This is a genomic window from Xanthobacter lutulentifluminis (assembly GCF_043194675.2).
Classification (GTDB): domain Bacteria; phylum Pseudomonadota; class Alphaproteobacteria; order Rhizobiales; family Xanthobacteraceae; genus Xanthobacter.
The window spans coordinates 1470001-1583143 of the sequence record NZ_CM195525.1 but is presented as its reverse complement, the minus strand read 5'-3'; the positions used below and the strand labels follow the sequence as shown (position 1 = coordinate 1583143).

General features: G+C 67.8%; 103 protein-coding genes, 1 pseudogene and 1 riboswitch (2 of these 105 running past the window's edge). Of the genes and pseudogenes, 46 read left to right on the top strand and 58 right to left on the bottom strand.

Going from position 1 to position 113143, the window contains the following annotated elements:
* The 8 genes from V5F49_RS07110 to V5F49_RS07075 all read right to left on the bottom strand — a co-directional run.
* Nucleotides 1-33, bottom strand: partial view of a hypothetical protein gene (locus V5F49_RS07110; protein ID WP_509210759.1) — the beginning only. Its footprint begins 186 nt before the window's first position; 33 of the gene's 219 nt are visible here — the first part of the coding sequence; the start codon lies at nucleotides 31-33; the stop codon falls past the left edge of the window.
* 460 nt (nucleotides 34-493) lie between these two features.
* A complete protein-coding gene (locus V5F49_RS07105; protein WP_394118051.1) occupies nucleotides 494-1732 on the bottom strand; it encodes a site-specific integrase in 1239 nt (412 codons plus the stop codon).
* Between the two features lie 507 nt (nucleotides 1733-2239).
* Complete coding sequence (locus tag V5F49_RS07100; protein WP_394118052.1) at nucleotides 2240-4009, bottom strand: recombinase family protein; 1770 nt, start codon at nucleotides 4007-4009, stop codon at nucleotides 2240-2242.
* Entirely contained in the window at nucleotides 4002-4571 is a 570-nt protein-coding gene (locus tag V5F49_RS07095; protein WP_394118053.1) for a DUF2924 domain-containing protein, read from the bottom strand. The genes V5F49_RS07100 and V5F49_RS07095 overlap by 8 nt, the downstream gene beginning before the upstream one ends.
* A 3-nt stretch (nucleotides 4572-4574) precedes the next feature.
* Nucleotides 4575-4946, bottom strand: coding sequence for a DUF3489 domain-containing protein (locus tag V5F49_RS07090; RefSeq protein WP_394118054.1), 372 nt, complete (start codon nucleotides 4944-4946; stop codon nucleotides 4575-4577).
* Nucleotides 4947-5212: 266 nt separating this feature from the next.
* Entirely contained in the window at nucleotides 5213-6346 is a 1134-nt protein-coding gene (locus tag V5F49_RS07085) for a hypothetical protein (RefSeq protein ID WP_394118055.1), read from the bottom strand.
* Between the two features lie 24 nt (nucleotides 6347-6370).
* Entirely contained in the window at nucleotides 6371-7564 is a 1194-nt protein-coding gene (locus V5F49_RS07080) for a hypothetical protein (RefSeq protein ID WP_509210758.1), read from the bottom strand.
* Nucleotides 7565-8162: 598 nt separating this feature from the next.
* Nucleotides 8163-9944: a DEAD/DEAH box helicase gene (locus V5F49_RS07075; protein WP_394118057.1), complete on the bottom strand. Its 1782-nt coding sequence runs from the start codon at nucleotides 9942-9944 to the stop codon at nucleotides 8163-8165.
* A 198-nt stretch (nucleotides 9945-10142) separates the two neighbouring features.
* Here V5F49_RS07075 and V5F49_RS07070 point away from each other — a divergent pair, with 198 nt between their 5' ends.
* Genes V5F49_RS07070 through V5F49_RS07045 form a run of 6 tightly spaced genes read left to right on the top strand, consistent with a single transcriptional unit; the run spans nucleotide 10143 to nucleotide 16896 of the window.
* Nucleotides 10143-10346, top strand: a complete 204-nt coding sequence (locus V5F49_RS07070; protein WP_509210757.1) for a ribbon-helix-helix protein, CopG family — start codon at nucleotides 10143-10145, stop codon at nucleotides 10344-10346.
* A complete protein-coding gene (locus V5F49_RS07065; RefSeq protein WP_394118058.1) occupies nucleotides 10343-11839 on the top strand; it encodes a DNA cytosine methyltransferase in 1497 nt (498 codons plus the stop codon). The genes V5F49_RS07070 and V5F49_RS07065 overlap by 4 nt, the downstream gene beginning before the upstream one ends.
* On the top strand, nucleotides 11808-13511 hold the full coding sequence (locus V5F49_RS07060) for an McrB family protein (protein WP_394118059.1): 1704 nt from the start codon (nucleotides 11808-11810) through the stop codon (nucleotides 13509-13511). The genes V5F49_RS07065 and V5F49_RS07060 overlap by 32 nt, the downstream gene beginning before the upstream one ends.
* A gap of 9 nt (nucleotides 13512-13520) precedes the next feature.
* Entirely contained in the window at nucleotides 13521-15179 is a 1659-nt protein-coding gene (locus V5F49_RS07055; protein WP_394118060.1) for a DUF2357 domain-containing protein, read from the top strand.
* 5 nt (nucleotides 15180-15184) lie between these two features.
* Complete coding sequence (locus tag V5F49_RS07050) at nucleotides 15185-15748, top strand: very short patch repair endonuclease (RefSeq protein WP_394118061.1); 564 nt, start codon at nucleotides 15185-15187, stop codon at nucleotides 15746-15748.
* Nucleotides 15749-15804: 56 nt separating this feature from the next.
* Nucleotides 15805-16896 (top strand): DUF4268 domain-containing protein, encoded by a 1092-nt coding sequence (locus V5F49_RS07045; RefSeq protein WP_394118062.1) that lies wholly within the window; start codon nucleotides 15805-15807, stop codon nucleotides 16894-16896.
* 320 nt (nucleotides 16897-17216) lie between these two features.
* Here the strand turns inward: V5F49_RS07045 and V5F49_RS07040 are convergent, their stop codons facing one another.
* Complete coding sequence (locus tag V5F49_RS07040; protein ID WP_394118063.1) at nucleotides 17217-17594, bottom strand: GIY-YIG nuclease family protein; 378 nt, start codon at nucleotides 17592-17594, stop codon at nucleotides 17217-17219.
* 77 nt (nucleotides 17595-17671) lie between these two features.
* On the opposite strand from V5F49_RS07040, the gene V5F49_RS07035 reads away from it, so the two are divergent.
* On the top strand, nucleotides 17672-17893 hold the full coding sequence (locus tag V5F49_RS07035) for a helix-turn-helix domain-containing protein (protein ID WP_394118064.1): 222 nt from the start codon (nucleotides 17672-17674) through the stop codon (nucleotides 17891-17893).
* 102 nt (nucleotides 17894-17995) lie between these two features.
* Here V5F49_RS07035 and terL read toward each other — a convergent pair whose 3' ends face one another.
* The 4 genes from terL to V5F49_RS07015 are packed head-to-tail and all read right to left on the bottom strand — an operon-like array spanning nucleotide 17996 to nucleotide 22070.
* Complete coding sequence (gene terL, locus V5F49_RS07030) at nucleotides 17996-19438, bottom strand: phage terminase large subunit (RefSeq protein WP_394118065.1); 1443 nt, start codon at nucleotides 19436-19438, stop codon at nucleotides 17996-17998.
* A gap of 3 nt (nucleotides 19439-19441) precedes the next feature.
* Complete coding sequence (locus V5F49_RS07025; protein WP_394118066.1) at nucleotides 19442-19900, bottom strand: DUF5681 domain-containing protein; 459 nt, start codon at nucleotides 19898-19900, stop codon at nucleotides 19442-19444.
* Nucleotides 19897-21327 carry a site-specific DNA-methyltransferase gene (locus V5F49_RS07020; protein ID WP_394118067.1) on the bottom strand — a complete coding sequence of 477 codons (1431 nt, stop codon included), beginning with the start codon at nucleotides 21325-21327 and terminating at the stop codon, nucleotides 19897-19899. Before V5F49_RS07020 ends, V5F49_RS07025 begins: the two co-directional genes overlap by 4 nt.
* A 38-nt stretch (nucleotides 21328-21365) precedes the next feature.
* Nucleotides 21366-22070 (bottom strand): hypothetical protein, encoded by a 705-nt coding sequence (locus tag V5F49_RS07015; protein WP_394118068.1) that lies wholly within the window; start codon nucleotides 22068-22070, stop codon nucleotides 21366-21368.
* Between the two features lie 88 nt (nucleotides 22071-22158).
* On the opposite strand from V5F49_RS07015, the gene V5F49_RS07010 reads away from it, so the two are divergent.
* The 3 genes from V5F49_RS07010 to V5F49_RS07000 are packed head-to-tail and all read left to right on the top strand — an operon-like array spanning nucleotide 22159 to nucleotide 25073.
* A complete protein-coding gene (locus V5F49_RS07010; protein ID WP_394118069.1) occupies nucleotides 22159-23904 on the top strand; it encodes a Wadjet anti-phage system protein JetA family protein in 1746 nt (581 codons plus the stop codon).
* Nucleotides 23894-24247, top strand: coding sequence for a hypothetical protein (locus V5F49_RS07005; protein ID WP_394118070.1), 354 nt, complete (start codon nucleotides 23894-23896; stop codon nucleotides 24245-24247). Before V5F49_RS07010 ends, V5F49_RS07005 begins: the two co-directional genes overlap by 11 nt.
* The gene (locus V5F49_RS07000; protein WP_394118071.1) at nucleotides 24237-25073 is read left to right on the top strand and encodes a hypothetical protein; all 837 of its coding nucleotides are present in this window, start codon (nucleotides 24237-24239) and stop codon (nucleotides 25071-25073) included. Before V5F49_RS07005 ends, V5F49_RS07000 begins: the two co-directional genes overlap by 11 nt.
* A gap of 423 nt (nucleotides 25074-25496) precedes the next feature.
* On the opposite strand, the gene V5F49_RS06995 is transcribed toward V5F49_RS07000, so the two are convergent.
* The 7 genes from V5F49_RS06995 to panB all read right to left on the bottom strand — a co-directional run bounded on the left by V5F49_RS06995 (nucleotide 25497) and on the right by panB (nucleotide 33801).
* Nucleotides 25497-27260, bottom strand: coding sequence for a SulP family inorganic anion transporter (locus tag V5F49_RS06995; RefSeq protein WP_394118072.1), 1764 nt, complete (start codon nucleotides 27258-27260; stop codon nucleotides 25497-25499).
* The gene (locus V5F49_RS06990; protein WP_394118073.1) at nucleotides 27257-28663 is read right to left on the bottom strand and encodes a bifunctional folylpolyglutamate synthase/dihydrofolate synthase; all 1407 of its coding nucleotides are present in this window, start codon (nucleotides 28661-28663) and stop codon (nucleotides 27257-27259) included. Before V5F49_RS06990 ends, V5F49_RS06995 begins: the two co-directional genes overlap by 4 nt.
* An 84-nt stretch (nucleotides 28664-28747) precedes the next feature.
* Nucleotides 28748-29170 carry a dihydroneopterin aldolase gene (locus V5F49_RS06985; protein ID WP_394118074.1) on the bottom strand — a complete coding sequence of 141 codons (423 nt, stop codon included), beginning with the start codon at nucleotides 29168-29170 and terminating at the stop codon, nucleotides 28748-28750.
* 123 nt (nucleotides 29171-29293) lie between these two features.
* A complete protein-coding gene (locus V5F49_RS06980; RefSeq protein WP_394118075.1) occupies nucleotides 29294-30955 on the bottom strand; it encodes a methylenetetrahydrofolate reductase C-terminal domain-containing protein in 1662 nt (553 codons plus the stop codon).
* Between the two features lie 82 nt (nucleotides 30956-31037).
* Nucleotides 31038-31904, bottom strand: a complete 867-nt coding sequence (locus V5F49_RS06975; protein WP_394118076.1) for a 3-methyl-2-oxobutanoate hydroxymethyltransferase — start codon at nucleotides 31902-31904, stop codon at nucleotides 31038-31040.
* A 5-nt stretch (nucleotides 31905-31909) separates the two neighbouring features.
* On the bottom strand, nucleotides 31910-32788 hold the full coding sequence (locus V5F49_RS06970; protein WP_394118077.1) for a 3-methyl-2-oxobutanoate hydroxymethyltransferase: 879 nt from the start codon (nucleotides 32786-32788) through the stop codon (nucleotides 31910-31912).
* A gap of 80 nt (nucleotides 32789-32868) precedes the next feature.
* A complete protein-coding gene (panB, locus tag V5F49_RS06965) occupies nucleotides 32869-33801 on the bottom strand; it encodes a 3-methyl-2-oxobutanoate hydroxymethyltransferase (protein ID WP_394118078.1) in 933 nt (310 codons plus the stop codon).
* Between the two features lie 170 nt (nucleotides 33802-33971).
* Here panB and V5F49_RS06960 point away from each other — a divergent pair, with 170 nt between their 5' ends.
* Nucleotides 33972-34919: a LysR family transcriptional regulator gene (locus tag V5F49_RS06960; protein ID WP_394118079.1), complete on the top strand. Its 948-nt coding sequence runs from the start codon at nucleotides 33972-33974 to the stop codon at nucleotides 34917-34919.
* Nucleotides 34920-35121: 202 nt separating this feature from the next.
* On the opposite strand, the gene V5F49_RS06955 is transcribed toward V5F49_RS06960, so the two are convergent.
* The 3 genes from V5F49_RS06955 to V5F49_RS06945 form a co-directional block, all read right to left on the bottom strand.
* A complete protein-coding gene (locus tag V5F49_RS06955) occupies nucleotides 35122-35967 on the bottom strand; it encodes an ABC transporter permease (protein ID WP_394118080.1) in 846 nt (281 codons plus the stop codon).
* A gap of 122 nt (nucleotides 35968-36089) precedes the next feature.
* On the bottom strand, nucleotides 36090-37121 hold the full coding sequence (locus V5F49_RS06950; protein ID WP_394118081.1) for an ABC transporter substrate-binding protein: 1032 nt from the start codon (nucleotides 37119-37121) through the stop codon (nucleotides 36090-36092).
* A gap of 35 nt (nucleotides 37122-37156) precedes the next feature.
* Nucleotides 37157-37993: an ABC transporter ATP-binding protein gene (locus tag V5F49_RS06945; protein ID WP_394118082.1), complete on the bottom strand. Its 837-nt coding sequence runs from the start codon at nucleotides 37991-37993 to the stop codon at nucleotides 37157-37159.
* Between the two features lie 353 nt (nucleotides 37994-38346).
* On the opposite strand from V5F49_RS06945, the gene V5F49_RS06940 reads away from it, so the two are divergent.
* A complete protein-coding gene (locus V5F49_RS06940) occupies nucleotides 38347-39357 on the top strand; it encodes an MFS transporter (RefSeq protein ID WP_509210756.1) in 1011 nt (336 codons plus the stop codon).
* 210 nt (nucleotides 39358-39567) lie between these two features.
* Nucleotides 39568-40464 carry an IclR family transcriptional regulator domain-containing protein gene (locus V5F49_RS06935; RefSeq protein ID WP_509210755.1) on the top strand — a complete coding sequence of 299 codons (897 nt, stop codon included), beginning with the start codon at nucleotides 39568-39570 and terminating at the stop codon, nucleotides 40462-40464.
* On the opposite strand, the gene tnpB is transcribed toward V5F49_RS06935, so the two are convergent.
* The 3 genes from tnpB to tnpA form a co-directional block, all read right to left on the bottom strand.
* Nucleotides 40414-40671 carry an IS66 family insertion sequence element accessory protein TnpB gene (gene tnpB / locus V5F49_RS06930; protein ID WP_394118409.1) on the bottom strand — a complete coding sequence of 86 codons (258 nt, stop codon included), beginning with the start codon at nucleotides 40669-40671 and terminating at the stop codon, nucleotides 40414-40416. The two genes, V5F49_RS06935 and tnpB, sit on opposite strands and share 51 nt — an antisense overlap.
* A gap of 77 nt (nucleotides 40672-40748) precedes the next feature.
* Nucleotides 40749-41006, bottom strand: coding sequence for a transposase (locus V5F49_RS06925; RefSeq protein WP_394118405.1), 258 nt, complete (start codon nucleotides 41004-41006; stop codon nucleotides 40749-40751).
* Nucleotides 41007-41034: 28 nt separating this feature from the next.
* Entirely contained in the window at nucleotides 41035-41154 is a 120-nt protein-coding gene (gene tnpA / locus V5F49_RS06920; protein ID WP_394118404.1) for an IS66 family insertion sequence element accessory protein TnpA, read from the bottom strand.
* 1051 nt (nucleotides 41155-42205) lie between these two features.
* On the opposite strand from tnpA, the gene V5F49_RS06915 reads away from it, so the two are divergent.
* From V5F49_RS06915 to V5F49_RS06870, 10 genes are all read left to right on the top strand, one after another.
* On the top strand, nucleotides 42206-43114 hold the full coding sequence (locus tag V5F49_RS06915) for a LysR family transcriptional regulator (protein ID WP_394118403.1): 909 nt from the start codon (nucleotides 42206-42208) through the stop codon (nucleotides 43112-43114).
* Nucleotides 43115-43242: 128 nt separating this feature from the next.
* Nucleotides 43243-44256 (top strand): nitrilase-related carbon-nitrogen hydrolase, encoded by a 1014-nt coding sequence (locus V5F49_RS06910; RefSeq protein ID WP_394118402.1) that lies wholly within the window; start codon nucleotides 43243-43245, stop codon nucleotides 44254-44256.
* 103 nt (nucleotides 44257-44359) lie between these two features.
* Nucleotides 44360-44776 (top strand): RidA family protein, encoded by a 417-nt coding sequence (locus tag V5F49_RS06905; protein WP_394118401.1) that lies wholly within the window; start codon nucleotides 44360-44362, stop codon nucleotides 44774-44776.
* Nucleotides 44777-44826: 50 nt separating this feature from the next.
* Nucleotides 44827-46059 (top strand): ABC transporter substrate-binding protein, encoded by a 1233-nt coding sequence (locus tag V5F49_RS06900; RefSeq protein WP_394118400.1) that lies wholly within the window; start codon nucleotides 44827-44829, stop codon nucleotides 46057-46059.
* A 27-nt stretch (nucleotides 46060-46086) separates the two neighbouring features.
* Nucleotides 46087-46953: a branched-chain amino acid ABC transporter permease gene (locus V5F49_RS06895; protein ID WP_394118399.1), complete on the top strand. Its 867-nt coding sequence runs from the start codon at nucleotides 46087-46089 to the stop codon at nucleotides 46951-46953.
* Complete coding sequence (locus V5F49_RS06890; RefSeq protein ID WP_394118398.1) at nucleotides 46950-48719, top strand: branched-chain amino acid ABC transporter ATP-binding protein/permease; 1770 nt, start codon at nucleotides 46950-46952, stop codon at nucleotides 48717-48719. Before V5F49_RS06895 ends, V5F49_RS06890 begins: the two co-directional genes overlap by 4 nt.
* Entirely contained in the window at nucleotides 48712-49416 is a 705-nt protein-coding gene (locus tag V5F49_RS06885) for an ABC transporter ATP-binding protein (RefSeq protein WP_445329381.1), read from the top strand. Before V5F49_RS06890 ends, V5F49_RS06885 begins: the two co-directional genes overlap by 8 nt.
* Before the next feature lie 34 nt (nucleotides 49417-49450).
* The gene (locus V5F49_RS06880) at nucleotides 49451-50389 is read left to right on the top strand and encodes a ketopantoate reductase family protein (RefSeq protein WP_394118397.1); all 939 of its coding nucleotides are present in this window, start codon (nucleotides 49451-49453) and stop codon (nucleotides 50387-50389) included.
* A 69-nt stretch (nucleotides 50390-50458) separates the two neighbouring features.
* Complete coding sequence (locus tag V5F49_RS06875) at nucleotides 50459-51505, top strand: tartrate dehydrogenase (RefSeq protein ID WP_394118396.1); 1047 nt, start codon at nucleotides 50459-50461, stop codon at nucleotides 51503-51505.
* 674 nt (nucleotides 51506-52179) lie between these two features.
* Entirely contained in the window at nucleotides 52180-52344 is a 165-nt protein-coding gene (locus V5F49_RS06870) for a hypothetical protein (RefSeq protein ID WP_394118395.1), read from the top strand.
* 140 nt (nucleotides 52345-52484) lie between these two features.
* On the opposite strand, the gene V5F49_RS06865 is transcribed toward V5F49_RS06870, so the two are convergent.
* The 16 genes from V5F49_RS06865 to V5F49_RS06790 form a co-directional block, all read right to left on the bottom strand.
* Nucleotides 52485-54035 carry an arylsulfatase gene (locus V5F49_RS06865; RefSeq protein WP_394118394.1) on the bottom strand — a complete coding sequence of 517 codons (1551 nt, stop codon included), beginning with the start codon at nucleotides 54033-54035 and terminating at the stop codon, nucleotides 52485-52487.
* 606 nt (nucleotides 54036-54641) lie between these two features.
* Complete coding sequence (locus tag V5F49_RS06860; protein ID WP_394118393.1) at nucleotides 54642-55916, bottom strand: BatD family protein; 1275 nt, start codon at nucleotides 55914-55916, stop codon at nucleotides 54642-54644.
* Complete coding sequence (locus V5F49_RS06855; RefSeq protein WP_394118392.1) at nucleotides 55913-56560, bottom strand: tetratricopeptide repeat protein; 648 nt, start codon at nucleotides 56558-56560, stop codon at nucleotides 55913-55915. The genes V5F49_RS06860 and V5F49_RS06855 overlap by 4 nt, the downstream gene beginning before the upstream one ends.
* On the bottom strand, nucleotides 56557-57471 hold the full coding sequence (locus tag V5F49_RS06850) for a VWA domain-containing protein (RefSeq protein ID WP_394118391.1): 915 nt from the start codon (nucleotides 57469-57471) through the stop codon (nucleotides 56557-56559). The genes V5F49_RS06855 and V5F49_RS06850 overlap by 4 nt, the downstream gene beginning before the upstream one ends.
* Nucleotides 57468-58490 (bottom strand): VWA domain-containing protein, encoded by a 1023-nt coding sequence (locus V5F49_RS06845; protein WP_394118390.1) that lies wholly within the window; start codon nucleotides 58488-58490, stop codon nucleotides 57468-57470. Before V5F49_RS06845 ends, V5F49_RS06850 begins: the two co-directional genes overlap by 4 nt.
* 3 nt (nucleotides 58491-58493) lie before the next feature.
* A complete protein-coding gene (locus tag V5F49_RS06840) occupies nucleotides 58494-58961 on the bottom strand; it encodes a DUF4381 domain-containing protein (RefSeq protein WP_394118389.1) in 468 nt (155 codons plus the stop codon).
* Nucleotides 58958-59920, bottom strand: a complete 963-nt coding sequence (locus tag V5F49_RS06835; protein WP_394118388.1) for a DUF58 domain-containing protein — start codon at nucleotides 59918-59920, stop codon at nucleotides 58958-58960. Before V5F49_RS06835 ends, V5F49_RS06840 begins: the two co-directional genes overlap by 4 nt.
* 10 nt (nucleotides 59921-59930) lie before the next feature.
* On the bottom strand, nucleotides 59931-60899 hold the full coding sequence (locus tag V5F49_RS06830; protein WP_394118387.1) for an AAA family ATPase: 969 nt from the start codon (nucleotides 60897-60899) through the stop codon (nucleotides 59931-59933).
* A 14-nt stretch (nucleotides 60900-60913) separates the two neighbouring features.
* Entirely contained in the window at nucleotides 60914-61393 is a 480-nt protein-coding gene (locus V5F49_RS06825; protein WP_394118386.1) for a transporter, read from the bottom strand.
* Nucleotides 61394-61459: 66 nt separating this feature from the next.
* Entirely contained in the window at nucleotides 61460-62446 is a 987-nt protein-coding gene (locus V5F49_RS06820) for an HAD family hydrolase (RefSeq protein ID WP_394118385.1), read from the bottom strand.
* Between the two features lie 195 nt (nucleotides 62447-62641).
* Nucleotides 62642-66127: an AAA family ATPase gene (locus tag V5F49_RS06815; protein WP_394118384.1), complete on the bottom strand. Its 3486-nt coding sequence runs from the start codon at nucleotides 66125-66127 to the stop codon at nucleotides 62642-62644.
* Complete coding sequence (locus V5F49_RS06810; RefSeq protein WP_394118383.1) at nucleotides 66127-67398, bottom strand: metallophosphoesterase family protein; 1272 nt, start codon at nucleotides 67396-67398, stop codon at nucleotides 66127-66129. Before V5F49_RS06810 ends, V5F49_RS06815 begins: the two co-directional genes overlap by 1 nt.
* 406 nt (nucleotides 67399-67804) lie before the next feature.
* Complete coding sequence (locus V5F49_RS06805) at nucleotides 67805-68260, bottom strand: tetratricopeptide repeat protein (protein ID WP_394118382.1); 456 nt, start codon at nucleotides 68258-68260, stop codon at nucleotides 67805-67807.
* Entirely contained in the window at nucleotides 68257-69042 is a 786-nt protein-coding gene (locus tag V5F49_RS06800; RefSeq protein WP_394118381.1) for an ABC transporter ATP-binding protein, read from the bottom strand. Before V5F49_RS06800 ends, V5F49_RS06805 begins: the two co-directional genes overlap by 4 nt.
* 22 nt (nucleotides 69043-69064) lie before the next feature.
* The gene (locus V5F49_RS06795) at nucleotides 69065-69916 is read right to left on the bottom strand and encodes an ABC transporter permease (RefSeq protein WP_394118380.1); all 852 of its coding nucleotides are present in this window, start codon (nucleotides 69914-69916) and stop codon (nucleotides 69065-69067) included.
* 101 nt (nucleotides 69917-70017) lie between these two features.
* Nucleotides 70018-71142, bottom strand: a complete 1125-nt coding sequence (locus V5F49_RS06790; RefSeq protein ID WP_394118379.1) for an ABC transporter substrate-binding protein — start codon at nucleotides 71140-71142, stop codon at nucleotides 70018-70020.
* 165 nt (nucleotides 71143-71307) lie between these two features.
* Here V5F49_RS06790 and V5F49_RS06785 point away from each other — a divergent pair, with 165 nt between their 5' ends.
* Nucleotides 71308-72147: a transporter substrate-binding domain-containing protein gene (locus V5F49_RS06785; protein ID WP_394118378.1), complete on the top strand. Its 840-nt coding sequence runs from the start codon at nucleotides 71308-71310 to the stop codon at nucleotides 72145-72147.
* Complete coding sequence (locus V5F49_RS06780) at nucleotides 72144-73217, top strand: cytochrome-c peroxidase (RefSeq protein ID WP_394118377.1); 1074 nt, start codon at nucleotides 72144-72146, stop codon at nucleotides 73215-73217. The genes V5F49_RS06785 and V5F49_RS06780 overlap by 4 nt, the downstream gene beginning before the upstream one ends.
* 7 nt (nucleotides 73218-73224) lie before the next feature.
* On the opposite strand, the gene V5F49_RS06775 is transcribed toward V5F49_RS06780, so the two are convergent.
* The 5 genes from V5F49_RS06775 to V5F49_RS06755 all read right to left on the bottom strand — a co-directional run bounded on the left by V5F49_RS06775 (nucleotide 73225) and on the right by V5F49_RS06755 (nucleotide 78026).
* On the bottom strand, nucleotides 73225-74037 hold the full coding sequence (locus V5F49_RS06775; RefSeq protein WP_394118376.1) for an ABC transporter ATP-binding protein: 813 nt from the start codon (nucleotides 74035-74037) through the stop codon (nucleotides 73225-73227).
* Nucleotides 74034-74876, bottom strand: coding sequence for an ABC transporter permease (locus V5F49_RS06770; protein WP_394118375.1), 843 nt, complete (start codon nucleotides 74874-74876; stop codon nucleotides 74034-74036). Before V5F49_RS06770 ends, V5F49_RS06775 begins: the two co-directional genes overlap by 4 nt.
* Nucleotides 74866-75747 (bottom strand): ABC transporter permease, encoded by an 882-nt coding sequence (locus V5F49_RS06765; RefSeq protein ID WP_394118374.1) that lies wholly within the window; start codon nucleotides 75745-75747, stop codon nucleotides 74866-74868. Before V5F49_RS06765 ends, V5F49_RS06770 begins: the two co-directional genes overlap by 11 nt.
* Nucleotides 75748-75820: 73 nt before the next feature.
* Nucleotides 75821-76984, bottom strand: a complete 1164-nt coding sequence (locus V5F49_RS06760; RefSeq protein WP_394118373.1) for an ABC transporter substrate-binding protein — start codon at nucleotides 76982-76984, stop codon at nucleotides 75821-75823.
* Between the two features lie 73 nt (nucleotides 76985-77057).
* Entirely contained in the window at nucleotides 77058-78026 is a 969-nt protein-coding gene (locus V5F49_RS06755; protein ID WP_394118372.1) for a TauD/TfdA dioxygenase family protein, read from the bottom strand.
* Between the two features lie 198 nt (nucleotides 78027-78224).
* On the opposite strand from V5F49_RS06755, the gene V5F49_RS06750 reads away from it, so the two are divergent.
* The 13 genes from V5F49_RS06750 to V5F49_RS06690 all read left to right on the top strand — a co-directional run bounded on the left by V5F49_RS06750 (nucleotide 78225) and on the right by V5F49_RS06690 (nucleotide 92779).
* On the top strand, nucleotides 78225-79850 hold the full coding sequence (locus V5F49_RS06750; protein ID WP_394118371.1) for an FAD-dependent oxidoreductase: 1626 nt from the start codon (nucleotides 78225-78227) through the stop codon (nucleotides 79848-79850).
* Nucleotides 79847-80170: a 4Fe-4S dicluster domain-containing protein gene (locus V5F49_RS06745; protein WP_394118370.1), complete on the top strand. Its 324-nt coding sequence runs from the start codon at nucleotides 79847-79849 to the stop codon at nucleotides 80168-80170. Before V5F49_RS06750 ends, V5F49_RS06745 begins: the two co-directional genes overlap by 4 nt.
* 487 nt (nucleotides 80171-80657) lie before the next feature.
* Nucleotides 80658-81578: a LysR family transcriptional regulator gene (locus V5F49_RS06740; RefSeq protein ID WP_394118369.1), complete on the top strand. Its 921-nt coding sequence runs from the start codon at nucleotides 80658-80660 to the stop codon at nucleotides 81576-81578.
* A gap of 117 nt (nucleotides 81579-81695) precedes the next feature.
* Entirely contained in the window at nucleotides 81696-82502 is an 807-nt protein-coding gene (locus V5F49_RS06735; protein ID WP_394118368.1) for a carbon-nitrogen hydrolase family protein, read from the top strand.
* A gap of 14 nt (nucleotides 82503-82516) precedes the next feature.
* Nucleotides 82517-83185 carry an RraA family protein gene (locus V5F49_RS06730; protein ID WP_394118367.1) on the top strand — a complete coding sequence of 223 codons (669 nt, stop codon included), beginning with the start codon at nucleotides 82517-82519 and terminating at the stop codon, nucleotides 83183-83185.
* Between the two features lie 80 nt (nucleotides 83186-83265).
* Nucleotides 83266-84312, top strand: coding sequence for an ABC transporter substrate-binding protein (locus tag V5F49_RS06725; protein WP_394118366.1), 1047 nt, complete (start codon nucleotides 83266-83268; stop codon nucleotides 84310-84312).
* Nucleotides 84313-84320: 8 nt separating this feature from the next.
* Nucleotides 84321-85415 (top strand): ABC transporter ATP-binding protein, encoded by a 1095-nt coding sequence (locus V5F49_RS06720; RefSeq protein ID WP_394118365.1) that lies wholly within the window; start codon nucleotides 84321-84323, stop codon nucleotides 85413-85415.
* Complete coding sequence (locus tag V5F49_RS06715; RefSeq protein WP_394118364.1) at nucleotides 85412-86287, top strand: ABC transporter permease; 876 nt, start codon at nucleotides 85412-85414, stop codon at nucleotides 86285-86287. The genes V5F49_RS06720 and V5F49_RS06715 overlap by 4 nt, the downstream gene beginning before the upstream one ends.
* Nucleotides 86288-86298: 11 nt before the next feature.
* Nucleotides 86299-87093 (top strand): ABC transporter permease, encoded by a 795-nt coding sequence (locus tag V5F49_RS06710; RefSeq protein ID WP_394118363.1) that lies wholly within the window; start codon nucleotides 86299-86301, stop codon nucleotides 87091-87093.
* A 115-nt stretch (nucleotides 87094-87208) separates the two neighbouring features.
* The gene (locus tag V5F49_RS06705; RefSeq protein WP_394118362.1) at nucleotides 87209-87952 is read left to right on the top strand and encodes an aldolase/citrate lyase family protein; all 744 of its coding nucleotides are present in this window, start codon (nucleotides 87209-87211) and stop codon (nucleotides 87950-87952) included.
* A 34-nt stretch (nucleotides 87953-87986) separates the two neighbouring features.
* Entirely contained in the window at nucleotides 87987-90032 is a 2046-nt protein-coding gene (locus V5F49_RS06700) for a hydantoinase/oxoprolinase family protein (RefSeq protein ID WP_394118361.1), read from the top strand.
* Nucleotides 90033-90053: 21 nt separating this feature from the next.
* On the top strand, nucleotides 90054-91748 hold the full coding sequence (locus V5F49_RS06695) for a hydantoinase B/oxoprolinase family protein (RefSeq protein ID WP_394118360.1): 1695 nt from the start codon (nucleotides 90054-90056) through the stop codon (nucleotides 91746-91748).
* Nucleotides 91745-92779, top strand: a complete 1035-nt coding sequence (locus V5F49_RS06690; protein ID WP_394118359.1) for an Ldh family oxidoreductase — start codon at nucleotides 91745-91747, stop codon at nucleotides 92777-92779. Before V5F49_RS06695 ends, V5F49_RS06690 begins: the two co-directional genes overlap by 4 nt.
* Before the next feature lie 199 nt (nucleotides 92780-92978).
* On the opposite strand, the gene V5F49_RS06685 is transcribed toward V5F49_RS06690, so the two are convergent.
* Genes V5F49_RS06685 through V5F49_RS06660 form a run of 6 tightly spaced genes read right to left on the bottom strand, consistent with a single transcriptional unit; the run spans nucleotide 92979 to nucleotide 97547 of the window.
* On the bottom strand, nucleotides 92979-93773 hold the full coding sequence (locus V5F49_RS06685; protein WP_394118358.1) for an ABC transporter ATP-binding protein: 795 nt from the start codon (nucleotides 93771-93773) through the stop codon (nucleotides 92979-92981).
* Nucleotides 93770-94567: a pyrimidine utilization protein D gene (rutD, locus tag V5F49_RS06680; RefSeq protein WP_394118357.1), complete on the bottom strand. Its 798-nt coding sequence runs from the start codon at nucleotides 94565-94567 to the stop codon at nucleotides 93770-93772. The genes V5F49_RS06685 and rutD overlap by 4 nt, the downstream gene beginning before the upstream one ends.
* Before the next feature lie 31 nt (nucleotides 94568-94598).
* Nucleotides 94599-95402 carry an ABC transporter permease gene (locus tag V5F49_RS06675; RefSeq protein WP_394118356.1) on the bottom strand — a complete coding sequence of 268 codons (804 nt, stop codon included), beginning with the start codon at nucleotides 95400-95402 and terminating at the stop codon, nucleotides 94599-94601.
* Nucleotides 95403-95414: 12 nt separating this feature from the next.
* Nucleotides 95415-95801 carry a pyrimidine utilization protein C gene (rutC, locus tag V5F49_RS06670; RefSeq protein ID WP_394118355.1) on the bottom strand — a complete coding sequence of 129 codons (387 nt, stop codon included), beginning with the start codon at nucleotides 95799-95801 and terminating at the stop codon, nucleotides 95415-95417.
* A gap of 7 nt (nucleotides 95802-95808) precedes the next feature.
* Nucleotides 95809-96534 carry a pyrimidine utilization protein B gene (gene rutB, locus V5F49_RS06665; RefSeq protein ID WP_394118354.1) on the bottom strand — a complete coding sequence of 242 codons (726 nt, stop codon included), beginning with the start codon at nucleotides 96532-96534 and terminating at the stop codon, nucleotides 95809-95811.
* The gene (locus V5F49_RS06660) at nucleotides 96531-97547 is read right to left on the bottom strand and encodes an ABC transporter substrate-binding protein (protein WP_394118353.1); all 1017 of its coding nucleotides are present in this window, start codon (nucleotides 97545-97547) and stop codon (nucleotides 96531-96533) included. The genes rutB and V5F49_RS06660 overlap by 4 nt, the downstream gene beginning before the upstream one ends.
* 159 nt (nucleotides 97548-97706) lie before the next feature.
* Here V5F49_RS06660 and V5F49_RS06655 point away from each other — a divergent pair, with 159 nt between their 5' ends.
* Nucleotides 97707-98609, top strand: coding sequence for a LysR family transcriptional regulator (locus V5F49_RS06655; RefSeq protein WP_394118352.1), 903 nt, complete (start codon nucleotides 97707-97709; stop codon nucleotides 98607-98609).
* A gap of 126 nt (nucleotides 98610-98735) precedes the next feature.
* Here the strand turns inward: V5F49_RS06655 and V5F49_RS06650 are convergent, their stop codons facing one another.
* Nucleotides 98736-99638, bottom strand: a complete 903-nt coding sequence (locus V5F49_RS06650) for a LysR family transcriptional regulator (protein ID WP_394118351.1) — start codon at nucleotides 99636-99638, stop codon at nucleotides 98736-98738.
* 146 nt (nucleotides 99639-99784) lie between these two features.
* Between V5F49_RS06650 and V5F49_RS06645 the strand changes: the two are divergent.
* The 4 genes and pseudogenes from V5F49_RS06645 (at nucleotide 99785) to V5F49_RS06630 (ending at nucleotide 106485) form a co-directional block, all read left to right on the top strand.
* Nucleotides 99785-100438 (top strand): annotated as a pseudogene (locus tag V5F49_RS06645) (hydrolase).
* 446 nt (nucleotides 100439-100884) lie between these two features.
* Complete coding sequence (locus tag V5F49_RS06640; RefSeq protein ID WP_394118350.1) at nucleotides 100885-101697, top strand: ImuA family protein; 813 nt, start codon at nucleotides 100885-100887, stop codon at nucleotides 101695-101697.
* Nucleotides 101698-101725: 28 nt separating this feature from the next.
* On the top strand, nucleotides 101726-103150 hold the full coding sequence (locus V5F49_RS06635; RefSeq protein WP_394118407.1) for a Y-family DNA polymerase: 1425 nt from the start codon (nucleotides 101726-101728) through the stop codon (nucleotides 103148-103150).
* Nucleotides 103147-106485: an error-prone DNA polymerase gene (locus V5F49_RS06630; protein WP_394118349.1), complete on the top strand. Its 3339-nt coding sequence runs from the start codon at nucleotides 103147-103149 to the stop codon at nucleotides 106483-106485. The genes V5F49_RS06635 and V5F49_RS06630 overlap by 4 nt, the downstream gene beginning before the upstream one ends.
* Before the next feature lie 97 nt (nucleotides 106486-106582).
* Here the strand turns inward: V5F49_RS06630 and V5F49_RS06625 are convergent, their stop codons facing one another.
* The 4 genes from V5F49_RS06625 to V5F49_RS06610 form a co-directional block, all read right to left on the bottom strand.
* Entirely contained in the window at nucleotides 106583-107293 is a 711-nt protein-coding gene (locus tag V5F49_RS06625; protein WP_394118348.1) for a L,D-transpeptidase, read from the bottom strand.
* Between the two features lie 259 nt (nucleotides 107294-107552).
* On the bottom strand, nucleotides 107553-108101 hold the full coding sequence (locus V5F49_RS06620) for a hypothetical protein (RefSeq protein WP_394118347.1): 549 nt from the start codon (nucleotides 108099-108101) through the stop codon (nucleotides 107553-107555).
* Between the two features lie 581 nt (nucleotides 108102-108682).
* Nucleotides 108683-109339, bottom strand: coding sequence for a hypothetical protein (locus tag V5F49_RS06615; protein WP_509210754.1), 657 nt, complete (start codon nucleotides 109337-109339; stop codon nucleotides 108683-108685).
* A gap of 219 nt (nucleotides 109340-109558) precedes the next feature.
* Complete coding sequence (locus V5F49_RS06610) at nucleotides 109559-110509, bottom strand: GlxA family transcriptional regulator (RefSeq protein ID WP_394118345.1); 951 nt, start codon at nucleotides 110507-110509, stop codon at nucleotides 109559-109561.
* Between the two features lie 338 nt (nucleotides 110510-110847).
* On the opposite strand from V5F49_RS06610, the gene V5F49_RS06605 reads away from it, so the two are divergent.
* From V5F49_RS06605 to V5F49_RS06595, 3 genes are all read left to right on the top strand, one after another.
* The gene (locus tag V5F49_RS06605; RefSeq protein ID WP_394118344.1) at nucleotides 110848-112155 is read left to right on the top strand and encodes an MFS transporter; all 1308 of its coding nucleotides are present in this window, start codon (nucleotides 110848-110850) and stop codon (nucleotides 112153-112155) included.
* A gap of 104 nt (nucleotides 112156-112259) precedes the next feature.
* Nucleotides 112260-112754: a peptide deformylase gene (locus V5F49_RS06600; RefSeq protein WP_394118343.1), complete on the top strand. Its 495-nt coding sequence runs from the start codon at nucleotides 112260-112262 to the stop codon at nucleotides 112752-112754.
* 43 nt (nucleotides 112755-112797) lie between these two features.
* Nucleotides 112798-113013: riboswitch (cobalamin riboswitch) on the top strand.
* 37 nt (nucleotides 113014-113050) lie between these two features.
* Nucleotides 113051-113143, top strand: the 5' end (the start) of a protein-coding gene (locus V5F49_RS06595; protein ID WP_394118342.1) for an energy-coupling factor ABC transporter permease. The gene runs 585 nt beyond the window's last position; 93 of the gene's 678 nt are visible here — the first part of the coding sequence; it begins with the start codon at nucleotides 113051-113053; the stop codon falls past the right edge of the window.

The following is a 113143-nucleotide window of genomic DNA, read 5'->3' as shown; positions in this document are numbered from 1 at the left end:
AGCCCGTGTCCGGTTGGCGATCTCCTTCAGCACGACATGAGCCGCCTCGGGGGCGAGCAGGTTGATTTGGCGGACCCCGTGCGTCTCTAGAGACGCCTTCCAGCGGGCCTGCCGTGATGGTGTCGTTTCAGGTGATGGCACAGGGCACTCTCCAGATGCGCAGCTTTCCCGTCACATGGGTGTCTCTAGAGACGGTTCAAGCCGACTGCCGACGCCTTCCGCTTTGGAGATGCACCCGAAGGCGAGGCATGGAACGGCCGGAGCCTCAGCCCACGGGAACGCGGCGGCCAAGTTGGCCGTTGCGTCCGCCCCCGCCGCGCCGTTCCGCGCTGTTCCCCAGCCCTTGTTCCCCTCTGTTCCCCAGCCGGGGAACGGCTTGGGGAACAGACTGCACCGCCATCAAAGCGTTGATGCTGCTCATTTCTGCCAGCCTGTTCCCCGCGTTCCCCTTGTTCCCCGCGAAAACGATGTATCCGGGAACGAAAATCGGCCATCAGGTGTCGCGCTTCTTCCCCTTCATCGCTGCGGCGATCTTCGCGGCCGTGCGATCCGACACCGCCTTGAGCGGATCATCCCGCAGGTGGGCATAAATCTCGGTCGTGCTCGCCTGCCTATGGCCCAGCACCTTGCCCACGAGGTAGAGCGACGCGCCGTCCGCCACCGCGAACGAGGCAAAGGAGTGCCGCAGGTCATGCAGGCGAAGGTCGGGCAAGCCGGCCGCCGTGCGCACCTCGCTCCAGGCCTTGGGGAGGCCCGAGATGCGGCCCCACGCGCCCCGCGTGGCAGGGAACACGAAGGGATCGCCGGCGCGCCGCGGGAAGTGGGCGAGCACGTCCGCGGCAGGCGAGGGCAGGGGCGTCACCTTCGCGCCCGTCTTGCTGTCCGGGAAGCGGATCAGGCCGCGCTCGGCGTCGATCCAGTCCCATTGCAGGCCTTCCATCTCGCCGACACGGCAGCCGGTGAGCATCAGCATGCGGAAGATGCCGGCGAAGGCTGGCGCCAGGATGGTCTCGTCTTCGAGCTTGGCGATGGCCTCGGCGAGCTTGGCCACCTCCTTCTCGGACAGGAAGCGCTCCACCTTCTCCTGCTTGAGGAGCTGCACGCCCGAGGCTGGGTTCTCCGTGATGATCTTCCGGCCCGTGGCGAAGGAGAGCATGGCCTTCAGCGTGGCTGTGGCGCGCGCCGCGACGCCACGGCCGCCGAGCACCTTGCGTCGTCCCCGCTTGGCCTCCGTCTTTCGTGCCGACTTGCCGTCCGCAACGTCCATCTGAAACCGCCCGATGTCGGCACGCGTGAGGCTCTTCACGGTGCGGGCCCCGAGAAGCGGCCGGATGTGGGCCTTCAGCAGCGCGCGGTCGGTCTCCCAGGAGCGGGCTTTCTTGTTCGGCTTCTCCGCCGGCCCATCGGACAGGTAGAGGTCCGCCAGCTCGGATACGGTCAAGGCGGAGCGCGCTGCCGACTTTTCCGCGAGGGGATCGATCCCATCGGCGACGGCGCGCAGGACCTCGCGGGCCTTCTCCCGCGCCTGATCGCATGTCCATGGCGATCCGTGCTTGCCGATGGTGTATTCCCGCTGGCGCCCTTCCGCCGTGCGATAGGCCGCGACATAGCTCTTGATCCCGGCGGGCGTCACGCGCAGGCCGAAGCCCTTCAGTTCCGCATCCCACACCATGAGCTTGCGGGCGGGGTCTGCGGTGGCCGCGTCCACCACCTTCTTTGTGAGCTTCGGCATGGCGCCCTCGATTCTCAAGTCAGCACCAAGTCAGCAGCAGAACGCAAAAACGCGCAATGGCGAGATGTGCCATGCGCAGCGGTGCGCGCTGTAATGCGTTGAAAAACAGGGAATAAGCAGGTTGGCTCAAAACCGCGCAACGCCGCGCGTCGTCAAAACGGCACCACTCGAAATGCGGCATACGGGCAACCGTATCGGGGGTTCGAATCCCCCCCTCTCCGCCACAACAAGTTGATTTTGCAGAGTTTTTTGGCTTTTGCCGTCGGGCGCGAATAGCGCGGGCGGTTCAAAGACATGCGCCGAGGCTCATCCCGCAGCCGCGCGGAGAGACCCGGTCGGTACCGGAACCGGCGCGCATCACCCGCTGATATCTCCCGAGGCCATTTTGGTGGTACGGTTTGCCCCGCGATGCTCTTTGCAACTCGTCGTGGACTGCCGGACCAGAAACGGAAAAACCCCGCCGGATGGCGGGGCGCGGGTCGGTCCGGTTCCTGATGGTCGATGGGATCACCTGAAGCCGAGTTCGCGGCGCTGCTCCGACCAGTCCTTCGGCAGATTGGCCAATGACAGTTTCAGGGCCGAAAGCTCGATGGGCTGGCGCCCGTCGAGGATCGCCGCTGTGATGTCCGGCGCAAGGAACCCCAGGCGGATGATGCGGGTGAAATAGGATGGCGTGACGGAGCTCGCGGCGGCGAGTTCGGTGATGGAGGTGCCGTCGCCCTGAAGGATCAGATCCCGGAATTTTTGGGCGCGAGCAAGGAGCCGCAGCAGGCTGCGGTCGGGCTTACGGTTCTGAGGAGCCTGCGGTGCATCGATGAGATGGCGCATCTCCATCCCCACGCGCTTAAGAGTTGCCGGCACCGACAGCGTGAAGGTTTCGCTGTCGTCATTCCGATCGGGATCGGCGTCACCACGGACGAAGGCGAGGATGGCATCATTGCGGATGGTGATGCTCACCGCGGTCGATGTGACGACAATCTCCTTCACCAGCCGATGCAGGCTGGCGATCTTCTCCGCCGGACGAAGGCTCGGCCAGCGATGTGCAAGTTGACCAATCCGGGCAACGAGCGCTCGGCGCTCCTCCACATCCCGAGCGCGCGGTGCGACGATGGTGTCGATGGCCGACGCATCGGCGAAGAGTTCGGTCAGGCGCCCCTCGACGATGGCTTCCAGGTCTGTCGCCGGGATACGCCGCGCCGCGCTGCGGCGTCGCTTGGGTCCGCTGTCGCCATCACCGCCGACATCCTTCCTCCCGGTGATCAGGTCGTGGCTGACATAGTAGCGGTAGCGTCGCCCCTTCTTGTTGGTATGGCTCGGGGTGAGCGCAATCCCGTCCTCGTCCCGAACCAGCCCGGCCAAGAGGCTGGGTGCCGCGGCATCGGAGCGTGTGGCTCGCTCGACCCGGTTCTCCGCCAGCAGGGTCTGCACCTTGTCCCACAGCGCCTCGTCGATGATGGCTGCGTGCTGGCCGGGATAGATCATCCCTTTGTGGCTGATCTCGCCGCGATAGAGCCGATTCTGCAGCAGGTGATAGAGAGCACCCCGGCCCAGCTGGCTGCCGCCGGTCACATTGCCTGCGACCGACACATGTCGCTTGGCAGTGATCCCAGCTGCGGCCAGTTCCTCCCCCAGCTCCAGGACCGACCCAAGCTCGGCGTAGTGCGCGAAGATGCGCCGGACGGTTTCCGCTTCGCCCTCCACAATCTCCAGCTTGCGATCCCGGACCTCGTAGCCCAGCGGCGGCCTGCCGCCCATCCACATGCCCTTGGCCTTGGAGGCGGCGATCTTGTCGCGGATGCGCTCGCCGGTGACCTCTCGCTCGAACTGGGCGAATGAGAGCAGCATGTTGAGGGTTAGCCGGCCCATGGAGGTGGTCGTGTTGAAGGACTGTGTGACCGACACGAAGGAGGCACTGACCATGTCAAACACCTCGACGATCTTGGCGAAGTCGCCGAGGGATCGGGTCAGGCGGTCGACCTTGTAGACGACCACCGTATCGACGAGCCCGGCCTCCACATCTGCGAGGAGCTGCCGCAGGGCCGGACGCTCCATGGTGCCGCCGGAGAAGCCGCCATCGTCGTACATCTTGGGCAGGACGACCCAGCCCTCCGCCTTCTGGCTGGCGATATAGGCCTCGCAGGCCTCGCGCTGGGCATCGAGGGAGTTGAAGCTTTGCTCCAATCCCTCCTCGGAGGATTTGCGGGTGTAGATGGCGCAGCGCACCGTCGAGGTCTTTGCAGCAGGTGTTCCGACACCAGATCGGGTCGTCCTACGCATCGCAAGCATCCTCAAGATCCGCAGTGAGGGCTTTCGCCTTCCCCCGGCCCACCGTCTTGCCTCCGCCAGCGAGCCCGAAGAAGCGGGGTCCCGACCAGTGGGCCCCGGTGATCTCCCCGGCGATGGCCGAGAGGGAGGTCCAGGCCTTTCCGTTCCAGAGGAAGCCAGCCTCCGTGACGGTGACCTCATGGGTCACGCCGCCCCATTCGCGAACCAGCCGGGCACCCGGCTTCAGGCGGGGCGCCTTCGTCCGGCGGATGTCGCCCGTCGCGGCAAGCGCTTCGGCCAGCCCCCGCAGCTCGGAGACGATAGCCTTCTTCAGGCCACCGAGGGCTTTCTCCTGGAGCTTCCAGGCGATGCCTAGCTCCAGGAGGTCCCGGCGGATACGGTCGGGCGGGGCCGCCCGGAACTGGTGCTTCCATTCTGCGACGAGAGCGTTGCGGTCCACGGTGCCGAGGGCTATGAGGCGGGAAGGCAGCTCCATCCGGAGGTCGACGCGAGCTGGAGGCGCCGGGGCGCCTCCAGTGGAATCCGTAGCGGGAGTGTCGTCGAGGAGGGTCATCGATCAGCCCTCCTGCGAGTCGACCCGGTAGGCCTTGCGGCCGTCGGCATCGGTCACGAGGGTGATCGGGAAGCCGCGTTGCCGCAAACGGCTGAAGGCGGCACGGATGGTGTGTGCCTGCCAGCCGGTCGCACCGGAGAGTTCGTCAATGGTGGCACCGGAAAGCTGGCCGATGCGGTCGAGCAAGGTGGCCAGCTTGCCAGAAGGCGCCTTGAGCGTAATCGTCGACGGGGGCAGGGTCAGCGCGGGCTCCGGTGCGGTCCGGGACGTGGTCGCTGCCTTGGTCTTCGTCTTGGTCTTGCGGGCAACGGCAACGGTGGCCTTCGGCTCGATCTTGGGCTGGGCGAGAGCCGGGCGGGTGTTGCGGCGGGTCATGTGGAGTCCTCGGTACGTACGGCGCGGGATGCGTCCGCTTGCACCGCCCCGAGCCCCGGTCCGTTCAGGTTCCGAGGCTCACCTGCGACCGGGCTCTCCGCCGCCGCAACTCACTACTGCTTCCTTGCGCAGGGAAGTCCAGCCGCAACAACGCGGTGGAGGGTACTTATCGCACCTTGTTGCCGAGCGGCGATGGCTGGCAACGGGCAAGTCTGACCCACATCGATGATCTGCAGGTCCGCTTTCAGGGGGAAAGACTGCGATCGTCAGGCGGTTTCCGTGTCGACCTCCGGCATCCCCGTTGCTGCCATTCCAGTGCTGCTCCAGATCCCAACCTCACCCGGTCTGGAGAGGGAGCCGATGATCTCCAGGCACAGTCGTGTAAGCGCAATATTGACCTCTCGGAGCGACACGTCGGAGCGACGCATGAGCCTGATCTGGTTGTGAATGACGAGATTGCGCAGAGCGTACAGGGCACTTACCCAGGATGTGTGCTTCTCGACGCTATCACCGATGGCCGATAGCGTGGCTCGGCATTCGGACTTCACTGATTCCAGTATTTCGGCATCGATTTTCCCTCCGAGGCAGTAACTGTTCAGAGCATTGAGTCGGAATTGCTCGTTGATCAGCTTCATGAGGCGCTCCTTCAGGTCCCAGGTGCTAATCCCCGGTGGGCTGATGTTCACCATGCCCCAGTCAAAGACGCGCTGTATCGAGAATTCCAGACACTGGTATAGAATTAGGAACGAACCGGACTCCCAGCCCGATCGTGCGGCCATTCTGATCAACTGCCAGAATAGAATTTCCTCATCCCGAAACTCCTCGCTTGTCGGAGAAAGGGAGACCGAGGATGTCCAGGTCTTGAAGATCGGCGGGCAGGGGCTGTTGTCCGACGGATCTGTGGCGCAGATGCCCTGACGGGCCAGCATCAGAGGAAGCTGGGTGTCCGAGATTCCGAACCTGTCCAGTGCTTCCCGTCCGAGGACCATGACGCTCAGGTCGCAGTCGTAGATGTCGCGAACACCCACTTCCCCACCTTTCAAGGTTTTGAGAGTGTCGTCTGACAGGGCGGCGCGCAGCATTTGCGACTGGGTTAGGAAGCTGAAGGCCGCCCTGCCGTACACGCTCCGCCATTTTCCTTCGAAAGCTTCGGCATTGCCAAACGCGTTTATCGGAAAGCAGTATCCGAGACTATTCTTTTCCTCCCCCCGAAGCTTGATGGCAAAACTCTGAATTTCAGACACGTTCCCGGTTCGACATAGTGTGACATAGAATTTATTTAACGGGTAATGCTCAGAATCCGGGATGTCGTTGGAAATCGTAAATAGGTCGTACTCATTCGCGGACACGACGCATCCACCAGTCTGCGCGCGCACCGAAAGCTGAATCTTGTCAGACATGATTGCTGTCGCCGAGTCTGGGAATCAGTATGACATCTCGTAAATCTCTTGTCCCCGAAGCCAGCATTTCGACAGGTCCGAGTAGGTCTCGCTCTCCGGCATGAGCAATGCCCTGAACGCGCACTGGAAATATGCTCGTTGGGCATCGCCGATCCGCTTCGCCTTCAGGCCGGTCTGATCGAGGACCGTGAGCATGCCGATCAGGCTCGTTTCGATTTCCCCGGAGAAGTGCAGCTTCGCGATCGTTGCGTCGAGATCGGAAAGGCTGCAGATTTGTCGCGAATTCAGCAGCCGCTTGCACTCGGCGCCGAAGCCGGCCATCGACTGAGGCCTCGCGAAGACGGCTCCGATGTTTGAGGCGAAGGGTCTGATGATAGGATCCTCGTAGTCATCGGATTTGTAGGTCCAGTCTTGGGCGAGCTCGCAGATGCGCGAGACCAGCCTGTTGTAGACCACGAGAAGGTCTCTCATCTCGTCTGAATCGCGGCGGTACGTGTAATTCTCAAGGAATCGCATTTCACGGAGCTCGCCAACGAGTGCCTGCTTATCAAATGGCATCGGCGTTCCTGTTGAGAAGGCGTAGAACAGGTCGACGACGTCGGAATATTTGTATCTGCCACCGCCGCGTGCTCTGCGATCGTCCACTTCGCGAAAGACCTTGATGCCGTCCGGAAGCGTTTCGTCATCGATGTAGTCGTAATAGAGAATCTCGAGTTGATGCCGGAACGACATCGGCGTCTGGCCGGTGTTGAGCGTCAGCATCCTGTAGAGGATGCCCGTCTTGCTCAGGCCGACATAGATTTCCATACGGATGACGTGATCCAGAAAGGTCGCCTTCTCCGTTGGGGAGTAGGCGCCGTCCTTCGCCGATGCAATCCCCTCCATCGTCAGTGAGCGCTGCAATCCGTCCAGGATAAGTAGTTCCTTGTCGGCTACCGCCCTCTTGACCACCGCCTCGATGGCCGACCAGGACGGATCGGTCACACCATTGGCGATGGCCGCGGCGACTAGGGGCTCCAGTTCGGGGGCATAGGCACCTGTCACCGCGAGGATGATCGGAGGCATGACACAGCCGTCGACGAGGTCGCGCCCGAGGAGATCGTATGTCTTTCCGGGAGTCTTTACCTTTCGCCTCTGGAACTCGTTCTTATCAAGAATCTCGCGAGCGAAGGAGAGGTAGTCGCCGATACTAATTTCCGCGGCGATGTTTACGCCCATGATTTTCTTGTCGATAAGGCGGGACGTAAATTTCATCGATTTATACCGATCAGGAGGGAAGGCGCCCGGGGGGCGTTTGGCCAAGTGTGGGGTAGATCAGTAATTTAGGCCTGAGGAGGAACGAAAGTCACGCGACAATGTCATGCATTCCACCTCCACCTGTAACGAACCATGAAAGGTTTTGAGTGGAGCCGCTAGGGCCGTCAGCATATAGCTGGCGAGATGCCTCTCCTGCTTCGCTGGGCCTCCGGCGCTGGTCCCGATTCGCCAATCGGAATATCCCCTCGATCAGGCCGAGGCGGGCGACTTCTGCCTGTTCCCCGTCTCGTGCAAGCCGTGGGGTTGGGCCGCTCTTCCGGGGGCCTGACCTCGAACCGGCTAGGATGTCCCGGCAACTCCGGCCTCGGCGAGAAGCGCCTGAAGCCGTCCAATATCCCTGGCGAGAAAAGTCCTCGCACAGGCGAGACAATAATGGTGTTCGTCACCATCTGACTTGATGGTGAGGCGCTTAACGCCTTTCTCGATGCGATGACTGCCGTTCTGCCGACAGCTATGTGCGCGGCCGGCAGCCGTGATTTCCATACTGACAATCAGGGATTTAGGCCGCGGCATTGCGAATCTGGTCCTCGAATAGCTGCACGATCTCCGGAAGGGCATTGTGGGCAGCGTTGAGTTGGTCGAGCGTGAAATTCTGACGATCAGCCGTTTGCCCGCCGACGTGCTCGTTGATCCGGCGGTTGAGGTCAGCGACAACCCAAGCGAAATTACGCAGCGTGCGCCGTGGGTCCAACGTGCGGCCGCCGGGACTTATTCCCAAGCGGCCAAGGATGCCGCCGGCTTCATTCTGGGCCCGCTCGTTCAATGCGCTGCGGCGCGCTTCGCGCAGGTCTTGGCGCGTCATGCGGAGACGACTCAGCTCCTGCGCTGCCTGATCGGGCGTAACGCCCATCTCGGCGAGCTGCTGAAGGAGGGCGGCTGCCTGGGGATCGCCGATCGGATCCATATCGGCCGCCCGAACGCCGCGCTCCTCAATGATCTCGACCGGCTCCAGCCCGCCGCCACCGGGCTCGCGCTCAACAGTGTCCCGCGTGAACGCAACTTCCTCAGCCTCAGGCAACAGCTCGGCAAAGAAGTCCTGATCGGCTTCGCTGAATTGCCGGAAGTCGGCCCAGCGCCGGGCAACGTTGGCGCCAACATGGAATACGACCACGCCCTGATTGAGCGGGTGCCCCGACACATTCTGCTCGATCGCGCGCATGATGCGGCCGACGAACTGAACAAAGGGGCTCAGATTGGCGAAGATACTCCCGACCATCGCAACGGCGAGATAAGGATGGTCGAAACCCTCGCCGAGCATCCGCGCCTGGACGATCGCATCCAGCTCGTGGTTTTCGAGTTGCTGGAACACCCGCTCATTAGCCTGCCCTTCGCGGGAATGCACATAGGCGGCGCGCAGCCCGCGAGCGCGGAAAGCCTCAGTGATCTGGACGCAATGGTCGAGGTTCAGGGCCGACGCGATGATCTTGAGGCGCTGTTCACCGGTCTCCTGGCGCAGGCGCCTCAGCTCGGCAATCGACTGGTCAACGATTGAGCCAAGCGTTTCGTCGGACATGACAATGCCGCGGCGGAATTCCGCGTCACTCTCCCCGAGTGCCCGAACCTCGTCCGGGCCGATGATGCGCTCTTGGCCGTCGCCGCGATCGACATAGCGCAGTTCCGACGGCCGCAGCATCTTGGCGCGTAGCCTCTTGACGTAGCCCGCCTCGATCGCCCGTAGCACGGGGAAGCTATAGATGATCTGGCCTTCCATCACGGCACCGTCGGCGCGCGTGGGCGTCGCACTGAAATTGACGACGCGGGCAGACGGGAAGCGGCGCTTGACCTGCTGCCAGCTTGCGGCAGTGTTGTGATGGGCTTCGTCAACCAGGATCAGATCGAAAAAGTCCTGCTCCAGGGCATCTAGCCAGCGGTTTTCATCGCCGGCGATCTGCTGGATGTTGGTGACCGCCACGTCACAGTGGCGGATATCGTCGAGATTGACCCGGCCACTTTGGACGACCACTGCCTCGGGGAAGGTCTCGTCGAGGGGGAAGACGCTGCACCGCTCATAGAAATTCGTTGTGCTGTTGGCACGCAGATCATTGCCGAGCTGGTCGCGGATTCGTGTGCCGGGCGTGATGACCAGCGCACGGTGCGCGTCGAGCGCGTAGGGTGTGATGGCGATCAGGCCGGACTTGCCGCAGCCCACTGGGAGCACGATGCCGACCTCGCCCGTCGGCGCCTGCTGCTGAAAATGATCCCTGATCCGCAGCCACCCTTCGCGTTGAGGAATGCGAAGCTGCGGGTTTTCGGCGATTGTCACGCGTTGATCGAAGGGCATTGCGATTCCCTACCTAGCGTTGTTTCTCCTAGCATGATATCGAACAAAGAGAGAACAAAATCCTGATACCTTGTCAGCGATATGCCCAGCCGCCCCGGCAATGCCTCACGACTCCTGTGGCTTCCGATCACAAAACTGGTGCATCGCGCACCCATCTGACGCACATTGGATGCACGAATCACCAACGGGAGGGGAACCGTGCCGGCGCGAGGCAAATCGGTCCGAACCTCGGTGATCCTTTCCGAGGATGCCCACACCCGGATACAGGCCCTGGCGACCGCAAACGACGTGTCCACGGCTTGGGTGATCCGGCAGGCAATTCTCAAGTTTCTCGATGAATATCAAGGTCAGTCCGAGCTCCCGCTCCGGCTGCCCCGGCAAGCGCGGGCAAGAGGCCGATGATGGACGGATTCTCCCGCAAGGCTGCGCGGATTCGTGCAGGGGGCACGCCGCGCCTGCTCGATCTGTTCGCCGGCTGCGGCGGGCTGTCCCTCGGGTTTCAGGCTGCCGGCTTTGAGATCAGCGGCGCTGTGGAGTTCGATCCGGACGCAGCGCGGTCGCACGGGATCAATTTTCATGGCGGCGCTGCGGAGCATTGCGTGCCCCGCGACATCACGCGCACCGACCCGGTTGAGCTCGCCGCTGAACTGGGCCTCGGGTCCGTGGAGGATGCGGTCGATGTGATCGTGGGCGGGCCGCCGTGCCAGGCGTTCGCGCGGGTCGGCCGGCCGAAGCTGCGCGAGATCGACGCGCATCCGCAGGCGTTCCGGCACGATCCCCGCGCCCGGCTCTACCAGGAATATCTTCGGTACGTTGATGCATTCCAGCCGCTCGCAGTGCTGATGGAGAATGTCCCCGACCTGCTCAACCATGGCGGCCAGAACCTCGCCGAAGAGATCTGCGAGGTTCTGGAAGCGAAGGGCTACGTTTGCGGCTATACGCTCCTGAACGCGTCGTTCTACGGCGTACCGCAGATGCGGGAGCGGATGTTCCTCTTTGGCTACCGGCGCGAGCTGGGGCAGCCTGTCTCTTTTCCGGCGCCGACACACTGGATGGCGCTGCCGCCCGGCTATGAGGGTTCGCGCGCCGTCGCGCTCAAGGTGCTGAACGGCCTTTTTGGTGAGGCACATGACTACATCGATCCGCCTGGTCCGCGCCGCGATCTGATGCCGGCCGTGACGGCGGAAGAGGCCATCGGGGACCTGCCGCCGATCTACGCGCGCCAGCAGCTCGCCGCGGGCGTACTGAAACGGGGGGCGCGCCGTTTCGACCAGAGCGTTCCCTATGACCGGCGCCGGAAGCCTTCGACCTATGCGTCCCTCATGCGATCCTGGCACGGTTTTGAGGCGCTCGCCGACGGGCTCGCGGACCATGTGATCCGCTACCTGCCGCGCGACTATGAGCTGTTTGCGCGGCTCAATCCCGGCGACCAGTATCCCCAGGCGCACCAGCACGCGATGAACATGCTGGAAGAGCGCCTCGCGGAGCTGCGGCGGCAGGGACGGGTGATCCGTACAGGCTCTGCCGAATATGAGCGGCTCAGGGACGCGATCGTGCCGCCATATGATGCGGGCAAGTTTCCGAACAAGTGGCGGAAGATGTGGCGCGACCAGCCGGCGCGCACGCTCATGGCCCATCTCGGGAAGGACAGCTACAGCCATATTCACTATGACAGCGAGCAGGCGCGTACGATCTCCGTGCGCGAGGCTGCGCGGCTGCAATCGTTCCCGGATGGATTCGTGTTCAGCGGGACGATGAATCCGGCCTTCCGCCAGATCGGGAACGCTGTGCCGCCGCTCATGGCCAGGGCCCTGGCGCAGACAATGCTGGCGGCGATGAGAGGCGGACGGGAGGAGACGGCGGATGAACCTTGCCGATCGGCAGCAGCGGTATAAGGCGGCAGTCAAGGCCAATCCCACAGCAACTGGAAAGACCCGTTTCTCCGACGCATTCGGATTTTCCAACAGCGCCAAGGTTGTCGAACGTGGTCTTTTCGCATTCAACGTGAATTTTGACGCCCTGTCGGCTGATGCCGATCAGGTTGTTGTGCATTGCCTGTTGCGCTTTCCACCAGAGGACGAAATTTATTTCTCGCTTTTTGTGAAGAGCGGCCTTGCGATGTTCCGGGAGAGATTGGCGGAGATGCGTGCCGCCGGTGTGTCACGCCCCCGGGGCTCGGCCTGGGCCGTTGGGGAGGACAACGGAGACAGCGAGGAGGAGGATGGCAAAACGGTTGCAGACAGCTCCGGTCCGGCCGCGATTTCTCCCGATGGCCTGAACTACACCGACAACAATAAGAATGTTAAGGGATACATTGCCAAAGACGGGTTGTTGTACACGCGGAACAAGAACTTCTGGGATAGCCTCCCAGAGGATTTGTCCGCGATCAGCCGCCCCGTTCCGATCGATCAGATCGTGTTTAGTATCTGGCCACCTGCGGCATCAACGCGGCGCAGCCTGCTGGCCCGTCAATTCGTAGGCTATCTGGGCAGCTTGGTCGGCCACGAGAAGGTTCACGAGCTTCAGGTTTGGGAGGATGCCGCTGCCGTCAGTGCCGGGATGCGGCGGTTGCCGCAGACGATTCCGATCGCGGAGATCGAGGCGGCGGTTGCGGCTCTGGGTGGGCACTATCCCGGCGCCGAAGTGCGCCACTATCACGCTGCGCTCAATTTCCTGACGCACAAGCATTTCGTGATCCTTGCCGGTCTCTCCGGCACCGGCAAGACGCAGCTCGCCCTCAAATACGCGCGGGCGGTTCACGGCCCGAAGGCGGATGCTGCGGATCCCTTCCTGGTGGTCTGCCCGGTGCGTCCCGAATGGACCGATCCGACCGGTCTCACCGGCTACTATGACGTCCTGTCGAACCGCTATGTGGTGCCGCCGTTTCTCGAAGCCGTTCTCCTTGCGACGGCGCACCGGGACTCGCCCGTGTTCGTCATTCTCGATGAGATGAATCTGGCGCGGGTCGAATACTACTTTTCAGACGTGCTCTCGGCGATCGAGACGGGGGAGCCGCTTCAGCTTCATTCCAGCGGCGTGCCGCTGGAAGGCTCGACCGGAACCAGCATCCCGGCGCAGCTTCCCCTGCCGGCGAACCTCTATATCACCGGCACGATCAACATCGACGAAACCACCAGCGCGGTCAGCGACAAGGTGCTCGACCGTGCCCTCGTGATCGACATGTCGGCGGTCGATCTCGCGGGCTTCCTCGCCGGCCTCGAAGCGCGTGAACCGGTGCTGAAGGACGCGCGCGCCGCCTGCGAGAGCCATCTGCTGGCGGCGCAGGCGATCATGGCGCCCCATGGCCTCGGCTTTGGCTATCGGGTGGCGGAAGAGGTCGTACGTTACCATGCATTTGCCGCCGAGCACCTGAAGGGTGATCCGGCGGGTGTGACCGACGCCCTGATGGTGCAGAAGGTCCTGATCAAGCTCAGGGGAGCGGAACGGCAGCGCACCATGCTGACGGGCCTGCTGAAGGCACTTGCCCTGCTGCCCCGTGCGCAGGAGTTTCTCAACCGGCTGGTGGCCGATCTTGACGAGTTCGGCTCGTTCCAGGCGACGCGGTGAGACCCTCCCATGCCGGCCCTCATGATGCTCAACGAGGCGACGGGCGCGGCCTGGCAGGTCTGGCCCGAGCCCGAGGTCATCGCGCCCGGCATGGTGCAGGAAACCGGGCGCTATCTGTTTGAGCTACGGGGCAGTCCGGAAGCTCCCGGCGCCGACCTTCTGATCGACGATGTGAAGCTGGAGGCGCTGCGGGCGCCGGCGCTGGATGCGGCGCGCTGGCGCTGGTCGCCGGGCTTCCATGCGGGGACGGTCGAGGCGGAACTGCGTATGGCCGGGATGCCGGCCCGCCGCTTCGAAATCGTCACCGACCCGGATCAGCGCAAGCTGACCCGGGACGATTTCGATTCCATGGTGCGGGAGATCCTCGGCGACACGTTCGCGCTTTTCTCACTGAGCGGATTCCGCAAGGGCGTTGCGCGCGGAAGCGGGACCCGGCCGCCGGCCATCGCCCGGCTCGAATTCCTGCGCGCGCGGATCGACGAACTGGAGGCGATCGTTGCCGGGATCGCGCGCAACCCGCGCCGGCGGCTTGCCGCCGAAGACACGGCGCTGCTGTATCACCGCGCCAGCCGGGCGACCGGCCCGGAGGTGCTCCGCTCCTTCCGCTCCGGGCGCGTTCTCAAAGAGCGCGGCGCCCCCTCGCGCCTGCCGGCGCCGCTCAAGGGGTTCCTGCCCGAGCATATCCGCGTCAGGCGGCGGCTCAGCTCGCTCGATCTGCCGGAGCACAGACAGATCGGCGCCTGTCTCCGCTTCTGGGCGGCGTGGCTCGGCGCTACGGCAGAACTGCTCGAGCACACCCCCGCCGGCCGCGAAGCGGAGCTGCGCCAGAGCGCGACCCTGTGGGCACAGCGCTGCCGCCGGCTGGCCCGCCGCGTAAACCAGCTTGCCGGACTCCCACCCTTCGCGGAAGCCGGTGAGGCGCCGGCGCGCCTCGTGCTTTCGGCTGTATTCCGCAACGATCCGGCCTATCGCCGCTTTTATCGTTTGTGGCAGGACATGAACCTCGGGATCGCCGCGGTGTTCGGTGATTTCCTGAACCTGCCGCTCGCCCGGACGTTCGAGCTTTACGAGTTGTGGTGTTTCCTGCGTCTCGTGCGCGCCGGCGCGGAAGAGTTCGGGCCGCAGGGTCTTGAGATCGGTGACCTGTTCATTGCCGACGCCGCCGGCGGCGTGACGTTCGCGGCCGGTGCCGTCACCGTGCCCGTGGGTAGGGGCTGGAAGCTCTGCTTTCAGAAACAGTACCGCGAATTCTGGATCGAGCCCGACGGGTGCGGCTCGATGAGCCGCACCATGGCGCCGGATGTGGTCGTGGCGCATGCCCCGGCTGCGGCCGGTGCTGCTGACCGCCTGATCGTCCTCGACGCGAAGTACCGCATCGAGGAAGGCCTGAATGACGCGCTGAGCTCGATCCATACCTACCGCGACGCGCTGGTGCGGGAAGCTGACACAGGCGGCGTGACGGGGATCGTGAGCGCGGCATATCTGCTCGCGCCCTATGTGCCGTCGCTCGTTTCCGGTTACCGGGACACACCGTTGCCGGGGCGCCTTTTTCATCCCGAGTACCGGGCCGGGTTCCGGTTCGGCGCCGTAACATTGCGGCCGGGCATGAGCACTGGCGAGATTGCCACGGCGCTGAAGGCGGTCGTCGCCGACGCGACCACGGTGTGAAGCCCATGGCAGACGTCCTCTCGCCCGAACAGCGCAGTCTGAACATGAGCCGCATCCGCGGCCGGGACACCAGGCCGGAGCTGTTGCTGCGGCGGGGGCTGCACGCGGCGGGCCTGCGGTTCCGCCTGCACCGTCGCGGATTGCCCGGCCGGCCCGATCTGGTATTCCCGCGGCACCAGGCTGTTATTCTGGTACATGGCTGCTTCTGGCATGGACACCATTGCCCGATGTTCAGGCTGCCGGCGACGCGCACTGAGTTCTGGGCGGCCAAGATCGGCGGCAACCGCGCACGCGATCAGCGCAATCTGGAAGACCTGACCGCCGCCGGCTGGCGCGTGCTCACCGTTTGGGAATGCTGCCTCAAGGGGCCGGCGCGACGGCCTTTTGTTGATGTGATCTCATGCTGCGCGGCTTTCGTCAGAGGCAGCCAGCACCGTGCGGAGCTGGCCGGCACGTGGCCGGATCCAGCGCCGGTTGATCATCGGGAACCGCTGAATCTCAACGCTGGCGACGAAGCCGCCGAGGCGCTGCATATCGAAGCATCGCGCGCGCCCGCAATCCATGGCTGAATGCGCTTGGTTCACGCTTCCACACGTGGCCTTTCAAGGAATGGAGCCGTCCGGCAATGCCGATCTATGAAGCCCGCCGGGAAGGGCTCGTGCCGGTTTCCACGACCAGCTTCGAGGCCGAAGGCTGGCGCGAGCGCGGCGACGTCCAGCGCCTCCTCAAGGAGCACATCTCCATTCTTCAGGACGGATTGATGGTGCTGGCCGAGGAGTTCAGCGACTGGGCCGACAGCACCCGCCGCATCGATCTGCTGTGCCTCGATCCCCTTGCCAATCTCGTGGTGGTCGAGCTCAAGCGCACCACGGACGGCGGTCACATGGAGCTGCAGGCGCTCCGCTACGCCGCGATGGTGTCTGCCATGACCTTCGAGCAGGCGGTCGAGACACTGGCCCGCCACCGCAGCCCCGTCAGTCCTGACGGCGACAAGGCCCGTGCCGACATCCTCTCCTTCCTCAACTGGGACGAACCGCGGGAGGAGGCCTTCGCCGCGGACACGCGCATCCTGCTGGCCGCCGCCGATTTCGGGAAGGAGCTGACCACGACGGTGCTCTGGCTTCGGGACCGCGGCATCGACATCCGCTGCATCCGCCTCAGGCCCCACCGCATGGAGGACGGGCGCCTGCTGCTCGATGTCCATCAGCTTGTCCCGCCGCCCGAGGCGTCGGACTTCCAGACACGGCTAGGGGAGAAAAAGGCCGCCGAACGCAAGGAGCGCAGCGAGCGCGAAACCCTGATCGCCCGATTCCTGGGCCAGCTCGCCGGGCGGGCATCGGCCCGCATAGACCTGCACCGGAACCGGAAGCCCGATGCCCCGTTGGGCACTTTCTCCGCGTCCATCGGCAGGAACGGCTTCTCGCTCAACTATGTTGTGGCCGCCGACCGCTCGCGGGTCGAGCTGTTCATCCAGCGCCCGGACGGGCGAGAGCAGCTGAACCGGCTGAGGCAATCCAGCGCAGCCATCGAAGCGGACTTCGGCGCCCCGCTCAGCTGGCAGGAAAAGGACGGTGTGAAGCAATGCCGCGTCTGCTATTCCCTTGCGGGCGGCTATGCCTCCCCTGAAGCGGACTGGCCGCGGCTGCAGGATGAGATGATCGATGCGATGATCCGCCTGGAAGGCGCTGTGCGCCAGCGCGTATTGGCCCTGCCCTGAACAGACGGCAGGTTTGCGGCGAAGTGTCTTTTTATGGCGCAACGACAACCAGGTCGCCGGGCGAGGACGGGTCCCCGGCATCCCGCCGGACGGTCGGTCAGCGCTCTGGCGAGCTGTGGCAGGGTGTTCGCCTCAGAAGCGCCGTACTCCGCTCAAAAGTCACGCCGCAACATCATTCTAGGAAGGCATAATTTTACAATATATCATTATATTGAATATTTATAAATATTGATTGTGAAATAAATATTTTTCTTATTTTTTCAAAAAGAAATATTTTATGGGTGGACTTAATGTTTCATCATGCAGACGAGTGATTTTGATTATTCGCTGTTGCAGGCCGGCAGTCGCCCATAGCGTTCGACGTGTTCCCAGATCAGGCGTCGTTCTACGTACTGAATATATGTGTTGAGAATTTCGGCGTCGCGGCGAATGATGATCGGCACATGGACGCTTACGGACATGTCTGCCGGATCGATGGGGCCGAATTTGCCGAAGAAGGTGACGCCGCCCGCATGGCCTTTCATGCCGGTGGTAGCGGAGCGGTGGAAGTCCCCGATGCGCCCCCGCAGTCCCTCGCCGCCCCACGTTCGGCCGACGTAAATGACCTCGTTCTCTTTGGCGACTATGTAAACTCCGGCGACGTTTGGGAGGGCGCTTCGCTCGGTCCAGGGACTCGGGGGTGACAGGAGGACGTTCATAGGGCCTGCAATGCCTTGAAGCGATTTTATGACTTATAATCTATGGTGATAAGCGAGGTAAAGTCCTCCATCCGCACATGGACGTGCGGGCGCGGGTCGGTCAGAATGTGCAGAAGCTCCGGCGCGACAGGGACCTGTCGCAGGAGGAGCTGGCGCATCGCGCCAACGTCCACCAGACCTACCTGAGCGGCGTGGAGAGCGGAAAGCGCAATCCCTCAGTGATGGTTCTTGAGCGGATTGCCATCGCCCTGGAGGTCGACATCTCAGACTTTTTTCGCCAGCCGAAGAAAGCGAAGTAATTTATCTTCATTCAAAATTTCAAGAGGTTCGTTTTTGACGAATAAATTCTTACTCTGGTGCACTCCTCAAGGATTTTGGCGCATCATGACCCCGCTCAACGCCTAACTGATATTGTCGAGGGTGTATCCTCCGGCGCCGTTGGCGAGGGCCTGGGAGACGGAGTCGATCTGGTCGTCATGACGGGAGCCCGGGAAGGCGAACAGCTCGGCCTCGAAGTCGGGAAGCCACGGCGCCCATCGCGGCAGGAAAACCTGACCTGCCTCGAACTTCGCCGATTCGATGGACATGCGCGCGATCTTGTCCTTGTCGGGCCGCACCGCGATGATGGAGGTGCGGGCTTGGCGGCGAAGCTCGGTGATGAGGGCGATCCCGGTGCCGGCCTCCTCGACCACGATCTTGCTGGGCTTGTGCTGCGCGGCAAGATCCAGCGCCTTCTGCTTCAGCTCGGGATAGTCATGACGGCCCCGGTAGACGTGGAGCAGATGGAACACGTTGCCCTCCACCTGCCACGTGGTGCACACGCTCCAGTCATTCTCGGCGCCGCCTTTCGAGGCGGTATCCCAGCTCTGGATGATGTGCGTGCGTGAGGTGCGGGGAGGCGGCGCGTCGTAGCGGCCGACCCAGGCGCGCTTGATCATGGCGCCGCCGGGCGGAACGGGCGCCTGCTGGTATTGCGCGCTGAAGACGTCGGAGCCGAGCTGGCTGCGATGCTTCTCGAGAAGCTCCAGGGGCTCGCGAGCGGGATGCAGCACCGCGCCGGCGCGGTAAAGATGGGTGCGGCCTATCCCGGTGGCGATCAGTTGGTCGTCGGTGGCGATCGCCGGCAGAGTGAGGATGGTCCAGTCGTCGCCCCCGTGCCGCGTCACGAAGCCGACGAGGTCGTCCATGTGAACCCGTTGCATGACGATGACGATGGCGCCGTTGATCTTGTCGTCGAGCCGGGACAGCAGCGTGTTGTTGTACCACTGGTTGACCGCATCCCGGCGGGTCTGCGAGAGGGAATCGGCGGGCTTGATGGGATCGTCGATGAGGATGAGGCCGCCGCCGCGCCCCGTCAGGGTGCCTCCGACGGAGGTGGCGAGGCGCACTCCTTGCTGGGTGGTCATCATTTCTGTCGTGCTGTTCTTCAAGGGCGAGAGGGCAAAGCCCGGGAACATGCGGCGATACCAGTGCGCCTCGACCACAGCCCGGAAGTCGATGGCGTGCTTGGCGGCGAGGTCTGAGGCATAGCTGACGCAGATGATGCGGCGTGCTGGATCATGCCCCATCACGAAGGCCGGGAAGGCCACCGAGGTCATGATGGATTTGAGGGAGCGCGGCGGCAGGTTGATGATCAGCCGGCGGATCTGACCCTGGCGGACGAGATCCAGGTGATGGGCAATGGCATGCAGGTGCCAGTTGTCCATGAAGGTCACCCCGGGCGTGAGGGTCATGAAGCAGCGCTGCACGAAACTCATGAAGTCCCGCCGCTGGATGGCGTCAGCGAGGCGGCGTTGCTCGGCAGCCGTCCCGAGCAGAGCCAAGGCCAGAGGTGGATGTTCCATGGCTCAGGCTCCGTCCTCGGGATTCGGCTTGCAGCGGGCGGAGAAGGCCTTGATGATCGCCGCATCATCGAGCGCGGCGTCTGGTCCATCGGTGTCCGCTTGCACGAGGTTTGCCGGTTTGGTGCGTTCGTCATATTTCAGGACGAACTCCATGGCCTTCAAATTCCCCTGCAGCCCGGCCTCCACGGCGCGGGTGATCATGGCTTCGCGGACCTGCATCTTCTCCTGGCGGCCTGCCGACTTGACGATGATCTTGCGATCCAGCACCTCGGACACGATGGTGCTGGTGTTCCTGGCGCCGCGGGGCCGTCCCTTCGGGTTCCCGCTGTGGCCGGGCTTAAAGCGGCTGTGGAGCGGCGGGCGCCCATAGCCGACGCGCTCCTCGGGCGCAGCGGCAGGCCCCAGCTCCTCGGGGGCGGAGAGAGGTGCTTCGTCGGTCTCGTCGGTCTGGTTCCGGCTCATCGCTCACCTCCACAAAGGGCGACCCAGTCGCCCTGTTCGTCCATGGACATCACCGAGGGCTCGGAACGGGCAGCGGGGATGGGCTGCGGAGGTGGGGCTTGCCGCTCCCGCCCGCGCCGGGCCGCCACCTCGGCATAGGTCTCGCCGGTCGCCTCGAGGACAGCATCGACCTTGGTGAAGGCGAGCCACCGCCGGATTGCGACGTCCGCATAAGCGGTGTCAATCTCCACCGCCCGGCCCCGACGCCCCACCTTCTCCGCCGCCAGCACGGTGGTGCCCGAGCCAGCGAAGCTGTCGAGCACGATGTCACCGCGATGGGTGCAGTCGCGGATCGCATCCGCCACCAGGGCCACCGGTTTCACCGTGGGGTGCATGGCCAGCTCGTCGCCACGACCCGCCTTGAAGCTGTTGGCGCCGGGATAGGTCCACACATTCGAGCGCGAGCGGCCGTGCTGGCCGAGCTCGATGGTGTTGACGTGGGCCTCCTCGCCCTTCTTGAAGACGAAGACCAGCTCATGCTGGGAGCGATAGAAGGAGCCCTGGCCGGCGTTGCTCTTCACCCAGACGCAGATGTTCTTGAGTGCGTCATAGACCCGCCCCCCGGCCGCGTTCACCTCGGCCGTATGGCGCCAGTCCATGCAGACATAGTGGAGGGAGCCCTCCATGGCGTGCTCGGCGCAGAGCCGCAGGGCCTCCTCCAGAAAGGTGGTGAAGGCGGCGGTGGTCATCTCACCGGAGGCGAAGGCGAACTCTCGGTGCTGGATCTTGCCGCGCCCCTGCACATGGCCGGCGATCGGCACATTGTACGGGGGATCCACAAACACCATCCGGGCCTTCTGCCCGTCCATGAGCCGGGCAAGGGCGGCCGGGTCGCGAGCATCGGCACAGATCAGGCGATGCTTGCCGAGGATCCAAAGGTCGCCGGGCGCCACCACGGGCGGCCCTGGCTCGGGCACGGTGTCCTCGGGCTCCTCTTCCGGTGCGCCCAGGTCGCCCAGTAACCCATCGATCTCGGCGGTCTCGAAGCCGGTGATGGTGAGGTCGAGGCCCTCCGTCTCCAAAAGGCCCGCCAGCTCCCCGAACTCGATTGCGAGCAGCTCGCGGTCCCAGCCGGCCTTCTCGGCGAGCTTGTTGTCGGCGAGGATGTAGGCACGCCGTTCCACTTCATTGAGATGGGCAAGGCACAAGGTGGGGACGCACTCCATCCCCAGCAGCTTGGCGGCCGCCAGCCGGCCATGCCCGGCGAGCACCCGCCCTTCGGCGTCGATGAGGATGGGGTTGGTGAAGCCGAAACGCGCGATGCTATCGGCGATCTGGCGGACCTGCGCCTTGGAGTGGGTGCGGGCATTGCGCCGCGCCGGCCGTAGCGAGGCGACGGGCACATGTTCCAGGCGATCCGGATTATGGGGTGTCGAGCGGGGTTTCAATTGCATACTCCTTCACATCGAGAGGGATCGGTTGAAGCCTATCGCCGCCCGCGGCGGACGGGCTCCGTCCGGGCAAGCCACCAGGCCAGTTGATGGGCGCCGTTGGTCAGCTCCACCGCGAGGACGGGGCGCTTCATCAGACCCTCGAGCTGCAAGAAGCGCATCAGCTCCTCGCCACCGCGGCAGATGTTGGAGGGGCGCTGGGCATCGCCTGTCCCAATAGTCCGTGTGGAAATGCCGATGCCGGGAACCGCTTCCACGGCGAGGAACACCATGTCGGCGATGCTGGTCACGAGTTGCCCAGCCGAGACTTGATACTCGCGCTGCGCATCGGTGGCATCTTCGGTGAGAAATTTGGATTTCTTGAAAAGCCGCCTGAGATCAACGGCGAGAATCCGCGCGTGCTCTCGCTCGAGTGCCTCGCGACGATGACGCAGCACGGTCACTACCCGGCCCTGGGGATAGCCGCTCGCCAGCAGCTTCAAGCCGACCCAGAGTGCGAACACCTCGTAGCCCGAGAACCAGACCTCCTGCCCGGTGCCCGGAGCGGCCGTGCTGAAGAAGGCATAGTTCCGGTCGAACAGCGATCCCTCGGAGACCTCCCGCTTGCGGTCGCTGTCGAGCAGCCGCTTCATCCGCACTCGCAGGTCCTCGCCGCCGGGTGCCAGGTCGTCCCGCCCGATGGCGAGGTCGCGCTCCGACGACCGCAGGATCGCCTCTTCGAGCTGGTTGCGCTTGAACATGATATGGAGCCCAGAGTCAGGCTACAAATGGGCTGAAAATAAAGAGATGTCAATATGAGTTTCATATGAGAACTGCGGTGGCGGGAGTTTGCCACCTGCGTCAGTCAAGAGACCCGCCGACAATGTTCTCAACCAAATTGGCGTCATCGATGGCTCGTCAATCTCAGCTAGGTCGACGCGCGCTGTAAGGGCGCAAGCGACGCCTTGCGGAATGGGGCAAACATATCCAGTCTTGCCTGCGGATTGCAGACGTCAGGTCTACACGCAAGAAGGGAGGCCATTGCCCATGGCCCTGTTCGCCCATCTCGACGACAACTTCTTTCTGCCGTTCAGCCGGGCGAACAAGCATTTCCATGAAGCCTGCCTCATCCGGATCTATGAACGCTTCTACAAGGAAACGCCTCGCTTCCCCCGCAACAGCGAGGTGATTTCGGAGATCTACGAGACACTGCGGGACAATCCGGATTTCCTCTCCACCACGGCGGAGGATCTCGCCGACCTTCCCGAGATGAAGACGCGCGGCCGGCGACGCGCCAGCATCGGCCGCAACATGGGCGGCGCGCGCCAGGAGGTGGTCGACGCCGCACGCAACATGGCGGTGCGCGCCTATGAGAACCTCATCGCCTGGGGCTGGCTGGAAGAGGAGAAATTCGGCATCGTCGTGACAGTGGACATGTCGCCGGGCGGCCTCGCCGTCATGGAGACGCTCCATCGCATCCGGGATGGCTTCGCGCTCGCCTTCTCAGGCACTCTGGTCCAGCTGAACCTCGCGCTCGACGGCATCCAGGCGGATCCGCGCCGCAACGCGCCCTCGCTCTGGAATGTGCGGCGGGATCTCGAAAGCTTCGTGCGGCACCTGCGGGCCATATTGGCCGACCTGAAGCGCATCCGCTCGGAGATGATCGAGGGCGAGGGGCAGCGTGCACGCACGGCCATCTTCTTCGAAAGCTTCGTGAAGCGGCTGCTTCTGAAAGATTTCGCCGCCATCCACACCACCAACCATCCCTATCGGTACAAGGCCGAGACCCTGGCCAAGGCGGGGCGGCTCGCCTCCGACCGCGACGTGCTCCGCGCCATGGCCGAGACCTATGCGGAGCACGAAGACCCGGAGATGGTGGGAGAGCGGGGGCGGGACAATCCGGAGCGGGAGGCTTGCATCGAGACGGCGGAGGCCCGCGTCGCGGCGGATTTCGAGGCGATCCACGGCATGCTGAGCCATGTGGATGCCATGTTCGAGCGGATCCGCGACTTCCAGGAGAAGCTTGAGGGCCGGCTGCGCAACATGCGGCGTTACAAAAGCCGCGGCCGGCGCAACTTCGCCGACAGGCTGGAGGCGGCCCTCGACCGTCTCGTAGCCGTCTCGGGGTGTCGGCAGGCGACGCTGGATCAGGAGCGCATCCCGGGCTATCTCGATCATTATGAGCGGCCGTTCGCGGTCCACCTGCAGGCGCGGCCGGCGCGCGAACGGCAGCCGGTGGGGGCCGCGCCGGTGGCGGTCCGGCTGCCGGATCCCGTCGACCTGCATCTGCAGCGTCTGAAGAAGGCCTATCTCCGGCGGCTCCATCCCAGCGACGAGCGGATCCACGCCTTTCTCGACCAGCGGCTGGCGGGGCGGCGGATGGTCCACGCATCGGAGCTGACCTTGGAGACGATCGACGACTTCCTGGCCTTCGACGCCCTCCACCTGATGCTGCGGCGCAAGGCCCTCCCGCCTGTGATTGCGGAGGCCTTCGAGCTTCGAGAACAGCCCGGCGGGGCACGCGTCGACAACGCTTATATGGCGTGCGACGACTTCGTCATCGCGCGCACGGGAGCCGATCAGGATGCTGCATGAGACCCTGCGCGACCTCTCTCCCGAGCGCCTCGCGGACGTGAGGCGCTCCATCCATCATCTCATGCACAAGCAGTTCTTCCTGGTTTCCGTGGGCGCGGGGGCGGTCCGCCGGGTGCTCGACAATCCCCGACTGCGCGAGGTCGTGCGGACGCATTTCGACCTCGCTGGATACGACTTCCAGTTCAATGACGAGGAGGGCTGGTATGGTATCCTGCCGCTTCCTGATGAGGTGGTGGTGCGCAAGATGTCACCCACCAACACACTGGTGCTGCTGGCGCTGGCTCTGCACTGGCAGAGGGCGATGGAGAGCGGCGAGGTGGACGCCCGAGCCAATGCGGTCTGAACTGATGGCGAAATATATTGGCGAGGAAGACGATATCGAGCGCTCCGGCGGCGGCGTCTATTCGCCAGGCCTGCGTGACGACGCCCAGGATGCGCGCAATGCGCTCTTCACCTTCATCCGCGAGACGCCGGGCAAGGAAGCCTGTCTCGCGCTCATGGAAATGGACCGCGCGCACCCGCCGGTGAAGTCACGGCCGTGGATGGGCTTGCACGCCAAGACGAAGGCGACTCTCGATGCCGACTTCGCCCCGTGGAATCCGGGTCAGGTCAAGGAATTCAACGACGCGCGCGTCGCTACGCCGACCAATCATCGCGAGCTCTGGTATTTCGGCGTGGAGCGGCTCGAGGCGCTGAAACACGATCTCGAGCATGGCGACGAGAGCATCGCCTCGATCCTGCAGGGGACCGACCAAGAGACCGAATTCCGCAAGTTCATCGGCGGCTGGCTGCGCGATCGGTCCGGAGGACGCTACAGCATCCCGCCCGAGGAAGAGCTTGCCGATGCCAAGCGCTCTGATCTGCGGTTCCGCGGCGCAGGGTTCGACGCGCCGGTGCCTGTCGAGCTGAAGGTCGCCGACAATTGGACGGGTCCGCATCTGTTCGAGCGCATGGAGGTCCAACTCGGCGGTGACTATCTGCGCGATGCTCGCTCGAGCCGGGGCATTTTCCTGCTCGTCTATGTCGGCATCAAGCCGAGCTGGGATCTGCCGGGTGGTGGCCGCGCCGAGAGTTTCGAGGTGCTGCTCGCGGCGCTGCGCCAGCATTGGGCGGTGCTTGCGAGCCAATATCCCAATGTCGAGGATCTCGCGTCGTCGGGATCGACCTGACCCGTCGTGGCCTCGATACCAAGACGGTCAAGAAAAAGAGCGAGGAGCGCAAGGCCGTGGGCAAGGCCAAACCGGCGTCGGGGAAGGCGGCGGGAAAGAAGGGGCCGGCGCGCGGGCGCGGCAAGGCGCCGGGCATGGCGTGAAGGAAAAGTAGGGGCCGGTGAGGCCCTGACGGGCGCTCCGTCGCTGCACGCGCATTCACCGCGACGCTCGATCTCTTTGTTCCGGAGCTGAACTCAGGTTCATTGACATGAAAAATCGCGTGCCGAACGGCTGCTTCCAGCAATACCTGCCGCTAATATCCGGATTCCCTATTTCTGCAAGATGGTTCCCAAACCCACGCTCGCTCGGACCGGCGCCGCCCTCGGGGCGCTCGGAAATCTCCCCGGCCCGGGCCCAGCTCTCGCGGCGCGTCCTTCGCGCCTAATCCCGAAAGGCCTCGAGATTTGTTATTTGGCATTCCTTAAAGATGCGGAACTGGCAGGTGTCGCAGATGTCCGGGTCCAGCCGAGGAAGAATTGACGAGATCGCCTCGGCTTTCGTCGAAAACACGTTGTCGGGTCCAAGTAGTTTGTCCGTGCCGACCCTGCGCCAGAGCGCGCGCACGTCCTTGCGCGGCCGATGGAAATAGAGGTCGCCTCCCATGCGCCGGCGGACGTCGAGTTCCTGCTCCCACACCTCCGCGCCCGCGAGGTCGATGAAGTTCATGCTTCGCACCATGGCCAGCAGGTGCTTCTGGGTGGTGTGTTCGCGCATGGCGTTAAGGCGCCGGGTGACGTAGCCGGCGGCGCCGAAGTAGATCGAGCCCTCGATGCGCACCAGCTTGAGCTGCGGGCACTCCTGGTGCGGGCCGGTCAGTTCGTCCGTGGGGGTGAAGGTGCGCTTGGGCGCGTTCGGGTCGGGCACCAGCGTGCGCACGGCGGGGTGGGCCGTGCGGTTGAGATAGAGCAGCAGCGAGATCGCGCTGCCGATCAGGATCGCCTGCTGGAACGGCAGGAACAGCATGCCCGAGAAAGTGATGAGCGCCACCCCGAGGTCGGCGCGACGGATGCGGGCGAGCCGCATGAACCCCTTCACTTCAATCAGGCCGTAGGCGATGTAGATCAGCAGCGCCGCGATGGCCGGCATGGGCAGCCGCTCGAGCAGCGGCAGCGACACGAAGGCCAGCACCACTAGGAACACCGCCGATAGCATGGCGGCCATGGGGGTCTGCGCGCCCGACAGGTAGTTGGGCAGCGAGCGGTTGAGCGAGCCGCACGACACGTAGGAGGAGAAGAAGCTCCCCGCGATGTTTGACAGGCCCTGGCCGACGAACTCGCGGTCCACGTCGATATGCTGGCCCGAGCGCTGCGCCAGCGCCTTGGCGATGGACACCGACTGGCCCAGCGCCACGATGGAGAGCGCCCCGGCGATGGAGACGAACTGCGGCAGCAGCGCGGGATCCAGCCACGGCATGGAGAGTGGCGGCACCACGGTCGGGATGTCGCCGATGCGCTGCACGTCGGCCAGCTTGGTGAAGTGCACTAGCGCCTCGGAAGCCGCGTAGCCGCCGATGATGCCGATCAGCATGTAGGGCAGCCGGCGCGAGATCTTCGCCACGCCCACGGTCACGACGAGGGTTACGAGGCCGACGATGAGGGCCGCCATGTTGGTGGCGCCCACATGGTGGAACAGCTCGAAGACCACGTTCACCGCCCCGGTGCGCTCCTGGAGCGTGAGGCCCAGCATGTCGGGCACGGCGTAGAGGCCGATGAGCAATGCAGCGCCCGACATGAAGCCGATGAGCACCGCGGGGGCGATGAAGTCCGTGATCCAGCCGAGCTTGAAGGCGCCAACGCCGAACTGCATGATTCCGACGATGGCCGTCACCGCCAGGGCATAGCCGATGTACTGGGCCGAGCCGGGCACGGCGAGCGGGCTGAGCGCCGCGAACAAAGCCAGCGAGTTGGCGTTGGTGGGGCCGGAGACCACATGGCGGCTCGACCCAAACAGGGCTGCGACGATGCACGGCACCACGGCGGTGTAGATGCCGTATTCCGGCGGCAGGCCCGCGAGGGTGCCGAACGCGATCCCCTGGGGCAGCGACAGGACCGCGCCCAGGAGGCCGGCCATGGTGTCGGCCCGGAACGTCGATGTAGTGAGGGGGAAAGAGAAACGGGGCAGCTTGGCGGTCCAGGTGATGGTCATGGCACGTCCGCGAGCGGGCTGAGGAAATCGGCTCGCGCCTTCCCAACGAGATAGAGCGAGCCGGTCACCAAGATCCAGCCGCCCGCCGCGGTCATGCGGCGCGCGAGCCGGAGCGCCTTTTCGGGCGTCGGCTCCTCGATAACGGTGCCTACGGCCCCACGGGCGAGTTCCGCCAGTTCGTGCGAGCCATGGGAGCGCCCATCATCGGCGATTTGGGTGGTGATGACCGTGTCCGTGAAGCCGGCCAGGGCCGCCATCATGCGCGGTGCATCCTTGTCCCGATGCATGCCGATGACCACCACGCACGGTCCTTGTGGCAGCCCCTCGGACGCGATGTCGCGCAGAACGCGTTCCAACGAGGAAGGCACGTGTGCGCCGTCAAGCACGACCGCGGTGGTTTGCGCCGCCGGGGCCGGGTCGGCTTCGGGCCGCACCACCGGTAGCTGGAGCCGCTCGAGGCGCCCAGGCAGGGCGCTTCTTGCGATGACCGATGGGCAGAGCAGGGCGCCGCTGATGCGCCCCTTGCCCATGCCCGGGGCAGGCTCCAGGTCTTCGCCGAGCCGGTCGAGGGCCGCCCGGGCGAGGCAGACGTTGCTGGCGGCGATGGAGCGGTCCTCGGCGTTCTCCACCCAGATGCTGGTGCAGCCGAGGGCTTCTGCCCGCGCCCGGATCACCGAACCCGGTTCGCTGTCCCGGGGGACGGCGGTGACAAGGCTCGTGCCTGGCTTCAGGATGCCCACCTTCTCCGTTGCGATGGCGCTGGCGGTGGTGCCTAGGACTTCGGTGTGCTCGATGTCGATGTTGGTGATGATCGCGACCCGCCCCTTCACCACGTTGGTGGAGTCTAGGCGTCCGCCCAGGCCGCATTCCACCACCGCCCAGGCGATCCGCGCGCGGGCGAGCGTCAGGAAAGCGCCGGCAGTGACGATGTCGAACCAGGTTGCGGCCGCGCCCGGCGTCCTCGCGGTGGTGGCCGCGTGGTGCGCGTCGAGCGCTGCGAGCAGGGCAGCTCCGAAGGCGTCCCGCTCCACAGGCCGCCCTTGGATGGAGAGTCGCTCGGTGAAGCTCTCCACATGAGGCGAAGCATAGCGCCCGACCTGCAGGCCGGCCGCGCAGAGACCCTGCTCTACCAAAGAGCAGACCGATCCCTTGCCCTTTGTCCCCGCCACGTGGATCGCCTTGAAGCTCTCCTGTGGATCGTCCAGGCGGCGCAGGATGTCGAGGATTGGGTCGAGGCGCCATTCGCGCTCAGGGGAGGAGCGGTCTCGGCGTTCCCAGTTGACCAGCGATTGGAGCCGCCAGACCGCCTCGTCGAGCTGGTCCGACGGCGTCGCGACGTCCTTAAGGAAGGTCAAGTCGCGCGATGCGAACCGCGGACCCTTCCCGTTGCGAAAGCCCAACATGGCTGCGTTTCCTCGTCTTGCTGCGTGCCGGCGCCGCTCTGTGACGGCTTACCGGACGGTCTTCGCCGCCTTGGCGCGGCCTCATCAAAAGGAAGGTGCGTGCCGTTCCAGTCGGATGCCGGCGTCCTTCACGCCATCGATGATCTCGGTCTTCGTCATCTCCAGGCGGACCGACAGCGCCTCGAATCGCGCGAAGAGGAGGTTGCACAGCTGCTCGGCCAGGGCCTCCAGGAGGAAGAAGCGGCTCTCCTTGGCCTCCTCGCGGATGGCGTAGACGATCGCGCCGTAGTCGATGGTGTCCGAAAGGCGGTCTGAATAGCCGCCGCCCTTGTCGGGTATCTCGATCTCGAGCCGGACATCGAGGGCCTGCGGCGCGTGCCGCTCCGCGCTGTAGACGCCGATGAGTGCCTCGACCTTGAAGCCGCGCAGGATTAGGAACTGCCGGTCGTGCGGGAGCGCGCCGGCTGCCGCGTGCGGCGGTCGAGTAACAAGGCTCCGGTCAAGCATAGACGTCTTCCTCCAGGATCTTGAGGCCGTGCCGGAAGAGCATTTCCCCGGCTTCTTCCGGCACGGCTCAGCTGCCGGCGATCTTGCTTCTTGTCTCTCGCGGCGCGCTCGGGGGGCGGGGCGCTAGCATTTGCCGTAGCGCTCCTCCAGCACTTTCGGGCCGCGCTCGATGGCGCTCTCGCCGCTGCCGCGGGGACCCTTATCCTTCTCGAAGCAGTAGTCGGTGACATTCGGGGCGACGACGGCGCAGGCTGCCCGCGAAGGCACGCGCGGGGCTGGGCGCGTGACGTGGTTGTATTCGTTCGCCCAGGATGAGGTTTCGCGGGTTCCTTCCACCGCCGGGATGATGACTTCCTCAAGGTCCGTCAGCGTGCCCGCCTCCTTGCTCAGGCGGAACTTGCGCGAGTGAATGCACTCGCGGTCCTTGAACTCGCAGACATTGTCCTGGACCCCGGCACATGGCCCGTTGGCCAGACCCTTGGGGCAGGTCTCCGGGCAGATGTAGGAGAGATAGGGGATGCGGCAGGTGCCGCACATCTCACAGCCCAGCGTCGAGGTCTTGAAGCGGTGCTCCACCGCCCGCAGGGCGTCGCGCGTCAGCGGGCTCGCATCGAGTGCCTTGACCAGGGGCGCGATCACGCGGGTGCCGATGGCATCGGGATCGAACAGGAGATCGTGGGTCGCCTTGAGCACGTTGTACTTGCGCAGCTCTTCGGCGGAGGGATGGATGTCGCGCCGCGCCTCGGCGGCGGGCCCGCCCGCGGCCAGATGCTGCAGATAGAGGCCTCCGGGCGCGCCGAAATCAACGATGCGGCCATCCGCGAGGGTGTGCATCTCGTCCCAGGCCTGGCGCCAGTCCTCGAGGGTGGTGATCTGTTTTTCCAGCGCCTCGGTGGCCTCGATGACGCGGCAGAGCGACTCGTAGTCGTCCACCCCGCTGAGCTGGACGCCGGCATAGCCCATGAGCTTCACGCCGACGATCTGGAGCACGAGGCGCGCATAGAGCCGCTCCGCCGCCTGCTTGCCCAGGGCGCTGCGCTCCTCGGTCAGCTTGGCGAACAGGTCGTCCGACATGTGCACGCCGGGCAGGCGCCCCGCATGGATGGACTTGGCCCAGCCCCATTGCGGCAGGAGCAGGTTCGCGACGATGGGGGTCTTCAACCCGCGTTGGGCACGATACCAGATGAGCTCCTCGAACTTGCCCATGTCCCAGCCGCAGTTCGTGATGATGTAATCGGCACCCACATTGATCTTCTTGACCATCTTCAGGTACTGATTCATCAACTCTTCTTCGCGGTACTTGAACGGCGCCACAGCCGCCGCCACGAAGCAGTGGGGAAGGGTCTTCTTGGCATCGGCGATGGCGTTGACCGAGTCCTGGTAGCGCACGCGGCCGGGCCGACTTGGCTGATGGACGCCGTCGCCTGTCAGAATGAGATAGTTGGTGAGGCCCAGGCTGTCGGCGCACGCGAACACCTCGCGCGCCTCGGACGGCAGGCGGTCCTTGCCGGCGAGATGGAGCAGGGGCACCTTGCCGCTCGCCTCGGCGGTGATCGTCCCGCAGTCCACGGTGCTGAAGGAGTTCAGCGACTTCACCCGGTCGCCGATGTTGAAGCCGCGCACCCGTGGGTCGCCCGCCACCTGCCCGGCCATGTGCCGCAGCTTGCGCAGCGCCTCGTCGCCTCCGTCCTCCGGCTTGATGTCGGGCACGTACTCGAGCGTGTAGAGAAAGATCTCGTTCTCGATCGCTTCACGGATCAGGTTCTTGTAGCTGGTCGCGGGCATGATCGACCTTTCAGCCGGGCGCAGGGAGCGGACACCCGCCGGCCGGGGTGGGCCGGCGGGTTCGCAGGGACTAGCGGGCGCTCTAGGCGCCGACGAGACGCAGGAAGCCGTCGTGCTCCGGCTGCGTCATGTGCTGGATGAATTCCGGGCCCGGATAGGCGCCCGAAAGCACGTGGTCCTTGTAGGTCTGGAGGCCTTGCGCGATCACCGGGCGGATGTCGACGAAGCTCGCTTCGTTCTTCGGCCGCGGGAAGGCGCTGTAGCCGACCACATCGCTGCTCGCGATGTAGATGCCGTCGCGGGACGGGCCGGCGCCGACGCTCACCACCGGCACTTCGAGGGTCTCCGCAAGGTAGTCGGTGATCTCGACGGGCGTGTACTCGATGATGAAGCCGAACACGCCGGCGTCACGGAACGCGCGTGCATCGTCGACGATCTTCGCCGCCTCCGCCGCTGTGCGCCCCTTGAAGCCGTAGCCGGACTGCTCGAGTTTGCGCGATGCCTGCATGCCGATGTGCCCCATCACGGAGATACCGGCATTGACCACCTCCGCCACGATCTTCGCGGTGTGGCGGTTGCCCTCGCACTTCACTGCATCCGCGCCGCCTTCCGCGATGAGGCGTCCGGCGGTGCGGATGGCGTCGCCCGCATGGGTGTAGGTCATGTAGGGCAAGTGCCCCACCACCATTCCGTAGCGGGCGACGCGGCTCACCGCCTGGGTGAGGATGAGCTGCTCGTCGAAGCGAACCGTCATGGGGGTCGGATGCCCGAGAAGCGACATCGGGCCGGCGTTGCCGTTGATCAGAAGATCAAATCCAATCTCGTCTGCGATGGCGGCCATGGGGGCGTCGTAGACCCCGAGGCAGACCAGTTGCTCGCCGCGCCGCTTCTTCTCGAGAAGCGACTTGACGGTCACCTTGGAGCGCTTTGGCCTCTTGGCATCCGACATGGCGATCACTCCGCGGCTGTCTTCCGGCGACCCTCGACCATGTCGAGGAACTTCTCGTGCTCTTCCTGGGTCATGTGCTGGGTGAACTCGGAGTCCGGATAGGCCTTCGAGAGCACCTGATCCTTGTAGGCCTGGAGGCCCTGGGCAATCATGGGGCGCACGTCGACGAAGCTCGCCTCGTTCTTCGGCCGCGGGAAAGCGCTGTAGCCCACCGCGTCGCCGCTGATGAGGTAGATGCCGTCCGGCGAGGGGCCGGCGCCGACGCTGATGATCGGCACCGGCAGGGTGGCCGCCAGATAGCTCGTGATCTCCACCGGCACGTATTCGAGGATGAAGGCGAAGGCGCCGGCCTCATAGAAGGCGCGCGCGTCGTCGACGATCTTGGCGGCCTCCTGGGCCGAGCGGCCCTTGAAGCCGAAGCCCGACTGCTCGAGCTTGCGCGACGCCTGCATGCCCACATGGCCCATGACCGGAATGCCGGCATTGACGATGTCGGCGACCGCCTTGGCGGTGTGCCGGTTGCCCTCGCACTTCACCGCGTCGGCGCCGCCTTCGGCGATGAGCCGTGCGGCATTGCGGATCGCCTCCGCGCTGGACGCATGATAGGTCATGTAGGGCATGTGCGCGACCACCATGCCGTACTTGGCGGCGCGGCTGACCGCCTGGGTGAGGATGAGCTGCTCCTCGAAGCGCACCGTCATGGGCGTCGCATGGCCGAGCAGGGACATAGGCCCGGCATTGCCATTGATGAGCATGTCGAAGCCGACTTCTTCGGCGATGGCGGTCATGGGCGCGTCATAGACGCCGATGGCGACGATCGCCTCCTTGCGCTGCTTCTTGGCATGAAGCGACTTGATGGTGACCTTGGTCCGCTTCTTTTCCATTTCTTACTTCTCCCTATGCCCTTTACTGTCAGTGTCCTTGCTCGCCCGACGTGACTGTCCGGACGGTGCCGTAGCAATCCTCAGGTGGTCGCCCGGGCGCTCCGACTTCTCTGGGGCGCGGGCCGGGCGCTCGTGGGGGTGGAAGGTGCCGCCGGGCGCTCGCCGAGCTCCTCCCGAAAGGCGGCCTCCCATGCCGCGTCCACGCTGGTGGTGTTCTCCGGCGGCGGGAATGTCCGGCCGGAGACCTCCTCGCGGAACGCCGCGAACGCATCGGTGCTGGCCTCGAGGAGGCCCGCATACTGCTTCACGAACTTCGGGCAGAACTGGTCGTAGAGCCCCAGCATATCCTGGCTCACCAGGCCCTGGCCGTCGCAATGGGGCCCGGCGCCGATGCCGATGGTGGGAATGGACACCGCCGCCGTGATGGCCTTGGCGAGGCGGTCCGGTACGCATTCCAGGATCAGGGCGAACGCGCCGGCCTTCTCGAGCGTGAGCGCGTCGTTCAGGATCTCCACCGCGCGGGGGATATCCCTTCCCTGGCTGCGATGGGATCCGGTACGGGCGATGATCTGCTTGGTCAGGCCGATGTGGGCGATGGTGGCGATGCCGTTGCGCACCAGGGCCTCCACCATGGGCGCGATCTCGCTGCCGCCTTCGATCTCGACCGCATGGGCGCCGCCCTCCTGGATCAGCCGGCCGGCGTTGGAAAGGGCGGCCTCAGGGGTGCCGTGGGACAGGAAGGGCAGGGAGGCCAGCACGAGGCTGGCGCCGGAGCCCGCCCGCACCGCCTTGGTGTGGTAGATCACCTCATCCACCGTCACCGACGTGGTCGTCGGACGCCCGAGGCCCACCATGGCGAAGGCATCGCTGGCGAAGATGATGTCGATTTCGGAAAGATGTGCGGCACGCGCCATTGGGTAATCATAAGCCGTCAGCAGGGTGATCGGCTCACATTTCGCCTTCTTTGCCTTAATCGCATCGGGTGTCAGCTGACGTTTGCGCTGTGATTGCATGGTCTAGACCCAGACAGGACAGAGCGATGACTGTCCATTCATGAAGATGCGGCAGTGCACAATGATGTGCCGTGGGTGCCGTATTCATGAGCACTTTAGCCGTGGACAATTTAATGCGTCCAATGCATTCTATTGTTAGCGTCGATGCGTTTTATGCAATGGGAAATGCGATGAACCTGCGTCATCTCCGCAATGTGGTCGCGCTTGCCGACACTGCGAATTTTGCCCGCGCAGCTGCCGCCGTCCATCTCAGCCAACCAGCGTTTAGCCGCAGCATCCAAGCGATTGAGGAGGAGCTCGGTGTGCTCCTGTTCGACCGTTCTGAGCGACGCCCCTATCTGACGGCCTATGGCAAGCTCGTGGTGGAGCGCGCGCGCAAAATGCTGGCAGAGGAGAAAGAGCTGCGGCGCGACATGAACCTCATGAAGAACAACGAGTTCGGTGAGGTGAATTTCGGCGTCGGTCCGTTCCCCGCTGGCTCGCTCCTCGTGGACATGATCGCGCAGACCGCGCGGCTCTATCCGAATCTATGCCTGCGGGTCGACGTCAGTCATTGGCAGAATCTTGTGGAGCTGCTCCAGGCGGAGCGCTTCGACTTCATCATTGCGGATACGCGCGACATCCAGAACGTGTCGTTCCTGTCGATCACGCCGCTGCCGCGCCTGCGCGTGCGATGCTTCTGCCGTCCGGGTCATCCGCTTTTGGACAAGACCTCTGTCAGTATCGATGACCTCCTCGAATTTCCTCTCGCGTCCGTCAAGCATCCGCAGACTGCCATGACCCAGCTGAGCCATCAGTTCGGTGAGGGACGCGACCCCGCGAAGCTCTTCGCTCTCGAATGCGATAACCTCCTGGTGGTCGAAGAGGTGGCGCATCAGAGTGACATGATCCTTGTTGCCCCGTCGTCTGAGCGTAGCCTTCTCATAGAGCTGAAAGTGCGGGATTTCCGCCAACAGACCCATTACGGCATCATTACCCTACGCAATCGCACGCAATCGGCGGCGGTGACGGCGGTTATCAAGATTGCCCAGCAGGTGGTGGCGGAACTCGAGAAGCGCGAGACCGTCGATGGCGAGGCGGACGGAGCGAACGTCCCGGCTCGACCACGCAAACGTTGAGTTCAGAACCAATGTTGGCCAGCGCGGCGACGCGATCGCTGCGCTGGCCAAGGAATTTTCAGCTCCGCGAAAAAAGGAAGGACCTTGCGGTCCTTCCTCGAGGCGTCCGTGAGGCTTGGCTCGCTTTGCCGATTCTGCACCCTGAGGCGGTCGAGTGCAGTCGACGGGGGACGGTTCCTTCGCGCCGCGGACTGGGAAGGATTTAGCGGCCCTTCCAGTGGACGATGGAGTGCTCCAGCGTGCTCAGCCCGGCATTCAGGAGCAGGCCGATGGCACCAATCAGCATGATGCCGATGAACACTACCGGGATCTGGAACAGCAGCGCGGCGTCCGAGATCATGAAGCCGAGGCCGCTTTGCGCGCCCACCAACTCCGCGGCCACCACGACGGCCCAGCTCAGTGCCAGTGCTACTTTGAGTCCGGTGAAGATCTGCGGGATGGCGGCCGGCGTCACCACCCGCCAGAAGGTCTGCAGGCGGGTGAGCCCCAGGGACTGGGCCGCGCGCAGATAGGCGATCGGCACATTGGCCGCGCCGGCATGGGCGTTCACGTGGGCATAGTTGAAGGCGGTGAAGAAGATCAGCACCACCTTGCCCAATTCACCCAGGCCGAAATACAGCACCGCCATGGGAATGAAGGCGATGGGCGGGATCGGTCGGATGAACGCCATGATGGGGGACACCATGGCATTGCCGATCCGCGAATAGCCGGTGATGAGGCCGACCGGGATGCCCAGGAGCACGCCGAGCGCGAACCCGCTCAGAGTACGGAACAGGCTGATGCCGATGTGGTTCCACAGCGGGATGCCCTTGTATCCGTTCTGGACCAGATCCACGAAGTTGGACACGAGGAGCTGGGGGCTCGGCAGGTAGTCGCTCCCCACCAAGCCGAGGTTCGTGACCGCGAACCACACCACCACAAGCACACCGATGGCGATGGCGGAGTAGGCCGAGTCCGGAAGACCGCCGCCGAAAGCAGACGCCCGGGGGGCGGGGGCCTGCAGTCCCGGACCCATACCGGTCTTGGTGGCGGAGGAGGATGCCGGCATCTTCTGCACCAAGCCTTGGTTCGTGATGGAAGCGGGTGGAGGAGCTGCGGACATCTGTTGCCCTATGCCTGTGGGTGTCGCGGACGCGAATGACGGGGATGCGGGGGCGTGCTTCTGCATGATCACGTCTTCCCATCCTGCACCACCTTCTGAATGTACGAAGGATCGATCGACTTGCGGATGGTCTCCATGGAGAGCGGGTTGCGGATGGTCCCGGTTGCGTGCAGCATCTCGCCGGCGGTGAAGAGCTGTTTGGTCAGGCCGCCGTCCGTCGCGGTCAGCGAATAGGGGCTGGTGGGCGACAGCTGCTCCTCGAACGAGGGCAGTTTGCCGCAGCAGTGCTTCTCGTAGAACTTCTTCGCCAGATCATCGGACAGGCTTAGAGTCTTCTTGAGCGAATCGATGGCAAGCTGAGGATTCTTGGCGATGATCTCGCGCACTTCCTTGTTGACCAAGGCGAGGCGGTAGCCCACGTCCGGGTTTTTCGCCAGGAAGTCACTGCGGACGCTGGTCACGCTCGGGCAGACGCCGCCGTAGTCGGGATCCCAGTTGATGATCTTGTAACCGGCATTCTCGAGCATGAGCGAGTGGGGTGCCCAGCCCAGTGCGGCATCGATGGCGCCACCCTTGAAGGCATTGGCGTAGAGCGGCGGAGCGAGGTTCACCACATTGAGCGAGTTGTACTCGATACCGAGCGTGCGGGCGATGAGCGCCACGTTCACCTGGCCGCAGGTGCCCGTCGCGGCGCCGATGGCGCGGGCCTGGGCGAGATCCTTGAAGCTCTTCACCTTGCTGTCGCTCGACACGGCGAGGCCTTCGCCTTGCGCGTTGTCCAGCTCCCAGAAGATGATCGTCAAGGGGATCTTCTGGTCGAGCGCGAAGACCGTGGCGAGGCCGGTCGTGATCACGTCGATGCTCTGGCTCTTCAGGGCAGCCAGAAGCGGCGCGCCGCTGTTGAACCAAAAGAACTTCGGGTCGAGGCCGTGCTTCTTGAAGAGGCCCAGCTCATCGGCGACATAGAGCGTGAAGTAACCGGCGCTGGGGCCGCCGTAGTTGATGGGAATGAGCTTCTGCGGACCTTGGGCCGTGGCGCCCTTCGGCGCGGCGAAGATCGCGAGAAGGCAAAGCAATAACGCTGACGTTATCTTCTTCATCTTTTCCTCCCGTTAGGCCAATTATTTTTTGGGCCTCATTGCGTTCTCGAGCCTTGAACCTCCTCCTGCAGGGCACTCAGCAGCTCCCTCTGAAGCGAGACGAAGGCTGGCGTGCTGATGAAATCCTCGGTGCGAGGCTTCGGCTCGTCGATCTCGACGGTGGTCTTCAGGCGCCCGGGGCGCCGGGTCATCACAACGACGCGATCCGACACGAAGACCGCTTCCGCCACGTCGTGGGTGATGAAGATGATGGTGGGCTTGAACTCGACCCACAGCCGCAGCACCAGCTTCTGCATCAGCAGGCGGGTCTGGGAGTCAAGCGCGCCGAACGGCTCGTCCATGAGCAGGATCTTGGGCTCGGAGATCAGCGCGCGGGCGATCTGCACGCGCTGCTGCATACCGCCGGAGAGCTGGTAGGGGTAGTGGTTCTGGAAGCCCTTGAGTTCCACGGCCTCGAGGAGGTGCATGGCGCGGGACGTATACTCCTGCTTGGCCATGCCGCGGCATTTGACGCCGAGTGTGATGTTTTGAAATACCGTAAGCCAGGGAAATAGCGAGGGGTGCTGGAAAACCACTGCACGCTCGGGACCCGGACCGATGACAACCTGGTCGTCCAGCAGGACGGCCCCTGAGCTGGGGAACTCGAAGCCGGCGATCATGTTGAGCGCAGTCGATTTACCGCATCCAGTGGGCCCCAGAATGGAGAACACCTCGGCGTCGCCGATCCGAAGGTCCAGCGACGAAATGGCCAGCGTCGGCTCCCGGGTCGCGTTCTTCGATGCGTAGGTCTTCGACACTCCCCGGAAGACAAGCTTGTCGGGGACAGCGGCGCATTCCGGCGAGAATTGAGTGACGACTGGAATCGTATCCACGTTCACACCTCCCTAGGGTCTCCGCCATTTTCGAGATTAGTTATCGTTCTTGGCGGTAATTCGTGATTTTAAAGTCCAGCAGTCACTGGAGGCTAATGGACCCCGTCACAATTCGTCCAATGCAATCTTTCCATGATTTCGATGCATATTCTGCAACGCGTGGACGGGTGCCGCAACGCTTCCAGACCGTTGCTGCGTCGCAGTGTGGAACGGTGAAGAGCCGAATCGATAGCCAATCCCCATCATGTCATTGGCTTCTAGCATGACCGGAGTTGGAGTTTATCGCATGTCTACGTCTTCTGATGGTATTTGTAGAAATCTCTATCTATGGGATACTTAACATCTGTTACGCCTTGGGCCTGCTGCTGATCCTGCCCCTCGGCGATCAGGTGGACCGGCGCAAGCTGATCTCGATCATGCTGGTGCTTTCGGCGGCCATGCTGCTCGTCTTCTGCCAGGCCCAGACCTTCCCACTGCTGCTGGCGGCCGGCTTTTCCATCGGCCTCACCAGCATCGTGCCGCAGATCCTCCCACCCATCGTCAGCCAGATCGTTCCGCCCGCCTCCGCGCCCCAGGCGGTCGGCCATGTCATGGGCGGGCTTCTGCTGGGCATCGTGCTGTCGCGCTTCGTGGGCGGCTGGCTCGGCGCCCTCATCGGCTGGCGGCAGGTCTTCATGCTGGCGGCCGGGGTGATGATCGCCCTCATGGTCGTGCTGCGCCGGGCCCTGCCGCCCCTCCAGCCCGCCCATACGGGCTCCAATCTGAGCCTGCTCTCCAGCCTCCCCGGCCTGCTGCGCAAGTTCGGCCGGCTGCGCTCCTTGTCGCTTGCGGCGTCGCTCCAGTTCGGCGCCTTCAGCCTCTTCTGGTCCACCCTCACCTTCCATCTCGCCGCCATGCCGGAGCACTATTCGTCCAAGACGGCGGGATCGTTCGCCTTGGTGGGCGCCATCGGCGTCATCGGCGCCATGTCGGCGGCGGGAATCACACGCCGCTTCTCGCTGCGCGCCGTGCTGGTCCTGAGCGGAACCCTCATGGCCGCCGCCTTTCCGCTGTTCTCCGCTTCCAGCCACTCCGTATTGTGGATGATCCCCGCGGTGGCGGTGCTCGATCTCGGCATGCAGATGAGCCACGTCTCCAGCATGTCCACCATCCTCGCCTTGGACCGCGGCGCGGCGAGCCGGCTCAACACGGTCTACATGGTGATGCGCTTCGCCGGCGGCGCGCTGGGCACCGTCATCGGCGGCCTCGCCTGGACCCATGGCGGATGGCTGGCGGTGTGCGGCGCGGGCGGACTGCTCTGCCTCCTGGCCCTGCTCATCAATGCCACCACCTGCGCCCCGCCGGCCCATGAGGCGCAATCCTGACCCGGGAACCGCGCGCCGGCTCCCGGACGGAACGCGGGGCGCGATCAGCTTGCCATCGCGTCTGATCGGTGCACCTTCTGACAGAGCGCCGCAGGCCGGACAGGGGCTGCGGCATCCGGAGCAGCGAGACCCTCCATGCCGACCCGCCCGACCTCTCGCCCCCCCCCCCCCCCCCCCCCCCCCCGGGAGCCCCGGATCGAGCCGTCCGACGTGACGAGCGAGATGACGCAGGTGGTGGTGAACGATAGCGCGCCCGTTCCGGCGCCCGTATCGGCGCCTGGCGTGCTCCAGGCGAAGGAGGATGAGACGATCACCATCCAGTCGGTGGATCGGGCCCTCTCCATCCTCGAATACATCGCGTCCGCGCGGGAGCCGCGCCGGCTGCAGGACGTGGCGGCCGCCGTCGGCCTGAAGGCGCCCACCTGCTACTCTCAATTCCCTGGTGAAGCGCGGCTTCGTCCGGCGCAACGCCCATCCCAAATTCTACTATCTCGGGCCCAAGCTCGCCGAGCTCGCCCATCGGGAGAGCGCCGACTTCGACATCCGGCGCGGCGTGCTCAAGGACCTCGCGCGCGAGACCGGCGCGAGCACCGCGATGGCAAGCCTCACCCGCACCGCCTGGAGCTGGCCGTGGAGGTGGAGGCGCCCGGCGGCATCTCATTCAATGGCTACCGGGAGGATGTGGGGCGCGCCTGCCATGCGACCGCGCTCGGCAAGGCGATCCTCGCCTGGCTGCCCGAGGCGGAGATTGCCCGCGTGGTGGCGGAGCACGGCCTGCTGGTGTTCACCGAGCGGACGATCGATTCCCTCGGCGAGCTGATCGAGAGCCTCCGGCTGGTCCGCCGGCATGGCTTTGCCATCGAGGATGGCGAATATCGGCCCGGCGTGAGCGCGCTGGCCCTGGCGATCCGCGATCCATGGGGCGCCGTGGTTGGATCTCTAGGCTGCTTTATTCCCCGTAATTCGGACGAGATGGAGCGGCTGCGCGGCCTTCATCGGAAGGTCGATGCTGCAGCCAAAGCGGCTTCGGCCCTGTTCTATGGTGGTTCGCCAAAACTAGGCTCTACAAAGACGGCGATGCGGCATAGGGCGGACTACCCCACCTAAACTTCGGAGGGCAGGAATAGCTATTGTACCACGGGTCCGAAATAAGTGTCGTTCATAGGAAGACCCCTTGCTCGAGCCGCTTGGTGAATGACACAGCCGGGTGCCGTCCCAATAGACGATCTTGATGAGGTTGGCCCTGGCGCGACCTCGGAATACGAAGAGATGCCCCGAGAACGGATCCTGGCCGAGCACCCCCTGGACCAGCATCGCAAGGCCATCCATGCCCTTGTGCATGTCAATGTAACCGAGCGCCAGATGCACCTTCACACCCGCAGGAAGCAGCGTCATGACACAGGCTCCTCGGCGGGCGTGGTCTCATCAGTGATTTCCAGGGTGACGAACATCGTCGGTGACGCCAGCTCCTGCTTCCACCGGCACAGAACGCGCCCGGCGATGCCATGACGGCGCGCGATCTGGGCCAGGCTCGCGCCGGGCTGGGCCGCCTCCCCGAGGATCCGATGCTTGTCCGCCTCGGTGAACCTGCGCCGATAGCCCTCGTGCGGCGGCGGCACGACCGGCCCTACGGAGGAGGGATAAGTCATGTGACTTGGGGTGTGACTAAAGGGGTGACTAAGGGTGTGACTTACGCCGCCGCACCTTCGGCTGTGGCTCGGCCTTGAACCTCGCCCGCCAGTTACCGAAGCTCTTCGACGGGATGCCGTGCGCCGCGCAATATTCCCGCTGGTTCAAGTCGCTACGCGTCCATACCTCGTGGTGGCCCGCTAAAAGGCTTCACGCTGCCGCTGCCACGGTCAATGCTCATCCGCCTTACCGCTCTCCTTCACCTGAATATCAGAGAGCGAGAACAGATCGTGTCCGGCGCGTCCCAGACAAGTGTGCATTCCCGCGACGCTTACACTTTCCCTGCAAGCCTCCCCAAAATTCCCTGATCCGGGAGAAATTTTCCCTGCTACGATGTGTAGGGAATTCGCAAAAAATAGCCTATTTTCAATGTGATAGGTGCGTTGAAAATCCCGAAGGGTGCCCAAAATCGGCGAAATTCCCTGCAAATTCCCGCCGGAGCAGGGAATTCCAGCAGAGACGGGTTCGCTGTCGACTGCATTATCCGCCAGTTTTCAATGATTTGGCACTGATGAGCGCCAGCCGGTTGCGGCGCCTTACAGGGCTCGAGTCAGCATTGCCCCCGCAATGCGCTGGCGTCATAGCGCCCCCTGCTGCATCTGGTCGAAGCCGTCAGCGATTTCGCGTGCCGGCCTGCTCGCGCACGTCCGGTGGTGAGATGGCCGGGCCTGCGATTGCGAACGCTCAGGACGCCTCAGCGTGGCGTCTGCGCGTTGCCGGCCGCGAATTGAGGCCATCGCGCCCGGCCGCCACCTGGCGCGCATCCTCCACGATGTCCCAGGCGATATTCTCCCGCCCCCCTGCCGGCGGTGGTGGCGACCACCAGCAGCGAGCCGGGCGTTGACGCAGCTCTATGCCATGCCCGCCGTGTACCGCCGGCGCGGCGGTGGTTGGCTCATGGGCAGCGCCATGCTCGCGGCCTGCGGCAAGCTGAAGGACGGCCAAGGGCAGCATCTGCGGTCGCCGGCGATGGCACACGAGAAGGCGCTCGCCCGTCGTTTTCGGCGATCCCGGCGATCGGGTCCGTCAACGCCGGAGCGCTTGTGGCGGTGCTCGGGACCGCCGCCGGAGCGCGCTGTTATGTGGAGCGCTCGCGGCGCGGGAAAGTTGCCCGCCCGAGAGTCTTCAGCCAGCCTGCCCGCTTCGCGGGGATAGGCCGATGCAAACCGAACTGAAGTATCTGATCGAAGTCGCTGAGCTTGGCTCCCTGCGTCGCGCAGCGGAGGTCCTGCACATCGCTCCTTCCGCATTGAGCCGGCAGATCGCAAATCTGGAGCATGAGCTGGGCGTGCCCCTGTTCGACCGCCACGCCGGCGGGATGAAGCTGACCGCCTTCGGCGAGGTGGTGCTGCGCCATGCCCGCACCACCATGCGCGGCTTCGAGCGCATGCGCTCCGAGATCGACGACCTGCAGTCGCTCCGGCGCGGCCACGTGAAGATCAACACCGCCGAAGGGGCGGTGCAGGATTTCGTCTTTCAGCTCATCGCAGAGCTCAGGCGGGAGTTTCCAGGTATCACATATGAGGTCAGCGTGGCCGGCTCCCGCTCGAGCCTTGATGCCCTCGCCCAGGACCGGTGCGATATCGGCATCATTTTCCAGCCGGAACCCCATCCGGACGTCGCAGTGCTGCGGGAGGTCACTCACCCCATCCGCCTCATCGCCGCGCCCGACCACCCGTTCAGCCGCCGCGAGGCCGTGGCGCTGCACGAGCTGGAGGCGGGGCCGCTCTGCCTTCAGTCGCCGGAATACACTGTGCGCGTGCTCTTCGACCAGGCTGTGAAAGCGGCGCACATCGAGGTCAAGCCCACGCTCATCATCAACTCGGTCGAATTCTCCAAGACATTCGCGCGCGACGGCCTGGGGGTCAGTCTCGTGCCGCTGTTCGCGGTACGGCGCGACGTCATCGCGGGGACATTGTGCGCGATCAGGGTCGACAGTCCGGAGTTCGAAACATCCGCCATCGCCATCTGCGTGCACAAGGAACGACTGATCTCCCTCGCTGCCGAGACGGTGCTGCAACGCATGCTGGCGGCTTTCGATACCTTCGCCGCTCCTGCGATGAATTGAGCGCCAGTGTGCATAGTGTTGCCAATACGGCAACGCTAGGTTCGATTCTTTCGTCTTCCGCGAACGCTCGCCTCGCCAGATGATCCTTCCGCCCGATGGTCTCGTCATTGCGCCGAAGGAGCTTCCTCATGTCGCCGCCGGCCGTATCCCCCTTTCATCCCAAGGTTCCAGCCCCGTTCACAGCGGCGGTGGTGCAAGCGGCGCCGGTGTCCTTCGATGTCGCGCGCACCCTCGACAAGACAGCGGACCTCGCCACTGACGCCGCCCGCGCCGGCGCAGCGCTGGCGGTGTTTCCGGAGGCCTTCATCTCCGCTTATCCGCGCGGCCTCGATTTCGGCGCCTATGTGGGCGCGCGCACGCCGGAAGGACGGGAACAGTTCCGGCTCTATTGGGAAAGCGCAATCGAGGTTCCCGGCCCGGCGGTGGAACGGCTGTCCGCCATAGCCCGCGCCAGCGGGCTGCAGCTCGTCATCGGCGTGATCGAGCGCGACGGAGGCACGCTTTACTGCACTGTTCTGTCCTTCGCGGCGGACGGAACCTATCTCGGCAAGCATCGCAAGCTCATGCCCACCGGCTCGGAGCGGCTCATCTGGGGATATGGCGACGGCTCGACCTTGCCGGTCTACGAGACGCCGCTCGGTCGCCTCGGGTCGGTGATCTGCTGGGAAAACTACATGCCTCTGCTCCGCGCGGCCATGTACGGCAAGGGCGTGGAGCTTTATTGCGCCCCCACTGCCGACGGCCGCGAGACCTGGCTGCCGACCATGCGCCACATCGCCATGGAGGGGCGTTGCTTCGTGCTCTCGGCCAACCAGTTCTGCCGGCGCTCGGACTATCCCGCCACCTACCCCTCGCACCTCGGCGACGACCCCAGCACCGTGTTCTCGCGCGGCGGCTCCTGCATCGTCGATCCCATGGGACGGGTGCTGGCGGGACCGGATTTCGAGGGAGAAGCGCTGCTTACGGCCGAGATCGACCTCAGGGAGATCGTGCGGGCCAAGTTTGATTTCGACCCCGTCGGCCATTACGCGCGACCGGACGTGCTCTCCCTCACCGTTCGCCAGGAGATGCGGGTGGCGGTGACGTTCACGCCTGCCCCGCCCGCGCCCGTGCCGGAAGTGGCACCCGCCGAGCCGGTCTGAGCCCGCTGGCGCCGACGCATTTTCCATTCCGATCCTGCCGTTCCGCTCCACGCAAGTTCTGCGCGGAAGCGATGCCCCATGCCCTGTCCCGCAAGGAGAGACCATGACCCCGCCCGAGACAACGTCCTCCGAGAAGCAGTGTCCGGAGGTGCCAGGCCTTTCCGACGCGATCCGCGCACGCGGCATTCCCCTGTCCATCGTCACGCGCGGCGGCGGCCTCGTCTTCGTCTCCGGCCTTCCGCCCATCGACCCGGCGACCGGGGCCATGGTGGAGGGTGACATACGTGTTCAGACCCGACAGGTGCTGAGCAATGTCGCGGCGGCGCTGGAGGCAGCCGGCAGCAGCGTCGACAAGGTCCTCAAGGTCACCGTCTACTGCACCAATGCCGGCTATTTCGAGCAGGTGAACACCGTCTATCGCGAGATGTTCGCCGCAGCGCCGCCCGCCCGCACCTTCGTTGCGGTCGGCTCCTGGCCGTTCGCCGCCGATATCGAGATCGAAGCCGTCGCCCTCGGCTGACGGACGAAAAAAACAAAACCGAAAACCAGACAAAACAGAGGGGTTTATCCATGCCACACGTGACCCATGGCGCAGCCGCAACGGCGAGCGCTCGGCCCTCCATTGCCAAGCGCCTTGCCGCCGCCGCGCTGGCGGCGACCTGTCTCCTCTCGGGCCCGGCCGCTCAGGCCGCCGATCCGGTGAAGCTCGGCGTCATCATGCCGCTCACCGGCGGCCAGGCGCCGTTCGGCCAGAACTCCCTGCGTGCCATCGAGCTGGCGGTGGAACGCATCAATGCGGCGGGCGGCATCGCGGGCCTCGACGGCGCCAAGATCGAGCTGGTGGTGGCGGACGCGGCCAGCGATCCCACCACCGCGGCCTCGGTGGCGCAGCGCATCATCTCGCGTGATCGCGTCTCGGCCATCATCTGCTGCTTCGCCAGCTCGCTCACCATCGCCGCAAGCGAAGTCGCCGAGCGCAACCGCACTCCGCTGCTGGGCATGGCCACCTCGGACACGCTGACCACCCGCGGATTCAAGAACTATTTCCAGATCACCACCCGCGCCTCGGTCTACGGCGCGGCGCAGCTGGACGACACCATCGCCCTCGCCAAGGCCAACGGCAAGGATATCAAGAAGATCGCCGTGGTGTACGAGGACACCGCCTATGGCCAGTCCACCGCCGCCGGGCTCCTGAAGCGGGCGAAGGAGATCGGCATGGATGTCGCTCTCTCGGAAGCCTATCCGCAGGGCATCAATGATGTGATGCCGTTGATCCAGAAGATCCGTGCCGGCAATCCGGACGTGGTGCTGGGCGTGTCCTATTTCTCCGATGCGGTGCTGCTGGTGCGCGGCATGCGCCAGGCCGGCCTCACCATGCCGATCGTCGGCGCCGCCGCCGGCTACGTGATCCCCGAATTCAAGGAGGCCCTCGGACCGCTCGCCAACGGGGTGATGAGCACCGTCTACGCCAACTATGACCATTACGGCGAGTTCGGCGAGGCGTACCGCAAGAAGTACGGCACCTTCATGACCCACGACGCCTTCGAGCACAGCGCGCTCGTCTATGTGGTGGCGGAGGCCATGAGCAAGGGCAAGACCACGAAGCCCGCCGAGCTCGGCCCCGTCCTGCGCACCCTCGACGTCACCACCGCTCCGGTGAACGGCATGCCCGGCGGCGGCGCGAAATTCGACGAGACCGGTCTCAACTCCCGCGCCCATCCCATCCTCGTGCAGTGGCAGGACGGCGAGCTCTTCACCGTCTGGCCCAAGCAGGATGCCACCCGCTCGGTCATCTGGCCCTGAACGGCATGTGAAGGCGGGACGATCTTCATGACGGAGCAGATCCTCCAAGCGATCGTGAACGGCATCCTGATCGGGGGTGTGTATGCGGTCCTCGCGGTCGGCCTGGCGCTGGTGTTCGGCGTCATGGAGATCGTCAACTTCGCCCAGTCGGAATTCGTGATGCTGGGCATGTACATCGCTTATGCGGTGTTCGCGGCGCTGGGGCTCGACCCCATCGCTGCGGTCCCCATCGTCTTTCTCGCGGTGTTCGCGTTTGGGGCGGGGGTGCAGCGCTTCCTCATCCAGCCGGTGCTGCACGCGCCGATGGTGTCGCAGATCTTCCTCACGGTCGGCATCTCGTTTGTGCTGGTGGCGGGCGCGCAACTGCTGTTCGGCGCCACCTTCCTCAGCGTGGCGACGCCCTACCAGACCGCGGCGCTGCATTTCGGCTGGCTGCAGGTCTCGGTGCCCTACCTCCTCGCCTTCCTGGCCTCGGCGGTGATGGCCGGGCTCCTGTGGGCGTTCCTGGAGCGCACCGACATGGGCCGCGCCATGCGCGCCACCTCGCAGAACCGCATGGCGGCCCAGCTCATGGGCATCAATCCGTCGCGCATCTACATGATCGCCTTCGGCCTCGGCACCGCGCTTGCGGGCGTCGCCGGCGCGGTGATCCTGCCCTACGCCTATGTCTTCCCGAATGTCGGCCACAACTACTCGCTGGTGATGTTCACCGTCGTCACGCTCGGCGGGCTGGGCAGCGTGTCCGGCGCGCTGGCTGGCGGCCTGGTGGTCGGCATCATCCACTCGGTCAGCGCGGTGTTCCTGCCGACGCAGCTTCAGAACGTGGTGGTGTTCGCCATCTTCCTCGGCACCTTGCTGATCCGTCCCTCCGGCCTCCTGGGAGCGAAGGCATGACCGGCTTTCTCCGCGGCCTCGCCGTCTCGCGCGCAGAGGGCCTGTGCATCCTCGCAACCGCCGTCGTCCTCGTCGGCCTCGGCCTCGTCATGGAGGGCGACGGCTACAACCTGCGCATCCTCACCGTGGCGATCCTGTTCGCCGGCGCAGCGACCGCCTGGAACCTGGTGGGCGGCTTCGCCAACCTCATCTCCATGGGCCATGCCGCCTTCTTCGGCCTCGGCGCCTATGCCTCGACGCTGCTCTTCATCCACTACGGACTGAGCCCGTGGGCCGGCATGGTCGTCGCGGTGCTGATCGGCATCCTCGCCAGCCTCGTCATCGGCATTCCGACCATGCATCTGCGTGGCCACTACTACACGCTCGCAACGCTGGCGGCGGTAGAGCTGCTTCGCATCCTTGCACTCTACTTCACGGGGCTGACCGGCGGCCCGGTCGGACTGTCCGTGCCCTATCTGCCCGACGCCAGCTTCTGGGCATTTCAGTTTCAGGGGAGCCGGCCCTATTACTATATCGCCCTGGCCATGTTCGCCTTCGCCATCGCGGTGAGCTACGGCTTTGACCGCGGCCCGCTGGGCTACCGGCTGCGGGCGCTCAAGAACAGCCCCGAGGCCGCCGAGGCGAGCGGGGTGGATACCACCCGCGCCAAGCTCGTCGCCAACGCCTGGAGCGGCGGGCTGATGGCAGCCTTCGGCACCTTCTACGCCCAGTTCCAGTTCTTCATCGACCCGGACACGGTGTTCGGCTTCTGGACGCTGTCCATCAAGGTGGCGATGATGACCATCCTCGGCGGCATCGGCCTGATCTGGGGCCCCTTTGTCGGGGCGCTGATCCTGGTGCCGCTCGACGAATGGGCAAACGCCACCTTCACCGGCGATTCCGCGGCACTCAGCCGGCTCATCTACGGCGCCGTCCTGATCGCCCTCATTCTGGTGAAGCCCAACGGCCTCCTCAGCTTCGTGAAGAAGCTCGTCCCCGGAGCGGAGCCGCAGGTCTCCCCCGCTGCTGTCCCGCTCTCCACGGCGGACACAGCACCCGGTCCCCTGCTGGTGGTGGAGGGACTCAGCCGGCAGTTTGGCGGCCTCACCGCCGTGAACGACCTGAGCTTCACCCTCGACAGGGCCGAGATCCTCGGCCTCATCGGCCCCAACGGTGCCGGCAAGAGCACCACTTTCACCCTGCTGGCCGGGCTCGACCAGCCCACCCGCGGCAGCGTGAGCCTTCAGGGCACCCGCCTCACCGGCCTCGCCGCCCACGAGGTGGCCCGGCTCGGCGTGGTGAAGACCTTCCAGAACACCGCTTTGTTCGAGGACATGTCGATCCTCGACAATGTGGTGGTCGCGGGGCTGCTGCGCTGTCCGACGCTGGCTCAGGCGCGGTCTCTGGGTCTCGAGGCCCTGGGGCTGGTCGGCCTTGCCGCGGACCTCGCCCCGACCGCCGGTGAGCTCAACACCGTGGACCGGCTGCGTCTGGAGATCGCCCGTGCCGTCACCACGCGGCCGAAGGTGCTGCTGCTCGACGAGGCCATGGCCGGCCTGACGCCGCAGGAGACCGACGTCGCACTCGACATGATCCGGCGCCTGCGCGCCTCCGGCATGTCCATCATCGTGGTGGAGCACAACATGCGCGCCGTGATGGCGGTGGCCGACCGCATCGTCGCCATGGACCACGGGATGAAGATTGCCGAAGGCCGCCCCCAAGAGGTCGCGCGCCATCCCAAGGTGATCGAATCCTATCTCGGTGGGGAGCATCGCGATGTTGCTTGAAGTTTCCGACCTCTGCGTGACCTATGGCCGGGTGACCGCGCTGCGCGGCATCTCGCTCGGCATCGACCGCCACGAATGCGTCGGCGTGCTGGGCGCCAACCGCGCCGGCAAGACCACGCTGGCGCGCGCCATCTCCCGCCTGGTCCAGCCGAAGGTCGGCGAGATCCGCTGGCAGGGGCGCTCCACCGGGAAGATGCGGGCCGACGAGATCCCCGCGCTGGGCGTGGCCCACGTCCCGGAAGGACGCCAGATCTTCAAGCGCATGACCGTGGAGGAGAATCTGATGGTCGGGGCGCTCACCCCCGACAGCCGGCCGCATCGCGCCCAGTCACTGGAGCGGATCTACGATCTGTTTCCGCGTCTCGGCGAACGCAGGATGCAGATGGCCGGGACCCTCTCCGGCGGCGAGCAGCAGATGGTGGCCATCGGCCGGGCGCTGATGCTGCGCCCGCAGTTGCTGATCCTCGACGAGCCCTCGCTCGGGCTCGCGCCCATCGTGGTGCAGGAGGTCTATCGCACGGTGGCCGCAATCCGCCGCGAGGGGATCGCCATCCTTCTCGTGGAGCAGAACGTGGCGCTCGCGCTCGACTGCATCGACCGGGGCTATGTGCTGGAGAACGGCAACGTCGCGGTGGCCGGCTCCGCCGCCGAGCTGCGCGACAGCGCCGCGGTGCGCGAAGCCTATCTCGGCCTCTGACCGCGCATCACATTCGATCAGGAAGGATACGACATTGGAGAAGCTGCGCATTCTCGTGCTCGGCGCGGGCGGCATCGGCGGCTATTTCGGCGGGCGCCTCGCCGAGAAGGGCGAGGACGTGACCTATCTGGTCCGCGCGCCCCGGCAGGAGATCCTCGCACGCGACGGGCTGAAGATCGAAAGCCCGTTCGGCGCCGCGCGGATCCCGGTCCGGACCGTTCGCGCCGACACGCTGGATGAGACCTTCGACGTGGTGATCATCGCCAGCAAGGCCTACGACCTCGATGCCGCCATCGAGGACATCCGGCCGGCCGTCGGGCCTGGCACCGCGGTTCTCCCGCTCCTCAACGGCGTCGCCCATCTCGAAACGCTGAACGGCACGTTCGGCGCGGAGCGGGTGCTCGGCGGGCTGGCGAAGATCCAGGCCGCGGTGGCGCCGGACGGCACCATCCGCCAGCTGAACGACTGGCGCTTCATCGTGTTCGGCGAGCAGGACGGCACCTTCAGCCCGCGGGTCAAGGCCCTCAAGGCCGCCTTCGCAGGGACCGTGGGGGTGGAGGCGGAAGCCGTCACCGACATCCGCCACCGCATGTGGGAGAAGCTGGCGCATCTGGCGACGGCGGCGGCCATGACCTGCCTGATGCGGGCGAGCGTGGGCGAGATCATCCGCGCCCCGGACGGGGCGCGGCAGTTCTCCGATCTGCTGGATGCGGTGTGCGCCATCGCTACCAAGGAGGGCTTCCCGCCAAGCGAGAGCTTCATCACCACCTACCGGGCGCTCTTCGCCGATCCGACGTCGGCCTATGAGACCTCGATGCTTCGCGACATCCAGCAGGGACGGCGCATCGAGGGGGATCATATCGTGGGCTATGTGCTCGACAGGGCGCGCCGCAGCGGCATCGCGAGCCCGGAACTGGCGCTCGCCTACACCCACCTGAAAGCCTATGAGAATCGCCGTGCCCGAGCGGCCTGAACATCCCCGGGACCGGCTGCGGCAGGCCGGCCCCGGCATTCCGGTGGCAGCGGCCTTGGAGCAAGAAAGATGAAGCGCTATTCCATTGCCCTCATCCCCGGCGACGGGGTCGGCGTCGATGTCGTCGAGGCCGCGATGACTGTCCTCGACGCGGCCGGCCAGCGGTTCGGCTTCGGCCTCGACGCAGAAACCTTTCCCTGGTCGTGCAAGTATTATCTGGAGCACGGCGAGATGATGCCGGCCGGCGGCATCGACCGCCTGCGCGGCTTCGACGCCATCTTCCTCGGCGCCGTGGGCTGGCCGGCGACGGTGCCGGACGCGGTGTCCCTGCACGGCCTTCTCCTGCCGATCCGCAAGGTCTTCAACCAGTACGCCAACATCCGCCCGCACCGCCTGCTGCCGGGGGTCGAGGGGCCGCTGAGATCGGCCGGGTTCGACATCCTCTGCATTCGCGAGAACACCGAGGGCGAATATTCGGGGGCGGGCGGGCGCGTCCACCAGGGCACGGCGAACGAGGTCGCGGTCGAGACCTCGGTCTTCACCCGTGCGGGCGTCGAGCGGATCCTGCGCTTTGCCTTCGAGCAGGCGCGCGGGCGCCGGAAGCATGTGACGTCCGTCACCAAGTCCAATGCCCAGAAATATTCAATGGTGTTCTGGGACGAGATGACCCGCACGGTGGCCGCCGACTATCCGGACGTCACGGTCAGCCACATGCACATCGACGCCATGGCGGCAAGAATGGTGATCGCGGCGGAAAGCCTCGACGTGGTGGTGGCGTCCAACCTGTTCGGCGACATCCTCACCGACCTCGGGGCGGCGATCCAGGGCGGGCTCGGCTATGCGGCGTCCGCCAACATCTGCCCGGACCGCTCTGCTCCTTCCATGTTCGAGCCGGTGCACGGCTCGGCCCCGGACATCGCCGGCAAGGGCATAGCCAATCCCATCGCCGCCATCTGGTCTGGCGCCATGATGCTGGAGCATATCGGAGAGGCGGCCGCAGGGGCGGCAGTGCTCCGCGCCGTCGAAACCGTCACCGGCCGCGGTGTGGGCGCCCGGCCGGGACGCCATCGCACCGGAGAGATCGCCACGGCAGTGCGGAACGCCGTCACCGCGTGATCGAAGGCGAGGACCGACCCCGCGGGCGCCCGGGATCCGCGCCAGACTGGCAACCGCACACGGCCAGGGCCAGCATTGAACCGACATGCCTCATATGAGCGTCTCCCCACCGAGGGCGCATGAGCTATGATCGAGCGGAGAAACAGGAGCGTGGCGCGGGTGGTGTAAGAATCGAGGCGATCGCTTTCGGTGTCCATAAAATTTGACGTAATATAAAATGATAGTTCCAATGTGTTTACATACAATTCTTCGCCAAATATCAATATAATACATTAGTGTATCAGGGACATTCAGTTAATATCGGCTGCCTGCCGCTCCATCAACGCACCTCGTGCAGTTCCTTTGGGATCGCGTTCGTGCAGATCGTCGGCGCATATGCCGAGCACGACCGGGTCGATGCCCTAAGCGCAAAGCTGTTCTGAGGGGGCCGATAGGGAGGCAGCTCCATCCAAGCCGAGGCCGACCATGCGGTGGTTCGTGCCGAGATCGAGCGGCCTGTTCGATGCCTCCGCTCCAAGGCATGCCTCGTGCCTCGGGTGCGTCCGCCGGAAGCATTATGGCGAGGCCCCCAATGAGCTGAGGCGTGCCGACGATCTGGCACCGGGCAACGCCCGTTTGCCTGTGTCTATGCGGTGGCGCTTCAATCCCTCGGTCGGGCGCAGGACAGTGTAGCCGTGACCCGCGCCGTTTTGTCCACCACGCCCGGCGACGTCGACCTGCGGGTCCTGGCGCTGACCCAAGCCCAGCGCTCCGGCGCCATGGAGCGCGCCCGCAACGCCGTTTCAGGACGGACGCTTCCGCGTCCGGGCGTCTCCGCCTCCGTGCCCGCTTTGCGCTGAAAGCCCGCGTCGCCCGGCGGGGGAGAGGAAACCGCCGCGCGATTATTGCTCCATCCGATGCATTCGCCGGGTTCGACGCGAAAACGCCCCGGCACCTCGACAGGCACCGGGGCGTGATCGGCTTGCCGCCCTGCAGGCGCCTACTGGCCGCCGCCGGCGTTGCTGAACTGCGCCTTGATCTGCTCCTGAATCTGGTCGATCGAGAAGCTGGCGGGGCGCTGCGCGGGTGGGAACTCCTTGAAGGTGCTGAGAAATTTCGCCACCTCCACCTGAGCCGGCACCAGCAGGTAGGCCCGGTCGAGCATCCAGTCGTAATAGGTGTTGGAGGTCAGGTCGGCCCGCTCGTAAGGATCGGACCGCAGGTCGAAGATCTTGGGCACGCGCAGCCGGGTGAACGGCTCGGCCCAGATCCGCAGGGTGCCCGTGGCGCGCTGCTCGGAGAAGACGAGCTTCCAGTTCTCGTAGCGCATCGCCACGATCTCGCCATCGTCGTTGAAGTAGACGAACTCCTTGCGGGCGCTCTTGTCGCTCTTGCCGGTCAGGTAGTCGATCTGGTTATAGCCGTCGAGGTGGTTCTTGTATTGCTTGCCGGCGATGGTCGTGCCCTTGAGGAGCCGTTCCTTGATGGTCGTGTCTCCCGCCGCGGCGAGCAGGGTGGGAAACCAGTCCAGGCCGGAGAAGATGCCGTTGGCGACGGCGCCGGGCTGGATGCGCCCCGGCCAGCGGATGAGGGCCGGAACGCGGAACGCGCCTTCCCAATTGGTGTTCTTCTCGCTGCGGAACGGCGTCGTGCCGGCATCCGGCCACGAGTTCTGGTGAGGGCCGTTGTCGGTGGTGTAGATGACGATGGTGTTGTCGGCCAGCTTGAGCTGGTCGATCTTGTCGAGGATCGTGCCGATCACCTTGTCGGTCTCGATCATGCCGTCGGCATATTCGGTCAACGCGGTGAGGCCCGGCTTGCTGCGGTTCTCGGAGCGGACATGGGTGCGGAAGTGCATCCGGGTGGTGTTCATCCACACGAAGAAGGGCTTCTTGGCCGCCACCTGGCGGTCGATGAAGTCGATCGCCGCCTTCGATGTCTCGTCGTCCACCGTCTCCATGCGCTTGCGCGTCAGCGCTCCGGTGTCCTCGATCTTGCCGTCCGCCGAGCTCCTGATGACGCCGCGCGGGCCGAACTGCTTGCGGAAGGAGGGATCCTGCGGATAGTTGAAGTTCTCCGGCTCCTCCTCCGCATTGAGGTGATAAAGGTTGCCGAAGAATTCGTCGAACCCGTGCGCGGTGGGCAGGAACTCGTCGCGGTCGCCGAGGTGGTTCTTGCCGAACTGGCCGGTGGCGTAGCCGAGCTCCTTCAGCGCGGACGCCATGGTGACGTCCGAGGCCTGGAGGCCGACGTCGGCGCCGGGCAGGCCGACCTTCGACAGGCCCGTGCGCAACGTCGACTGGCCGGTGATGAAGGTCGAGCGTCCCGCCGTGCAGCTCTGCTCGGCGTAATAGTCGGTGAACTTGAGGCCCTCGTTGGCGATCCGGTCAATATTCGGCGTCCGGTAGCCCATCAGGCCGAAGCTGTAGGTCGACAGATTGGTCTGCCCGATATCGTCGCCGAAGATGACGAGAATGTTGGGCTTGGAGGTTGGCTGCTGCTGTGCGGCGGCCGGCGTGACGGCTGTCATCGTCGCGGTCGCCGAGAGCATGAATGCTCCCAGTAATCCTCGGATACACATCCTCGCCTCCTATGAAAGCATGCGACGTGTAGACACCGCCAGAGACGCCGCGATGACGCCCTGCGCGCGGTCCCCGCCGGAAGAGAGGGGTGCCGCAGCCTCAGTGCAGAGGAAGAATCCTGTGGCAAAGATGTAAAAGCAAGCCAGTTTTTAGCGATCTGGGCTGAGGTATAATATTGATGTCGCAGGAGGGAGACTGGCGATTTCGACAGGTTCTTGCCATGCGCGGGCAATTGCGAAATGCGAATCCAGCTTACATGGAAGCAACAGAAACGGCACCGCGCACAGGAGCGTGGTCAGAAATACCACTCCCCCCGCCGAGATCGACCGGCATCGGCCGCGTGAGCTGCCGCAAGGCGCGCCCGAAGAAGGGCGCAGTCTGAGCGAGGACCATGGGGCCACGGATCGTTCATTTTGCGCCGTGCCGCCGTCCGCTCGACCCCGGCGCTGCTCGCGCCCCTGATTGCGCTGCCCCGCGCGCAGGGGGCGGATGGACGGGGCGGGCGCGATCCCTGCCGCTCGTCGAGGCATGCCGGAGCAAAGGTCTTGTCGTCAGGCCCTTCGTGCCCCGCCCGGTCACGAACGTCCCGGATTGAGCGGGGGTAATGGCCCCTCGTCCACGGCCTCCGGCCCACGCGCCCGTCGCAGGTTGGCTGCACGTTCGAGGAGGGCGCCCGACTGCTCCGTGCCCCAGCTCGATGCGGCGCCGCCGAACAGGGCTGCATCCAGGGGAGCCTGGATCGCACCGGCGGCCGTGCCGCGCACGGGATCGAGGACGCGCCGCCAACGGACGAAGGCGTCATAGGCCGTCCTTGCATCGGCGGAAGCGCAGGCCTGTCGCAGCGCGGTGAAGGCGTCGCGCTCGACGCGTGCCGCGCTCGGCGTCGCGGCGTGCCGACGCCGCAGCAGCCAATACGCCAGCGCGCCCAGCACGGCGATGGCCACGGCAATCCACACGGGCCGTCGCCACGCTCCGCCGCCGACCGCCTCGGATGCTGCCGCCGTGACCTCGATGGTCGCGCCCGGAGCGCGTGCGGAGCGCAGCGTGCTCTCGCCGAGGTCCCACCAGGGCTGTTCCACCGCGGGCAGATCGAACTGGCCGCCGCGTTCGAGCACATAGGTCACACGGTCCAGGCGCCGGCCGGTGACGATGCCGCGATTGCTCCGGTCGGTGACATCGGGCGGGTCCACATAGGCCCGCACGCCCTGCGGCGCAGGAAAGGCGAGGTCCCGCATGGCAAGGCCCGGCACATCCTCGGCGGTGCGGGTGATGGTGCGGACGATGGCGTCGCCCGCCTTGAAGCTGCCCTTCGGCGGCGGGTCCCACTGCTCCGATAGGGTCAGGCGTCGCGTCGCCACCACCGGCCCCGAGGCGTCGATGCCCGGCGGCACGCGTACCGCGAGCGGCACCGACTGGCCGGCCGCCGTGCCGGCCGGATCGCCCTGGGCGTCCATCAGGGCCACCGATGCCGCGGGGATCTCGAAGGTTCCGCCCCGGCGCGGGTAGAGCGCGAACTCGAAGCGCTGTCCCACATAGGTCGCCCCATCGATGGTCTCACGCATGGTCGTCGCCTGCGTCTCGAAGCGCAGCACCTGCAGCCCCGGGACGTCGGGAAGGCTGACGCGCGGCGGCCTCGGCATCTCGTCGCGGAACAGCACGTCCACCCGCAGCGCCACATGCTGGCCGATCACCGCTTCCGTCGCCGGATCGAGGCTCTGGCGCACCACGGCCGCCGGCGCGACGGGAACGGGCGCAGCGACGCCGGTGCCGGCCGGGGGCGGGGCATCCTGTGCGGCGAGCGGCGCGCAGACGCCCAGAAGCACGGCGATGGCAAGAAGGCGGGTCTTCATGGGCCTGCCTCTCCCCCGCTCGCGGGCTGCTCCGCGATCTGCAACTGGTAAGCGAAGCGGGCACGCAGGAAGTCCGCAGGCTTGGTCTGCACCCGCTTCAGCCAGAGCGCGCGCACGGCCTCGTCGTTCATGGCCTGCGCGCCCGCCGCCTGCGTGTCCTGGCTGCCGGGTTGCGTGGCGTCCTTGTCGTAAACGATCTGGTCGGCGCCTTCGCGCTGGTCCCCGGCGTCCTCGCCCTTCGCGATGAGGCGTTCGGCGCGGAGCTGCGCGATCTGCCGGTTGCCCTCGGCCGCCTTCCAGCCGGGGTGAAGCGCGAGCGCATGGTCGTAGCGCGCGACGGCCTCGGGATACTTGCCCAGCATGACCAGGGCATTGCCCTGATTGTAGGCGCCATCCGCCGTATCGACGCCGGCGAACGTCGCTTCTGCCGCCTTGAAATCGCCCGCGCGCATCTGCGCCGCGCCGCGCCACATGGGATCGCGGAAGATCTCGGCGGCGTCCGCGAAGCGGGCCCGCTCGTACAGGTATCGGCCGCGCTGGTCCGGGCTGGCCCACAAGCCGCGCCAGCCTGCGCCCCATGCGGCGAGGCCAAGCGCGGCAAAGAGGGCAACACCAAGGGCGGCAAGGGCGCGGGGGGTGCTCATGCCAGCACCCATCCGCGCCGGAACCACAGGGCGGCCAGAAGCGCCACGAAGGCCGTGAGCCACCAGCCGGCCTCCTGCCAGCGCGGCGCCTCGCCGGGCGCGGGCGGCGGCGGGCCGGCGGTGGCGAGCCTGCGGGCGAGGGCCTCCACGTCTCTTGCATCGATGGTGGGGACGACGAGATCGGCGCCGAGAGCGGATGATGCGGCGGCAAGGGCGGGATCGGCCTTGGCACGGTCCGCGGGCCGCATGGCGAACAGCGTTACCGGCGCGGCGCCATCTTTCACGTCGGTGAGCCGGGGAGCGGTGTCGGCGAAGACCACGATCGAACCGCCCTGTCCGGCGTCCGCGAGGGTCTGCTGCGCCAGCCGGACGGCCTCGGCCAGTCCATCGCCCGGGCGCGGCATGATGCCGGGGGCCAGCGCCCCGGCCATGCCGGTCACCACCGCCGCGTCGGCGGTCGGCGGCAGCACGAGATGGGCGGAGCCGGCATAGGCGATCAGCCCGGTGGGCGCACCCTCGCGCAGCTTCAGCAGGTCCGCCATCTTCTCCCGCGCGCGGTCGAGACGGGTGGGGGGAAGGTCGCGCTCCTGCATGGAGGGCGTCACCTTCAGCACGAACATGGCCGGCCGCGCCGACTGGGCGAAGGGAGAAGGCACCTGCCGCCATGTCGGCCCCGCGACCGCGACGATCCCGACGATCCACGCCGCCAGAAGCACGTGCTCGGGGGCGATGCGTCGGCGGCGATCGCCGCCCACCGTCAGCGCGGCCAAAAGGGGAGCGTCCATCACCGCCCGCCAGCGCGCCGTGGTGTCGGCCTCTCGCCGCTGCAGCCACCACAGGCCGAGCGCAGGCAATGCCATCAGCAGCCACCACGGTCGCAGGAAATGGAATTGGGCGAGCGTCTCCATCATGGCGCCGTCTCCGCTGCATTCCGCCGGGCGGCAGACGGGGCCGCGCGCCGGCTCGGCAGGCGCACGAGCCGCAGGGACTGCGCCAGCATCGAGATGAGGAGGAACGCCGCCAGCGGCACCCAATAGAGGTCCATGCGGGGCTGGAAGGAAACGGTCTCGACCTTGCGCGCCTCCACCTGGTCGAGGCGTGCATAAATGCCCTCGAGCCCGTCACGGTCGAGGGCGCGGTAATAGCCGCCGCCGGTGGCGGCCGCGACATCGCGCAAAGCCGCTTCGTCGAGCTTCTCCTCGCCGGCCGCGCTCGGATCGCCGACAGCGACGGTGTGGATGACGATGCCCCGGTCCTTCGCGATGCGCGCGGCCTCGGCGGGCGGCACGCTGCTCGCGGTGTCATTGCCGTCGGTCAGCGCGATCATGGTCTTCGCCGGCGCGGTCGAGCCGGCGAAGAGGTTGATGCCGAGCCCGATGGCATCGCCAAGGACCGTGCGCGGGCCCGCCATGCCCACCTGCATCTCGGCCAGCATCTGGCGGGCGAGCTTGAGGTCCGTGGTGAAGGGCACAAGGGCGAACGGCGCGCTGCCGAACACCACCACGCCCACCCGGTCGCCCTGCCGGCGCGCGAGGAAGTCGTCGAGAACCTCCTTCACGGCGGCGAGGCGGCTGACCTTCTGCCCTGCGGCGTTGGTGAAATCCTGCGTGTCCATGGAACCGGACAGGTCCACCAGCAGCAAAAGGTCGCGCGCCGGCTTCTCGATGTGGACCGGGGGCAGCACCCATTGCGGACGCATGAGCGCCAGCAGCGCCAGCAGCCAGCACACGACCAGCACCAGCGCCCGCCAAAGCCCGCGCCGGCCCACGCTGACGCCGGCGCGGGGCCTCGCGCCGGAAAGCCGCAAGAGGGTGGTGAAGAAGGGCACGCGCACGGCGGGGCGGCGCGTCTCGTAGGGCGGCAGCAGCCAGTAGACGAGCGCGGGGATGGGGGCGAGCACGGCGAGCCAGGAATTGGCGAAGGTGAGCATGGATCACGCCCTCGCCCGGTGTCGCTTCACCCAGCGCCGCGCCGCGGCCAGGATGTCCGCCCCCTGCGCGAGCGGTCCGCCATAGGCCGCGCGCGCAAGCCCGGCGGCGGGGCCATCCGTGAAATCCGACATCGCTGCCGAGCTGTCCAGGAAGGCGAGCCATGTCTCGCCCGTGAGCGCGGCCACCTCGGCGCGCGGATAGGCGACGAGGGCAGCCCGTTTCAGGATGGCGGAGACGGCGGCGGCTCCGGCGGGGTCGGCGACCGCCCCGACGGCGGACAGCTCGGCCAGCGCCGCCCGGCGGTAGGCGTTGCGCCGGTAATGCCGGATGGCCCCCAGCGCGAGGATGGCGAGGGCCGCGACAAGTCCCGCGCAGAGGATCCACCAGCCCTGGGCCGGCGGCCACCATGGCACCGGCGACGGCACCACGATGTCCGCGAGGCGGGAGAGATCGGCGGCATCCTCGCTCATGCCGCGCTCCCCACACCGCGCGGCGGGGCGGAATGCGCCATCCGGCGGCCAAGCAGCTCGCGGAACTGGTCCGCCGTATCGCGCGCGGTGGAGAGCGGCATCACGGGAATGGCGCGCCGTCGGGAAAAGGCCTCGACGGCCTCCCGCCGTTGGCGGAAGTCGTCGGCGAAACCAACGTTGAGGCCGCGCGCGGAGGTGTCGACCTCGACCTGTCCGCCGCCCTCGGCGACCACGGCGCGGCCGATGCCCGGCAGCGCCTGCTCCAGCGGGTCGAACACGAACACGGTGAGCACGTCGTTGTGCGCCGTGACCCGCGTTACGAGCCGCACCGTCTCGGCATCCGCGCCGGCGGCGTCGGTGATGAGCGTGAGCAGCCCGTCGTGCGGCAGCAGTCGCAGCGCCCCGGCGATCGCCCGGTTGAGCAAAGCGGGATCGGCGGGGCGGGGATCATCGGCCCGGAGGGCGCGGTTGTGGCGGACGATGGCCTCGAGCAGCGGCCCGATGGCGGCCTGCCGAGCGCGCGGCTCGATCTCGTCGATGCCGTTCTCCGAGAAGACGATGCCGCCCACCCGGTCGCCCAGCGAGGTGACGCGGAAAGCCGCCAGCGCCGCCGCCTCGGCCGCCGCCACGGATTTCATCATGTGGCGGCTGCCGAAGAACATGGAGAGGCGCTGGTCCACCAGCAGGATCACCCGCCGGTCGCGCTCCTCGGTGTAGACCCGCAACTGGGGGGCACCCATGCGGGCGGTGGAGGACCAGTCGATGGCCCGCACGTCGTCGCCCTCGCAATAGGGGCGCAGCTCCTCGAATTCGAGGCCGCGCCCGCGCAGCCGCGAGGCGTGGCGGCCGGCGAGCAGCGAATGCACCGGCTGCCTCGGCAGGAAGCTGAAGCCCTTGGCGCGGTGCTTCAGCCTCAGCAGGTCGTCGAGCGAAACGTGGATGCGCGCACCGTCCGCCATGCCGACCTCCTCACACCGCCACGGCCACCTGCCGGATGAGCTCGTCGATGACGTCGTCGGCGTGCTTGCCGTCGGCGCCGGCCTCGTAGGTCAGGGCGACGCGGTGGCGCAGGCAATCGTGGGCAACGGCCTGCACGTCCTCCGGGGTGACATAGTCGCGGCCTTGCAGCCACGCATGGGCGCGCGATGTCCGATCCAGCGCCAGCGTGCCGCGCGGGCTCGCGCCGATGGCGATCCAGTCCTTCAGCCTGTCGCCGAATTCGGCGGGGCGGCGGGTCGCGGCGATGAGGGCGACGATGTAATTCTCCACCGCCTCCACCATCTTCACGGCGCGGATCTCCTTGCGCGCCGCGAACACCTCCGCCTGCGCGATCCTCGCGGGCGGATCCCCACCCCCGTCTTCCTCGCCGCGCACGAGGCGCAGCACCTTCACCTCGTCCGCATCGCTCGGATAGACGATGCGCACGTGCATGAGGAAACGGTCCATCTGCGCTTCCGGCAGGGGGTAGGTGCCTTCCTGCTCGATGGGGTTCTGGGTCGCCAGCACCATGAACAGGTCGGGCAGCTTGTAGGTGGTGCCCGAGACCGTGACCTGCCGCTCCTCCATGGCTTCCAGCAGCGCCGACTGCACCTTGGCGGGGGCGCGGTTGATCTCGTCGGCCAGCACGAGGTTGCCGAAGATCGGGCCCTTGCGGAACTCGAAGGTGCCCGCCCCCGTGCCTTCGGTGCGATAGATCTCGCCGCCGGTGACGTCCGAGGGCAGAAGGTCCGGGGTGAACTGGATGCGCCGGAACTCGCTCTCCAGCGCCTGCGACAGGCTGCGGATGGCCCGCGTCTTGGCGAGGCCCGGCAGCCCCTCCAGCAGCACGTTGCCATTGGCGAGCAGGGCGATGACGAGGCGCTCCACCACAAGCTCCTGGCCGATGATGGAGGCGTTGACGCGCTTCTGGATCTCGATGACGGAGTCGCGGGGCGCCATGTCCTGCCTCCTGTCTATTTCTTCTCGAAGGACCGGTCGAAGCGGGGAGGCCGTGCAGCCTCGATCCAGCCGGTGACGAGAGCGCCGAGGTCCGACGCGTCCATGCCGGCGCCTGCATCCGGCAGCCCTTTCCCGCCCACGACGGGTGATGACGGGCGTTTCTGGCGGATCGAACGGCTCATCTGGCCCCCCGTCACCGGAAAGGCCACGGTGAGGTAGCCGGCCGTGCCCTCCAGGCGGTTCACCACGTCGAATTCGCGATAGGGTTTCACGCGCGTTGACACCGGCGTACCCGCCAGATGGAAATTGTAGGCAACGGTCCCCCCGAGCGCAATCGCGCGTCCCTCGAACGCGCCGGGCCGCGCCCCCGGTCCGCTGTCTCCTGTGATCTGGTCGCGATAGTAGACCACGAGACCCATGGAGAACTGCTTCGTCGGCATCTTCGTCACCGCCCGCCCGGCGTGGAACCCGGTGCCCGTGGTGTAGTCGGTCAACGTTCTCGAAATGCCATTCTCGCCGCCGCTTCCAGTGCAGCGGGAGACAGGCTCTCTGAGGGACGCTCACTTGGCTGGCGGAAAGATCGTCTTCCAGTCGGACTTCATGTCGACCACGGTCCAGCCCTGGGCCGCCGCCGCATCGAGCGCCTTGTCGAGGCGGCCGAACGGGGACGTCCGGTCATAGGCGTATTCGCGCTCGGCATCGGTGTGATGGACGATCAGCCCGAAGCGGGCGCCGTCGCCGGCGGTGGTCCATTGCAGCATCTGCAGGTCGCCGTCGGAATTGCCGAACGCCGCGATGGGGCGCTGGCCGATGTGCTGGTTGATGCCCACCGGCTTGCCGGCGCCGTCGTCGATGAAGTTCAGCACCGGCTCCCGCACCAGTGTCGGCTTGCCATCCACCAGTTCGAACCGGGTCTTGATGCTCGACCCGACCACCTGGGCGGGGAGGACGCCATAGACCTTCTCGGACCAGGGCCGCATGAACTCGATGCCGCCACCGGAGACGATATAGGTCGTGAAGCCGTTCTCGCGCAGATAGGCGAGCAGTTCCAGCATGGGCTGGTAGACGAGCTGGGTATACGGCCGCTTGAAGCGCGGGTGCCCGGCCTTGGCGAGCCAGTCGGTGACAACCTTCTGGAATTCGTCCGGCGTCATGCCGGCATGGGTCACCATGACGAGTTCCAGCAGCCCCTTGTCACCCGCCGCCGCGACCGTCTTCAGGTCGCCGTCGAGGGCGGCCTTCAGCGTCGGATTCTGCTGCCATTCGGGGTGCTGCGGCGCCAGTTCCCTCAGCCGGTCGAGGGCGAAGGCCAGCTGCGTGTACATGGGCTGCTCGACCCACAGCGTGCCGTCATTGTCGAAAACGGCGATGCGCGCCTCGGGACGCACGAAGTCCTTGCTGGCCGGATCGCTCACGCGCTGGACGAAGCTCTGGATCGCCGTCTTCGCGGGCCCGTCGTTCCATGACGAAAGCGCTTCCGCGAGCACGGATCCAGACGAAAACAGAAGCAGAGCCGTGAGAGCCAACGCGCGGGCGAGAAGCTTCATACGTGAGCTCCTTTCGATGTCTCAGCGCGGAAATTTCCTCCCGAATGAAACCTGCGTCAACGCAACGATGATCGGTGGCCGCGCCAAGGTGCCGGCCTTCCTGAGCCATGCGTCATGGGCCGGCCGCCCCGGATCGCCCCGGATCGGGCGCCTGCTTCAGGCTTGCGGCGGTGCAGGTCTGGCGAGTGGCTCGCGTCAGCCCGGGAGCTCGTGAATGACGACCTGCGGCACGGCCTTTCTGGCCAGATCGCAGAGGTGCCGATGATGGGTCAGGTAGATCACCTGTCCCGTCTCCGACATCTTGCCGAACAGCGAGAGAACCTCCTCGGAGCGGGGCTCGTCGAAGGTCTCCATGATGTCGTCCGCCACGAACGGCACCGGCTGCCGCATCCTGGCGAACTCCTCGTATCCGGCGAGGCGAAGCGCGAGATAGAGCTGGAACCGGGTGCCTTTCGACATGTCGGTCGCGAGCTTCGATCCGCCCGACCCGGCGAGCCCGATCAGCGTCTCGCGGTCTTTCTCCGGCCGGGTCGCCAGCCCGGAATACCCGCCTCGCGTGATCATCCGGAAGGCTTCCGATGCGCGACCCATCATCGAGCCGCGATGCTTCTCCCGATAGACCTGGAGCGCCCTTTCCGCGAGGATGGCGCCGGTCCTCAGGTGCAGGAACCGAAGCGCCTTGTCCTCGATCTCCAGCATGACCGTGCGGCGCTCGGTCTCGATCCGGGCGACAGCGTCGTCGCCGCCGATCGCGGCGAGCTTGTCGGCCGCCCCCGAACGCGCGGCGAACAGCGACTTCAACCGTTCTTCCAGATCCTCGACGCGCCGGGCGCATTCCTCGTGCTCCCGGTCCCGGTCGCCGGCGTCCGGACCGGTCAGGCGTTCCTGCGCGGCCTCCATGGACGGCAAGCCGGTCTCGTGCAGGATCCGGGATGCGAGCGCGCCCATGTCTTCCTCGAGCCGGTCGCGGCGCGCGCACCTGACCAGGCAGGCTGCGACATCCTTGAGGTCCTGCACGTCGAAGAACGCGAGCAGATCCGCCTTGCGGGCGGTGTGCACGGCAATGTTGTCGACGATGGCGGCCCGTTCCTGCTCGACCCCGGCGAGCTCCTCCGTCTTCCTCTGGCGCTGGGCTGCCGCATCCACCGCCAGCCGGTGCCGTTCGATGAGGTCGGCCGCGGCGACGCCGGGTGCCGCCTCTCCCATGTCTTCGCCGAGCTCGTTCAGGAGCGCGGCGAGGTCGGCCAGGAAGGAATCCCGATCCGCCTCCATGCTCCTGACGCGGTGCACGAGCGCGTCGCGTTCTGCGAGCTGGTGCGGCAGCCTGGAGAGCGCGTCCACAATCGACCGGATCGCGTTCCGGTCGTCCCGCCGGACTTGGAGCCAGGTTCCCGCCAGCGCCGCCGTCCACGCGTCGCGCCAGGCCTGCTCCTCCCGCGCGGCGGTCTCGGCCGCCTTGCGCCGGGTGTCGAGCGACCGCTCGCAATCGCGCACCAGCTTGTCGGCGGCGGCAAGGGCCTGCCTCTGCGATGCCTCCTTGACGAGCAGATCGTCGGCGGCCTGCAGCAGGGCTGCGAGTTCCAGGCCAGCCGGCGCGAAGCCGGTCGCCCGCAGAGCCGCTTCGAGCCGTGACGTTTCCTCGCGAACCTCCGCCTCGGCGCTCCGAAGCTCCGCGAGCGCGGACCGATGGTCTGCGGCCGCGGCGACGGCCCGGTCGCGTCGCGCGACCCAGGCGTCGATGCCGGCGATCCGCTCCACGAGCGGTCTTGAGCCCGCATCCGCCATGAACGTCGGGCAGGCGTCCGCGATCCGAGCGGCGAGCTCGGACGTCTCCGCATCCACTTCCGCCTCCAGCCTGCCTTCGCGAGCCAGCTTCGCGTCGCAGATGTCCCGGTCCCGTCGAAGTCCGCGCAGCTCGGCCAGCCTGTCGGCCGCGGCGAGACGCGCGTCCGCCATCGTGTCGACCGCCTGCATCAGCTCCTCGAATGCGGACGCGGTTCGCGCATCCGGACCGCCGCGATGGGTCTCCCAGGCTTGGTCGCGCCGTCCGCGCAGAGCCGCCGCCTCCTCGTCGCCGATCGCGCCCGCGCCGGTCTGCGCCGCGGCGATCCTGGCCTGCAGCTGCGTCTTCTCGCTCTCCAGGTCGCGCTGCTGCTGGCGATGACGCTCCCGTCTCAGGTCCTGCCGGGCCAGCGTGTCGCGCCAGTCCTGGACCTCGCGTGGTGTGGGCGCTCCAGCCTTTTCGAGATCCTCGGGACTGCCGGACCAGGGAACGAGGCGCAGCGCCTCGTCCGCGGCGCGGGCCTTGGCGTTCGCGGCAGCTGCCGCCACCCGCCGCCGGGCAAGCAGGTCCGATCCCTTCACGCCACCGACCGCGGCCTGGAGCGCGGCTTTCCGGCCGATGTCCAGTACCGGTTGGTCGCGCTCGAGGGTTCCGCGATCCTCCCTGGCATGCGCCAGCGCTCGGGCAGCCGCTTCGAGCTCGGTCGATGTCGAGGCGACGCGCGTCTCGATGCCCGACCAGCTCTCGATCAATCCGCGCAGGGTTCCCAACGTGCCGGCATCGACGACGAGCCCGTCCGGATCGACATCGCCGTCCCGGCCCGTGATCGAGCGGGCGAACTGGACGAGCTGCGCGCGATGTTCCGCAAGGGCGGCACGACGCTTCGGCAAATCGGTCTCGGCTCCGAGGTTGCGGGCCGAACCGGACGCAAGCGCCATGATCCGGTCCGTCATCCGGAGCAGCGTCTCGTCGACCACTGCCGCGTCGCGTTCCTTCCTTAATTGCTCGATCCGACCGTCCAGGACGGACAGCGTCGCCTTGAGCGTTGCATCGCCATCGATCAGCGCGGGCAGCTCCGCCGTCCAGTGCGCGGGTGGACGAGGGAGAGCGGCCAGGTGGCTCAATTCCGCGCCAAGGCGGCCATGCTCGGCGAGGAGAGGGGCGGCCCGCACCAGGCCGCCCAGCTCGTTCAGCCGGGCCTTCAGCTTGCCGTGCTCCGCGGACGCCTCGGCATAGGCGCGCTCGGCCCGGTCGAGGTCCACCACCAGCACCTTGTGGGCGCTGGCCTGGGTGTCGATGAGGTCGCGGGCCGACTTGAGCTCCGTCAGACGCCGTTTCAGGCCGGCGATCTCGGTCGAGGATGCCCGCTTGCGAAAGATCGCGTCCGCCTCGCCCGAGATTGCCGTCAAGGCCTTGCTGAGGCCGGCCAGTCCGGCGCTCGCGGAAAACAGGAGCTCGCCGAGGTCTCCCTTGCTGTCGAGGATCGCGTTGCCGCCGTCTTCGAGGGTCTGGTCGTCGAGGGAGAACATCGTCCGGTAGGCGTCGCGGGTGAGCCCGCCCAATGCCCCGACGAGCAGGCCGTCGCCGACGGTCTGGCCCGATGCGTCCCGGAGCGACCCGGCGCGCTGCTTGACCCGCCGTACCTCGTGCCGTTTGCCGCCGAACTCGAGAACCGCCCCGACCTCCATTGTCGCGTACTGGTGCAGGAAGCCGTAGCGCGACCGCTCCTCGATCCCGAACAGCAGGTCGAGAAAGCCCGACAGGGCGGTCGACTTTCCGGCCTCGTTGAGCCCGTAGATGATATGCAGGTCGGGGCCGCCGTCCGCACGCTCGCCGAAGTCGATGGCGAAGTCCGTGAACTTGCCGTACCGGGTCAGGTCGAGGCGTCGCAGACGCATCAGCGCAGCTCGGCGCCGTTTTGGGCCAGGCGGGCGACGATCTCCTCGCCGCTGTCGCCGAGCAGGCGGTCGACGAAACGCTCGAACACCGCCTCGTCGTCGCCGCAGAACCGTCGCGCCTCCGGCGGCAGATCGTCCCGGATCTCCTTCACGAGCGCGGCCACGCTCTCGCGGACCTCGTGCCGCGACAGGATCTCATCCCGGATCAGCGTGCCCAGCTCGTCGACCGGGTCCGCCGTTCCGCCTGCCGGCGTCGCTCCGCGGGCAGGCTCGGTCCCGATCTCGATCTTGTCGATCCACGTCCCTCCCGAGCTTCCGAGGCGGTGCTCGACATCGGTTTGCAGCAGGTCGCGGTCGCGTCGCATACGCCACGCCATTTCCGTGCGCCCGCCGAGCGCGAGGCGCCCGACGAGGTGGGGCGCCGGCGTCGCGTCGCGGACGGCGGCGATGTCGCGCTCGATCCTGTCAACGATCTCGGACCAGGTCGCAGCGTCCGTGAGGTCGACCGGAATGCGCTCGAACTGCGCGACGCTTGTCGGCCGTTCCTCGATCACGATGCGGTGGTCGTCCGAGACGGTGACCAGGCTGACGCTCTTGGGCCCCGCCTCGCCGATGTCACGGCCTTGCGGCATGCCAGGCATCACGACCGTCGAGGCGCCGCGGTATTCCGAACGGGCATGGATGTGGCCCAGCGCCCAATAGTCGAAACCCCATTGATCCAGGTCCGCGACGGCGCAGGGCGCATACGGATCGTGCCCCGAGGCGCCCGCGAGACTCGTATGCATGATGCCGAGGTTGACGGCGCCCGGTCGGGGCCGGCCGTATTTGGGCAGCAGGCTTTCGGGCGCGTGCGGCCTGGCGAAGCTCAGCCCGTGGATCGCCACGTCGAGGCCGCCCAGGCGAAGCTCGACCGTCTCCGCGCGGCCGCCGAACAGCTTCAGCGACGGCGGCAGGACGAGCTCCTGCGTGATCCTCGACAGCGCGTCGTGGTTGCCCCGGACCTTGTAGACGACGACCCCCGCCTCGTGCAGACGCCTCATTTGATCTGCAAGAAACCGCGCCGTCTTCATCGACGTCTGGTCGCCGTCGTAGAGATCGCCGGCGATGACCAGCGCGTCGACCCGCTCCTCCAGGCAAAGGTCGACGATGCCGACCAGCGCCTGCCGGGTGGCGCCGCCGATCAGCGCCGCGAGCTCCGGGTCTCGCATGGCGAGCGACCGCAGCGGAGAGTCCAGGTGAATGTCAGCCGTGTGAACGAAGCGGAAAGGCATCTCAGAACGGGTTTGCAACGTCGCTCACCGACTGAGCCGACGCGTCACCTTAGCGTGCCGCTGTGCCGGATCAAGCGCTGGCAAGGGGGCGAGGAGCTGCCCGCCGGCCGGCGGAATCCTGCTGATGCCCGCGATGCTTGCGCCCCTGACGCGGGCATTCTGGCGAAGGATGACCCTCTCGGGGGCGGATGCAGCACGGTCACGGGAGGCCGGTGGGTCTGCCACCCGTTGCGGGGGGCGAAAATGGCCCGCGACCTTCCGATGGCGCAGCTCCCGACGATGTGCGCGCACGGGATGTCCCCATGCCGGAGCAGCGGCTCGATCCGGGCCGCAGATCCGAGCGCGATCAAGCTGCCCGGAGCCTGACGAGCCGAAGCGATGAGCCGGCAGGCCCCGGGCCCGTGCGCTAAGGCTTGCGACCGGCATTGACGAGGGCGTTGCGCAGCTTCTGATGTTCGTCGCAGCCCGAGGGAAAGCACAGGAGGCGCAAGAGCTCGAGGTTCTTTTCCGCGCGCTTGAAGTCGCCGATTTCGATGTACAGCTCTCCTTGATATTCGATGGCCGGGCGGTGCCCCGGATCATAGAACAATGCTTCCTTGTACCAGCGCGCGGCCGCGTCATAGCGCTTGAGATTGCGATTGGCGAAGCCGAGGAGGTTGTAGAGGTCGGCGTGGCGCACCGTGGCGGTGAGAGGCTCCAGCAGGGCCAGCGCCCGTTCGTAGTCGCCGGCATACAGGGCTGCGCGGCTTTCCGAGAGGTCCGGCAGGTCGGTCGAGGGGGCGGTGTCCATCGCCAGCGCGGGGCTGGCGGTCGCGGCCAGCAGTGCGAGCAGCGCCGCGGCGAAACGGGCGCGGGGCCTCATGCGGCACGGACGGCGGACTTGCCGCCATCCTCTCCCATGGCGGCGAGGATGCGCCGCTTGAGCGCCACGAACGCGCCGTCTGCGCGCTCGCGCGGGAAGGGGAGGTCGATGTCCAGCGTCTCGACGATGCGGCCGGGCTTCGCGGCCATCACCACCACCTTGTTGCTGAGGAAGACGGCCTCCTCCACATCGTGGGTGACGAGAATCATGGTGACGCCCTCGACCTCCCAGATGCGCTGGATCTCGTCCTGCAGATGCACGCGGGTGAGGGCGTCGAGGGCGCCGAGGGGCTCGTCGAGCAGCAGGATCTCCGGCCGGCTGGCGAGGCCGCGGGCGATGGCGGCGCGCTGCGCCATGCCGCCGGAAAGCTCGTGCGGGTAGGCCTTCTCGAAGCCGGACAGGCCGACCAGCGCGATGTGCTCGCGCACGGCCAGCTCCCTCTCGGCCCGCGTCCAGCCGGAATTCTCCAGGCTGAGGCCGATGTTCTGCTCCAACGTGAGCCACGGCAGCAGGCGATGGTCCTGGAAGACGATGCCGCGGCTCAGCGCCGTGCCCACGATGCGCTTGTCGTTCAGCTCGATCTCGCCCCTGTAGTCGTCATCGAGGCCGATGAGCAGCCGCAGCAGCGTGGACTTGCCGCAGCCCGAGGGGCCGACGATTGTGACGAAGGTGCCCGGCTCGACGTCGAGGTTCACGTGGGAGAGGACGTTCACCAGCGGGCGGCCGGGAAGGGAATAGGTCTTGGAGACGTTGCGGATGCTGAGGTGTCCGGGCGTGGCCATGGGGAGTGCTCCTGTCGTCCGATCAGCCGTCGTAGCCCTGCTTCCATTTCAGCACGCGTTTCTGCGCGATGAACATGGAGCGGTCGATGGCGAAGCCCACGAGGCCGATGATGACCATGCACACGAGCAACTGGTCGGTGAGCAGCAGGCCCTGGGCGCGGAAGATGAGGAAGCCGAGACCCTCGAGGCCGGAGAGCCCTTCCGCCACCACCACGAGGGCCCAGGCAAGGCCCGCCGCATAGCGCAGCGAGACCATGATGGAGGGCATCGCCGCCGGCAGGATGACCTTTCGGATGAGCTGCCAGCGCGTGAGCGTCAGCACCTTGGCCAGCTCGATGTAGTTCTTCTCCACGTTGCGGATGCCCTGCAGCGTGTTGAGGAACACCGGGAAGAAGACCGACTTGGCGATGACCAGGATTTTCGCCGGGGCGCCGATGCCGAGCCACAGCACGATCAGCGGCAGCCACGCGATGCCCGGGATGTGGCGGATGGTGTCGAAGGTGGGGCCGAAGAATTCCTCCACCCGGCGCGACAGCCCGGCCGCGACCCCGAGGATCAGCGCCGCCGCGGAGCCGTAGAGGAAGGCTTGTCCGACGATGTTGATGGAGGCCAGGAAGTCGAAGGCAAGCTTCTGCTTGGTCAGCATCTTCCAGAATGCTGTCACGACGGTGAGCGGCGCCGGCAGGAACACCGGGTCGATCCACCTGTTCGATGCCGCGGTCTGCCACAGGGCAAGGATGATGAAGGGGAGGATGAAGCCGGTGAGGTTCGGCAGCTTCGGTCCGCGCCGCGCCGGCACCTCGGTGTGCGCCGGCAGATCCACTGTGGCCGCCTCGACCGCTGCGGCCTCGATGGTATCGGATGTGTGGGACATGCTGGGAACGTCCGGCTGTGGGCGCGCCGTTCGCGCGGGAAGAAAGATGGCGCCGCCGGGATGATGTCGTCCCGGCGGTCGGGTTCGGGCCGCGGTCCGGCTCAGTTGTAGATCGAGTATTCGCCGCCGGCGAAGAAGCGGCCGTCGATGAAGGCGTCGATCTGCGCCTCGGTCAGGCTGCGCTCGGCAAGGATGTCGTCGCCATTGGCCACGTACCAGGCCTGGAAGGTCTTGATGGCGGTCCGCGCCCGGTCGGCGTTGGGCTCGCCGGCCATGAACTCCCATTCGCCCGCGTGGCTGATCTGGAACTTCGCGACCTCCAGGGGCACGCGGGTCTTGTCGGCGACGATCTGGGCCGCCTCGTCCACGTGGTCGTAGGTCCATTCGCGGGTGCGCTCGCGCGCCGCGAGGAAGGCTTTGACCACCTGCGGATACTTGTTCACGAAGTCGCGGCGGGCGAAGTAGGTGACGCGGCCGGCGTTGTTCACATAGACGCCGTCATCGGGCGAGCGGCCGATCACCTTGAGCTTGCCGGAAAGCCAGGCCCCGGCGAAGGCGCCGGCCGCCAGATGCGCGGTGGTGGCGTCGGTGGCCCCGGTGAGGACCGAGGTGATGGCGACCGCCGAATTGTCGATGGAGGTGTAGCGGATGCGCCCCTGCTTGTCCCTCGAATCGAACGGCAGGCCGGCCTTGGTGGTCATCTCGAACGGCGAGGACCAGTAGCAGGAGATGCGGCTCGATCCGAACTTCTTGCCGTCGAGGTCGGCCACGGAATTGATCTTGTCATTGTCGGCGCGGGCGAGGATGGGCGCGCGGTAGCGGTTGGAGGGCTCGGACGCCCAGATCACCACGCCGTCCAGCCCGTTCGCGCGATGCACGGTGGCGGGATAGATCATGCGCTGGGCGATGGCGATGGCGCCGTTGTTCACCGCCGCGGCCTCCGCGCCCACGAGATCGGCGCCGCCCGAGGCGATCAGGTTCACCTTCTTGACGCCGATCTTCTCGAACTCGTCTTTGAAGATGCCCTTTTCCTGCGCGATCACGGTCCAGGGCGTCAGCTGCAGGTTGATGGCGGTCAGCGGCTCGTCCGCGCGCGCGGACGGCGTGCCGCCGGACAGCGATGCGGCGACGAGCGCGGTGGCGGCGAGAGCCACGAACGCGATCGCGCGGCCGGGCCGGATGTGCGGAGCCGCGGCCCGCAGGGGCGGCAGGGAAGGGCGGGGCATGGCAGTCTCCCGGAGGGTGTCGGGCGGGCAGGGCCCGGACGGTGGCTTGCAATTTTGATATAATCGAGTGATTTTATAGAAAATAGCAAGCGGCGTTTTCGTCGGGGCGGGTCCGTACCGTGCCGGACGGAACCGCGACCCCTGTCTCCGGCGAGTTCTGAAGGCATGCACCGGTTTCCTCGGCCTCCTTTCTTCCTTGTCGCGCTGGTCGCGGCCGCGGCGGTTGGCGCCCTGGCCGCCGCCTCTCTTCTGGTCTCGCCCCGCGTTGCCGATGCCCATGCCGCCCACCGGGCCGCCGCGCCGCTGCGCATCGGGGTCGGCTGGCTGCCGCCGCCGGAAACGCCGGACATGCGGCTGTATGCGGAGGAAGGCTTCGAGCTCGACCTTGCTGCCGAGATCGCCCGGGGCGTCGGCGCCTCCTTCGAGCTGGTCCTCGTGGGCCGGGAGGACGCGGCGCGGGCGCTGGCTGCGGGAGAGGTCGACCTGGTGCTCGCCCGCGCCGGCGCCGACGATGCGCTGAGGAGCCGTGCCCGGATCGTCGAGACCGGGTTCGTTTCGGGGCTGAGCATCGCCATGCGGTCGGACCGGCCGCTTGCCTCCTGGGGCGAGCTGAAGGGGCGGGTCGTGTGCGCCTCGGAAGCCAACGGCCACGGTCGCGACCTCGCCCGGCGGCTTGGCGCCACGGTGAAGGTCGCGCGCGCGCCCGCCGTCGCCCTCATGCATGTGCGCACCGGGGAATGCGATGCCGCCATCCACGATCGCGTGCTGCTCGATCCCTTGTTCGCCAAGCTCTCGTGGCAGAAATTCTCGGCGACGCTGCCGGCCGCGGAGCCCACCGCGCTGGTGGTCGCCGTGGCGCCCGCCGATGCCGATCTGGCGCGCGCGGTTGCCGGGGCGCTGGCTGCCGGGACAAGCCCGGAGCGCTGGCGGCAACGGCAGGAGAAATGGGCCTCCACCGTGTCGTTCGAGGTCTATCGCGATCAGGTGGCGGCGGATTGCCATTGAGGTCCGTCCGCGCGCTTCGATCCCTGGCGCTTGTCGTTCTGGGCATGGCGGCGGGAGGATTTTTCGACGCTCCGGACAAGGGCGCGCAGCTGCGGGCGGCCTATGGGGGGCCGCCCTCGTCCTGGCCGCGGCCGGACATCGACGCCGATGTGGCCTTCGTCGAGATGGCGGCTCTGCCGCCCCCACCCCCGCCCGGGCAGCAGGCGGCATTAGGCGCGCGGGCGTTCGCCGATCCGCGGTTGTCCGAGGATGGCGAGGTGGCTTGCGCGTCCTGCCACGATCCGGCGCACGGATTCAGCGTGCCTGAACCGGTCGGGCGCGGTGTCTCGGGTGTGCCGGGGCGGAGAAATCCGCCGTCGCTTCAGTCTGCTGCCACCCGCAGGAAGCTCGATTGGGACGGTCGGGGAACGGACCTTTCCGCCCGCGTCCTCGCCCCATTGAGCGACCCGGCCGAGATGGGGAGCGATCTCGATGCCGCCGTGGCCCGCCTGGCTCGCACCGAGCTGGCCGGCGCGTTTCGGGCGGTCTTTGGCGCGGAAGGCCTATCGGCCCGGACCCTGGCGGCGGCGCTGATCGCTTATCTGGATGCCACCGACGCCCCGACCCGGTTCGACCGTTTCGCCAGCGGTGATCCCGCCGCCCTGAACGACACGGAGCTGCTTGGCCTCCACCTCTTCCGCACCAAGGCGCGATGCGCGAACTGTCATTTCGGGCCAACGCTTTCCGACGGACTGTTCCACAATCTGCGGCTCTCGTTCTTCGGCGAGCCGGCACAGGATCTCGGACGGTTCGAAACGACCGGCGATCGTGACGATGTCGGCAGGTTCAGGACCCCGACACTGCGGCATGTGGGAACCAGCCAGCCCTATATGCACAACGGCCTGTTTCCGACCCTCGCGGGCGTGGTCAACTTCTATGATCGCGGCGGCGGCGAGGTATGGGCGCGCAACGCGCAGGAGGCGGCCCGCCCGCTTTACCGGGACGCCGCCCGCCTCTCGCCCCACATCCGCCCCCTCGGCCTGACCGGGGCGGAGAAGGCGGCGCTGGTGGCCTTCCTGAAAACCCTCTGACCGGGTTTCAGCGCGCCCGCCCTTCTCCCACACCGACGCCGAGCAGCTCCAGCACCCGGTCGCGCAGGGCGACGAAGGCGGGGCTGGAGCGATCGGCCCGCGCGGCCTGCGGAACCTCCAGCACGGCAGCGATGCGGCCGGGGCGGGGATGGAGGACGACGATGCGGTGGCCGAGGTACACCGCCTCGTCCACGTCGTGGGTGACGAGCACTGCGGTGGCGCCCTCGTGGGCGACGATGCGCTTCAGTTCTCCCTGCAGGCGCAGCCGGGTGAGCGCATCGAGGGCGCCCAGAGGCTCGTCCAGCAGCAGGAAGCGCGGGCGGTTGGCGAGCGCGCGGGCGATGGCGACGCGCTGCGCCATGCCGCCGGAGAGCTGGGCCGGATAGGCCTTGGCGAAGGCCTCCAGCCCCACCAGCTCCAGATGCTCGCTCACCGCCTGCCGGCGCGATGCCGCATCGAGCCCCGAGTGGAGCAGCGCCGCGCCCACATTGCCTTCCACCGTCAGCCACGGCAGCAGGCGGTGCTCCTGGAACACGATGGACCGGTCGGCCCCCGGCCCCTCCACCTCCCGGCCGTCGAGGCGGATCTCGCCGGCATAGTCGAGGTCGAGGCCGAGGATGAGCCGCAGCAGCGTGGACTTGCCGCAGCCGGAGGCGCCGACGATGCTCACGAAGCTTCCCGCCTCCACCGAAAGCGAGATGTCGGCGAGCACCTCGACGGCCCTGCCGTCGACCGCGAACGCCTTGCTCACGTTGCGGATGTCGAGGGCCGGCAGCGTCGTCGCGGCCGGGGCCGCGGTGGAGGGGAAAGGGGCATTCATCGGGTGTTCCAGCGGATCAGGAGGGCCTCGGCGCGCTCGGCCAGCGTGTTGAAGCCGAGCCCGATGAGGCCGAACAGGAGGATGACGAGGAACAGGAGGTCGATCTCGAACAGCTGGCTGCCCTCGTTGAGCCGCCCGCCGAGGCCGGGCGAGATGTTCAGGAACAGCTCCGAGCCGACGGTTGCGAGCCAGGCGTAGATGAGCGCCCCGTGGAGGCCGGTGAAGATCATGGGCAGGGCGTTGGGCACGGCGACGAGGCGAATGTAGTTCCATCGGCTCAGGAGCAGCACTTCGGACAATTCGCGGTAGGTGGCCGGGACCAGGCTGATGCCGCGCCAGGTCCCGATCACCACCGGCTGGAACGCGGCGACCGCGATGAAGATGATCTTCCCCGTGTCCCCGCCGCCGAACCACATGGCGAGCAGGGGCACCCAGGCGAACAGCGCCGTCTGCCGCTGGGCCAGAACGGTGGGGCCGACGATACGTCCGACGAGGGAGGAGGCGCCCAGCACCGCCCCCAGCGCGAGGCCCGCCGCGACGCCGATGACGAGGCCGGAGAGATTGCGCCGCAGGGTTTCATGCAGGTCATGCAGCAGCGTGCCCGTGGTCACCTCCCGCGCCAGCCGCTGCACCACGGCCAGGGGGGAGGGCAGGTATTTGGCCGGCACCCAGCCGAGGTGACGGGTGGCGAACCACACGGCGAGCAGGGCCGCGAACGCCGCCCATGGCCGCCAGTCCGGCCGCCGGGTGACGGGCGAGGTCCCGCTCCGCCGGCCACGGCCGGCGCGCCCTTGGACGGGCAGGGCGGGTGCTGCGTCCGCTACGGCCTCAATGGACATCGCGGGTCCCCCGCCTCCACGGCTGCGCCCGGCGTTCCACCCACCGCAGCGCGAGGTCCATGGCGAGCCCGGCGAGAGCCACCACGATCATGGCGATGATGACGAGGTCGAGCTGGAACAGCTGCCGGCCCCAGGTCATGAGGTAGCCGAGCCCCTCGAACGAGGCGAACAGCTCGGCCAGCACCAGCGTCTGCCACGCATTGGCGAGACCCTCGCGCAGGCCGGCGAAGATGGAGGGGACGGCGCCCGGCAGCACCACGAGGCGCAGCGTGTCGCGCGTGTCGAACTGCAGCACGCGGCCGAGCTCCCGGAAGGCGGGCGAGACGTTCTCGATTCCGCGCGCCGTGCCGAGGATGATCGGGATCGCCGCCGACCAGCCGATGACCACGTACTTCAGGGGCTCGTCGATGCCCATGAACAGGGTGAGGAGCGGCATCCAGGCGAGCACGTTCACCCGCGCCACGGCCTGCACCGGCGGATAGAGGAAGGCGCGCACCGTGGGGGAAAGGCCCGCTGCCGCGCCGAAGACCAGGCCGAACAGGGCGCCCAGCCCGAAGCCCACCAGCACGCGATGGGCGGACACCTGGAGGTGGGCGGCGAGCGAGCCGTCGGCGAGGAGGCCGGCGGTGGTCTCATAGATGGTCTCGGGCGCGGGAAGGATCTGCTCCGGCACCAGCCCGAGGCGCGCCGCCCACCACCACCCCGCCAGCAGGGCGAGAGGGAAGGAGAGGCCGAGCAGCACCGAGCCGAGCGGCGTGGCGCGGGAGGGGCCGCGCTTGCGGCCACGGCGGCGGCCCGCGACGTCCGGCCTCGCGCCGGCGCGAGCGGGCGCCTCGAAGACCGGCTTGTCGAGTGTCTCTGCAAGGCTCATGCTGTGTCATCCGGAAAATGGCCACATGCGGTGCCGCACGCCGCCCCGGCGCGGGCCGGCGATGCGGAGCGGTTCAGTTGGATGCCTTCTGGTCGATGCGGCCGCGGGTCTCGATGTTTCCCCGGCCGTCCCGGGTGGACCAGAAGTCTTCGAGCTTCAGCGTCTTCAGCGCCGCATCGAGATAGGTGCGGTCGAACCAGTGGTCGATGTCGGGATCGCCCTTGAGCAGGCCGTAGTCCTTGGCGGCCTGGGCCTGTTCCTTGTAGCGGGCGACCACATAGTCATCGATCAGCGGATTGACGATGAGGGAGAGCCGCACCCCGTCGAAATTGGTGGCGAAGGTCTCCTTGGGCAGGCCGGAGAGCGCCCAGGCTTCGAACGCCTCGTCGCGGTTCTCGTCCAGCGAGATGAAATGCGCGGCCTTGATGAAGGTGGTCACCACGCGCTGCGTCAGGTCGGGATGGGCGGCGGCGAACGCCTCGGTGACGAAGTAGGACGAATTGCGTCCCAGCGTCGGGTCGTCGCCCTTGGTGGTGTAGACGATCTTCACCACGCCCTTGGCCGCCAGCGGCAGATATTCCTGTCCGCCGAACACCGCGTCCACATTGCCGGAGGTCAGCGCCGCCACGGCGGCATTGGCGTCGAGATTGATGAAGCGCACGTCCTTTTCCGAAAGTCCGTGCAGGGCCAGGATGCGGTCGGTGGCGTTCTGCAGGTTGGTGCCCTTGAACAGGGCGACCTTCTTGCCCCTCACGTCCTCCACGCGGGCGATGGTGCTGTCGGTGGGAACGGCGAGGAAGATGGGATTGTTGCGCCCGGTGGCGAAGATGAACTTGTGCTTCAGCCCGCGCGCCCGGCCGACGATGGCCGGAAGATCACCCAGCAGGAAGAAGTCGAGCTGGCCCGAGGCCACCGCTTCATTCAGGGCAGGCCCGGCGCCGCGGAAGAAGGTCCATTCGATCTTCACGTCCTTGTCGGCGGCGAACTCCTTCTCGATCAGCTCCCGGGCGCGGGCATAGGTGGTCGGATCGCCATAGGAATAGGGCCTCTGCTCGGCGCCGACACCGGGATGGCCGAAGCGGATCACCGTCTCGGCCGCCGCAGGCCCGGCGAGGAACGCGAGGCAGAACAGCGCCGCCCCGGCGCGCGCCAGGGCGCGCAGCAAGCCGCGCGGCAGAGCGGCGAGGGTGGTTGGATGTGCAGGCGCGGGGCCGGTGGCGGGAACGGGCGGACGCATCGATCTGGACCTCCTGGATGGGGCGGGCACAGGCATGCCGGCGGGCCTGTCGCACGCCGGCATGGGCATGGCGTCAGGCGGCGCGGTCGGCGGGCTTTTCGAAGCGGTTGCGGGTGACGCTGGCGCGCCCGTCCACGCTCACCGGCACCTCGCCGTCCACGGTGACGCGGCGCACGACGCGATGGGCGTCGCCATAGTCGTTCACCGCGTAATGCTGGGTGGAGCGGTTGTCCCAGATGGCGACGTCGCCTTCCCGCCAGCGCCAGCGCACGGTGTTCTCCGGCGCGGTGATGTGGCTCTGGAACAGGTCGTAGAGCTTCTGGCTGTCGCCCTTGTTGAGGCCGACGAAGCGCTGGACGAAATTGCCCAGCACCAGCGAGCGCTCCCCGGTCTCGGGATGCACCCGCACCACCGGGTGGTCGGTCTCGAAGACGGTCCTGGTGAAGTTGCGGTTGAACTGGCTGCGGTCGTCGTCGGTGGCGTGGGGCCGCACGGAAGCATAGTCGTAGGCGTTGGAGTGGGTGGCCCACAGGCTGTCGGCGAGCTGGCGCAGCGGCTGGGGCAGGCGCTCATAGGCGGCGGCGGTGTTGGACCACACGGTGTCGCCGCCGGCCGCCGGGATCACCACCCCGCGCAGCACGGAAATCTTCGGGTAGGCGTCCACGAACGTCACGTCGGTATGCCACTGGTCCGCACGTCCGGCGCCCTGGCCGCTGTCGCGCTCGCCGGTGCGGCGGGTGTCCAGCTCCAGCACCGACGAGGTGCCGGTGAGCGCCCCGATGGTGGGGTGCGGGACGAGCCCGCCGAACCGGGCGCCGAACGCCTCCTGCGCGGCATCGTCGAGATGGCCCTGGTCGCGGAGGAACAGCACCTTGTGCTTGAGCAGCAGGCGGTGGATCTCGTCGAACAGCGGCTGCGGCAGGTCGCCGGCGAGCCGAACGTTGCGGATCTCCGCGCCGATGCGGCCGGCGAGCGGGATGACGTCGCTCGCGGCGATGCCGGGCGCGGGCGGGGTCGGACGTGGGCTTGTCGAAGCGCTCATGGGGCCTCCTGGCCAAAGACTGGCTACGGCGGGCGAACCGACCGCACGTCGCGGGGCGGTCGGCGGATATTAATCTTGATATTTTTGATTAAGTCTATAAATTAAATGAACAATAGATCGCCGTTGTTTATCACGGCGTGCCGCCGCGCCTCGCACGGGGCGGCGGCGAAAGGTTGTGCGGGGAATTGGGAGGCGATCATGGGCTTTTCATCTTCAGCCCCGTCCGGGCTCGACATCACCTGCGACGTGCTCGTCCTCGGCGGCGGACCCGCCGGCACATGGGCGGCATTCGAGGCGGCGCGCGCGGGGGCGCGGGTGGTGCTGGCCGACAAGGGCTTCTGCGGAACCTCGGGCGCCACCGCCCCGTCGGGAACGTCCATCTGGTACGTGGAGCCGGACGAGCGATTGCGGCGCACCGCCATCGTCAGCCGCGAGGCGCTCGGCGGCTTCCTCGCAGACCGCGCATGGTCGGCGCGGGTGCTGGAGACCACCTACGCCGCGCTCCATGAACTGGGCGCGCGCGGCTATCCCTTTCCGCTGAACGGCGCCGGCAACCCCATCCGCGTCTCGCTGCAGGGGCCGGAATACATGCGCCTCATGCGCAAGCTGGCGAAGGGCGCGGGCGTGCGCATCCTCGATCACGCGCCCGCGCTGGAGCTGCTCGTGGACGAGGCCGGCGCGGTGGCCGGCGCCCGCGGCATCCGCCGCCAGCAGGGCGATGGATGGCAGGTGAACGCGGGCGCGGTGGTGATCGCCACCGGCGGCTGCGCCTTCCTCTCCCGCGCGCTCGGCTGCACCGCGCTCACCGGCGACGGCCACCTGATGGCGGCCGAGGCAGGGGCCGATTTCTCCGGCATGGAATTCTCCAACGCCTATGCCATCGCGGCGGACTTCGCCTCCGTCACCAAGACGCTGTTCTTCAAGTGGGCGACCTTCACCGACGAGGCCGGGGCGGTGATCCCCGGCGCAGCCTCGAACGGAGGGCGCTCGGTGATCGCGCGGCACCTGCAGAAGGGGCGGGTGTTCGCCCGGCTCGACCGCGCCGAGGCGGACATGCAGGCCAGCATGCGCGCGGCCCAGCCCAATTTCTTCCTGCCCTTCGATCGCATGGGCATCGATCCCTTCATCGACCGCTTCCCCATCACGCTCCACCTCGAGGGCACGGTGCGCGGCACCGGCGGCCTGCGCATCGTGGATGAAACCTGCGCGACGCGCGTGCCCGGCCTCTATGCGGCGGGCGATGCGGCGACGCGCGAATTGATCTGCGGCGGGTTCACCGGCGGCGGCAGCCACAATGCGGCGTGGGCGGTCTCGTCCGGCCGCTGGGCCGGGCGCGCCGCAGCCGATTTCGGCCGCCATGCTCCGGAAGGGCGTGCGCGCCGGGGCGCCGGCACCGCGGGGCTCGGGGACGCCGGCGCCCGCCCCTTCGATCCCGCTGCGGCGTCGCGGGCGGTGGTGGACGAGGTCCACCCCTTCGACCGCAACTATTTCCGCACGGAAGAAGGCCTCACCCAATCCCTCGGCCGCCTCGACAGCCAGTGGGCGCGCCTGTCCGCCTCCGCCCCGGCGGACCGTGCGAACGTGCTGCGCGCCCGCGAGGCGGCGGCCATGACGGCGGTCGCCCGCTGGATGTACCGCAGCGCGCTGGCCCGCACCGAGAGCCGCGGCATGCACCGCCGGCTCGACCACGGGGCGGCCGATCCGGCCCAGCGCCACTTCCTCACCTCGGGAGGGCTGGCGGAGGTGCTCGTCTCCCGTCGGCCGGCGCCGCCGCTCGCGGCGGATGCCGTGGACAGGCTCGCCGGGGAGGGGATCGCGGCATGATCGAGATCATCAGCGCCGCCCGCTGCACCGGCTGCAACATCTGCGTCGCCGCGTGCCCGACCAACGTGTTCGCGCCGGCTCCCTCCGGCCCGCCGGTGATCGCCCGGCAGGCGGATTGCCAGACCTGCTTCATGTGCGAGCTGTATTGCCCGGAGGATGCGCTCTATGTGGCCCCGACCGCGGGGGCGCCGCTCGGCCTTGCCGGGGAGGCGGACGCGCCGCTCCCCCTCGGCAGCTATCGCGCCGCCATCGGCTGGACCCCCGCCACCGCCGCCAACCGCTCGGTGGACGCGATGCACGTGGTGCTTGCTGCCAAGTAGCGGGCACCTCGAAGGCTTCTCCGCCGCGCACCGCGCATCGCGTATCGCCGCCTGCCTCGCAGCGGCCCTGCTCCGCGCGGTGCAGATGATGATGCGCGGAAGCCTCGCGGGCACGGGGACAGGAAGGTGACCTGCCGCAGGCGCCCTCCGCCGCCTGCGGATGCGCCGGCCGGCGGCGCGGAGCGGTGGACGGGTTCACCACCCCCCGAAGAGCAGACCCCGCCGCGCCCGCCTCGGGACCGGCGGAAGCCGGGCGCATGCCAGGGGTCGTGCCGGTGGCCGCGTCCGCTTCAGCGGACACGCGACCTGGGTGCGGCCTGAGCCGAAAGCCGTGGCGCCGCGACGGCGCTCGCCTTCTGCCGGAGCGGGGAAGGAACCGCAAGCTCCGGTTCCCGCAGGGAAAGGGGATGCGCGCCAGCAGCTTGCAGTTCCGTCCCAGAGGGGCATGATCGCCGTCCCCTGGTCCCGGCTGGAGCCTTCAGGACGCATGAACATAAGGTTCCTCGAAACCTTCCTCTGGGTGGCCCGGCTGCGCAGCTTTTCCAGCGCGGCCGACCGGCTGTGCACCACCCAGGCCGCCGTCTCCAACCGCATCGCGACCCTGGAGAAGGACCTCGGCGTGCGCCTGTTCGACCGGGACCTGCGCAATGTCAGCCTCACGCCCGCGGGCGAGCGGGCGCTGGCCCAGGCGGAAACCATCGTGCGCCTTGCCGCCGATCTGCGGCTCGGCGTGGGCGATCCGCACCGGCTGCGCGGGCGGGTGGCCATCGGCACCATCGACACCATCGTCTACGCCTGGCTGCCGCGCCTCGTGGAGCATGTGAAGTCCATCTATCCGGAGGTGGACCTCGACCTCGCCGTGGACAACAGCCTCACGGTCGCCCGCATGCTGCTCGAAGGACAGGTGGATCTCGCGCTCATCGCCGGCCCGGTGCTGGCGCCCGGTTGCCGCAACATCGAGCTGTGCAGCTATGCCTGCGAGTGGGTCGCCTCGCCGAAGCTCGGGCTCCACGGCCGTCGCCTGCTGCTGGAAGACCTCGCCGCGCAGCCCATCTTCGCCTTCTCCCGCGGGTCGCAACCGCACCAGAACGTGCAGAAGCTGGTGGAATCCTCCGGCCTCGACCGGCATCTGGTCCGCATCCTCAATTCCAACTCGCTGGCCACCATCACCCGCCTCGTGCGTGACGGCATGGGCGTGGCGGTGCTGCCAAACGTGGTGGTGGCGGAGATGGTGGAGCGCGGGGAGCTCGTCCTGCTGGACGTGGATGCCCGCATTCCCCCGCTGAACCTGCACGCCATCTTCCGCGATGAGCCCGGCAGCCCCCTGCCCGGGATCATCGCGCACATGGCCGCCGAGATCGCTGCCGCCGACCCTCCCGAGCGGGATGCTGCGCTGCACACGCAATGAGCAGCCGCCGCCCATGCCGCTCTCATAAGCATTGCTTGTTACGGCGGACAATTATTTCGCGTTTGTCGGGCGTTAGCGCCTCTGGTCTGCTTGCGCCAGCAGCCAGGGAGACGGCGCGTGAAGGTTTCGCTCATCCAGATGAACAGCCAGGGCGACAAGGCGGCGAATCTCGCCGCCGCCAAAGCCCTGATCGAGGACGCGGTGGCTCTCGAGCATCCCGACCTCGTGGTCCTGCCCGAATATTACGCCTGCCTCGGCGACACTCCCGAGGAGACCCAGGCCTCCGCCGAGACGTTCCCCGAAGGGGAGGCCTACCAGCTCATGTCGGGCCTCGCGCGGCGCCTGAAGGTGGCGATCCACGCCGGCAGCGTCGCCGAAAAAGACGGCAACTCCTTCTACAACACCACCGTGGTGTTTGGTCCGGACGGCCGCGAGATCGCCCTCTATCGCAAGATCCACCTGTTCGACGTGGAGATCACCGGCGGCACCGTCTACCGTGAATCGGACACGGTCAGCCGCGGCGACGCGGTGGTGACGTACAAGATCGGCGACACCACCGTCGGCTGCGCCATCTGCTACGACATCCGCTTCCCCGAGCTGTTCCGCAGGCTGGCCGACGCCGGCGCCGACGTGATCGTGCTGCCCGCGGCCTTCACGCTCATGACCGGCAAGGACCATTGGGAAGTGCTGGCCCGCGCCCGCGCCATCGAGACCCAGACGTGGTTCCTCGCGGTGGGTCAGACCGGCCCCCATGCCGGCGGCCGGAAGTGGTGCTGGGGCCATTCCATGGTCATCGATCCCTGGGGCCATGTCGCGGCCCAGTGCTCGGACGGGGTGGGCTTCACCTCCACCCGCCTCGACTTCACCTACACCGGCAAGGTGCGCGCCAACGTGCCCGTCGCCCGCCATCACGTCCTCGCCTGATCGGAGCCTGCGCCATGTTCACCATCAATCCCATGCCGGAGCAGATCGCGCCCGCGCTGGTGGCCGAGCTCGAGAAGTGCGAGGTCGCGACCATCGGTCATGTGCTGCATTCCGGCTTCGTGGATCCCGCCATCCGCGCCGTCCTGCCCGGCAAGCGGGTCGCCGGCACCGCCGTGACCCTGCGCATTCCCCATGCCGATTCCACGCTGCTCCACTATCTCACCGCCTATGTCCGCCCCGGCGACGTGGTGGTGATCGAGCGCTGCGGCGACGAGCGCCATGCCTGCTGGGGCGGCGTCATCACCAACGCCATGAAGATCGCGGGCGTGAAGGCCGGCGTCATCGATGGCCCGGCGACGGATTTCTCGGAGATCGTGCGCGTGGACATGCCCATGTGGTGCCGCGGGCCCTCGCCCATCACCACCAAGCTGCTCGGCCTGGAGGGCGCGCTCAACGTGCCGGTGACCGTCGGCGGCCAGACCATCTGCCCCGGCGATGCGGTCCTGTGCGACGAGAGCGGCGTGGTGGTGCTGAAGCCGTCCGAGGCCCCGGCGGTCGCCGCCCGCGCCATCGCCATGCAGGAGGCGGAGGTGGTCCTGCTCGCCCGCCTCGCTGCGGGCGAAAAGCTGCCCGACATTTCCGGCGCGCGCTCCATGGTGGAGGCGAACCTGCTATCGGCCTGAGCAGCGCGCCACCCGCCGATCGATCCAGCCAAGAGAGGCCGCCGCAGCGGCCCGGTCACCCTTCCAGAGGGACAAACGAGATGAATGCCGCACTCAAGTTCGGAACCCTGTGCATCCTCGCCGCCGGCCTCGTCGCAGGCCCCGCGGTGGCCGAGACCAACCTGACGGTGATGGCCTATTCCGGCCTGTTCCAGGAGCGCTACACGAAGGCCGTGGTCGAGCCGTTCATGAAGGCGCATCCGGACATCAAGGTCACCTTCTTCCCGCTGCCGTCCTCGGCGGCCATGCTGGGCAACCTGCGCGCCCAGAAAGCCGCGCCCCAGGCGGACGTGGTGATCATGGACGTGTCCGTCTCCAAGGCCGGCACGGATGAAGGCCTCTTCACCAAGATCGACGAGGCCAACGTTCCCAACGTGAAGGACCTCTACCCCAACGCCCGCATTCCCAGCGTGGCCGGCGTCGGGGTGACCTTCGACAATCTGGTGCTGCTCTACAACGCCGAGCAGGTGAAGGAGGCGCCCAAGTCCTGGATGGAGATGGCCAAGGCGCCCTACAAGGGCAAGGTGGTGATCCCCGGCGTGCCGGACATCCAGGGCCTCGGCCTCGTGCTGATCCTCGACAAGGCCAACGGCGGCGCCGACTACCTCAAGAGCGTGGACAAGGGCCTCGCCGCCGTCGCCGAGATCGCCCCCAACGTGCAGACGTGGGAGCCCAAGCCGGAAGTCTACGCGCCGGTCATCACCGGCCAGGCGGCTCTCGGCGTCGGCTACAACGCCCGTGCCCAGGTGAACAGCGAATTGTCCGGTGGCAAGATCAAGGCGGTCATCCCGCAGGAAGGCACCATCTTCCAGATCAACACCATCAATCTGGTGGCTGGCGCGCCGGCGGCCGAGGCGGCGAAGACATTCGTCAACTATGCCCTCTCGCCGGAAGCGCAGAAGAGCTTCACCGAGACCATGTTCTACGCGCCCACCAATGCAAGGGCGGAGATCACCGGCACCGCGCTCGACCGCACGGCGGTGAAGAACCTCGACAAGGTGATGCCGGTGGACTGGATCGCCCTCGCCCAGGTCCGCGACAAGATCGCGGAGCAGTGGCGCCGCCGCGTCCTTCCGGCGAGCCGGTGAGGGAAGCCATGATCCGCGCCGAGCCCGCCGAGATGACGCGCCTGGCGCAGGGACAGGGGTTCCTGTCCCTGCGGGGCCTCACCCGCCGCTATGACCATTTCACCGCGGTGGACGACCTCAATCTCGATGTGGCCAGGGGCGAGCTGGTCGCCTTCCTCGGCCCCTCGGGCTGCGGCAAGACCACGTCGCTGCGCATGATCGCCGGGCTGGTCCCGGCCTCCTCCGGCCACATCGTGGTGGACGGGCGCGACCTCACCGGCGTTGCCCCCTACAAGCGGGACATGGGACTGGTGTTCCAGTCCTATGCGCTGTTCCCGCACATGGACATCGCCCGCAACGTGGCTTTCGGCCTGGAGATGCGCAAGGTGCCGAAGGCGGAGGCGGCGCAGAGGGTGAAGGAGGCCATCGCCATGGTCCGCCTCGCCGGCCGCGAGCACCATCGCCCGGCGCAGCTCTCCGGCGGCCAGCAGCAGCGCGTGGCGCTGGCCCGCGCGCTGGTGGTGCGCCCCTCCATCCTGCTGCTCGACGAGCCGCTCTCCAACCTCGACGCCAAGCTGCGCGACGAGATGCGCACCGAGATCCGCGACATCCAGAAGCGGCTCGGCATCACCGCCATCTTCGTCACCCACGACCAGATGGAAGCCCTCACCATCTGCGACAAGGTGGTGGTGATGAACCATGGCCGGCTGGAGCAGATGGGCACGCCCCACGAGATCTACGAGCATCCGAAGACCGCCTTCGTGGCCGGCTTCGTCGGTCGCATCAACCGCCTCTCCGGCCGGGCCTCCGGCGGGGTGGCGCAGGTGGCGGGCATCACGGTTGCCGCGCCCGGCTTCGAGGGGCCTGTGGACGTGATGGTGCGCCCGCATCGCATGGCGCTTGCCACCGGTCCGGCGCCGGCCGAGGCGGGGTGCTACCGCCTCTCCGGCACAGTCACCCGCGCCACCTTCGCCGGCGACATCCTGGAATACGAGGTGGAGGCCTCCGGCACGCTCCTGAAGACCGAGGCATCCACCCGCGGCGGCGAGGCGCTGCTCGCGCCCGGCACGCCCGTCACCCTGTCCTGGCGCCCCCAGGACACGTTCGTGTACGCCGCGTCATGACGAGCCTCGCCCTCTCCCCCGCCGAGCCGCGGCGGCTCGGCCCGCTCGGGGCGGCGAGCCTGCTGCTCGCGCCCATCGCCCTGGTGAATGCCATCGGCTTCCTGTGGCCGGTGGTGAACCTGCTCAAGATGTCGTTCCGCGAGGCGCAGGCCTCCGGCGCGCTCGGGGCGGGCTACAATCTCGACACCTGGACCGCCGCCCTCACCGACAGCTTCACCCTGGAGCTGATCGCCAACAGCGTCGGCGTCAGCCTCCTCATCACGGTGCTGACGCTGATCGCCTCCTATCCCATCGCGCTGTACCTGCACCGCGCCTCGGGTACCTGGCGCACCGTGCTGATGGTGCTGGTGGTGGCGCCGCTGCTCACGTCCGCCGTGGTGCGCACCTATGGCTGGATCGCCATCCTCTCCGACCGGGGACTGGTGGCCCATGCGCTGATGGCCCTCGGCATGGCGGAGCCGCCGCGCCTGATGTTCAACCTGACCGGCGTCGTCATCGGCCTCACCGAGATCCTGATGCCCTACATGATCCTCGCGCTGCTCTCCGGCTTCGGCCGGCTCGATCCGCGGCTGGAGGAAGCGGCGCTGACGCTCGGCGCATCGCCGCTCAAGACCTTCTGGCGGGTGGTGCTGCCGCTGACCGCGCCGGGCATGGCGCTGGGCGGCCTCCTGTGCTTCGTGCTCGCCATCTCCTCCTTCGTCACGCCCAAGCTGCTCGGCGGCGGGCGCGTGTTCCTGCTCGCCACCGAGATCTACGACCAGGCCATCGTGACGCTGAACTGGCCGCTTGCCGCCGCGCTCTCCATGATCGTGCTGGTGGTGTTCGGCTTCTCCCTCGTGCTCTACGGCCGCGCCCTGCGGCGCATCGCCTGAGGAGGAGAGACATGGACGAACGCCCCATCTCCCCCGCCTTGAAGATCGCCGCCGGACTGATGTTCGTGTTCCTGCTGGCGCCGCTCCTGGTGGTGGTTCCGATCTCGTTCAGCGGCGACGACTTCATGGCCTTCCCGCCCTCCAGCTGGAGCGTGAAATGGTATGGCGCCATCTTCGCCAATGCCGGCATGATGAGCGCCTTCTGGATCAGCCTCGCGCTGGCCTTCGTGGTCACCGTGCTGTCGCTCGCCATCGGCCTGCCGGCGGCCTACGCGCTGGTGCGCCTCAAGCCGCCCGGCGCGGAGGCCCTCGCCAGCCTGTTCTCGGCGCCGCTCCTCCTGCCCACCATCGTGCTCGGCCTCGCGCTGCTGCTGGTGTTCGCCCCGATGGGCCTCATCGGCTCGTTCCAGGGGCTGGTGGCCGCCCATCTGGTGGTCACGCTGCCCTACGCGGTGCGGGTGCTCTCCACCGCGCTGGCCAACCTGCCGCTCACGGTGGAGGAGGCGGCCGGGATGCTGGGGGCGAAGCCGCTCACCGTGTTCTTCCGGGTCACGCTGCCGATGATGCGCTCGGGCATGGTTTCCACCACGGTCCTGTGCTTCCTCGTCTCCTTCGACGAGGTGGTGCTGTCCCTGTTCATGACCGGCCCGCGCCTGCAGACGCTTCCGGTGGCCATGTACAACCACGTGGATCAGCACGCCGACCCCCTGGCCGCCGCCATATCGGTGCTGCTGGTGGTGCTCACCCTCGCCGTGGTGCTGGTGGTGGACCGCACCGCCGGCCTGACCCGGACCTTCGTGAAATGACCCCGCCCGGCGCCCCGCCCGGCGGCTGACGCCGGCCCCATCCGCAGTCCCCGTCCTCGACCAACCCGCCTCGCGCGGGAACGGGAGAGCCTTGCCTGACCCCCGGAGCCCTGACGTGACCTCCTCCCTTTCCGCCTTCGCCTTCTGGCTCACCGCCCCGGTGTTCCCGCACATCGAGATCGCGCGGGATGCCGGCTTCACCGCCGTGGTGCTGGACATCGAGCACGGCACCTTCAACCTCGACGACCTCGACCGGGTGATCCCCTTCTGCCGGGCGCTGGGCATGAAGGTCTATGCCAAGGTTCTGGGCCCGCTGACCGAGCCGATCCAGCAGGCGCTCGACTTCGGCGCCGACGCCGTGATCATCCCCCACATCGGCAGCGTGGCCCATGCCCGGCAGGTGACGGGCGCGGCCAAATATCCCCCGCTCGGGGTGCGCTCCTACGCCGGCGGCCGCACGGTGACGTACGGCCCGGCCTCGCCCACCTACGCCTCGGACGAGAACGCCCGCGTCAAGTGCTGGCCGATGATCGAGAGCCGGGAATCCCTCGCCGACGTGGAGGCCATCGCCGCCCTGCCGACGGTGGACGGCCTGTTCGCCGGCCCCACGGACCTCGCCATGGCGGCGGGCAACGAGCGCTACACCTTCTCCGACGCCGACAAGGCCGACATCGCCCGCATCGCCGCCGCCGCCAAGGCCGCCGGCAAGCCCTGGGTGATGCCGTGCTGGACCCAGCCGGAGCGCGCCTTCGCCAAGGCGCACGGCGTGTCCGTCACCGTGGTGGGCGCCCAGTTCTACATGGTGCGCGCCGCCTTCGCCTCGCTGGTGGATGGCCTTTCCGCCGAAGGCCTCCTGTGACCCGTCCTTTCCGTTCCAGACATCGAGTGATCCCATGACCACCCCCTCCATCCGCATCGCCGTGGACATCGGCGGCACCTTCACCGACATCGAGATCCTCGACGGGCGCACCGGCGCGATCCACCAGATGAAGACGCCGAGCACGCCGTCCGATCCCTCCATCGGCCTCCTCACCGGCATCAGGCAGGCCAGCGAGCGCTTCGGCTTCTCGCTGGACGAGGTGCAATACCTGCTGCACGGCACCACCATCGCCACCAATGCGGTGCTGGAGCGCAAGCTGCCGCTGGGCGCGGTGGTGACTACGGCCGGCTTCGAGGACGTGATGCAGATCGGCCGCCACGGCCGCACCGATGTCTATGCCATCACCGCCTCGCCCCAGCCGGCGCTGGTGAAGCGGCGCTTCTGCTATGGCCTCAACGAGCGCATCGGCGCAGACGGCCGCATCATCGCCGCCCTCGATGCGGCCGAGGTGAAGGCGCTGGCGGCAAGCCTGAAGCAGGCCGGCGTGAAGTCCGTCGCGGTCTGCTTCCTCAATGCCTATGCCAATCCCGCCCACGAGCAGCAGGCCGGCGCGATCCTGCGCGATCTGTTGCCGGGCATCGAGATCTCGCTCTCGTCCGACATTTCCCCGGAGCTGCGCGAATACGAGCGCATGTCCACCACCGCGCTCAACGCCCTGCTGGTTCCGGTGGTGAAGACCTACACCGACCGCCTCGCGGGCAAGCTGAAGGAAGAGGTGCCGCAGACGCAGGTCTATCTCGTCCAGTCCAACGGCGGCGTGGCGGGCCTTGCCAAGGCCGGGCGCGAGCCGGCGCGGCTCCTGCTCTCCGGCCCCTCGGGTGGCGCAGCCGCGGCGCGGCGCCTGTCGGCGGCGCTCGACGAGCCGAACCTTGTCGCCGTCGACATGGGCGGCACCAGCTTCGACGTGTCGGTGGTGCACGAGGGCAGCGTCTCCATGGTCAACGAGGGCGAGGTGGACGGCCTGCCCGTGCGCCTGCCCATGATCGAGATGCGCACCATCGGCGCCGGTGGCGGCTCCATCGCCTGGGTGGATGATGGCGGGCGCCTGCGCATCGGCCCTCACAGCGCCGGGGCCGAGCCGGGGCCCGCCTGCTACGGCCGCGGCGGCACGCGCCTCACCGTCACCGACGCCAACCTGCTGCTCGGCCGGCTCGACGGATCGAGCTTCATGGGCGGCGGCATGGGCCTTGATCGCGAGGCGGCCGCGCGGGCGGCGGACGAGGTGTCCGGCAGGCTGAAGCTCTCTGCCGATGAGACGGCGGCCGGCGTCATCGCCGTCACCAATTCCAGCCTCGCCACCGCCATCCGCCTGTCCCTGTTCGAGAAGGGCATGGACCCGGAGGATTTCGCCCTCCTGTCCTTCGGCGGCGCCGGCGGCGTGCATGCCTGCGAGGTGGCCGAGGAGCTGGGCATGAACAAGGTGATCTTCCCCGCGCATGCCTCCACTCTCTCGGCCTGGGGCATCCTGTGGTCGGACATCACCCACGACCTCTCCTCCACCCAGATCGGGCTTCTGGCGGACCTCGGCGACAGCCTCGCCCAGCGCGCCGCCCAGCTGGCGCAGGATGGCGACCGGCTGCTGGCGGAAGACGGTGTCGCGGCCGGCAATCGCGGCTTCGAATGGGCGCTGGACCTGCGCTACCAGGGCCAGGCCTTCGACCTGCGCGTGCCGCTGGACGAGGCGGATTTCTCGGCGGACGGAATCGCCCGCGCTACCGCCGCCTTCCACGCGCTGCACCGCCAGCGCTTCTCCTATGACGAGCCCGCCGTGCCGGTGGAGGTGGTGGCGCTGCGCCTCTCCGCCATCGGCCGCCTCGCCAAGCCGACGCCCGCCCCGGCGGCGGCGGGCATCGCGGCGGCGGACAAGTCCCGCTCCGTCTATGGCCGCGGCGGCTTCGTGGACACCCGCGTGGTGGCCCGCGAGGCGGTGACGGCAGAGGGCATCACCGGTCCCGCCGTGGTCGAGGAGGTCTACACCGCCACCTACCTGCCGGCCGGCTGGACCATCCGCTCCCATGCCACCGGCGCGCTCGTGGCCGAGCGCACCCAGCGCCACTGACACCTTGAGGACACCGAAATCATGACACCCATCGATCCCGTCCGCCTCGAGGTGATCCGCAATGCGCTGGTCGCCGCCTCCGAGGAAATGAGCCTCACCATCTGGCGCACCAGCCGCTCCACCGTGGTGCGTGAGATCCTCGACTTCTCCACCGCCGTGTTCGACGCCGAGGGCCGCAACATCGCCCAGTCGGCCCGGATCCCGGTGCATCTGAATTCCATGTCCGACTGCCTGAAGACGGTGCTCGAGAAATTCATTCCGCTGGAGAGCTGGAATGAGGGCGACGTCATCGTCACCAACGATCCCTATGCCGGTGGCCAGCATCTGCCGGACATCCAGACCTTCCGTCCGGTGTTCGTGGACGGCAGGCGCGTCGCCATCGTCGGCACGCTCTGCCACCATGTGGACGTCGGCGGCGGCGCGGCCGGCTCCTATTATGCGGCGGCCACCGAGATCTTCCACGAAGGCATCCGCATTCCCCCGCTCCGCCTCGTGGAGAAGGGCGTGCTGAACACCGGCGTGTTCGAGATGCTGCTCTACAACGTGCGGCAGGCCGACGAGACCCGCGGCGACCTCAACGCCCAGATCGCGGCGCTGGGCATCGGCGCGAAGGCGGTGGCGCGCATCGCCCGGAAGTACGGCAGCGACACGCTCTCCGCCGCCATGTCGGCCATCCTCGACGGCTCCGAGCGCATGATGCGCGCGGCCATCGCCTCCCTGCCGGACGGCACCGCCACATTCGTCGAGACGGTGGACGACGACGGCCAGTCGGAGGAGCCCATCCGCCTTCAGGTGACCATCACCAAGGCGGGCGATGCCATCGCCCTCGATTTCGCCGGCTCCAGCCCGCAGGTGCGCGGCCCGGTGAACAACACGCCGGCCATGACCTGCTCGGCGGTCTATTACGCCCTGCTGGCCGCGCTCGGCTCGGATATCCCGGCCAATTCCGGCTGCTACCGGCCGGTGATGGTCGCCCTGCCCGAGGGCAGCGTGGTGAATGCGCAATTCCCCGCCCCCGTGGCGGGCCGCATGGTGGTGAACCACCGCATCGCCACCGCCGTGTTCGGGGCGCTCGCCCAGATCGCGCCGGACCGCATCCCGGCGGCCTACTACGCCATCTCCTATGTCTATGCCGTCTCGCTGGTGCGGCCGGATGCCCGGCGGCAGGTCTATTTCGACATCGAGGTGGGCGGCTGGGGCGGCCATGCGGGCGGGGACGGCGCGAGCGCTTTGTCCTGCGGCCTGCACAACAACACCAACGCCCCCATCGAGATGGTGGAAGCGAAATACCCCGTGATCTTCACCCGCTACGGCCTCCTGCCGGACAGCGGCGGCGCGGGCGCCAACCGCGGCGGCCTCGGCCTCGTGCGCGAGTTCCGGCTGGAGGCGCCGGAAGGCTCCCTCTCCACCAATTTTGAGCGCTTCCGCTTCCCGCCCTACGGCATCAAGGGCGGAAAGCCCGGCTCGCTTTCCTCCACCACCGTGACCCGGGCGGACGGTTCCACCGTGAGCCTCAATTCCAAGGTCTCGGGCATTCCGTTGCAGGCCGGCGACACGGTGACCATCAAGACCTCCGGGGGCGGCGGCTATGGCAACCCGGCGGACCGCGACCCGGCGCGCCTCGCCGAGGACCTCGCCGAGGGGCTGGTGACGGAGGAGGCCGCGCGCACCCTCTATGGCTTGGCCGGCGACGCGGAGAAGGGAGAGGCCGCGTGAGCGCCCCGTCTTCCGTCCCCATGGTCGGCCTCAGCCTCAAGGAGGTGGAGGCGCTGACCTTCCGGGCGCTGACGGCGAGCGGCGTCAGCACCGCCAACGCGCTTTCGGTCACCGCCTCGGTGGTGGCCGCAGAGGCCGAGGGCGTGCACAGCCACGGCCTCGCCCGCCTGCCCACCTATTGCGCCCATGCCAAGGTGGGCAAGATCGACGGCACCGCCGCGCCGGTCCTCACTCGCCCGCGGCCGGGCCTGGTGCGGGTGGACGCCATGGACGGCTTCGCCCATCCCGCCATCGATCTTGGTCTTCCGGCCCTGCTCGAAGCGGCGAGGACGCAGGGCATCGCGGCGCTGGCGGTGACCAATTCCTACAATTGCGGCGTGGTGGGCTACCATGTGGAGCGCATCGCCAGGGCCGGCCTGATGGCGCTCGGCTTCGTGAACGCGCCGGCCTCCATCGCGCCCGTGGGCGGCACGAAGCCGGTGTTCGGCACCAACCCGATCGCGTTCGCGGTGCCGCGCCCCGGCGCCGACCCGCTGGTGCTGGACCAGTCCTCCAGCGTCATCGCCAAGAGCGAGATCGTGGTGCACCAGCAGCGGGGCGAGAAGATCCCGCTCGGCTGGGCGCTCGACCGGGACGGCAATCCCACGGACGATCCCAAAGCCGCCCTCGACGGGGGCACCATGGTCCCCTCCGGCGGTCACAAGGGGGCCGGGCTGGCGCTGGTCGTGGAGCTGTTCGCGGCCTGGATCACGGGCGCGAGCCTGTCCATCGACGCCTCTTCCTTCGCCGACAACGCGGGCGGTTCCCCGCGCACCGGGCAGCTCTTCATCGCGGTCGATCCCGGCCCGCTGGCCGGGCCCCGCGCGGGAGACCGGCTGGCACACCTGCTCGCGGCCATCGTGGAGCAGGAAGGGGCACGCCTGCCCGGAACGCGCCGCGCCGCTGCCCGCAGGCACACGGCGGAGGCCGGGGTGCGCATTCCGCTCGCCCTGAAGGAGCGGCTTGAAGCGGTCGCCGCGGTCGTCGCCTGAGCAAGTCCGCCCGGGCGGCCGTCTGGTCACGGTCGCCCGGGCCGGCGATCGTTGCCCCTGTCGATCGGGGCAGGCGGCTTCCCGCCTCGGAGGTCTTCGGCGCCCGACCTGCACGATGACGCCCCGCGAGGCGTCGTCGCCGGTCCGCGGGCGCCCGGGAACATGCGCAGATCCGGGACGGAGGCGCCCGCCGGCAGGCCTAGGCGGCCTTCGGGATCTCCAGATCCTTCCAGATCGCGGAGAAGTAGGCGTTGAATGCCGCATCCGCGCGCAGGGCGACCGGGTCGGCGCCCTCGCGCGGCAGGTGGATCTCGTGCACGGCGCGCACGCTGGCCGGCCGCAGGCTGAGCACCAGCACGCGGTCCGCCATGGCAATGGCCTCGCCGATGTCGTGGGTGACCAGGATCGCGCTCTTGCGCCGCTCGGCGATGATGCGCGCCACGTCCGCCTGCAGCAGCAGGCGGGTCTGGAAGTCGAGCGCGGAGAAGGGCTCGTCGAGCAGGATCACCTTCGGGTCGAAGGCGAGCGTGCGCATGATGGCGACCCGCTGGCGCATGCCGCCGGAGAGGGTCGCGGGCCTTGCGTTCTCGAAGCCCGAAAGGCCGTAGGCCTCGATCAGGCCCTGGGCGATGGTGCGGGCCTCGGCCTTCGGCGCGCCGCGTACCTCGAGGCCCAGAACCACGTTCTCCATCACGGTCCGCCAGGGCAGCAGCAGGTCCTTCTGGAGCATGTAGCCCACATGGCCGGTGGCATCGTCCACCCGCAGCCCGTCCACCTCGATCAGGCCGCGCGTCGGCTTCAGCAGGCCCGAGATGGCGTTGAACAGGGTGGACTTGCCGCAGCCGGACGGGCCGACGATGGCGAGCGTCTCGCCCTCGTACAGCTCGAAATCCACCTTGCGGATCGCCTCCACCGGCCCGTTCCGGCCGGCAAAGACCATGCCTACATCCCTGGCGCGCAGCACCACCTTGCGGGCGGTCGTGGCTTCGGTCATCGGTCGGTCTCCGCGCAGAAGGCGAGCAGCATGTCGTTGAACAGGTCCGGCTCAACGGCGGTGAAGGCGTGGGCGCCCCATTCCACCTCGGCGATGCGGGCGCCGGGGATGCCCGCCGCCAGATGCTCCGACAGGTAGGAGGGCACGAGGGCATCGTCCCGCGCCACCGCCAGCAGGGTCGGGACGCGGATGTCCCCCATGCGGTCCCTGCCGTCGAAGGCGAGGAATGTCTCGATGCGGCTCAGCATGGTGTCGGCGGAGGGGAAGTTCGCCACCATGTGGTCCTCTTCCGCCTCCAGCGCGGCCATGTTGGCGGCGATCCAGCGCGGCGGATAGAGGAAGAGCGGCTGCGCCCGCACATAGGCCTGCGGCCCGGAGGCGAGCAGGATGCGCGTGCGCACCTCGAAGCAGCGCCGCAGGAAGCCGTCCGCCCGCGCCCAGCCGTTCACCACGGTGAGGCTGCGCACCCGCCCGGGGGCGCTCAGGGCCAGCTCCATGCCGATGATGCCGCCGATGGCGTGGCCCGCCACATGGGCATCGTCCACGCCGGCGGCGTCCAGCACGCGGGCCATGTCGGCGGCCATTTCCGGGATGGTGCGCGGGCCGATGTCCCGGGCGCTGCGGCCGGTGCCGGCATGGTCGTAGAGGATGACCGTGTGGCGCGCGGACAGCGCCTCCACCTGCGGTCGCCAGAAGCCGCCGCCGCCGCCCATTCCCGCCGACAGGAGGACCGGCGTGCCCCGGCCGTGGATTTCGTAATAGATGTCGGCGTCGCCGCCGTGCGCGTAGGGCATGGAACGTCTTCGTCCGGCAAGGGGAGGGAGATCAGGCGCGCAGGCGCCGCTCGATGAGGTCGACGGCGCCGTACATCAGCAGGGCGACGGCCATCAGCGCGGCGATGCCCACCCACACGGCGTTCAGGTCGTAGAGGACGCCGGCGTAGTAGATCATGTAGCCGAGGCCCTCCTTGGAGGCGATGTACTCGCCGACCACCGCGCCGATGAGCGCGAAGCCCACGTTCAGGCGGAAGGCCGAGACGATCCACGGCATGGCGCCGGGGACGATGACCGTCCGCCAGGTGCGCAGGCGGCTGGCGCCCAGCGAGCGCATGAGCTTCAGCAGGTCGTCGTCGACCTCCTTCGCGCCCTGCTGGGCGGTGATGAGCGCGACGATGAAGGTGATGATGGCGGCGATGGCGATCTTGGAGCCCAGCCCGATGCCGAACCACACGATGATGAGCGGCGCGAGCGCGATCTTGGGCAGGCCGTTGAGCGCGATCATGTAGGGCCGCAGCACCGCCGCGCCGGCGGGGAACAGCCAGAGCACGAGCCCCGCCGCGCTGCCGAGCACGGTGCCGATGACGAAGCCCGCCACCGCCTCCCAGGCGGTCAGTGCCGCATCGCGCGCCAGCTCGCCGGAGAGGATGAGCTGCCATCCCCGCGCGAACACGCCGCTCGGCCGCCCGTAGAGATAGACCGGGAGCCAGCCGATGCTCACCGCCGCCTCCCAGGCGGCGAGGAGGGCGACCAGCAGCGCGATCTGGTAGAGCGCCACCCGCGGGGCGGAGGGCAGGCGCACCTGCCAGCCGCCCCGGAGCACGCGCGAGGGAGCCGGGAGGGGAGCGGACATCTCGCTCACCGCTCAGCCCCGCTTGTGGGCGGTCGTGGCGATCTCCACGAGGGCGCCGGGCTTCACGAGGCCCACCTGCACGCAGAAGCGGGCCGGCTTCTCGCCGGGGAAGTATTCCGCGTAGACCGCGTTCATGGCGGCGTAGTTGGCCCAGTCGGTGAGGAAGATCTGGTTGAAGGTCACGTCGGCCATGGAGGCGCCGGCGGTTTCCAGCACGCCCTTGATGATCTCCAGCACATGGCGCGTCTGGGCGGCGGCATCCCCGAGATGGACGACGTTGTTGTCCTTGTCGAAGGGCAGGGTGCCGGACACGTAGACGACGTTGTCCGCGAGAATGCCGGGGGAGAAGGGGGCGAGCGGCGTTCCGGAGCCGGGGGGGATGATGGCGCGGGAGGTCATGGAAGCCTCAATCCTGCTTGGGAGGGGTCTGCGCGAAGGCGCGGCGGAACTCGGCGACGTTGGAGACCCAGCCGAAGAAGGTCTCCACGTTGTAGACGGCGGCCTTCTGGACATAGTCCGGCCCGGCCTGATGGGTGGCGTCCTCCAGCAGGATGCCGAAGTATTCGAGGTGGAAGCCGTCGCGCAGCGTGGATTCCACGCAGACATTGGTGGCGATGCCGCAGAAGACGAGGTTGCGGATGCCGCGCGCCCTCAGGATGCTGTCGAACTGCGAGTTGAAGAAGCCGGAATAGCGGGGCTTCGGCACCACGATGTCGCCGGGCTGCGGGGTGAGCGCGTCCACCAGCGCATAGTCCCAGCCGCCCTTGGCCAGAAGCGTGCCGTGCAGCTCCGGGCGCTTGCGCATGGTCTTCAGCGCGTTGGACTTGTGCCAGTTGGGCGATCCGGGGCCGCCCGCCTCCACATAGTCCTTGTCCCAGCCGTTCTGGAAAAAGACCACCGTGACGCCGGCGGCGCGCGCCACCTCGACCGTCTCGGCGATGGCCGAGATCGCCCCCCTCGCGCCGGAGATGTCGAAACCGGCGAGGTCGAGGTATCCGCCTTCCGAGGCATAGGCGTTCTGCATGTCGACCACGATGACCGCGGTCTCCTCGACGGCGAGGGTGAGCGGCTCGGGACGGGCGGGCAGGGTCACCGTGCGCCGGGACGGGGGATAGCTGGTGGAGACGGTCATTCGGCAACTCCGAAATCCTTCGCCGCCTTGAGGGCGAAGGAGTTGTCGACCATCTGCGCATAGGGCAGGGGCGCCTTGATGGAGCCGCCGCCCGCCTCGAGCTCCATGGCGCGGGTCCAGTCCTCGCTCGAGATGGTCGGGTTCCTGGGAATGGCGGTGCGCGATCCGAAGAAGTTCCGGGTGGCATTGGCGATCACGGAAGGCGCGACCTTCGGGAAGAATTTCTCCGCCGCCTGCGTGAATGCCGCATTGTCCGCGTGCATCAGCTTCTGCGCTTCGGCGATGGCGTTGCAGAAGCCCTGCACGATGGCGGGGTTCTGGGCGATGTAGTCCTCGCTCGCCATGGCGGTGGTGAAGGCGAGCGGGCCGATGATGTCGGAGAAGGAGAGCACCGGCTTCAGGCCGAACTGCTCGGCGCCGATGGAGATGTCCCACTCGAACGCGGTGGCCACGTCCGCCCGGCCGTCCTTCACCGCGGCGGCCTGAGCGCCGGCGGGCAGCTCGAGGAAGGTCACGCCCGCCTCCTTGGGGTCGAACCCGCCGATGGTCTTCATGGCATAGGTGGGCACCTGGATGGTGGAGGAGGGGAATTTCAGCGTGGCGATGGTCTTGCCGCGCAGATCCTGGACCGACCGGATCGGGCTGTCGGGCCGCGCCATGGCCCACATGGAGACGCCGCCGACGATCTTGGCGATGTTCTTGAGCCTGCCGCCCTCGCGCGCCGCATTGACCGACATGCCGGGGCTGGTGACCGCGAACTGCGCGCGACCGGAGAGCAGGATGGGGGTGGGCAAGGCGATGCCGCCGGCGGTGGAGATGTCGCCTTCCAGTCCGTGCTTGGCGAACAGCCCCCGGTCGGCCGCCACGTAGAGCGCCGAATACATGCCGAGGCGCAGCGCCTCGGAGATGACCACGGGCGTGCCGGCCGCGCGCGCCGTGCCCAGCGGGCCGAAGGCGCCGGCCGCCGCGCCCGCGAGAGACAGTTTCAGGAGGAAGCGCCGATCCATGACCATGCCAGAAGCCTCTCGGAAGGAAGGTGGCGGCGCGTGTGCCGCGCCGTCCTATGCGCACGGATTAGGCGTGTGCATAATTATTGATCACGATTAAAATATTGGCATCGAGAAGTCTTATTAACAAGTCGGGAAAAATAGATATATTTATAAGCAATGACGATGAATCTGAATCTCCGGCAGTTGCGCGCCTTCGTGGCCGTCGCCCAGAGCGGCAGCTTCAGCGGTGCCGCGCGGCTCCTCGGCATCTCCCAGTCGGCGCTCAGCCAGGCGGTCCAGCAGCTGGAGGGCGAGCTCGGCGTGCGCCTGCTGGACCGCACCACCCGCAGCGTCCAGCTGAGCGCCGTGGGGCGCGATTTCCTGCCCGGCATCCAGCGGGTGCTGGGCGACCTCGAGCACCAGCTCCAGGACCTCCGGGACCTGAAGGAGCACCGGCGCGGCCATGTGGCCGTCACCTGCGTGCCCTCGGTGGCGCTGCGGCTTCTGCCGTCGGTGCTGGCGCGGTTCCAGGCCGCCTATCCCATGGTGAGCGTGAGCGTGCGGGAGGCGCCGCGCCAGCAGATCATCTCGACCCTGCGCAGCGGCGACGCGGAGCTCGGCATCGCCAACGTGCCCGGCGACGATCCGGAGCTGGACAGCACCTTCCTGCTCACCGACACCTTCGCCCTCGTCATGCGCCGCGACCATCCCCTGGCGGCGCGCAGCGAGGTGACGTGGGCGGAAGCCTCGGAGGCCGGCCTCATCGCCATGGCGGCCGGCACCGGCATCCGGCTGGAGATGGATCGCGGCCTGCCCGTGGCCACGGCACCCCACCACGAGGCGGAGCATCCGGCCACCCTGCTGGCCATGGTGGAGGCGGGGGTGGGCGTCGCCCCTCTGCCGAGCCTTGCCTGGCCGCAGGAGGGCCATCCCGTCCTGACGTTCCGCCCGCTGATCGCGCCGCACGTGCACCGCCAGCTGTTCCTCATCAAGCGCGCCGGCCGCGACCTCTCGCCCGCCGGCCGCTCCCTGCACCGGACCATCCTTGCCGGCGCCGTGCGCGAGGACTTCCGGACACCGGGATAAGGCGGGAGGCCACGCGCCACTCGTACCGGCGGCGCCGGGCGCGCGCCGGGAGGCGCCGTTCCGCGCTCCCGAACAGCGGAGGGGGCGAGGGGGCCGCCCTGTCGGTTCCGGGAAAGCCGGAGCGGTTCAGCTTGCCCCGGGACCGGCGCCCTCTCCAGCCGGAGCGGGATTGCAGTATTCGATCAGCAGTTCGGTCAGGACCCGGATCTTGCGCGCCGGATACTGGCCCGGCGGGCGGACCACATATGCGCCGGCCGGAGGGGGCGGATGGCGCGTCATGACCGGCCGGAGCGCGCCGGAGGCGAGGTAGCCCTCGATCAGGCAGTCGGGGAGATAGGCGATGCCCAGCCCCGCCACCGCCGCGGCGGCGAGGGCGGTGCCGTTGTCGGCCTTGAACCGCCCCTGCGGACGCAGCGTGACCACCCTGTCGCCATTGGTGAGCTGCCAGGTTTCGGTGCCCTGCATGAGAGCCTCGTGCGCGAGGAGCTCGTCCGGCGTCTCGGGCGACCCGTGCGCCTCGATGTAGGCGGGGCTGGCCACCAGCTGCCCGTGTATGGTTCCGATGCGCCTGGCGATCAGGTTCGAGTCCTGAAGATACCCGACGCGTATCGCGCAGTCGTACCCCTCGGTGATCAGGTCGACGAAGCGGTCGCTGTAGCAGGTGTGGACGTGGAGCCGGGGATGGCGCCGCGCCATCTCCGCGAGCATGGGCGCGAAGTGCGTCGGGCCGAAGGACAGCGGCACGGCCACGCGCAACCGGCCCCGGAGCTCGCCGGAGGGCAGGATGGTTTCCCGGGCCGAGTCGATCTCGTCGCAGACCCTCGCCGCATAGTCGCGGAACGTGGCCCCGGCTTCCGTGAGCGCGGCGCCCCGGGTGCTTCGCGCCAGAAGCTGGGCGCCGCGCTCCGCCTCGAGCCGGACCAGCCGCCGGCTGACCACCGACTTCGAGACGCCGAGCCGCAGCGCGGCAGGCGAAACGCCGCCGGCATCGGCCACTTCCACGAAGGTGCGCAGCTCCTCGATGTCCATCTGGCGTTCCCCTTTGCGCGACACAGCTTGCCGTGAGCGGGTGCTGCCGCAGCGTCACCGGGAACGGCAACCTGTTCCAGGCAACGTCGCCCTGACGGATGTCTTCCGCAAACCCATGCCGCCTCACGCGGCAGCAAGGATGGCACATGACCTTTCGAAACGGCCTGGCTTCGCTCCTGCGCCCCGAAGACTCGGTCCTCGTCCTGATCGACCACCAGCCCTACCAGCTCGCGAACGTGAACAGCCACGAGCCGCAGATGGTCATCAACAACACGGCCGGCCTGGCCAAGGCCGCCAGGGCCTTCGGCGTCCCCACGATCCTGACCACCGTGATCGCCGAGCGGGGCGGCCTTCTCTTCCCCCAGATCACCGATGTCTTCCCCGGCTAGGACGTCATCGACCGGACCCTCGTCAATACCTGGCAGGATCCGAAGGTGGTGGATGCGGTCAAGGCCACGGGCCACAGGCAATTGGTCATCGCCGGCCTGTGGACCGAGGTGTGCGTCGCCATGCCCACCATCCAGGCCCTCGGGGAGGGGTGGGACGTGACCGTGATCACCGATGCATGCGGCGGTGTTTCGGTCGAGGCCCATCAGGTCGCCATCCAGCGCATGATCGCGGCCGGCGCGAACATGATGACCTGGCTGGCGCTGGCGGCGGAGTGGCAGCGCGACTGGGCGCGGACCGACCAGGCCGCCGCGCTGACGCAGGTGATCACGCAGCATGCCGGCGGCAGCGGCATCGCGTTCCTGTGGGAGCAGCAGCTGCTCAACACGCCGGTGCCTGCCAGCGCAGGCTGAGCCGGGGGCGGATGCTGGTCTCGATGGGCGGCATGGAAGCCTGCCGCGCATCGAGCCGCGCCGTCTCCTTTCGGGAGGCCGGCCGTGCGGCCCTCCCGGTCCCGCCCGATGGCGCTCCCGTCCGGCAGGGGCTTCATCGCACCCGCCGGCTCCTCCTGCGGACGTGCTGCGCGGGTGCCGCCCGGGGAACGGGACGCGGATCGTCGGGGCGCGCAGATCGAGGGCCGACCTTCCGGCCGGCCGTGGCCGGAACTGCGGACGGATTGCCGCGCACCGATCCTCCCGTGGGACGGCATTGCGCCCCTTCGCGCGCGCCCTGCGCCGGCGCATCCGCCTGCAAATCGCCCGCCGCCTGACCCGGTCGGACACCGGTCCCGGCCGCCCCTGCACGCTTGACTCCCGTCTCGGTTTGAGTCCCTTTTGGAAGGAACAAAACAGGAACAATCATGAGCGCGGCACACGATGTTTCCGCGCTGAGGCAACTGCTCGCCGGGCTGGAGGCAGAGCATTTGCCCAGCGCCCCATCCGTCTTCAGCCTGGGCGCCGCCGGCCCCGACGGCGTCCTGTCGCGGGCGCTGGCGCGCGGGACCCTGCACGAGGTCCATGCCGCCGAGGGCGCCGACATCCCCGCCGCCTCCGGCTTCGCGCTGGCCCTGGCGCTGCGGGCCTGCGGCGCGCGGGACGCCGCGCAGCCCATCGTCTGGGTGCGACAGGGCTTTCTCGATGCCGAGGCCGGCGTGCTTCATGCTCCCGGCCTGCTCGGCCTCGGGCTCGATCCGTCGCGGCTCATCCTGATCCGCGCGGGCAATCCCGAGGAGGCGCTCCGCGCGGCCGGGGACGCGGCGGTCTGTCCGGGGCTGGGGGCGGTGCTGCTGGAGCCGTGGGGAGAACCGAAGGCGCTGGACCTGACGGCCACGCGGCGGCTGGCGCTGCGGGCCCGCGCCTCCGGCGTCCCCCTCTTCCTGCTGCGCATGACGGCGCGGCCCGCGCCCAGCGTCGCGGTCACCCGCTGGCTCGTCCGGCCGGTGGTTTCCAGCCCGCTAGCGGCCGGTGCGCCGGGGGCGCCGGCCTTCGCCGTCACGCTGCTGCGCCATCGCGCCGGCCTTTCCGGCCATATGTGGACTCTGGAGTGGGACCATGACAGCCGTTCCTTCCGCGACATCGCCCCGCTATCTCGCGCTGTGGTTCCCGTTCCTGCCGGCCGACCGGCTGCGCCGCCAGCACTCACGCCCTTCCGGCCCCTGCGTGACGCCGGATGAGGCGGCGCCGCTGGTGTTCGTCGAGCGGGTGCAGGGCGCGCTGCGGCTGGCCGCCGTCTCCCCCCGGGCGCGGACCGTGGGGCTGGCGCCGGGGCTGACGCTGGCGGATGCGCGCGCGCGGGTGCCCGACCTCGCCGTGGTCGACCACGACCCCATGGCGGATGCCGCTCTCCTCGAGCAGGTCGCCGATGATTGCGACCGCTGGACCCCGCTGGTGGGGCTGGACGGGCCGGACGGGCTCGTGCTCGACATCACCGGCTGCGCCCACCTGTTCGGCGGCGAGGCGATGATGCGCACGCGGCTGGTGGAGCATCTCCGGCGGCACGGGCTGGCGCTCCATGCGGTGGTGGCCGGCACGCCCGAGGCGGCGCGCGCGCTCGCCCGCTGCGGCCGGGGCGGCGTGGTGCCGCCCGGACGCGAGGCGGAACATGTCGCCCCGCTGCCCATCTCCGCGCTGGAGCCACCGCAGCAGGCCCTGGTCGGCCTGTCCCGCGCGGGGCTCAGGACCATTGGCGATCTCGCCGCGCGCCCCGGGACGCCGCTCGCCGCGCGCTTCGGCGAGGCGCTCCTGACGCGGCTGCGGCGCACGCTGGGGCAGGAGGACATGCCCATCGTGCCACGCCGCACGCTGCCGGCCTGCATCGCCGAGCGGCGCTTCGCCGAGCCCATCGGGCGGATCGAGGACGTGGAGGGCACGGTCGGGATGCTGCTGGAGGATCTCGCCGTCATGCTGGAGGCGCGCGGCGCCGGCGGGCGGGCGTTCGAGGCCTCCTTCTTCCGGGTGGACGGCGCGGTGCGGCGCATTCTGGTGGAGACCGCGCGGCCCTCGCGCGATCCAAAATCCCTGGGCCGGCTGTTCCGGGAAAAGCTCGATGCCCTGGCCGATCCGCTCGATCCCGGCTTCGGCTTCGATCTGGTGCGGCTCGCCGTGCTGCATACCGAGGCGCGCTCGCCCGAGCAGGTGAGCCTCGATGGCCGCGCCCAGGAGGAGGAAGAGGTGGCCGCGCTGGTCGACCGGCTGACGGCCCGGCTGGGCCGGGACCGCGTGCTGCGCTTCATGATGCGCGACACCCATGACCCCGATCGCGCCGCCAGCCTCGTGCCCGCGGCCGGCCCAGTGCCGCCCGCGGGACCGCAGCCGGCCGACCTCGCCGACCTGCCGCCCCGTCCCCTGACCATGTTCGACCCGCCCCAGCCTATCGAGGCGGTGGCCGAGGTTCCCGACGGACCGCCGCTGCGCTTCCGCTGGCGCCGCGTGCTGCACGAGGTGGTCCATGCCGAGGGGCCGGAGCGGATCGCCGCCGAGTGGTGGCGGCAGGGGCAGGCCGCGCCGACGCGCGATTATTACCGGGTGGAGAACCGCCAGGGGCGTCGCTTCTGGCTGTTCCGGGTGGGGCTCTACGATCGCGAGCCCGCCCCGCCGCGCTGGTTCCTGCACGGGCTGTTCCCATGAGCGCGGGGTTCTACGCCGAGCTGGCGGTGACGACCAATTTCTCCTTCCTGCGGGGCGCCTCCCATGCCGCGGACCTCGTGGCCCGGGCGCTGGCGCTCGGCCATGGCGGCATCGGCATCGCCGATCGCAACACCGTGGCGGGCGTGGTGCGGGCCTATGCGGCGGTGAAGGACGCGGAAGAGGCCCTGCAGGAGGAGCTCGGCGATCCCAAGGCGCGGCTGCCGTTCCGACTCGCGGTCGGGGCGCGGCTCGTGTTCGCGGACGGCACGCCGGACGTGATGGCCTATGCGCAGGACCGCTCCGGGTGGGGGCGGCTGTGCCGGCTGCTGACCACTGGCAACATGCGCGCCGCGAAGGGGGAGTGCATCCTCGCCCGCGACGACCTGCTGGGCGATCCGCGCGGGCTCTCGCTCATCCTCATGCCCCCGCACGCGCCGGACGCCCTGCTGGCGCCATCGCTCGCGGCGCTGGCCGAGGCCGCGCCGGGCTCCCTGTGGCTCGGTGCCGACATGCCGCGCCGCGGCGATGACCGCCGCCGCCTCGCCGCCCTGAAGGGACTGGCGGCCGGCGCCGGGGTGCCGTTGCTGGCCATGAACGACGTGCTCTATCACCACCCCGCGCAGCGCGACCTGCAGGACGTGCTGACCTGCATCCGCGAGGGCACCACCATCGAGGCCGCCGGCCGCCGGCTGGAGGTGAATGCCGAGCGCCACCTCAAGTCGCCCGCCGAGATGGCCCGCCTGTTCCGCGACGCGCCCGAGGCGGTGGAGGAGACGCGGCACTTCCTCGCCCGCATCGACTTCTCCCTGGGGGAGCTGAAATACGAGTATCCCGAGGAGCCGATCCCCCCGGGCCATACGGCCGACGGGTGGCTGGCGGAGATGACGTGGCGGCGCGCGGCCATCGCCTATCCCCAGGGCGTGCCGGCCGGGGTGGAGCAGCAGCTGAAGGACGAGCTGGCGCTGATCGCTGAGCTGAAGTACGCGCCGTATTTCCTCACCATCCGCGATATCGTCGGCTTCGCGGAGAAGAAGGGCATCCTGTGCCAGGGGCGGGGCTCGGCGGCCAATTCGGCGGTGTGCTACGTGCTCGGCATCACCGCCGTCGACCCGGCCGAGAGCAACCTGCTGTTCGCCCGCTTCATCTCCCGCGAGCGCCGGGAGCCGCCCGACATCGACGTGGATTTCGAGCACGAGCGGCGCGAGGAGGTGATCCAGTACATTTACGAGCGCTATGGCCGCCACCGCGCCGGCATCGCGGCCACCGTCATCTCCTATCGCCCGCGCAGCGCCATCCGCGAGGTGGGCAAGGCGCTCGGCCTCACCGAGGACGTCACCGCGCGCCTCGCCGGCATGGTGTGGGGCAGCTGGGGCGACATGCTGGAGCAGGACCGCATCGCCCAGGCCGGGCTCGATGCCACCAATCCTTCGATCCGCCGCGCGGTGGCGTTCGCCGGCCGGCTGGTGGGCTTCCCGCGCCACCTCTCGCAGCATGTGGGCGGCTTCGTGCTCACCCAGGGCCGGCTGGACGAGATGGTGCCCATCGGCAATGCCGTCATGGAGCACCGCACCTTCATCGAATGGAACAAGGACGACATCGACACGCTCGGCCTGATGAAGGTGGATGCGCTGGCGCTCGGCATGCTCACCTGCATCCGCAAGGCGCTCGACCTCATGCGCGCGCACGTGGGCGTGGACTACGGGCTGTCCGACATCCCGGCGGACCAGGCGGATGTCTACGACATGCTCTGCCGGGGCGATTCCATCGGCGTGTTCCAGGTGGAGAGCCGGGCGCAGATCAACATGCTGCCGCGCATGAAGCCGCGCGATCTCTACGACCTCGTGATCCAGGTGGCGATCGTCCGGCCCGGGCCGATCCAGGGCAACATGGTGCATCCCTATCTGCGCCGGCGCGAGGGCAGCGAGCCCGTGACCTACCCCTCGCCCCGGCCCCCGCACGATCCCGACGAGCTGCGCGACGTGCTGGATCGCACCAAGGGCGTCCCCCTGTTCCAGGAGCAGGCGATGAAGCTCGCCATGGTCGCCGCCGCCTTCACGGAGGTCGAGGCCAACAAGCTGCGCCGCGCCATGGCCACCTTCCGCAACCTGGGAACCATCGGGCAGTTCCAGACCCTGCTGGTGGAGCGCATGAGCGCGCGCGGCTACGATCCGGCCTTTGCCATGCGCTGCTTCGAGCAGATCAAGGGGTTCGGCGAGTATGGCTTTCCGGAAAGCCACGCGGCCTCCTTCGCCAAGCTGGTCTACATCTCCGCCTTCATCAAGTGCCGCTACCCGGCCGTGTTCGCGGCGGCGCTGCTGAACGCGCAGCCGATGGGCTTTTATGCCCCCGCGCAGATCGTGCGGGATGCGCGCGAGCACGGTGTCGAGATCCTGCCCGCCGACATCAACCACAGCGTCCACGACAACACGCTGGAGCGCCGCCCCAGCGGCGACCTCGCGCTGCGCATCGGCCTGCGGCAGATCGACGGGTTCAACGAAGCATGGTCGGGCAGGCTGGTGGCCGCGCGGGGCGCGGGCTATCGGGATATCGAGACCCTGGCCATGCGCTCGCGGCTGCCGGTGGGGGCGCTGATGCGGCTGGCTGATGCCGACGCCTTCGGCTCCCTCGGGCTGGGGCGGCGCGAGGCGGCGTGGGCCGTCCGCCGCCTGCCCGATGACGCGCCGTTGCCCCTGTTCGCGGCGGCGCAGGCGCGCGAGCTCGGCGCGGAGCCCGATGCGCAGCTGCCCCTCATGCCGCTGCCCGAGCAGATCGCGGTGGACTACCAGACCACGCGCCTCTCGCTGAAGGGCCACCCCATGGGAATCCTGCGCGACCTCTTCCGGAGGGAAGGCATCGCCAGCAGCGCCGAGGTGGCGGCACGGCGCGACGGCAGCTTCGTGCGTACCGCCGGCATCGTGCTGGTGCGTCAGCGGCCGGGCAAGGGCAATGCCATCTTCATGACGCTGGAAGACGAGACCGGCATCGTCAACGTGCTCCTCTGGGCCCGGCTGTTCGAGCGCTTCCGGGCGCAGGTGATGGGCGCGCGCCTCGTGGCGGTGGAAGGCCGGGTGCAGAAGAGCAAGGAGGGCGTCATCCACGTGATGGTCGAGCGGGTGACCGACCGCTCCGCCGAGCTGGCCCGGCTGTTCGACGACCCGGCGCCACAGCGTCCGCACATGCTGCCCGCGCCCCACGCGGATCCGGGCGAGGACCCGCGCATGCGGCGCGAGGCGAGGCCCGGGCAGCGGCCGGCGAGCCCGCGCATCGAGCCGGCGCCGCGCCAGGGGCACCCCCGGCAGGTGCGCATCCTGCCGAAGTCGCGGGATTTCCATTGATGTCGCGCCGGCGCCCAGAGCCGCCAGCGGAGGACGGCGGGAGGCGGGGGCGGAAAGGCCGGGGCCGCTGGCGCCCCGGCAGACTGCCGATGCGCCCTCAGGCCGGCAGGACGACCACCTTGGTCTTGACCGGCGTGCGTGCGTACAGGTGGATCATGTCCTGGCTCAGCAGGCCGACGCAGCCGCTGGTGACGCCGGTGCCGATCGATTCGGGGTCGCTGCTGGCGTAGATCGTGTACAGCGTGTAGGTGCCGTTCTGATAGAGATAGAGCGTGCGCGCGCCGAGCGGATTGTCGAGGCCGCCCGGCATGCCGCCGGCGTATTTGGCCGCCTCGGGCTGGCGCTTGATCATCTCCTTCGGCGGGGTCCAGGTCGCCCATTCGCCCTTGCGCCCCACATAGGCGTCGCCGCTCCACAGGAAGCCGGCGCGGCCCACGTTGGCCCCGTAGCGGGTGGCCATGCCCTCTTCCTCGATCCGGTAGACGTAATAATTGCTGGGATCGACGATGATCGTGCCGGGCGCTTCCTTGCTCTCGTAGCGCACCGTGCTGCGGAAGTACTTGGGGTTCACCTTGGCGACGTCCACCGCCGGGATGGCGAATTTCTCCGTGGGCACGGGTCCATAGACCTGCTGCGCCTCGGCGAGGCTCATCCCCTCGGTTCCCGCGCAGCCGGCCAGCCCCAGCGCGCCGAGGCTGACGGCGGACCCGACCAGAAACGTCCGGCGGCTCAGCGCCCCCGACCGAAGCCCCGGAGCGGCCATCCCGTCAATGGCGCCAGCCGCGGCGTTCCCACCGTTCATGATCATGATGTCGAAGCTTCCCGTATCCTGTTGCCGGCGAGAGCGCCCGCCGGCCTGTCCCTGCTGATCCTTGTGCGGGCGGACTTTGCCGTCCCGCGGCGCGGCTGGCAAGCGCGGGACGGCGCTGCGGTAGCATGCCACGGCCCGCCGGCCGCGCCGGAAAGCCTTCGCCGCCGGCTCACGACCAGCCGTAAGACGGCCGGTCGCCAGTCCTGATCCCGCCGGCTTCCCGCGTCGCGCTTCGCTCCGGCCCGACGATCTGCCCTCACGCCGCGGCGCGCCGGCCCAGGGCCTTGCGGGCGATGCTGGCCGCGAACAGCGGCGTCTCCCGCCGGTTGTGATCGCCACCGGCGGCTTGGCGCGCCGCTGCCGCCTCGGCGAAGGTCTGGCCATGCGCTTCGAGGAAGTCCATGAACGCGGCGGTGGGGTGGGATGTGACCCGGTTGGTGTAGCGGGTGCGCCGCCCGTCGATCGCCTCGGCGATCAGTTCCCACACCACATTCACCTGCGTGCGCCCGGCCGGCGTGAAGACGTCGGAGATGGAGCTCATCCGGCAATAGGCCGGCGTCGCCACCTCAGCCACATAGTGCTGCACCACGAGCGCGCTGCCGATCATCTCCACGTTGATGGACATGGGGCGGCCGTCGTCGGTGGTGGTGACGCCGGCGGCGATGTGATCCGGCGGACAACAGCGCAGATATTCGGCCTCGGGCAGGTGGAACAGCCAGTCGGCGATGTCGACCGCGGCGAGGGGGATCTCCATCTCGGCTGAACAGGCCGATTGGGAGAGGATCATGTCGGCAATGACGGTCATGGTCTGATCACTCCGGTCTGGTGTTGACACGAGGAAGTCGCTCCCCCGACCCGCGCATCGCGGCCGGGGGGTGCTGCAGGAGGGATTTCGATGTCTCTGGCCGGCGGCGCGCTCTGCCGTCCGGTCACGCACAAGGTGCCAGCGGAGGCGGGGGAGCCTCAATCATACGGACCAGCCGCCCAGCCATCTCTTCGTATGCGGCGAACGGGCATGAGCGGGGCAGGCGGAGGCGAAAGCGGCAGTGCGCCCCGTGCCGCGGGCCGCGCCATCGTCGTCGCCGATCCTCCACCCGCCGGTCCGCGCGCTCATGGCCGTCAAGAGATGCGCGACGACCTCGCAAAGCTGCGCAGGGGCACGTTCCATTTCTCCACCGACGGCCCGCCGCGACCCGTGAGGATCGGCCTTCGCCTCGCAGGTTCTGGCATCCGGCGAGCCCGCTCACCCCCGCTGGTGGCGAAGGCCGCACGGAAAAGCCGTGTCCGGCGGGAGAAGCTGGCCTCGGCGGGCCCGGGCCCGTCCCTCCGGCTCGTGGGACGCAGGGGGAGCCACAGTCCGGTCCGCGGTCGCGCCTTCGGCCCGGCTCAGGCGTCGGCGATATCCGCCAGTCGCGGCCGGTAGCCCGCCCGCAGCACCGCCACCGTGGGCGCCGGGGTGAGGACGGTGACCTGCGCATCCGCTCCCGGCCACGGGGCGGGGCCATAGCCGGCGTGGCTCCAGCGGTGCAGCTGCCGCTCGCGCACGAGGAGGGCGTGATCCGGCGCCCCGTCGCAGGTGACGAACGTGCCTGTCGGCAGCGCGCGCAGCGGCGCCCGGGACAGGACCTGCCGCCCGTGCCGGACCCGGGCCGCGTGCAGCGCCCGATCGATCTGCGCCACGGCGAGCGGCGCGTCGACGGGCATGTCGAATGCCCGGCGCCAGGCAGCCTTGAAGGCCTGATAGTCGGCGTGCCGGCATTCGCCGCAGGGCCGGTGGCCGGCTGCGAGGGCTACCGCCTCGTCCATGAAGAACAGCGGTGTGTAGCGTCCGGGGGCGTCAAGCTCGAGGCGCCGGCCCCGGAACGAGGTGAGGCAGCACACCCAGCCGCGTGCATGCCAGACCTTGAGCGTGCCGTCCGGCCGGCGCAGGTTTCCCCGGTTGCCCATGAACAGGCCGCGCTCGGCGACGGCCTCGCGGGTCCCGAAAGGCGTGACGCGGTTGCAGCGATGAGGGCTGGCGGTCACGGGATGGTCGGTGGTCATGGGGAGCGTGCGGATCGGGAGGGCAGGGTGGCCGCCCGCATGGTCCACGTCCCGCCGCACTGGTCCACCCGAAACCGCCGGCCTTCGGACACCGGCACGGACGCCTGCGATCGCGGGCGTCCCGGCGGCCGGCCGCATGCTCGGGAAAGGCAGGCTTTCGGGCGCGCCGGTCGTGCGGAGCAGGCTGGCGCAGGCCATGCGGATAGGGCAGGGCCGCCGTCAGCCGGCGTCGTCGCCCTCCATCAGCCGCAGGCTGCGGCGGAGGCTGGCGGGCGGCTGGCCGTAGGCGCGCAGGAACGCGCGGCGCATCCGGTCGCGGTCGGCAAAGCCGGTGTCGCGCGCCACCTCCTCCATGGCGTGGCGCCCGTCCTCCAGCATGAGCTTCGCGGCCTCCAGCCGCAGCGTCTCCACCGCCTTCGCTGGCGACTGGCCGGTCTCTTCCCGGAACACGCGGCTGAACTGGCGCGGCGAGAGGCTCGCCGCCTCGGCCAGCTCTTCGACGGAGAGCGGATTGCGCAGGTTTTCCTTGGCGTAGATGAGGGCGCGCTTCACCCGGTCGGAGCGCGGCTCCAGCTCCAGCAGGGCCGAGAACTGGGACTGCCCGCCGGGCCGGCGGTGATAGACCACCAGCTTGCGGGCGACCTTGCGCGAGAGCGCGGCGCCGTGGTCGTCCTCGATCAGCGCCAGCGTGAGGTCGATGGCGGCGGACATGCCGGCCGAGGTCCACACATGGCCGTCGCGGACGAAGATGCGGTCCGCATCCACCCGGATGGACGGGTGCTCCTCCTGCAGGCGCCGCGCGTGCGCCCAGTGGGTGGTTGCCGCGCGCCCGTCCAGAAGGCCGGCCTCCGCCAGCCCGAACGCGCCGGTGCAGACCCCGGCCACACGTCGGGCCTGCGAGCCGGCATGGGCAATATAGGCGCGCAGGCCGGGCGAGACCGGCCGCGGCTCCAGCTCGCCCACCACCATCAGCGTGTCGGGCACGGGTCCGAGGGCGATGGTCTCGATGCCGGAGTTCATGGACGAGCGCACGATGCCGCCCGTCTCGGACATGACGGTGAGACGGTATCCGTCGCCTTCGAGCTCCGCATTGGCGAGCTCGAAGGCCGACAGGGCGGCAAGGCCCATCAGCTGGAAACCGTGCTCGAGGATGAGGCCGATCTGGCGCATCGCATGTCCTGAAACGACGGGTCAGATTAATTCAGTCATGCCGGTGGGTCAAACCCCGCGAAAAGGGGAAGCTTGCCGGGGCCGAGCGCCTTCGGGCCGGTGCCGGCGCGCTTGAGGGCGTGGCCTCCACGCGCTCCCATCGAATGCGGCGACCGTATCAGGCGACTGGACGCAGTCTCTATGCGGGTATATGCATGTATCGAGGCGATCAGACAGCCGATCCCTTCTCTCCATGCTCGCCGACGCCCGGTTACGCGTGCCGGAGGGCCATCCGCCTGAGTTCAGGGGCGCTTCGCGCGCTCATTTACGTGTAGCTGCCCGCATATCAAGGAAGCGTCATGCCCCCCACTTCCTCCGCCATCTCGCCCCTGGCCGAAGCGCTCGCCCGGCGCGGCATCCATTACGGCTGGGTGGTTGCCGCCGTCACCTTCCTGACCATGCTGGTCACCGCCGGCGCAGTCGGCGCCCCGGGCGTGCTGATCGGTCCGCTGGAGGCCGAGTTCGGCTGGGCGACGGCGGATATCTCCTCCAGCTTCGCCATCCGCCTCATGCTGTTCGGCGTCATGGGGCCGTTCGCCGCCGCCTTCATGAACCGCTTCGGCATCCGCCCCGTCGCCACCATGGCGCTGGGGCTGATCGCCGCCGGCATCCTCGGCTCATTGGTGATGACGCGGCTCTGGCACCTCATCGCGCTGTGGGGCGTGGTGGTGGGGCTCGGCACCGGGCTGACCGCCATGGTGCTGGGGGCGACGGTGGCCACCCGCTGGTTCGCGCAGCGCCGCGGCCTCGTCATGGGCCTCCTCACCGCCAGCACGGCCACCGGGCAGCTCGTGTTCCTGCCCGGGCTGGCGCAGCTGTCGCAGACGCTGGGCTGGCGTTCCGCGCTGGTGTTCGTGCTTGCCATGATCCTCCTGGCGGCGGTCGCGGTGCTGGCGCTGATGCGCGACCGCCCCTCCGATGTGGGCCTCGCGCCGTACGGCAGCAGCGGGCCGGTGGCCGAGCCGCCCCGTCCGGCGAGCCTCGGCGCCATGCTGGCCTCGCCGCTCCTGGCGCTGCGCGATGCCTCCCGTTCGGCCACCTTCTGGGTGCTGTTCGGCACCTTCTTCGTCTGCGGGGCCAGCACCAACGGGCTGGTTCAGACCCATTTCGTCTCCCTGTGCGGCGACTATGGGCTCGCCGCCGTCACCGCCGCCTCGGTGCTGGCGATGATCGGCGTGTTCGATTTCTTCGGAACGGTGGGGTCCGGCTGGCTGTCAGACCGGTTCGACAGCCGCTGGCTGTTGTTCTGGTACTACGGGCTGCGCGGCCTCTCGCTGATCTTCCTGACCTACAGCGACTTCAGCTTCTACGGCCTGTCGCTGTTCGCCGTGTTCTATGGCCTCGACTGGGTGGCCACCGTTCCGCCCACGGTGAAGCTCACCGCGGACCGCTTCGGCGAGCGCGCGAACATCGTGTTCGGCTGGGTGTTCACCGGCCACCAGCTTGGCGCCGCCATGGCGGCCTACGGGGCGGGCTTCAGCCGCACCTTCTACCAGACCTATCTGCCGGCCTTCTTCGTCGCCGGCGTCCTCTGCCTCCTCGCCGCCGTCGCCATCGTCGCCGTGCGCGAGCGGCGCGGCCCGGAGCCGGCGGCGGTGCCGGCCTGAGCACAGACGGGCGAGGAGGCTGGGGCGGCTTGCCCGGCGGTGGAAAAGGCGGGAGCCTCGATCGGCGATTCGGGCCGCGCGGGTCGGCCGCAGGGGGATAAGTCGTGGCGGTTCGTGACATTGTGAGGTACCCGGATCCCCGTCTCAAGACGGTGGCGGCCCCCGTCACGGTGTTCGACGATGCCCTCGCCGGCCTGGCCGCGGATCTCCTCGACACCCTGCGCGCCGCGCCGGGCATCGGCATCACCGCCCCCCATGTGGGCGTGCCGGCCCGTGTCGTGGTGCTGGAGCTGTCGCCGGAGGAGGGCCCGCGCACCTATGTGAACCCGCAGATCATCGCCCGCTCGGACGAGATGATGCGGCACATGGAGGGGTCCATCTCCATGCCCGGCGTCACCGACGAACTGGACCGGCACGCCCGCGTCACCGTGCGGTTCCAGGAGCTCGACGGAACCGTGGGGGAGGAGGAGGCCGAGGGGCTGCGGGCGGTCTGCCACCAGCACGAGATCGACCAGCTCGACGGCATCTTCTGGGTCCAGCGGCTGTCGCGCCTCAGGCGCGATCGTCTGGTGCGGCGTTATGAAAAGCTCGGACGCTGAGGCGATGCGGCGCTGCGCGCTTGACAGCGGCCCTGCTTGGGCGCCCAGTTCCACGGTGCATGGTGGTCCGGACGCATCCCGTCCGGACTGAAACGGGAATGGGGAAGGGCGCCTGCGCCCCAAGCCCCGACCGCCCCCGCGACTGTGAGCGGCGAGCGGCCTTCCACGATGTCACTGACCGGGCCTGTCCCGGGCGGGAAGACGGAAGGCGCGGCTACGACCCGCGAGTCAGGAGACCGGCCATGCGCACGGTGCCAACGCGAACGCCGTCGGTGGGACGGCACAGGAGCAGTTTCATGCATATCGAACCCGGTCTCGTGGACGGCGGGAAGATCTGGCTCAGCTACGTCACGGCCGCGGGCGCGGGGGGCTATGCCCTCAAGCTCGCC

Bases quoted from the DNA above. Each gene is read 5' to 3' on its own strand.
- V5F49_RS06755 (WP_394118372.1), bottom strand. From the start codon at position 78,026: ATGAGCGCTTCGACAAGCCCACGTCCGACCCCGCCCGCGCCCGGCATC.
- V5F49_RS06815 (WP_394118384.1), bottom strand. From the start codon at position 66,127: ATGCGTCTGCGACGCCTCGACCTGACCCGGTACGGCAAGTTCACGGAC.
- V5F49_RS06650 (WP_394118351.1), bottom strand. From the start codon at position 99,638: ATGGACATCGAGGAGCTGCGCACCTTCGTGGAAGTGGCCGATGCCGGC.
- V5F49_RS06830 (WP_394118387.1), bottom strand. From the start codon at position 60,899: ATGGCGCCCCGCGACTCCGTCATCGAGATCCAGAAGCGCGTCAACGCC.
- V5F49_RS06855 (WP_394118392.1), bottom strand. From the start codon at position 56,560: ATGAGCACCCCCCGCGCCCTTGCCGCCCTTGGTGTTGCCCTCTTTGCC.
- V5F49_RS06770 (WP_394118375.1), bottom strand. From the start codon at position 74,876: ATGTCCATTGAGGCCGTAGCGGACGCAGCACCCGCCCTGCCCGTCCAA.
- V5F49_RS06605 (WP_394118344.1), top strand. From the start codon at position 110,848: ATGCCCCCCACTTCCTCCGCCATCTCGCCCCTGGCCGAAGCGCTCGCC.
- V5F49_RS06640 (WP_394118350.1), top strand. From the start codon at position 100,885: ATGAGCGCGGCACACGATGTTTCCGCGCTGAGGCAACTGCTCGCCGGG.
- V5F49_RS07095 (WP_394118053.1), bottom strand. From the start codon at position 4,571: ATGACCCTCCTCGACGACACTCCCGCTACGGATTCCACTGGAGGCGCC.
- V5F49_RS06905 (WP_394118401.1), top strand. From the start codon at position 44,360: ATGACCCCGCCCGAGACAACGTCCTCCGAGAAGCAGTGTCCGGAGGTG.
- V5F49_RS06750 (WP_394118371.1), top strand. From the start codon at position 78,225: ATGGGCTTTTCATCTTCAGCCCCGTCCGGGCTCGACATCACCTGCGAC.
- V5F49_RS06615 (WP_509210754.1), bottom strand. From the start codon at position 109,339: ATGACCACCGACCATCCCGTGACCGCCAGCCCTCATCGCTGCAACCGC.
- V5F49_RS06995 (WP_394118072.1), bottom strand. From the start codon at position 27,260: ATGACCATCACCTGGACCGCCAAGCTGCCCCGTTTCTCTTTCCCCCTC.
- V5F49_RS06785 (WP_394118378.1), top strand. From the start codon at position 71,308: ATGCACCGGTTTCCTCGGCCTCCTTTCTTCCTTGTCGCGCTGGTCGCG.
- V5F49_RS06710 (WP_394118363.1), top strand. From the start codon at position 86,299: ATGGACGAACGCCCCATCTCCCCCGCCTTGAAGATCGCCGCCGGACTG.
- V5F49_RS07040 (WP_394118063.1), bottom strand. From the start codon at position 17,594: ATGAACGTCCTCCTGTCACCCCCGAGTCCCTGGACCGAGCGAAGCGCC.
- V5F49_RS06910 (WP_394118402.1), top strand. From the start codon at position 43,243: ATGTCGCCGCCGGCCGTATCCCCCTTTCATCCCAAGGTTCCAGCCCCG.
- V5F49_RS06745 (WP_394118370.1), top strand. From the start codon at position 79,847: ATGATCGAGATCATCAGCGCCGCCCGCTGCACCGGCTGCAACATCTGC.
- V5F49_RS06655 (WP_394118352.1), top strand. From the start codon at position 97,707: ATGAATCTGAATCTCCGGCAGTTGCGCGCCTTCGTGGCCGTCGCCCAG.
- V5F49_RS06895 (WP_394118399.1), top strand. From the start codon at position 46,087: ATGACGGAGCAGATCCTCCAAGCGATCGTGAACGGCATCCTGATCGGG.
- V5F49_RS06900 (WP_394118400.1), top strand. From the start codon at position 44,827: ATGCCACACGTGACCCATGGCGCAGCCGCAACGGCGAGCGCTCGGCCC.
- V5F49_RS07000 (WP_394118071.1), top strand. From the start codon at position 24,237: ATGCGGTCTGAACTGATGGCGAAATATATTGGCGAGGAAGACGATATC.
- V5F49_RS06715 (WP_394118364.1), top strand. From the start codon at position 85,412: ATGACGAGCCTCGCCCTCTCCCCCGCCGAGCCGCGGCGGCTCGGCCCG.
- V5F49_RS06610 (WP_394118345.1), bottom strand. From the start codon at position 110,509: ATGCGCCAGATCGGCCTCATCCTCGAGCACGGTTTCCAGCTGATGGGC.
- V5F49_RS06800 (WP_394118381.1), bottom strand. From the start codon at position 69,042: ATGGCCACGCCCGGACACCTCAGCATCCGCAACGTCTCCAAGACCTAT.
- V5F49_RS06740 (WP_394118369.1), top strand. From the start codon at position 80,658: ATGAACATAAGGTTCCTCGAAACCTTCCTCTGGGTGGCCCGGCTGCGC.
- V5F49_RS07080 (WP_509210758.1), bottom strand. From the start codon at position 7,564: ATGGGCGTAAACATCGCCGCGGAAATTAGTATCGGCGACTACCTCTCC.
- V5F49_RS06630 (WP_394118349.1), top strand. From the start codon at position 103,147: ATGAGCGCGGGGTTCTACGCCGAGCTGGCGGTGACGACCAATTTCTCC.
- V5F49_RS06845 (WP_394118390.1), bottom strand. From the start codon at position 58,490: ATGCTCACCTTCGCCAATTCCTGGCTCGCCGTGCTCGCCCCCATCCCC.
- V5F49_RS06660 (WP_394118353.1), bottom strand. From the start codon at position 97,547: ATGGTCATGGATCGGCGCTTCCTCCTGAAACTGTCTCTCGCGGGCGCG.
- V5F49_RS06985 (WP_394118074.1), bottom strand. From the start codon at position 29,170: ATGCTTGACCGGAGCCTTGTTACTCGACCGCCGCACGCGGCAGCCGGC.
- V5F49_RS06980 (WP_394118075.1), bottom strand. From the start codon at position 30,955: ATGCCCGCGACCAGCTACAAGAACCTGATCCGTGAAGCGATCGAGAAC.
- V5F49_RS06725 (WP_394118366.1), top strand. From the start codon at position 83,266: ATGAATGCCGCACTCAAGTTCGGAACCCTGTGCATCCTCGCCGCCGGC.
- rutB (WP_394118354.1), bottom strand. From the start codon at position 96,534: ATGACCGTCTCCACCAGCTATCCCCCGTCCCGGCGCACGGTGACCCTG.
- V5F49_RS06625 (WP_394118348.1), bottom strand. From the start codon at position 107,293: ATGATCATGAACGGTGGGAACGCCGCGGCTGGCGCCATTGACGGGATG.
- V5F49_RS07075 (WP_394118057.1), bottom strand. From the start codon at position 9,944: ATGCCCTTCGATCAACGCGTGACAATCGCCGAAAACCCGCAGCTTCGC.
- V5F49_RS07090 (WP_394118054.1), bottom strand. From the start codon at position 4,946: ATGACCCGCCGCAACACCCGCCCGGCTCTCGCCCAGCCCAAGATCGAG.
- V5F49_RS06970 (WP_394118077.1), bottom strand. From the start codon at position 32,788: ATGGAAAAGAAGCGGACCAAGGTCACCATCAAGTCGCTTCATGCCAAG.
- V5F49_RS06850 (WP_394118391.1), bottom strand. From the start codon at position 57,471: ATGATGGAGACGCTCGCCCAATTCCATTTCCTGCGACCGTGGTGGCTG.
- V5F49_RS07085 (WP_394118055.1), bottom strand. From the start codon at position 6,346: ATGTCTGACAAGATTCAGCTTTCGGTGCGCGCGCAGACTGGTGGATGC.
- V5F49_RS06890 (WP_394118398.1), top strand. From the start codon at position 46,950: ATGACCGGCTTTCTCCGCGGCCTCGCCGTCTCGCGCGCAGAGGGCCTG.
- V5F49_RS06790 (WP_394118379.1), bottom strand. From the start codon at position 71,142: ATGCCCCGCCCTTCCCTGCCGCCCCTGCGGGCCGCGGCTCCGCACATC.
- V5F49_RS07050 (WP_394118061.1), top strand. From the start codon at position 15,185: ATGGCAGACGTCCTCTCGCCCGAACAGCGCAGTCTGAACATGAGCCGC.
- V5F49_RS07025 (WP_394118066.1), bottom strand. From the start codon at position 19,900: ATGAGCCGGAACCAGACCGACGAGACCGACGAAGCACCTCTCTCCGCC.
- V5F49_RS06955 (WP_394118080.1), bottom strand. From the start codon at position 35,967: ATGCCGGCATCCTCCTCCGCCACCAAGACCGGTATGGGTCCGGGACTG.
- V5F49_RS06795 (WP_394118380.1), bottom strand. From the start codon at position 69,916: ATGTCCCACACATCCGATACCATCGAGGCCGCAGCGGTCGAGGCGGCC.
- V5F49_RS06685 (WP_394118358.1), bottom strand. From the start codon at position 93,773: ATGACCGAAGCCACGACCGCCCGCAAGGTGGTGCTGCGCGCCAGGGAT.
- V5F49_RS06990 (WP_394118073.1), bottom strand. From the start codon at position 28,663: ATGTTGGGCTTTCGCAACGGGAAGGGTCCGCGGTTCGCATCGCGCGAC.
- V5F49_RS06950 (WP_394118081.1), bottom strand. From the start codon at position 37,121: ATGAAGAAGATAACGTCAGCGTTATTGCTTTGCCTTCTCGCGATCTTC.
- V5F49_RS06805 (WP_394118382.1), bottom strand. From the start codon at position 68,260: ATGAGGCCCCGCGCCCGTTTCGCCGCGGCGCTGCTCGCACTGCTGGCC.
- V5F49_RS06820 (WP_394118385.1), bottom strand. From the start codon at position 62,446: ATGAAGCTTCTCGCCCGCGCGTTGGCTCTCACGGCTCTGCTTCTGTTT.
- panB (WP_394118078.1), bottom strand. From the start codon at position 33,801: ATGCAATCACAGCGCAAACGTCAGCTGACACCCGATGCGATTAAGGCA.
- V5F49_RS06835 (WP_394118388.1), bottom strand. From the start codon at position 59,920: ATGGCGGACGGTGCGCGCATCCACGTTTCGCTCGACGACCTGCTGAGG.
- V5F49_RS07015 (WP_394118068.1), bottom strand. From the start codon at position 22,070: ATGTTCAAGCGCAACCAGCTCGAAGAGGCGATCCTGCGGTCGTCGGAG.
- V5F49_RS06675 (WP_394118356.1), bottom strand. From the start codon at position 95,402: ATGTCCGCTCCCCTCCCGGCTCCCTCGCGCGTGCTCCGGGGCGGCTGG.
- V5F49_RS06865 (WP_394118394.1), bottom strand. From the start codon at position 54,035: ATGCTCTCGGCGACCGCGACGATGACAGCCGTCACGCCGGCCGCCGCA.
- V5F49_RS06915 (WP_394118403.1), top strand. From the start codon at position 42,206: ATGCAAACCGAACTGAAGTATCTGATCGAAGTCGCTGAGCTTGGCTCC.
- V5F49_RS07035 (WP_394118064.1), top strand. From the start codon at position 17,672: ATGGACGTGCGGGCGCGGGTCGGTCAGAATGTGCAGAAGCTCCGGCGC.
- V5F49_RS06975 (WP_394118076.1), bottom strand. From the start codon at position 31,904: ATGTCGGATGCCAAGAGGCCAAAGCGCTCCAAGGTGACCGTCAAGTCG.
- V5F49_RS06695 (WP_394118360.1), top strand. From the start codon at position 90,054: ATGACACCCATCGATCCCGTCCGCCTCGAGGTGATCCGCAATGCGCTG.
- terL (WP_394118065.1), bottom strand. From the start codon at position 19,438: ATGGAACATCCACCTCTGGCCTTGGCTCTGCTCGGGACGGCTGCCGAG.
- V5F49_RS06765 (WP_394118374.1), bottom strand. From the start codon at position 75,747: ATGAGCCTTGCAGAGACACTCGACAAGCCGGTCTTCGAGGCGCCCGCT.
- V5F49_RS06620 (WP_394118347.1), bottom strand. From the start codon at position 108,101: ATGACCGTCATTGCCGACATGATCCTCTCCCAATCGGCCTGTTCAGCC.
- rutC (WP_394118355.1), bottom strand. From the start codon at position 95,801: ATGACCTCCCGCGCCATCATCCCCCCCGGCTCCGGAACGCCGCTCGCC.
- V5F49_RS07105 (WP_394118051.1), bottom strand. From the start codon at position 1,732: ATGCCGAAGCTCACAAAGAAGGTGGTGGACGCGGCCACCGCAGACCCC.
- V5F49_RS07060 (WP_394118059.1), top strand. From the start codon at position 11,808: ATGAACCTTGCCGATCGGCAGCAGCGGTATAAGGCGGCAGTCAAGGCC.
- V5F49_RS06720 (WP_394118365.1), top strand. From the start codon at position 84,321: ATGATCCGCGCCGAGCCCGCCGAGATGACGCGCCTGGCGCAGGGACAG.
- V5F49_RS06875 (WP_394118396.1), top strand. From the start codon at position 50,459: ATGAAGCGCTATTCCATTGCCCTCATCCCCGGCGACGGGGTCGGCGTC.
- V5F49_RS07055 (WP_394118060.1), top strand. From the start codon at position 13,521: ATGCCGGCCCTCATGATGCTCAACGAGGCGACGGGCGCGGCCTGGCAG.
- V5F49_RS06960 (WP_394118079.1), top strand. From the start codon at position 33,972: ATGAACCTGCGTCATCTCCGCAATGTGGTCGCGCTTGCCGACACTGCG.
- V5F49_RS06840 (WP_394118389.1), bottom strand. From the start codon at position 58,961: ATGAGCGAGGATGCCGCCGATCTCTCCCGCCTCGCGGACATCGTGGTG.
- V5F49_RS07045 (WP_394118062.1), top strand. From the start codon at position 15,805: ATGCCGATCTATGAAGCCCGCCGGGAAGGGCTCGTGCCGGTTTCCACG.
- rutD (WP_394118357.1), bottom strand. From the start codon at position 94,567: ATGCCCTACGCGCACGGCGGCGACGCCGACATCTATTACGAAATCCAC.
- V5F49_RS07005 (WP_394118070.1), top strand. From the start codon at position 23,894: ATGCTGCATGAGACCCTGCGCGACCTCTCTCCCGAGCGCCTCGCGGAC.
- V5F49_RS06760 (WP_394118373.1), bottom strand. From the start codon at position 76,984: ATGCGTCCGCCCGTTCCCGCCACCGGCCCCGCGCCTGCACATCCAACC.
- V5F49_RS06700 (WP_394118361.1), top strand. From the start codon at position 87,987: ATGACCACCCCCTCCATCCGCATCGCCGTGGACATCGGCGGCACCTTC.
- V5F49_RS07100 (WP_394118052.1), bottom strand. From the start codon at position 4,009: ATGCGTAGGACGACCCGATCTGGTGTCGGAACACCTGCTGCAAAGACC.
- V5F49_RS06925 (WP_394118405.1), bottom strand. From the start codon at position 41,006: ATGACTTATCCCTCCTCCGTAGGGCCGGTCGTGCCGCCGCCGCACGAG.
- V5F49_RS06860 (WP_394118393.1), bottom strand. From the start codon at position 55,916: ATGAAGACCCGCCTTCTTGCCATCGCCGTGCTTCTGGGCGTCTGCGCG.
- V5F49_RS06775 (WP_394118376.1), bottom strand. From the start codon at position 74,037: ATGAATGCCCCTTTCCCCTCCACCGCGGCCCCGGCCGCGACGACGCTG.
- tnpB (WP_394118409.1), bottom strand. From the start codon at position 40,671: ATGCTGGTCCAGGGGGTGCTCGGCCAGGATCCGTTCTCGGGGCATCTC.
- V5F49_RS07065 (WP_394118058.1), top strand. From the start codon at position 10,343: ATGATGGACGGATTCTCCCGCAAGGCTGCGCGGATTCGTGCAGGGGGC.
- V5F49_RS06810 (WP_394118383.1), bottom strand. From the start codon at position 67,398: ATGCCTTTCCGCTTCGTTCACACGGCTGACATTCACCTGGACTCTCCG.
- V5F49_RS06730 (WP_394118367.1), top strand. From the start codon at position 82,517: ATGTTCACCATCAATCCCATGCCGGAGCAGATCGCGCCCGCGCTGGTG.